This window comes from Capnocytophaga sp. G2 (genome assembly GCF_035282625.1).
Taxonomy (GTDB): domain Bacteria; phylum Bacteroidota; class Bacteroidia; order Flavobacteriales; family Flavobacteriaceae; genus Capnocytophaga.
On record NZ_JAYKBU010000005.1, the window covers coordinates 1 to 115,343 of the forward strand.

The 115,343-nt window shown below is 40.3% G+C and carries 110 protein-coding genes, 1 tRNA gene and 1 pseudogene (1 of these 112 running past the window's edge); 43 read left to right on the forward strand and 69 right to left on the reverse strand.

Going from position 1 to position 115,343, the window contains the following annotated elements; genetic code table 11:
• Positions 1 to 112: 112 nt before the first annotated feature.
• The 3 genes from VJJ03_RS03995 to VJJ03_RS04005 all read right to left on the reverse strand — a co-directional run bounded on the left by VJJ03_RS03995 (position 113) and on the right by VJJ03_RS04005 (position 3,344).
• The gene (locus tag VJJ03_RS03995) at positions 113 to 793 is read right to left on the reverse strand and encodes a hypothetical protein (protein WP_009744964.1); all 681 of its coding nucleotides are present in this window, start codon (positions 791 to 793) and stop codon (positions 113 to 115) included.
• Between the two features lie 143 nt (positions 794 to 936).
• Entirely contained in the window at positions 937 to 3,108 is a 2,172-nt protein-coding gene (gene feoB / locus VJJ03_RS04000; protein WP_009744965.1) for a ferrous iron transport protein B, read from the reverse strand.
• Positions 3,105 to 3,344, reverse strand: coding sequence for a FeoA family protein (locus VJJ03_RS04005; protein WP_009642050.1), 240 nt, complete (start codon positions 3,342 to 3,344; stop codon positions 3,105 to 3,107). Before VJJ03_RS04005 ends, feoB begins: the two co-directional genes overlap by 4 nt.
• 336 nt (positions 3,345 to 3,680) lie before the next feature.
• Between VJJ03_RS04005 and argS the strand changes: the two genes are divergently transcribed.
• The gene (argS, locus tag VJJ03_RS04010) at positions 3,681 to 5,450 is read left to right on the forward strand and encodes an arginine--tRNA ligase (protein WP_323973984.1); all 1,770 of its coding nucleotides are present in this window, start codon (positions 3,681 to 3,683) and stop codon (positions 5,448 to 5,450) included.
• 308 nt (positions 5,451 to 5,758) lie between these two features.
• Here the strand turns inward: argS and VJJ03_RS04015 are convergent, their stop codons facing one another.
• Genes VJJ03_RS04015 through VJJ03_RS04025 form a run of 3 tightly spaced genes read right to left on the reverse strand, consistent with a single transcriptional unit; the run spans position 5,759 to position 9,223 of the window.
• Positions 5,759 to 6,511, reverse strand: coding sequence for a succinate dehydrogenase/fumarate reductase iron-sulfur subunit (locus VJJ03_RS04015; protein ID WP_009744968.1), 753 nt, complete (start codon positions 6,509 to 6,511; stop codon positions 5,759 to 5,761).
• Positions 6,512 to 6,517: 6 nt separating this feature from the next.
• The gene (locus tag VJJ03_RS04020) at positions 6,518 to 8,548 is read right to left on the reverse strand and encodes a fumarate reductase/succinate dehydrogenase flavoprotein subunit (RefSeq protein WP_009744969.1); all 2,031 of its coding nucleotides are present in this window, start codon (positions 8,546 to 8,548) and stop codon (positions 6,518 to 6,520) included.
• A gap of 6 nt (positions 8,549 to 8,554) precedes the next feature.
• Positions 8,555 to 9,223 (reverse strand): succinate dehydrogenase cytochrome b subunit, encoded by a 669-nt coding sequence (locus VJJ03_RS04025; RefSeq protein WP_009744970.1) that lies wholly within the window; start codon positions 9,221 to 9,223, stop codon positions 8,555 to 8,557.
• Positions 9,224 to 9,494: 271 nt separating this feature from the next.
• Between VJJ03_RS04025 and VJJ03_RS04030 the strand changes: the two genes are divergently transcribed.
• The 4 genes from VJJ03_RS04030 to VJJ03_RS04045 all read left to right on the forward strand — a co-directional run bounded on the left by VJJ03_RS04030 (position 9,495) and on the right by VJJ03_RS04045 (position 14,623).
• Positions 9,495 to 9,668: a hypothetical protein gene (locus tag VJJ03_RS04030; protein WP_323973986.1), complete on the forward strand. Its 174-nt coding sequence runs from the start codon at positions 9,495 to 9,497 to the stop codon at positions 9,666 to 9,668.
• A 158-nt stretch (positions 9,669 to 9,826) separates the two neighbouring features.
• Positions 9,827 to 13,153, forward strand: coding sequence for a transcription-repair coupling factor (gene mfd, locus VJJ03_RS04035; RefSeq protein ID WP_323973988.1), 3,327 nt, complete (start codon positions 9,827 to 9,829; stop codon positions 13,151 to 13,153).
• Positions 13,154 to 13,212: 59 nt separating this feature from the next.
• On the forward strand, positions 13,213 to 13,719 hold the full coding sequence (locus tag VJJ03_RS04040) for a mechanosensitive ion channel family protein (RefSeq protein WP_323973990.1): 507 nt from the start codon (positions 13,213 to 13,215) through the stop codon (positions 13,717 to 13,719).
• 16 nt (positions 13,720 to 13,735) lie between these two features.
• Positions 13,736 to 14,623, forward strand: coding sequence for a NifU family protein (locus tag VJJ03_RS04045; protein WP_323973992.1), 888 nt, complete (start codon positions 13,736 to 13,738; stop codon positions 14,621 to 14,623).
• A gap of 70 nt (positions 14,624 to 14,693) precedes the next feature.
• On the opposite strand, the gene VJJ03_RS04050 is transcribed toward VJJ03_RS04045, so the two are convergent.
• From VJJ03_RS04050 to VJJ03_RS04080, 7 genes are all read right to left on the reverse strand, one after another.
• Positions 14,694 to 15,209, reverse strand: a complete 516-nt coding sequence (locus VJJ03_RS04050) for a DUF3575 domain-containing protein (protein ID WP_009744975.1) — start codon at positions 15,207 to 15,209, stop codon at positions 14,694 to 14,696.
• Between the two features lie 113 nt (positions 15,210 to 15,322).
• A complete protein-coding gene (locus VJJ03_RS04055) occupies positions 15,323 to 15,844 on the reverse strand; it encodes a methyltransferase (protein ID WP_323974117.1) in 522 nt (173 codons plus the stop codon).
• 11 nt (positions 15,845 to 15,855) lie between these two features.
• A complete protein-coding gene (locus VJJ03_RS04060) occupies positions 15,856 to 16,992 on the reverse strand; it encodes a beta-ketoacyl-ACP synthase III (protein ID WP_323973994.1) in 1,137 nt (378 codons plus the stop codon).
• A 63-nt stretch (positions 16,993 to 17,055) separates the two neighbouring features.
• Entirely contained in the window at positions 17,056 to 17,823 is a 768-nt protein-coding gene (locus VJJ03_RS04065; RefSeq protein WP_009744978.1) for a patatin-like phospholipase family protein, read from the reverse strand.
• A 2-nt stretch (positions 17,824 to 17,825) separates the two neighbouring features.
• On the reverse strand, positions 17,826 to 18,512 hold the full coding sequence (locus VJJ03_RS04070; protein ID WP_040358194.1) for a 5'-methylthioadenosine/adenosylhomocysteine nucleosidase: 687 nt from the start codon (positions 18,510 to 18,512) through the stop codon (positions 17,826 to 17,828).
• Between the two features lie 20 nt (positions 18,513 to 18,532).
• Complete coding sequence (locus tag VJJ03_RS04075; RefSeq protein ID WP_009744980.1) at positions 18,533 to 19,114, reverse strand: DUF502 domain-containing protein; 582 nt, start codon at positions 19,112 to 19,114, stop codon at positions 18,533 to 18,535.
• Complete coding sequence (locus tag VJJ03_RS04080; RefSeq protein ID WP_323974119.1) at positions 19,111 to 21,498, reverse strand: efflux RND transporter permease subunit; 2,388 nt, start codon at positions 21,496 to 21,498, stop codon at positions 19,111 to 19,113. Before VJJ03_RS04080 ends, VJJ03_RS04075 begins: the two co-directional genes overlap by 4 nt.
• A 193-nt stretch (positions 21,499 to 21,691) precedes the next feature.
• Here VJJ03_RS04080 and glmS point away from each other — a divergent pair, with 193 nt between their 5' ends.
• From glmS to murG, 4 genes are all read left to right on the forward strand, one after another.
• Positions 21,692 to 23,542 carry a glutamine--fructose-6-phosphate transaminase (isomerizing) gene (gene glmS, locus VJJ03_RS04085; RefSeq protein ID WP_323973996.1) on the forward strand — a complete coding sequence of 617 codons (1,851 nt, stop codon included), beginning with the start codon at positions 21,692 to 21,694 and terminating at the stop codon, positions 23,540 to 23,542.
• 137 nt (positions 23,543 to 23,679) lie between these two features.
• Positions 23,680 to 23,752 (forward strand) — tRNA-Met (locus VJJ03_RS04090).
• Between the two features lie 256 nt (positions 23,753 to 24,008).
• On the forward strand, positions 24,009 to 24,944 hold the full coding sequence (locus VJJ03_RS04095) for a membrane protein (RefSeq protein ID WP_009744983.1): 936 nt from the start codon (positions 24,009 to 24,011) through the stop codon (positions 24,942 to 24,944).
• A 51-nt stretch (positions 24,945 to 24,995) separates the two neighbouring features.
• Positions 24,996 to 26,084, forward strand: coding sequence for an undecaprenyldiphospho-muramoylpentapeptide beta-N-acetylglucosaminyltransferase (gene murG / locus VJJ03_RS04100; RefSeq protein ID WP_323973998.1), 1,089 nt, complete (start codon positions 24,996 to 24,998; stop codon positions 26,082 to 26,084).
• Positions 26,085 to 26,093: 9 nt separating this feature from the next.
• Here the strand turns inward: murG and VJJ03_RS04105 are convergent, their stop codons facing one another.
• The 11 genes from VJJ03_RS04105 to VJJ03_RS04155 all read right to left on the reverse strand — a co-directional run bounded on the left by VJJ03_RS04105 (position 26,094) and on the right by VJJ03_RS04155 (position 34,483).
• A complete protein-coding gene (locus VJJ03_RS04105; protein WP_009744985.1) occupies positions 26,094 to 26,957 on the reverse strand; it encodes a sugar phosphate nucleotidyltransferase in 864 nt (287 codons plus the stop codon).
• Between the two features lie 21 nt (positions 26,958 to 26,978).
• On the reverse strand, positions 26,979 to 27,401 hold the full coding sequence (gene aroQ, locus VJJ03_RS04110) for a type II 3-dehydroquinate dehydratase (RefSeq protein ID WP_009744986.1): 423 nt from the start codon (positions 27,399 to 27,401) through the stop codon (positions 26,979 to 26,981).
• Between the two features lie 5 nt (positions 27,402 to 27,406).
• A complete protein-coding gene (locus VJJ03_RS04115; protein ID WP_009744987.1) occupies positions 27,407 to 28,330 on the reverse strand; it encodes an LLM class oxidoreductase in 924 nt (307 codons plus the stop codon).
• A gap of 84 nt (positions 28,331 to 28,414) precedes the next feature.
• Positions 28,415 to 29,314, reverse strand: a complete 900-nt coding sequence (locus tag VJJ03_RS04120) for a histone deacetylase (protein ID WP_009744988.1) — start codon at positions 29,312 to 29,314, stop codon at positions 28,415 to 28,417.
• A gap of 76 nt (positions 29,315 to 29,390) precedes the next feature.
• Positions 29,391 to 29,759, reverse strand: coding sequence for a DUF805 domain-containing protein (locus VJJ03_RS04125; RefSeq protein ID WP_009744989.1), 369 nt, complete (start codon positions 29,757 to 29,759; stop codon positions 29,391 to 29,393).
• Between the two features lie 108 nt (positions 29,760 to 29,867).
• Complete coding sequence (locus VJJ03_RS04130; RefSeq protein ID WP_040358196.1) at positions 29,868 to 30,236, reverse strand: DUF805 domain-containing protein; 369 nt, start codon at positions 30,234 to 30,236, stop codon at positions 29,868 to 29,870.
• Between the two features lie 222 nt (positions 30,237 to 30,458).
• Complete coding sequence (locus VJJ03_RS04135) at positions 30,459 to 31,448, reverse strand: MoxR family ATPase (protein WP_323974002.1); 990 nt, start codon at positions 31,446 to 31,448, stop codon at positions 30,459 to 30,461.
• Between the two features lie 118 nt (positions 31,449 to 31,566).
• Positions 31,567 to 32,484: a DUF6263 family protein gene (locus VJJ03_RS04140; protein ID WP_323974004.1), complete on the reverse strand. Its 918-nt coding sequence runs from the start codon at positions 32,482 to 32,484 to the stop codon at positions 31,567 to 31,569.
• Positions 32,485 to 32,520: 36 nt separating this feature from the next.
• Positions 32,521 to 33,333, reverse strand: a complete 813-nt coding sequence (locus VJJ03_RS04145; RefSeq protein ID WP_009744994.1) for an undecaprenyl-diphosphate phosphatase — start codon at positions 33,331 to 33,333, stop codon at positions 32,521 to 32,523.
• Positions 33,333 to 33,554 (reverse strand): DUF3098 domain-containing protein, encoded by a 222-nt coding sequence (locus VJJ03_RS04150; RefSeq protein ID WP_040357935.1) that lies wholly within the window; start codon positions 33,552 to 33,554, stop codon positions 33,333 to 33,335. The genes VJJ03_RS04145 and VJJ03_RS04150 overlap by 1 nt, the downstream gene beginning before the upstream one ends.
• 50 nt (positions 33,555 to 33,604) lie before the next feature.
• Positions 33,605 to 34,483: a cell division protein FtsX gene (locus VJJ03_RS04155; RefSeq protein ID WP_009744996.1), complete on the reverse strand. Its 879-nt coding sequence runs from the start codon at positions 34,481 to 34,483 to the stop codon at positions 33,605 to 33,607.
• Positions 34,484 to 34,712: 229 nt separating this feature from the next.
• On the opposite strand from VJJ03_RS04155, the gene VJJ03_RS04160 reads away from it, so the two are divergent.
• Positions 34,713 to 35,576 (forward strand): geranylgeranylglycerol-phosphate geranylgeranyltransferase, encoded by an 864-nt coding sequence (locus tag VJJ03_RS04160; protein ID WP_009744997.1) that lies wholly within the window; start codon positions 34,713 to 34,715, stop codon positions 35,574 to 35,576.
• Here VJJ03_RS04160 and VJJ03_RS04165 read toward each other — a convergent pair whose 3' ends face one another.
• Genes VJJ03_RS04165 through VJJ03_RS04175 form a run of 3 tightly spaced genes read right to left on the reverse strand, consistent with a single transcriptional unit; the run spans position 35,577 to position 37,156 of the window.
• Positions 35,577 to 36,269 (reverse strand): hypothetical protein, encoded by a 693-nt coding sequence (locus VJJ03_RS04165; protein WP_323974007.1) that lies wholly within the window; start codon positions 36,267 to 36,269, stop codon positions 35,577 to 35,579.
• A gap of 11 nt (positions 36,270 to 36,280) precedes the next feature.
• Complete coding sequence (locus VJJ03_RS04170; protein ID WP_009744999.1) at positions 36,281 to 36,769, reverse strand: phosphoribosyltransferase family protein; 489 nt, start codon at positions 36,767 to 36,769, stop codon at positions 36,281 to 36,283.
• A gap of 18 nt (positions 36,770 to 36,787) precedes the next feature.
• On the reverse strand, positions 36,788 to 37,156 hold the full coding sequence (locus VJJ03_RS04175) for an RNA-binding S4 domain-containing protein (RefSeq protein WP_009745000.1): 369 nt from the start codon (positions 37,154 to 37,156) through the stop codon (positions 36,788 to 36,790).
• A 341-nt stretch (positions 37,157 to 37,497) separates the two neighbouring features.
• Between VJJ03_RS04175 and VJJ03_RS04180 the strand changes: the two genes are divergently transcribed.
• From VJJ03_RS04180 to VJJ03_RS04195, 4 genes are read left to right on the forward strand one after another with little or no spacing between them, the layout of a single operon-like run.
• Positions 37,498 to 38,310 (forward strand): FKBP-type peptidyl-prolyl cis-trans isomerase, encoded by an 813-nt coding sequence (locus VJJ03_RS04180; protein WP_009745001.1) that lies wholly within the window; start codon positions 37,498 to 37,500, stop codon positions 38,308 to 38,310.
• A gap of 3 nt (positions 38,311 to 38,313) precedes the next feature.
• Positions 38,314 to 38,661, forward strand: a complete 348-nt coding sequence (locus tag VJJ03_RS04185) for a DCC1-like thiol-disulfide oxidoreductase family protein (protein ID WP_323974009.1) — start codon at positions 38,314 to 38,316, stop codon at positions 38,659 to 38,661.
• A 23-nt stretch (positions 38,662 to 38,684) separates the two neighbouring features.
• The gene (locus VJJ03_RS04190) at positions 38,685 to 39,389 is read left to right on the forward strand and encodes a CDP-alcohol phosphatidyltransferase family protein (protein WP_323974011.1); all 705 of its coding nucleotides are present in this window, start codon (positions 38,685 to 38,687) and stop codon (positions 39,387 to 39,389) included.
• Positions 39,386 to 40,222 carry a DUF4476 domain-containing protein gene (locus VJJ03_RS04195; protein ID WP_009745004.1) on the forward strand — a complete coding sequence of 279 codons (837 nt, stop codon included), beginning with the start codon at positions 39,386 to 39,388 and terminating at the stop codon, positions 40,220 to 40,222. The genes VJJ03_RS04190 and VJJ03_RS04195 overlap by 4 nt, the downstream gene beginning before the upstream one ends.
• A gap of 156 nt (positions 40,223 to 40,378) precedes the next feature.
• On the opposite strand, the gene VJJ03_RS04200 is transcribed toward VJJ03_RS04195, so the two are convergent.
• The 15 genes from VJJ03_RS04200 to VJJ03_RS04270 form a co-directional block, all read right to left on the reverse strand.
• Complete coding sequence (locus VJJ03_RS04200; protein WP_323974014.1) at positions 40,379 to 40,924, reverse strand: hypothetical protein; 546 nt, start codon at positions 40,922 to 40,924, stop codon at positions 40,379 to 40,381.
• A gap of 11 nt (positions 40,925 to 40,935) precedes the next feature.
• A complete protein-coding gene (locus tag VJJ03_RS04205; RefSeq protein ID WP_323974016.1) occupies positions 40,936 to 42,405 on the reverse strand; it encodes a C10 family peptidase in 1,470 nt (489 codons plus the stop codon).
• Between the two features lie 185 nt (positions 42,406 to 42,590).
• Positions 42,591 to 44,639: a M13 family metallopeptidase gene (locus VJJ03_RS04210; protein WP_323974018.1), complete on the reverse strand. Its 2,049-nt coding sequence runs from the start codon at positions 44,637 to 44,639 to the stop codon at positions 42,591 to 42,593.
• 198 nt (positions 44,640 to 44,837) lie between these two features.
• Complete coding sequence (locus VJJ03_RS04215; RefSeq protein WP_323974020.1) at positions 44,838 to 45,353, reverse strand: hypothetical protein; 516 nt, start codon at positions 45,351 to 45,353, stop codon at positions 44,838 to 44,840.
• A 528-nt stretch (positions 45,354 to 45,881) separates the two neighbouring features.
• A complete protein-coding gene (locus VJJ03_RS04220; protein WP_323974022.1) occupies positions 45,882 to 47,927 on the reverse strand; it encodes a M13 family metallopeptidase in 2,046 nt (681 codons plus the stop codon).
• A 68-nt stretch (positions 47,928 to 47,995) separates the two neighbouring features.
• A complete protein-coding gene (locus tag VJJ03_RS04225; protein WP_009745013.1) occupies positions 47,996 to 48,415 on the reverse strand; it encodes an HXXEE domain-containing protein in 420 nt (139 codons plus the stop codon).
• Complete coding sequence (locus VJJ03_RS04230) at positions 48,402 to 48,815, reverse strand: hypothetical protein (RefSeq protein ID WP_323974024.1); 414 nt, start codon at positions 48,813 to 48,815, stop codon at positions 48,402 to 48,404. Before VJJ03_RS04230 ends, VJJ03_RS04225 begins: the two co-directional genes overlap by 14 nt.
• A gap of 139 nt (positions 48,816 to 48,954) precedes the next feature.
• Positions 48,955 to 50,991, reverse strand: a complete 2,037-nt coding sequence (locus VJJ03_RS04235) for a M13 family metallopeptidase (RefSeq protein ID WP_323974026.1) — start codon at positions 50,989 to 50,991, stop codon at positions 48,955 to 48,957.
• A 36-nt stretch (positions 50,992 to 51,027) separates the two neighbouring features.
• Positions 51,028 to 51,342 carry a type II toxin-antitoxin system YafQ family toxin gene (locus VJJ03_RS04240; protein WP_009745017.1) on the reverse strand — a complete coding sequence of 105 codons (315 nt, stop codon included), beginning with the start codon at positions 51,340 to 51,342 and terminating at the stop codon, positions 51,028 to 51,030.
• Complete coding sequence (locus tag VJJ03_RS04245; protein WP_009745018.1) at positions 51,335 to 51,595, reverse strand: hypothetical protein; 261 nt, start codon at positions 51,593 to 51,595, stop codon at positions 51,335 to 51,337. The genes VJJ03_RS04240 and VJJ03_RS04245 overlap by 8 nt, the downstream gene beginning before the upstream one ends.
• Before the next feature lie 99 nt (positions 51,596 to 51,694).
• The gene (locus tag VJJ03_RS04250) at positions 51,695 to 52,801 is read right to left on the reverse strand and encodes a hypothetical protein (protein WP_040358204.1); all 1,107 of its coding nucleotides are present in this window, start codon (positions 52,799 to 52,801) and stop codon (positions 51,695 to 51,697) included.
• Positions 52,802 to 52,937: 136 nt separating this feature from the next.
• Positions 52,938 to 53,477, reverse strand: a complete 540-nt coding sequence (gene fic / locus VJJ03_RS04255; protein WP_009745020.1) for a protein adenylyltransferase Fic — start codon at positions 53,475 to 53,477, stop codon at positions 52,938 to 52,940.
• Positions 53,478 to 53,480: 3 nt separating this feature from the next.
• Positions 53,481 to 54,491, reverse strand: a complete 1,011-nt coding sequence (locus VJJ03_RS04260) for a virulence RhuM family protein (protein WP_009745021.1) — start codon at positions 54,489 to 54,491, stop codon at positions 53,481 to 53,483.
• Positions 54,491 to 56,965, reverse strand: a complete 2,475-nt coding sequence (locus VJJ03_RS04265) for a M1 family aminopeptidase (RefSeq protein WP_323974029.1) — start codon at positions 56,963 to 56,965, stop codon at positions 54,491 to 54,493. The genes VJJ03_RS04260 and VJJ03_RS04265 overlap by 1 nt, the downstream gene beginning before the upstream one ends.
• 166 nt (positions 56,966 to 57,131) lie before the next feature.
• Complete coding sequence (locus VJJ03_RS04270; protein ID WP_323974031.1) at positions 57,132 to 59,165, reverse strand: M13 family metallopeptidase; 2,034 nt, start codon at positions 59,163 to 59,165, stop codon at positions 57,132 to 57,134.
• A gap of 394 nt (positions 59,166 to 59,559) precedes the next feature.
• Here VJJ03_RS04270 and VJJ03_RS04275 point away from each other — a divergent pair, with 394 nt between their 5' ends.
• On the forward strand, positions 59,560 to 60,480 hold the full coding sequence (locus VJJ03_RS04275) for a hypothetical protein (RefSeq protein ID WP_323974033.1): 921 nt from the start codon (positions 59,560 to 59,562) through the stop codon (positions 60,478 to 60,480).
• A 92-nt stretch (positions 60,481 to 60,572) separates the two neighbouring features.
• Here VJJ03_RS04275 and VJJ03_RS04280 read toward each other — a convergent pair whose 3' ends face one another.
• The 4 genes from VJJ03_RS04280 to VJJ03_RS04295 all read right to left on the reverse strand — a co-directional run bounded on the left by VJJ03_RS04280 (position 60,573) and on the right by VJJ03_RS04295 (position 63,062).
• Positions 60,573 to 61,163 carry a TatD family hydrolase gene (locus tag VJJ03_RS04280; protein ID WP_323974035.1) on the reverse strand — a complete coding sequence of 197 codons (591 nt, stop codon included), beginning with the start codon at positions 61,161 to 61,163 and terminating at the stop codon, positions 60,573 to 60,575.
• A complete protein-coding gene (locus VJJ03_RS04285; RefSeq protein ID WP_040358205.1) occupies positions 61,153 to 61,635 on the reverse strand; it encodes a regulatory protein RecX in 483 nt (160 codons plus the stop codon). Before VJJ03_RS04285 ends, VJJ03_RS04280 begins: the two co-directional genes overlap by 11 nt.
• Positions 61,636 to 61,637: 2 nt before the next feature.
• Positions 61,638 to 62,081 carry a hypothetical protein gene (locus VJJ03_RS04290; RefSeq protein WP_009745028.1) on the reverse strand — a complete coding sequence of 148 codons (444 nt, stop codon included), beginning with the start codon at positions 62,079 to 62,081 and terminating at the stop codon, positions 61,638 to 61,640.
• 72 nt (positions 62,082 to 62,153) lie between these two features.
• Positions 62,154 to 63,062: a ribonuclease Z gene (locus VJJ03_RS04295; protein WP_323974038.1), complete on the reverse strand. Its 909-nt coding sequence runs from the start codon at positions 63,060 to 63,062 to the stop codon at positions 62,154 to 62,156.
• Positions 63,063 to 63,395: 333 nt separating this feature from the next.
• Between VJJ03_RS04295 and bioB the strand changes: the two genes are divergently transcribed.
• Both bioB and VJJ03_RS04305 read left to right on the forward strand, forming a co-directional pair.
• On the forward strand, positions 63,396 to 64,463 hold the full coding sequence (gene bioB / locus VJJ03_RS04300; RefSeq protein ID WP_009745030.1) for a biotin synthase BioB: 1,068 nt from the start codon (positions 63,396 to 63,398) through the stop codon (positions 64,461 to 64,463).
• Between the two features lie 93 nt (positions 64,464 to 64,556).
• Positions 64,557 to 65,048, forward strand: coding sequence for a CAP domain-containing protein (locus VJJ03_RS04305; RefSeq protein WP_323974039.1), 492 nt, complete (start codon positions 64,557 to 64,559; stop codon positions 65,046 to 65,048).
• Between the two features lie 192 nt (positions 65,049 to 65,240).
• Here VJJ03_RS04305 and VJJ03_RS11490 read toward each other — a convergent pair whose 3' ends face one another.
• The 6 genes from VJJ03_RS11490 to VJJ03_RS04330 all read right to left on the reverse strand — a co-directional run bounded on the left by VJJ03_RS11490 (position 65,241) and on the right by VJJ03_RS04330 (position 69,275).
• Entirely contained in the window at positions 65,241 to 65,405 is a 165-nt protein-coding gene (locus tag VJJ03_RS11490) for a DUF5053 domain-containing protein (RefSeq protein ID WP_416377843.1), read from the reverse strand.
• Between the two features lie 97 nt (positions 65,406 to 65,502).
• On the reverse strand, positions 65,503 to 66,075 hold the full coding sequence (locus VJJ03_RS04310; protein ID WP_323974040.1) for a hypothetical protein: 573 nt from the start codon (positions 66,073 to 66,075) through the stop codon (positions 65,503 to 65,505).
• A 201-nt stretch (positions 66,076 to 66,276) separates the two neighbouring features.
• Positions 66,277 to 66,789 (reverse strand): hypothetical protein, encoded by a 513-nt coding sequence (locus tag VJJ03_RS04315; RefSeq protein WP_009745034.1) that lies wholly within the window; start codon positions 66,787 to 66,789, stop codon positions 66,277 to 66,279.
• 227 nt (positions 66,790 to 67,016) lie between these two features.
• Positions 67,017 to 67,895 carry a GTPase Era gene (gene era / locus VJJ03_RS04320; protein WP_323974043.1) on the reverse strand — a complete coding sequence of 293 codons (879 nt, stop codon included), beginning with the start codon at positions 67,893 to 67,895 and terminating at the stop codon, positions 67,017 to 67,019.
• A 30-nt stretch (positions 67,896 to 67,925) separates the two neighbouring features.
• Entirely contained in the window at positions 67,926 to 68,684 is a 759-nt protein-coding gene (yaaA, locus tag VJJ03_RS04325; protein ID WP_323974045.1) for a peroxide stress protein YaaA, read from the reverse strand.
• 6 nt (positions 68,685 to 68,690) lie between these two features.
• Positions 68,691 to 69,275, reverse strand: a complete 585-nt coding sequence (locus tag VJJ03_RS04330; RefSeq protein WP_323974047.1) for a thioredoxin family protein — start codon at positions 69,273 to 69,275, stop codon at positions 68,691 to 68,693.
• 329 nt (positions 69,276 to 69,604) lie between these two features.
• Between VJJ03_RS04330 and VJJ03_RS04335 the strand changes: the two genes are divergently transcribed.
• The 14 genes and pseudogenes from VJJ03_RS04335 (at position 69,605) to VJJ03_RS04400 (ending at position 85,492) form a co-directional block, all read left to right on the forward strand.
• Positions 69,605 to 70,933 (forward strand): c-type cytochrome, encoded by a 1,329-nt coding sequence (locus VJJ03_RS04335; protein WP_009745038.1) that lies wholly within the window; start codon positions 69,605 to 69,607, stop codon positions 70,931 to 70,933.
• An 88-nt stretch (positions 70,934 to 71,021) separates the two neighbouring features.
• A complete protein-coding gene (locus VJJ03_RS04340; protein WP_323974050.1) occupies positions 71,022 to 74,117 on the forward strand; it encodes a TAT-variant-translocated molybdopterin oxidoreductase in 3,096 nt (1,031 codons plus the stop codon).
• A gap of 61 nt (positions 74,118 to 74,178) precedes the next feature.
• Positions 74,179 to 75,579 carry an NrfD/PsrC family molybdoenzyme membrane anchor subunit gene (nrfD, locus tag VJJ03_RS04345; protein ID WP_009745040.1) on the forward strand — a complete coding sequence of 467 codons (1,401 nt, stop codon included), beginning with the start codon at positions 74,179 to 74,181 and terminating at the stop codon, positions 75,577 to 75,579.
• A gap of 2 nt (positions 75,580 to 75,581) precedes the next feature.
• Positions 75,582 to 76,118, forward strand: coding sequence for a DUF3341 domain-containing protein (locus VJJ03_RS04350; RefSeq protein WP_009745041.1), 537 nt, complete (start codon positions 75,582 to 75,584; stop codon positions 76,116 to 76,118).
• Entirely contained in the window at positions 76,115 to 76,696 is a 582-nt protein-coding gene (locus VJJ03_RS04355) for a c-type cytochrome (RefSeq protein WP_009745042.1), read from the forward strand. The genes VJJ03_RS04350 and VJJ03_RS04355 overlap by 4 nt, the downstream gene beginning before the upstream one ends.
• Positions 76,697 to 76,719: 23 nt before the next feature.
• A complete protein-coding gene (locus VJJ03_RS04360; RefSeq protein ID WP_323974052.1) occupies positions 76,720 to 77,958 on the forward strand; it encodes a quinol:cytochrome C oxidoreductase in 1,239 nt (412 codons plus the stop codon).
• Positions 77,959 to 78,176: 218 nt separating this feature from the next.
• Positions 78,177 to 79,097 carry a hypothetical protein gene (locus VJJ03_RS04365; RefSeq protein ID WP_009745044.1) on the forward strand — a complete coding sequence of 307 codons (921 nt, stop codon included), beginning with the start codon at positions 78,177 to 78,179 and terminating at the stop codon, positions 79,095 to 79,097.
• Positions 79,098 to 79,340: 243 nt separating this feature from the next.
• Positions 79,341 to 80,405 carry a diphosphomevalonate decarboxylase gene (locus VJJ03_RS04370; RefSeq protein ID WP_323974054.1) on the forward strand — a complete coding sequence of 355 codons (1,065 nt, stop codon included), beginning with the start codon at positions 79,341 to 79,343 and terminating at the stop codon, positions 80,403 to 80,405.
• Positions 80,406 to 80,500: 95 nt separating this feature from the next.
• Complete coding sequence (locus VJJ03_RS04375) at positions 80,501 to 80,884, forward strand: hypothetical protein (protein ID WP_323974056.1); 384 nt, start codon at positions 80,501 to 80,503, stop codon at positions 80,882 to 80,884.
• Between the two features lie 84 nt (positions 80,885 to 80,968).
• Complete coding sequence (locus VJJ03_RS04380; RefSeq protein WP_009745047.1) at positions 80,969 to 82,345, forward strand: SLC13 family permease; 1,377 nt, start codon at positions 80,969 to 80,971, stop codon at positions 82,343 to 82,345.
• Positions 82,346 to 82,459: 114 nt separating this feature from the next.
• Complete coding sequence (gene atpG, locus VJJ03_RS04385; RefSeq protein ID WP_009745048.1) at positions 82,460 to 83,308, forward strand: ATP synthase F1 subunit gamma; 849 nt, start codon at positions 82,460 to 82,462, stop codon at positions 83,306 to 83,308.
• Between the two features lie 83 nt (positions 83,309 to 83,391).
• Positions 83,392 to 83,555: pseudogene (locus VJJ03_RS04390) on the forward strand (virulence protein); the annotation flags it as partial.
• A gap of 12 nt (positions 83,556 to 83,567) precedes the next feature.
• Positions 83,568 to 84,095 (forward strand): hypothetical protein, encoded by a 528-nt coding sequence (locus VJJ03_RS04395; RefSeq protein WP_040357940.1) that lies wholly within the window; start codon positions 83,568 to 83,570, stop codon positions 84,093 to 84,095.
• 179 nt (positions 84,096 to 84,274) lie between these two features.
• On the forward strand, positions 84,275 to 85,492 hold the full coding sequence (locus tag VJJ03_RS04400; RefSeq protein ID WP_323974058.1) for an RsmB/NOP family class I SAM-dependent RNA methyltransferase: 1,218 nt from the start codon (positions 84,275 to 84,277) through the stop codon (positions 85,490 to 85,492).
• Between the two features lie 11 nt (positions 85,493 to 85,503).
• Here the strand turns inward: VJJ03_RS04400 and VJJ03_RS04405 are convergent, their stop codons facing one another.
• From VJJ03_RS04405 to VJJ03_RS04420, 4 genes are all read right to left on the reverse strand, one after another.
• Positions 85,504 to 86,010, reverse strand: a complete 507-nt coding sequence (locus tag VJJ03_RS04405; RefSeq protein WP_323974060.1) for a hypothetical protein — start codon at positions 86,008 to 86,010, stop codon at positions 85,504 to 85,506.
• 159 nt (positions 86,011 to 86,169) lie between these two features.
• Positions 86,170 to 86,976, reverse strand: a complete 807-nt coding sequence (locus VJJ03_RS04410; protein WP_323974062.1) for a hypothetical protein — start codon at positions 86,974 to 86,976, stop codon at positions 86,170 to 86,172.
• Positions 86,960 to 88,570 carry a hypothetical protein gene (locus VJJ03_RS04415; protein ID WP_323974064.1) on the reverse strand — a complete coding sequence of 537 codons (1,611 nt, stop codon included), beginning with the start codon at positions 88,568 to 88,570 and terminating at the stop codon, positions 86,960 to 86,962. Before VJJ03_RS04415 ends, VJJ03_RS04410 begins: the two co-directional genes overlap by 17 nt.
• A 97-nt stretch (positions 88,571 to 88,667) precedes the next feature.
• Entirely contained in the window at positions 88,668 to 89,156 is a 489-nt protein-coding gene (locus tag VJJ03_RS04420) for a glycoside hydrolase family 73 protein (protein WP_323974066.1), read from the reverse strand.
• A 229-nt stretch (positions 89,157 to 89,385) separates the two neighbouring features.
• Here VJJ03_RS04420 and VJJ03_RS04425 point away from each other — a divergent pair, with 229 nt between their 5' ends.
• Positions 89,386 to 89,757: a hypothetical protein gene (locus VJJ03_RS04425; protein ID WP_009745055.1), complete on the forward strand. Its 372-nt coding sequence runs from the start codon at positions 89,386 to 89,388 to the stop codon at positions 89,755 to 89,757.
• A 31-nt stretch (positions 89,758 to 89,788) separates the two neighbouring features.
• Here VJJ03_RS04425 and VJJ03_RS04430 read toward each other — a convergent pair whose 3' ends face one another.
• The 11 genes from VJJ03_RS04430 to VJJ03_RS04480 form a co-directional block, all read right to left on the reverse strand.
• A complete protein-coding gene (locus VJJ03_RS04430) occupies positions 89,789 to 90,238 on the reverse strand; it encodes a hypothetical protein (RefSeq protein WP_009745056.1) in 450 nt (149 codons plus the stop codon).
• Positions 90,239 to 90,376: 138 nt separating this feature from the next.
• Positions 90,377 to 90,730: a hypothetical protein gene (locus VJJ03_RS04435; protein ID WP_009745057.1), complete on the reverse strand. Its 354-nt coding sequence runs from the start codon at positions 90,728 to 90,730 to the stop codon at positions 90,377 to 90,379.
• Positions 90,731 to 90,844: 114 nt separating this feature from the next.
• A complete protein-coding gene (locus VJJ03_RS04440) occupies positions 90,845 to 91,165 on the reverse strand; it encodes a DUF6706 family protein (RefSeq protein WP_009745058.1) in 321 nt (106 codons plus the stop codon).
• A gap of 128 nt (positions 91,166 to 91,293) precedes the next feature.
• Positions 91,294 to 92,394, reverse strand: coding sequence for a major capsid protein (locus VJJ03_RS04445; RefSeq protein ID WP_040357946.1), 1,101 nt, complete (start codon positions 92,392 to 92,394; stop codon positions 91,294 to 91,296).
• A 107-nt stretch (positions 92,395 to 92,501) separates the two neighbouring features.
• Positions 92,502 to 93,065 (reverse strand): hypothetical protein, encoded by a 564-nt coding sequence (locus tag VJJ03_RS04450; RefSeq protein WP_009745060.1) that lies wholly within the window; start codon positions 93,063 to 93,065, stop codon positions 92,502 to 92,504.
• Positions 93,066 to 93,125: 60 nt separating this feature from the next.
• A complete protein-coding gene (locus tag VJJ03_RS04455) occupies positions 93,126 to 93,791 on the reverse strand; it encodes a hypothetical protein (RefSeq protein WP_323974069.1) in 666 nt (221 codons plus the stop codon).
• A gap of 220 nt (positions 93,792 to 94,011) precedes the next feature.
• Positions 94,012 to 94,743: a response regulator gene (locus VJJ03_RS04460; RefSeq protein ID WP_009745062.1), complete on the reverse strand. Its 732-nt coding sequence runs from the start codon at positions 94,741 to 94,743 to the stop codon at positions 94,012 to 94,014.
• The gene (locus VJJ03_RS04465; RefSeq protein ID WP_323974071.1) at positions 94,724 to 97,768 is read right to left on the reverse strand and encodes a histidine kinase; all 3,045 of its coding nucleotides are present in this window, start codon (positions 97,766 to 97,768) and stop codon (positions 94,724 to 94,726) included. The genes VJJ03_RS04460 and VJJ03_RS04465 overlap by 20 nt, the downstream gene beginning before the upstream one ends.
• Before the next feature lie 160 nt (positions 97,769 to 97,928).
• Positions 97,929 to 98,204: a helix-turn-helix domain-containing protein gene (locus tag VJJ03_RS04470; protein ID WP_323974073.1), complete on the reverse strand. Its 276-nt coding sequence runs from the start codon at positions 98,202 to 98,204 to the stop codon at positions 97,929 to 97,931.
• A gap of 133 nt (positions 98,205 to 98,337) precedes the next feature.
• Positions 98,338 to 99,165 (reverse strand): hypothetical protein, encoded by an 828-nt coding sequence (locus tag VJJ03_RS04475; protein WP_323974075.1) that lies wholly within the window; start codon positions 99,163 to 99,165, stop codon positions 98,338 to 98,340.
• Positions 99,053 to 100,102, reverse strand: coding sequence for a DUF6291 domain-containing protein (locus tag VJJ03_RS04480; RefSeq protein ID WP_323974077.1), 1,050 nt, complete (start codon positions 100,100 to 100,102; stop codon positions 99,053 to 99,055). The genes VJJ03_RS04475 and VJJ03_RS04480 overlap by 113 nt, the downstream gene beginning before the upstream one ends.
• Positions 100,103 to 100,751: 649 nt before the next feature.
• Here VJJ03_RS04480 and VJJ03_RS04485 point away from each other — a divergent pair.
• The 10 genes from VJJ03_RS04485 to VJJ03_RS04530 all read left to right on the forward strand — a co-directional run bounded on the left by VJJ03_RS04485 (position 100,752) and on the right by VJJ03_RS04530 (position 112,641).
• Positions 100,752 to 102,035, forward strand: a complete 1,284-nt coding sequence (locus tag VJJ03_RS04485; RefSeq protein ID WP_323974079.1) for a leucine-rich repeat protein — start codon at positions 100,752 to 100,754, stop codon at positions 102,033 to 102,035.
• A 26-nt stretch (positions 102,036 to 102,061) separates the two neighbouring features.
• Complete coding sequence (locus VJJ03_RS04490) at positions 102,062 to 103,165, forward strand: OmpA family protein (RefSeq protein WP_323974081.1); 1,104 nt, start codon at positions 102,062 to 102,064, stop codon at positions 103,163 to 103,165.
• Between the two features lie 431 nt (positions 103,166 to 103,596).
• Positions 103,597 to 104,031 carry a hypothetical protein gene (locus VJJ03_RS04495; protein WP_009745069.1) on the forward strand — a complete coding sequence of 145 codons (435 nt, stop codon included), beginning with the start codon at positions 103,597 to 103,599 and terminating at the stop codon, positions 104,029 to 104,031.
• A gap of 165 nt (positions 104,032 to 104,196) precedes the next feature.
• Positions 104,197 to 105,216, forward strand: a complete 1,020-nt coding sequence (locus VJJ03_RS04500) for a TlpA disulfide reductase family protein (protein WP_323974083.1) — start codon at positions 104,197 to 104,199, stop codon at positions 105,214 to 105,216.
• Between the two features lie 192 nt (positions 105,217 to 105,408).
• The gene (locus VJJ03_RS04505; protein ID WP_009745071.1) at positions 105,409 to 106,038 is read left to right on the forward strand and encodes a porin family protein; all 630 of its coding nucleotides are present in this window, start codon (positions 105,409 to 105,411) and stop codon (positions 106,036 to 106,038) included.
• A 496-nt stretch (positions 106,039 to 106,534) separates the two neighbouring features.
• Positions 106,535 to 107,959 (forward strand): lipopolysaccharide biosynthesis protein, encoded by a 1,425-nt coding sequence (locus VJJ03_RS04510; protein ID WP_009745072.1) that lies wholly within the window; start codon positions 106,535 to 106,537, stop codon positions 107,957 to 107,959.
• Between the two features lie 206 nt (positions 107,960 to 108,165).
• Positions 108,166 to 108,597 (forward strand): dUTP diphosphatase, encoded by a 432-nt coding sequence (gene dut / locus VJJ03_RS04515; RefSeq protein WP_040357953.1) that lies wholly within the window; start codon positions 108,166 to 108,168, stop codon positions 108,595 to 108,597.
• 40 nt (positions 108,598 to 108,637) lie between these two features.
• The gene (locus tag VJJ03_RS04520; protein ID WP_323974085.1) at positions 108,638 to 109,582 is read left to right on the forward strand and encodes a phospholipase A; all 945 of its coding nucleotides are present in this window, start codon (positions 108,638 to 108,640) and stop codon (positions 109,580 to 109,582) included.
• A gap of 1,037 nt (positions 109,583 to 110,619) precedes the next feature.
• Positions 110,620 to 111,231 (forward strand): TetR/AcrR family transcriptional regulator, encoded by a 612-nt coding sequence (locus tag VJJ03_RS04525; protein ID WP_009745075.1) that lies wholly within the window; start codon positions 110,620 to 110,622, stop codon positions 111,229 to 111,231.
• A 57-nt stretch (positions 111,232 to 111,288) separates the two neighbouring features.
• Positions 111,289 to 112,641: a TolC family protein gene (locus tag VJJ03_RS04530; RefSeq protein WP_009745076.1), complete on the forward strand. Its 1,353-nt coding sequence runs from the start codon at positions 111,289 to 111,291 to the stop codon at positions 112,639 to 112,641.
• Between the two features lie 16 nt (positions 112,642 to 112,657).
• On the opposite strand, the gene VJJ03_RS04535 is transcribed toward VJJ03_RS04530, so the two are convergent.
• Complete coding sequence (locus VJJ03_RS04535; protein ID WP_009745077.1) at positions 112,658 to 113,650, reverse strand: NAD(P)H-dependent glycerol-3-phosphate dehydrogenase; 993 nt, start codon at positions 113,648 to 113,650, stop codon at positions 112,658 to 112,660.
• Positions 113,651 to 113,666: 16 nt separating this feature from the next.
• The gene (locus VJJ03_RS04540; RefSeq protein ID WP_323974087.1) at positions 113,667 to 114,212 is read right to left on the reverse strand and encodes a CopD family protein; all 546 of its coding nucleotides are present in this window, start codon (positions 114,210 to 114,212) and stop codon (positions 113,667 to 113,669) included.
• Positions 114,213 to 114,583: 371 nt separating this feature from the next.
• On the opposite strand from VJJ03_RS04540, the gene VJJ03_RS04545 reads away from it, so the two are divergent.
• Positions 114,584 to 115,343, forward strand: the 5' portion of a protein-coding gene (locus tag VJJ03_RS04545; protein WP_323974089.1) for a S9 family peptidase. Its footprint extends 1,388 nt past the window's final position; 760 of the gene's 2,148 nt are visible here — the first part of the coding sequence; it begins with the start codon at positions 114,584 to 114,586; the stop codon falls past the right edge of the window.

Consider the following 115,343-nt stretch of genomic DNA (forward strand, 5'->3'; position numbering starts at 1 on the left):
CAAATGGTTGGCTTGACGGATATAAAGGTTTGATAATGAGATATGAGTATCTTGATGTAACTTGGATTGGAATGCTCCTATTAGGGTTTATCTCCAAGTTCCTCAAAAAAGTTTAAACACGTTTATTGTATTGATGAGCATTATCAAAATCTATTTCATTTCTTTCTGCATAGAAATCTTCAGGAAGTGTGGGTTGCTTACCTAAGAAATAGTCATAAGAATCAGGATATTCTGTCAATGCTCCTATATATTTATACTTAATCCATTTTTGTTGGTTTTTTACGAAATCTTCCTCTAATCCATAGCCTTTTAGCTTTGTTTCAAGTTCACTGAAGAGAGATTTAAGGCTTTGCTTAAAGACTTGTGGTTCCTGCTTGAAAAGTGCCCCATCGGATCTAAATATTTTATTATTGACAAAGAGTTCTCTCTCTATTAGGTATTGTGTTTGCTTTGCTTGCGTACCGGATAAGGTTACTTTGGAGAGATCTTGATTAAGAGAGAGTTCTATATTAGTCTCATTATCTAAATAAAGAGGAACTAATAGAGTAGGATTCTCAAAGAGATAGTAAGAATGATTCTCTGTTATAGGACGTATGGTATCTCGGAAAGAGCCATCGGTGCCGACAGGAATCTCCTTAAGAACTTCGTTGTTAAGAATGAGCTGTATTTTCTGGTTTTCAGGAATGGATACCTTTCCTGAGATCACTGCATAATCCGCCTTTTCTTGTGTTGGTTTTTCACCACATGCGGTGAGCAAACTCATGATAGCTACACTTGTAATGATTTTTCTCATGGTTACATTTTAATATGTTATAGTTTTGTATTTTGATTCAAGTCTCTTAAACTTTGTAAAATTCTGTCTTATTAAAAAATAGTATATTATTAATGAGAGCACTAAAAACATCCACTTTTTTACCCAAAAAAGAAAACGAGTTCTTAAAAGGCTATTTTCCACACTCTGCTTAGTAAAAAACACACCAATACCCCATATAGTACAGGTAAAAAGGTAGCAATGAGCGTCCATTTTTTACTATTAGTCTCCTTATAAATCGTATAGATAGTAGTACTACAAGGGTTGTGTAATAAGCTGAATAGCATCAGATTAATAGCAGTTAATAGGCTCCAGCCCCCCGCATGTAGTAAGGTGTCTATTTCGGAGGTACTAGCCTCCACCAGTACACCTGCTTCGCCTGCGGTAGCTTGACCTAATAACATTGTGGTAAGCATTAGTATAGTGGGGATAACGATCTCATTGGCAGGAATGGCTACTATGTATGCCAAGAGAATCACTCCGTTAAGTCCTATGAATATACCTATAGGATCTAAGCCATGTATAAGCCATAAGGCTATGGGTTGACTGCCTATTTGTATATTACAAATGAGCCATATTATGGCTCCTGCAGGAGCTGCAAATACGATAGCACGCCACAGTACAATGAGGGTACGGTCAATAAGAGAGGTATAAAGAGTTTGAAAGAAACGTGGAGGACGATAAGGAGGGAGTTCTAATACAAAGAAAGAGGACTCTCCTTTGAGCAAAGTTCTGCTCAGTAACCACGATGTGAAAAATGAAAAGATAATTCCTAATATTGCAATTCCTATTACAGCGAGCATGGATACAGTACCAGACCATTGTTTGGGTACCAATGCTCCAATGAATAGGGTAGCAATGAGTATTTGGGTAGGCCATCTGCCATTACAGAGAGAAAAGTTATTAGTAATAATAGCAATAAGTTTCTCTCGTGGACTATTAATAATACGTGTTGCCACGACTCCTGCAGCATTACAGCCAAATCCCATACTCATCGTAAGGGCTTGCTTGCCATGTGCTCCTGCCCGGCGAAAGAGCTTATCTAAGTTGAAAGCTACACGTGGTAGGTAGCCAAAATCCTCCAAAAGGGTAAATAAAGGGAAGAAAATAGCCATAGGAGGTAACATCACTGAAATAACCCAAGTAGTAGCCAGATAGATGCCATCAATAAGGAAACCGCTAAGCCACCATGGAAAATGCAAAGTCTCAGCGCCACTCTTCAGCAGAGGATATAACCAACCTACAAAAAAATCGGAAAGTAGTTCTGATGGGTAGTTAGCACCTGTAATAGTAATCCATAATACTATAGCCAATAGAAGGAACATAATAGGAAATCCCCAAAACTTATGAGTTACTATCCTATCAATGGCACGATCTATGCGGAAAGAGCGAGCAGAGAGGTCTGTACTCACTGAAGCATTTGTCAGGGCAGAGGCTTGTGCATAAATAGCTTCTACTAAATCATTACGGTAGTTGTCGCCTAATAGTTGATGGTACTTCTGAGCGATGTGTAGTAGATGCTTTTGTTCTTCAGGATTGTTTTTTTCCGAAAAAGAACCTTCGGCTATTCCTTTTTTTATACTTTGGTCACCTTCAATAAGGCGCATAGCTAGCCAATGTGTATTAGGGAGTGTAGGGTTCAGTTTGTTAAGTATTTGCTCTAATTGTGCAATAGCTTCAATGTGCTGTTTAGGGAGTTCTATAAATGTTTTTTTCTTAGTTTGGAACTTACCACTTACTACCTCCTCAATGGCAAGAAGTAAATCATCAATACCTTCTCTGGTACGGGCGCTGGTAGCTACTACAGGAATACCCAGATCCCGTGAAAGAGTACGTGTATCTATGCTAATATGATGTCGGGAAGCCTCATCCATTAAGTTTAGGCAAAGCACTGCTTTATCTGTAATTTCTAATATTTGAAGGGTAAGACTTAGGTTTCGCTCTAAGCGACTTGCATCTACCACTATCACGGTTACATCAGGCTTACCAAAGAGAATAAAATCCCGTGCTACTTCCTCATCTTCAGAGGTAGAAAGTAGCGAATATGTGCCAGGGAGATCAATTATTTTGTAACGTAAGTCATGGAATAGAAAACTTCCCTCAGCACGGGTAACTGTTTTTCCAGGCCAATTGCCCGTGTGTTGGCGCAGACCGGTAAGAGCATTGAACACAGTACTCTTCCCAGTATTAGGATTACCAGCCAAAGCAATAGTATAATCAAAAGTCCCTGTCTCCTCTCCTAAGGGTTTTAGGGAAGTTGAAGGGTTTAGAGCACAAGTATCACAAGTATTTTTCATAGGGATAAGCTAATTAATATACAAAGGGCATCCTCTTTGCGGAGGGCAATTTGGGTATTATGAATATTATATGCTACAGGGTCAGCCAAAGGGCTTATATTCTCCACAAATATTTTGGAACCACGTACAAAGCCTAAGTCCAACAAGCGTTGTCGTACCTCTTGTCGACATTCAGGGGTAAATCCTTCAATAATAGCGACTTGTCCTGTTTTTAGAGAAGCTAAAGTAAGTAACATAAGTATATTATTTATATAATATAAAATATATTTTTAGACGAGCAAAATTACAATTTTATATTATAACAACAAAATAATTTACCAAAATCTAAAAAATGTAATAAGGTTGGGTTTTAATAGGATAAAAAGAATGATTATAATAGATAATTTGGTTTTAAGTAAGAAAGCCTTGATCATACGAATGCTTTGGTATTACTTTGCATATATTCACTTATAGCATTAAAGAGATAAAAGAACTCCATTTGTAAGGAGGTAGGAGGAAACTAAAAAAACGAAACTAAAAAAACGAAACTAAAAATTATTTTGTACCTTTGCCACTTAATAAATACATGAGAAATGTTACAGGATATTCTATTAGAAAACAGTAAAGAAGGAATAAAGCAACTTTATGGAGTGACTATAGATAATATAGAAATCCAGCAGACACGCAAGGAATTTGAAGGAGATTTTACCCTTGTTCTTTTTCCCTTACTTAAGTATATTAAAGCTAATCCTCAGGAAATAGGAGAGAAGTTAGGGGCTTATTTGAAAGAGAGGACTCCTATAGTTGGTTATAATGTAGTGAAGGGTTTTCTGAATCTTACTATCATGGATAGCTACTTTTTGAGCATTTTCAATAGTATATTATCCCAAAAGGACTATGGTAAGATCCCTGTAACAGCAGATGCTCCTGCAGTGATTGTGGAATATTCCTCTCCTAATACGAATAAACCTCTTCACTTAGGTCATATTCGTAATAACCTCTTAGGCTTCTCTATGGCAAAAATATTGGAAGCTACAGGGAAAAAAGTGTATAAAACTCAGATTATCAATGATCGAGGTATCCATATTTGTAAGTCCATGCTTGCTTGGCAACTCTTTGGTAATGGAGAGACACCACAAAGCACAGGCATCAAGGGAGATAAGTTCGTAGGAAAGTATTATGTACTCTTTGATAAAGCCTATAAGGAGCAAGTTGCAGAACTTGTTTCACAAGGGAAAAGTAAAGAGGAAGCAGAGAGACAAGCTCCTATATTTCAGCAAGCCCAACAGATGCTTCGCCGTTGGGAGAAGGGCGATGCTCAAATTCTTGCTCTTTGGAAGCAAATGAACCAATGGGTATATGATGGTTTTGAGGTTACTTATCATAATTTAGGAGTAAGTTTTGACCGAAATTACTACGAGAGCGAAACATATCTTTTAGGTAAAGATATTGTCCAGAAAGGTTTGGAATCAGGTGTATTTTATCGTAAAGAGGATGGTTCTGTATGGATAGACCTTACTGAGGAAGGGTTGGATGAGAAACTAGTACTCCGTTCCGATGGTACCTCTGTATACATCACCCAAGACCTTGGTACGGCTACTAAGCGCATAGAGGATGATTTTCCTAATATTACCGGGATGATTTACACGGTAGGAAACGAACAGGATTATCATTTTAAGGTACTCTTCCTTATTTTACAAAAGTTAGGTTATAGCTGGGCAAAGAACCTTTATCACTTGAGTTATGGCATGGTGGAACTCCCTAATGGGAAAATGAAAAGTCGTGAAGGAACGGTGGTAGATGCTGATGACCTTATGCAGGAAATGGTTTCTGTGGCTCAAGGGCTCTCTCAAGAGCTTGGCAAATTAGAGGGATACACCGAGCAGCAGAAACAAGAACTCTACCATATTATAGGCTTGGGAGCCTTAAAATATTATATCCTTAAAGTAGACCCTAAGAAGAAAATAGCTTTTAATCCGGAAGAGTCTATTGATTTTCAAGGGAACACAGGACCTTTTATCCAATATACATACGCTCGTATACGCTCTATTATGCGAAAAGGAATTTATGAGATATCACCAGTATATATCCCGCTACATTCTAAAGAGAAACAGTTGATTAAGTTACTTATGATTTTTCCAGAGGTAATACAGAATGCAGCGACCACCTATAACCCTGCTTTGATAGCTAACTATGTATATGATCTGGTTAAGGAGTTTAATTCTTTCTATCAGAATTTATCTATCCTTGGAGAAGAAGATTTCTTGAAACGAGCTTTAAGATACCATCTCTCCTCTAAGGTAGGAGAGGTAATAGCTACAGGGTTTGATCTATTAGGTATTCAAGTGCCTGAAAGAATGTAAAATAAGTAAGCATGAAAATTTTTCATTATTTCTCACTTTTGGTACTTACTCCTATAATATTGTTCCTTGCTTATACGAGGGCAGAACATCCAAGGGGAATAATAGAGTTTTTTTGATTATTTTATTACTTCCTCAATACTTCCTCAATGGCAGAATGATATTTCCAATAGCTATCATTCTTATCTGATATGCAAGGGAATCCCTTTTAAGAAGCATAAAAGGCTTAATGATAAATAATAAAAGAGGCTATCCAAAAATGGTAGCCTCTTTATTAGATTATAAATGAATCCCAAGGTTAGGATAGTGAACTATTTAATACTTGCTTTGAGGTATTCACGGTTCAATCTTGCGATATTCTCCAAGGAGATACCCTTAGGACACTCTACTTCACAAGCGCCAGTATTGGTACAGTTACCAAAACCTTCATGTTCCATTTGGTTAACCATGTTAAGTACACGTTCGGTAGCCTCTACCCGTCCTTGAGGGAGTAGGGCGAACTGAGATACTTTAGCAGCGACAAAGAGCATTGCTGAGGAATTCTTACAAGTGGCTACACAAGCTCCGCAACCTATACAAGCGGCTGCATCCATAGAGCGGTCAGCATCGCGCTTAGGAATAGGAATAGCATTAGCATCCTGTGTATTACCAGAGGTATTGACGGAGATGTACCCTCCAGCCTGTTGGATGCGTTCAAAAGCACTTCTATCCACCATAAGGTCTTTGATTACAGGGAAAGCTGTAGAACGCCATGGTTCAATAGTGATGGTATCACCATCCTTGAACATACGCATGTGTAGTTGGCAGGTAGTTATCCCTCGGTCAGGTCCGTGAGCTTCTCCATTGATAAAGAGAGAACACATACCACAGATACCTTCACGGCAGTCATGATCAAAAGCGATAGGTTCTTCTCCTTGCTCTATAAGTTGTTCATTCAGTATATCCAACATTTCCAAGAAAGACATGTGATCGGAAATGTTATTGACTTTATATTCTACCATGCGACCTTTCTCTTGAGAGTTTTTCTGTCGCCACACTTTGAGTGTTAGGTTCATTGTTGCCATATCTTCTTATTTATAACTACGTTGTTTGAGTTCTATATCTTTGAATACTAAAGGTTCTTTGTGTAATACCTCTTCGCTTGGGTTGTAGGTGTTAATTATCTCAGTAGGATCACCTGTGTATTGCCAAGCCGCTACGTATGCATAGTTTTTGTCATCACGGAGGGCTTCCCCTTCTGGAGTTTGATACTCTTCACGGAAGTGTCCACCACAAGATTCGTTGCGCTCTAAGGCATCTTTAGCAAAGAGTTCACCCAGTTCAAGGAAGTCGGCTACACGATTAGCTTTTTCCAGTTCTACATTCATACCAGTGAGTTCTCCAGGTACTTTTACATCGCGCCAGAACTCTTCACGAATTTCGCGTATTTCTTGGATGGCTTGTTTAAGACCTTCTGCATTACGAGCCATACCTACTTTGTCCCACATCACCTTACCGAGCTTCTTGTGGAAGTAATCTACGGAGTGGGTTCCTTTGTTATTGATAAAGTGAGCTAAGCGTTCTTTCACTACGCGTTCTGCTTCATCAAACTCAGGAGAGTTGGTAGGGATTTTTCCGGTACGGATATCCGCAGAAAGATAGTCACCTATGGTATAAGGTAATACGAAATAGCCATCTGCCAAGCCTTGCATTAAGGCAGAAGCGCCCAATCGGTTGGCACCATGGTCAGAGAAGTTAGCCTCTCCTATGGCATAAAGTCCAGGCACAGTGGTCATTAGGTTATAATCCACCCAGATACCTCCCATAGTGTAGTGAGTAGCTGGGTAAATCATCATAGGGGTTTTGTAAGGATTTTCCGCTACAATCTTTTCGTACATTTGGAAAAGATTACCATACTTAGCCTCAATGATTTTTTCTCCACGACTGGTAATTTCTTCTTTGCTAGGGTTTTCTATACCATGAATTTTACATTGTTCACGTCCGTAACGTTCGATAGCAGAGGAGAAGTCAAGGTATACAGCTTCCCCTGTTTCATTCACTCCATAACCAGCATCACAACGTTCTTTAGCGGCACGAGAAGCTACGTCACGAGGCACAAGGTTACCAAAAGCAGGATAGCGGCGTTCCAAGTAGTAATCACGGTCTTCTTCAGGTATTTCGGTAGGTTTTTTACGTTTTTCACGAATAGCAATGGCATCTTCCATTTTCTTAGGTACCCAAATACGTCCATCATTACGTAAGGATTCGGACATAAGGGTTAGCTTAGACTGATAGTCTCCTGAGCGTGGGATACAAGTAGGGTGAATTTGAGTAAAGCAAGGATTAGCGAAGAAAGCACCTTTCTTGTGTATTTTCCAAGCTGCTGTAGCATTACAACCCATAGCATTGGTGGAAAGAAAATATACGTTACCATACCCTCCAGTGGCGATTACCACAGCATGGGCGGAGTGACGTTCGATTTCTCCTGTTACGAGGTTACGAGCTATGATTCCACGAGCCTTACCATCTACAATTACCACGTCAAGCATTTCATGACGGTTATACATATCTATTTTACCACGAGCTATTTGTCGGTTCATAGCCGCATAACAACCTAAAAGCAGCTGTTGTCCTGTTTGTCCCTTAGCGTAGAAGGTACGAGAAACGAGTACCCCACCGAAAGATCGGTTGTCCAAGAGTCCACCATAATCACGTGCGAAAGGCACTCCTTGTGCCACGCATTGGTCAATAATATTCCCAGAGACTTCTGCTAAGCGGTATACATTGGCTTCACGGGCACGATAGTCACCTCCTTTTACAGTATCATAGAAAAGGCGGTAGGTAGAGTCACCATCTCCCATATAGTTTTTAGCAGCATTGATACCTCCCTGTGCAGCAATAGAGTGAGCACGACGGGGAGAGTCTTGGTAAGCAAAAGCTTTTACATTATAACCAAGTTCAGCCAAAGTAGCAGCAGCAGACCCTCCCGCAAGTCCTGTACCTACCACAATAATATCAATATTACGCTTGTTAGCAGGGTTTACAAGGTTGATATGATCTTTATATTTTGTCCATTTGTCCGCAAGAGGACCTTCTGGTATTTTAGAATCTAATGTACTCATAAGGTGTTATATTAAAGAGTTAATGTAATGGTAAAGGGCTACAAAAATAAAGCCTCCACAGATGATGTAGGAATACCAATTTCCTAAACAACTGATGAATTTTTTGCGTTTGTCATCCTTCCAACCCATGGATTGGAAAGCGGATTGGAATCCGTGAAGCAAGTGTAAGCAGAGGAAAACAAAAGCTAACACATAGAGGATAACACGCCAAAGAGAATGGAACTTTTCTACAAGCTCTCCATAGTAACGGGTTTCATCAGGAGCATATCCTTGAATGTACTTGTAGTTCATTTCGCCTACCCAAAAGTCATATAGGTGAAGGGCAAGGAAAAGAAGAATCATGATTCCTGTGATAATCATATTACGGGACATCCAAGAGGCATTGGCAGCTCCATTGTAACTGTAATAAGGATTATTACCACGTGCTTTTTTGTTCTGGAGTTCAAGGACAAACCCCATTACAAAGTGAAAAATCACCCCTAATAAAAGTACAGGCTGCAAAGCAAACTGGATAAGAGGATTGGTTCCCATAAAATGAGAAAGCATGTTGAAAGTATCTTCGCTCAACACTGACATGAAGTTCACTGCCAAGTGTATCACCAAGAAAAGAATAAGAAAAAATGCCGATAAAGCCATCGCCACTTTTCTTGCAACGGATGTTTTAAATATTCGCATATTCTTTAATATATAAGTTTCTAAAAATGAATGAATTAAATCATTTACGTAATAATGCCACAAAGGTACAATGTTTTATAATTCTTTACAACAAAAAATGGGAGAAACTACCTAATTTATAGTTGGTTTAAATTAGATAAAAAATGAGACTCTTCTTATTTAGTTTTTAATGGAATAGAAAGAGATTAAATATTTAATAAAAAATCACAAAAAGTTTATTTTTTTGTTTTAAAAAATGTATTTTTTCGATACCAAAGTAAATTAATATATCATGAAAAAAATAATATATTTATTAGTTGTGATCTTGTCTCTTGGGGCTTGTCACAAAGAAAACAAACAGAAAGATAGAGAAATACTGTGTTGTAATACACCTGAAACAGATGCTATTATTCTTATAGATAAAACTTTAGTACCAGAGGGTTCTTTGGAGAAATTCGTCTTATAGGAGGAAAATGAGGCTAAAAAAATAGTACCAAAGCAATTTATACGCTCTGGAGTTGAGAAAAATAAAATTTATTTCATTTTGCGAATTTTCTATTTCCATTTTTCGTTATTCATTGGAAAAGTTGTACTTTTGCCTTTTGGTCAGGAATACTTTATAAGATGAGTAAAGAACTACTTCTTACCTCCTTTTGGGAGGGAGAATCTTACAAGCTGTTGTCTCAACACATAAAAGGGAAAATACCCTGTTATATGGAGGGTATTGTAGGATCAGCTATCTCTTTTGTTCTTTCAGAGATTTTTAAACAAACAAAGCAAACTCTCTTTTTTGTAGGAGATGATAAGGAGCAAGCCGCTTACTTACTCAATGATTTGGAGCTACTTCTAGGGCAAGATCAGGTGCTTTTCTTTCCCAGTAGTTACCGTCGTCCTTATCAGACAGAGGAAACAGATAATGCTAATGTGCTTCTGCGCGCTGAGGTACTCTCTCATATACAAAAGGAAGCAAAGGTAGTAGTTTCCTACAGTGAAGCTCTTTTTGAGAAGGTGCTGACCCGGCAGCAATTGGAAAAGAATACCCTTACCCTTAAGGTGGGAGAGCAACTTTCATTGGATACTCTGAATGAAGTACTCTTTGAATATCAGTTCAACAGAGTAGATTTTGTAAGTGAACCTGGGGAATTCTCCGTACGAGGAGGGATTGTGGATGTCTTTTCCTTCTCCAATGATACTCCTTACCGCATTGAATTCTTTTCGGATGTAATAGAGAGCATCCGTAGCTTTGATGTGGAAACACAACTTTCCATTCAGCAGGTACCCTCTGTGGTGATTATTCCTAATATAGAAAACAAATTGGCAGGGGAGCAACGAACCTCTTTTCTGTCCCTTTTGTCTGAGAATACTCTGATTTTTACTCAAGATTTTGAACTTTTTGTTCCTAAGTGGGAAAAGATGTACCAGAAGGCACAGGAGACCTTTGCGACGCTTAATAATACCATTGCGCACTTGCCTCCTCAGGAACTCTTCTCTGAAGCAACGGAGTTGCTTAAGGAGTTTGAAAGGCGGTATGTCATTAAGATTAATCCTCATTTTCCCCAAGAGGAAAAGGGAGAGAAGGTTTTCTTTGCCATGCGCACACAACCCTCCTTTAATAAGCGCTTTGAACTGCTCATACAGCACTTTAAGGAAAAATATAATGAAGGATACAGCAACTATATTTGTTGTGTAAGTGTTCAACAGGCTCAGCGTTTTTTGGATATCTTTGAGGAACTACATGAACAGGTGCCCTGTGAACTTATTGAATTTCCTCTTGCTATGGGCTTTACGGATACATTAGATAAAATCAACTGTTATACTGACCACCAGATATTGGAACGTTATCATAAGTTCAATATCCGAAATGGCTATGCTAAGAAGCAAGCCATTACCCTTAAGGAACTCCATCAGCTGACTATAGGAGACTATGTAACACATATTGATCATGGGATAGGTAAGTTTGCTGGCTTGCAAAAAATAGAGGTGGATGGAAGGCAACAGGAAGCTATTAAGCTCATTTATGGGGATAGGGATGTCCTGTATGTGAGTATTCATTCCCTACACAAAATCAGTAAGTATAATGGTAAGGATGGAGCTCCTCCTAAGCTTTATAAGCTGGGTAGTTCTGCCTGGAAGACCCTTAAACAGAGGACTAAAGCACGGGTCAAGCAAATTGCCTTTAATCTTATTCAACTTTATGCTAAGCGTAAGGAATCCGTAGGATATGCTTTTGCTCCAGATTCTTTCCTACAGAAGGAACTGGAAGCCTCTTTTATCTATGAAGATACCCCTGATCAAAGTAAGGCAACCCTTGAAGTTAAGCAGGATATGGAGAGTGCCCGTCCTATGGATAGGTTAGTGTGTGGAGATGTTGGTTTTGGAAAAACGGAAGTAGCTATACGTGCTGCCTTCAAAGCTGTGGATAACAGTAAGCAAGTAGCCGTATTGGTACCTACTACCATCTTAGCGTTCCAGCATTACCAGACATTCTGCGACCGCCTTAAGGGGCTTCCTGTACGGGTGGAATATCTCAATCGTTTTCGTACTGCTAAGGAGAAGAACCAAGTATTAACTGATTTGGCTTTAGGAAAGATAGATATTCTTATAGGCACTCACCAAATTGTGAATGAGAAAGTGAAATATAAGGATTTAGGTTTGCTTATCATTGATGAAGAACAGAAATTTGGCGTAGCCGTCAAGGATAAGCTTAAAACCTTACGTGAGAATATAGATGTATTGACCCTTACAGCCACCCCTATCCCGCGTACCTTACAGTTCAGCCTGATGGCTGCTCGTGACCTCTCAGTAATTACCACTCCACCACCTAATCGCTACCCTATTGAAAGCCAAGTAATCACTTTCAGTGAGGAGGCAATCCGCGATGCTATTTCTTATGAATTGCAACGAGGGGGACAGGTATTCTTTATCCATAACCGAGTGGAGAATATTAAGGAGGTGGCAGGAATGATTCAGCGCCTTGTTCCTGATGCAAGGATAGGAATAGGACATGGACAAATGGAGGGAAAAGCCCTTGAGGAAGTCATGCTTGCTTTTATCAATGGAGATTATGATATTTTAGTAGCCACTACCATTATAGAAAGTGGTTTGGATGTTCCTAATGCTAATACTATATTTATTCATAATGCTCAGCATTTTGGACTCTCTGACCTTCACCAAATGCGAGGTAGAGTGGGGCGCAGTAACAAAAAGGCTTTTTGCTACTTTATCACCCCTAATCTTTCGGAATTACCGGAGGATTCCCGTAAGCGTATCCAAGCTATTGCTCAGTTCTCCGATTTAGGAAGTGGTATTCAGATTGCTATGAAGGATTTAGAGATACGAGGGGCAGGAGATCTGCTTGGTGGAGAACAGAGTGGCTTTATTAATGATATAGGTTTTGATGCTTACCAAAAAATCCTACAAGAAGCCGTAATGGAACTCAAGGAAAATGAATTTGCCTCCCTCTATACAGATACCTCTCAAACAGAAGTATTCCTTACCGATACTCAGTTGGATAGTGATTTTGAGTTACTTTATCCAGATAATTATATCAATAGTATTACCGAAAGGCTTAACTTGTATAATGAGTTAAGTAATCTCAAGAGTGAAGAGGAACTTACCAGATATGAGAACCGATTAATAGACCGTTTTGGTCCTTTGCCACAACAAGCAAAAGACCTACTTAATTCTGTTCGCATCAAGTGGGTAGCTACACGAATGGGCATAGAACGGCTTATAATGAAGCAAGGGAAAATGCTTGGCTACTTTATAGCAGACCAACAAAGCAAATTCTACCAGAGTGATATTTTTCAAAAAGTATTGAGTTTTGTACAGCTTAATTCAGATAAGTGCCACCTCAATGAAAAAGAAACACGTAACGGATTGCGCCTGATCATCACCTTTGATAAGATTACTTCCATAGATAAGGCTTTAAGAATTCTGAACAGCTTCTAGAGAAGGATATGAAAGTTGATACAATTAGTAAAAGTATTTACCCTTAATTTTTTCATATTATGATTTTTAATTTTGCTACAGAGAAGTATGGGCATATCATCGCTACGGTGATCACCTTGTTTATATTCTTTTTTCTCAAGCGTTTTACGGATTCCCTGGTGAAGCGTTTCGGGGTAAAGTCCGATTTCCCTAAAGCACGTATTCAATTGGTCAAGAAGTATATAGATTTTCTTTTATGGGGATTACTCTTTGTAGTGGTTGTTTCCATTTGGGGAGTAAAGCCTGACCAGATATTTCTCTTTATCTCTTCCATACTTACTGTAATTGGGGTAGCATTTTTTGCCCAATGGTCTATACTGAGTAATGTAACGGCAGGGATTATTGTATTTTTCTCCTTTCCTTTTAAGATAGGGGATAGGATCCGTATCATGGATAAAGATTTCCCTTTAGAAGCAGAGATAAAAGATATTAATTCTTTCTATACCTTGCTGAAAACCGCTACAGGGGAGAAAGTCTCCCTACCTAATAATTTGCTCCTACAGAAAGCAGTAGTTATTATAAAATAAATAACTTTAGATAATCATGAGATTGGACATACAAAGAACCACTAATCCGGCAATTATAAAGCTTGAGGCTCCTGTCATTCTTGTTAAAGGGAGTTACCAGTTTACCACAGAAGAACAAGCTGAGAATAGTCCATTAGCGAAGGAACTCTTAGCTATTCCTTTTATAAAGACAGTATTTATCTCGGCTAATTTTATTGCCTTAGAAGCCCTTCCTATTGTGGAATGGGATGATGTTGCCCAAGAGGTAGCACTTCAAGTAGAGGCTTATCTTAGAAGAGGAGCTCCTATACTCATAGATAATATACCTGAAGAGGCGGTTCCTCTGCGTAAAATCCCTGTTACTATCTATGTGGAGAGTACTCCTAATCCTATGGCAATGAAATTTGTAGCTAATAAGAAACTCGTTAGCCGTGTATATGAATACAAGTCTGCTCAAGAGGCTGCTGAATCTCCTTTGGCAGCAGCACTTTTTAAGTTTCCTTATGTGAAGGAAGTCTTTTTTGATAGTAATTATATCTCTGTTATTCGCCAACCCAAAATATTATGGGAAGAAGTGATGATGGAACTTAGAGAATTCATTCGCCAATACCTTATGGCAGGAAAACCTGTGGTGAGGGTGATAGTAGAAGAAGGGGACAGACCTAAGGGGTTACCTACTTTAAATGATATTTATTCCAGAAAGATTATTGCCATCTTAGATCAATATATAAAACCTGCAGTCTCCAGTGATGGAGGAAATATACAGTTTGTTAGTTATGATAAAGAATCTCAGGTAGTAAAAGTACTCATGCAAGGGGCTTGTAATGGTTGTCCTTCGTCCAAACTCACCTTAAAGCAGGGGATAGAGGCTATCCTAAGAGAAAAGATGAAGAATGAAAGAATTGTAGTAGAAGCCATAAATTAAGGTGAAGGATGAACAAGAGAGAGGCTACCCTTTTCGGACAGCCTCTCTGAGTATAAAACAAAGTTATAAATTAGAAACGGAATCCTAAGCGAACCCCAGCATTAGGCTCTACTGCCCAGAATTTTTCGTTGACAGGTCCGCTGAAGTTACGACCGATATTTGCATAAGGAGCTACCACAAACTTACTATTGAATACCCATGCATAACCAGCACCTACTCCAATGATAAAAGCACCCATTTTGGTTTCTACATCGTCCTTATCGGTATATTTTCCTACACGAACTTTTATAAAAGGATTTAGGTAAATACCTACTGCATCAGTGGAATCAAAGTAATAGTTATATCCTACTTTAAAACTGGTAGCATTGAACTTACCTCCATCTTTTGGAAAATAAGAAAAGCGGTCAATAAAAAAGATTTCTCCATCTACGGATTGGTTATCATCCAAGTAATATTCATAGCCAAGTTCTATAGAAGGAACTGCTATTACATTAAGAATGTTAAGCTTAGCTTCATTCTTATACGTTTGTGCAAAAGCACTTAAGGAAACAAGTGCCAGTGCCATACTAAAAAGTATTCTTTTCATATAAATTCACTTTTAAATTAGGGTGCAAAAGTACTATTTTTTTTTAAATAAACTATCTTTTACAAGTGGAAAATCTGATTTGTGAAGATTCCGAAAAAGAGTCTTTCTTAAAACTATATTTTCCTTTCGGCATATACAGCATAGTATCTTGGTACGAAGTATCTTAATAGGGGGCGGAACCCTAATTTTCCAGTAGGGTGTGTCCATTTTTCACGATACTTGATTTCCCAGCCTGTTTTCTCTAAGAGCGTATCCAGTTGCCAACTTTCAAATTCATGATAATGGCAATCACGAGGATCTTTGTCATTACGGTAAGCAGAGGCGAACCATAGTCGTAAGGGGACGGTTACCAAGAGTTTTTGGGCAGGGAGATGCTGTAACACTCCAAAGGGATTCACCAGATGCTCCAATATTTCCAGAGCAGTTACAAAATCACTTTTGTATTGTGTTAGTTTTTCAGGATAAAGATCCAAATCCTCACCAGAGGTATTGGTTACCGTATAACCTTCTCTTTCCATCACTTCAGAGAACGGATTACGCACTCCTAAGTCCAATATATGGGTATCCTTAGGGGCAAATTGCTTTAAGATAGTCAATGTTCTCCGATAGCGTTTTTCAGGATAAATCTGGTACATTTCATTCATGATTACATTACTCTTAAAAAGGCATAAGAATAGGAAAAGCGCCCACTTTCAGGAACAGAGAGCAGCAAAGTATCCCCTTGTTTGAGATTCCCTGAATTCATCAGTTCTTCAAGCATGAGGTAAGGGGAGGCACTTCCTACATTACCTACTTTTGTTAGGTTCATAAACCAGCGTTCTAAAGGAATATTGATTCCTACTTTTTTAAGTTGCTCATATAAACGTTCTCTAAAGTAGTTAGAAGAAATATGAGGGAGGAAATAAGTAACCTCATCGGCAGAGAGCGCATGTTTGCATAAGGCAGTGTGCATACTTTCTGCCCCTTTGAGTAAGATATTCTCATTGAGGAGCTTTACATCTTGCTTGATGGCAAAGATAGATTGTTCTAACCATTGTTCAGGGGTATAATCACTCCATGCTTTAAGGAAACCATCTGCCTGTTTTTCTCCTCCTGCATACATGCAGGCTTCTAACTGATGGGCATAGGAGAAAGCCTCCATCCATTCTATGCGGAGGGAAGTGCCTATAGGATGAGGTACATTTTCCAAAAGGAAAGCTCCTGCTCCATCGGAGAGCATGAAGCGTAAGAAGTCCTTCTGAAAAGCTATAATAGGATGTTCTTCCAAGAGAGTGAGAGATTGTATTTCTGTTTCATACTTATCCGAACGTAACCATGCAGAGACCCTTTCGGAACCTGTGCATACGGCATTTATACTATTGCCTGCTTTTACAGAAAGATAACCAAACTTCAAGGCATTCATACCTGAATTGCATACCCCAGCAGAAGAGTTTAATTCCACAGATTGTCCCTTTAACAGTCCATGCACCATAGCTGCATGTGAAGGCAGTAAACAGTCAGGGGTGGAGGTGCCACAGGAGAGCACTTCTATATTCTTAAGAGAAAAATGATTATCAAAGAGATTTTCTATGGCAAGGCAAGTAAGCGATGCATTGGTATGGGTAGGATTCCCCTGTGGGTCAAGGGCATAATAGCGAGTTTGTATACCATTGTTCCTCAGTACAATCCGCTTTGCTTTGGAGGTGGAGTCCTGGATCTTTCCTAAGAAAAGTTCCATTTGCTCATTGTTAACAGGAGCATTAGGCAAATACTTACTTGCTTTGGTGATATATACTTGATTCATTAAAATTCAATAGTTTATGGAAGTGTAATTTGTTTTGGACGTGCAAAGGTACAAATTTTTTAGCTATTCACTTATCAATCGTCTAAGGGTATCTATTTGCTTGAAGGCTTGTTGGTATCCATAATCAAAGGCATTATCAATGAGCTTAACATCCAACACTCCTATATTATTGAGCTGAAGGAGGAAGATATAATCACATTTTTTGAATTTTCGGCTGTAGGATCCATCTAAGGTAATGTTATAGATTCGTTGTAGGAATTTGATAGGGCTATTGAGTTCTTTTTCGCTGACTTGCCCCAGAGGATTAACAAAGCTTCCTATGAGGATTTCACATTTTCCTTTTAGAGGTTCAATAGGGAAATTATTAAGCAATCCTCCATCACAGTAGAGGTCTTTATCTATCTTTACAGGAGAGAAGTAAGGGGGTAATGCTGAAGAAGCAATAAGGGGTTCTATAAGCTTTCCCTGACTGAAATAGGTAGCCTTTCCACTAATGAGATTGGTTGCAGTGACGATAAGGGGGATGGAAAGTTCTTCAAAAGTTTGACAAGTGATAAACTTTTTGAAAAGGGCAGGGTACTTATCACTATCTACTAAGCCCATTTTTCCAAAGGAGAACATAGAGAATTTGAAAAGAGGAGTACTCTTAAAAAAGTCTTTCATTTCTTCAGGAGAAACTCCTGAAGCATACAATCCTCCTATAAGGGCACCTCCGCTAGTACCTGAAATAATAGAGGGTCTGAGCTCATGCTCTTCTAAAGCCTTGAGGATTCCTGCATGGGCTAAGGCACGAACCCCTCCTCCTGAGAGAACAAGTCCAAAGGTTTTCATATTTAAATTTGTTTTATAAAATCAGTATTCATTTTTGCCGATAGGGTAGCGGCTTGCTTGACGAAAGTATCGTATGAAATGGTATTCCCTTCCCCTGCATTGTCCGATACAGCACGTAGGATGAGAAAAGGAGTATTAAGCAAATAGCAAGTTTGGGCAATAGCCGCTGCCTCCATTTCCACTGCGAGAGCCTCAGGGAAGTGTGATTCTATCCATTGGCGTGTTTGAGGCTTACTTACAAAAGAGTCCCCACTAACAATAGGGGCACAGTGAAGCTGGGAGGAGTGTTTTTTAATCGTTTCTTGTGCTTTGGTGAACCATTCTTTAGCAGGGAGATACCCCTTAGGCATCTGTGCTTGCTGTCCTAAAGCATAGCCAAAGGCAGTTATATCTACATCATAATAGAGTACTTCAGTGGCAAGTACTATGTCAAATACCTTACTGTGCTGCAAGCCTCCGGCAGTACCTGTATTGATGATAAGGTCAGGAGAAAAATGGTCTATCAAAAGGGAGGTTCCTACCGCAGCACTTACCTTGCCAATACCGCAGAGGAGTACTACTATCTGATGAGCTCCTATAGTTCCTTCATAGAAGTTATACTGATGTAAGGTGGTAGGAGCAGGATTGCCTATTTGTGCTCTAAGGAGCTGAATTTCAATTTCCATTGCTCCAATAATTCCTATTCTCATGGCTTTTATTCTTTGTTTTTTTACTTTTCATTTTTCATTCCTACAGTTCCTCCACTGACAGCGAACTCCATAGCCTGTTTGGCAGAGAAACCCTCAGCAGGCTTTATATTTTCTTTCTGAATCACTATCACCCAGCCTGATATGGCATACGAATGAGGCAGATACACACTCACCATCTGAGAAAGTGAAGCAAAGGACATATCTTCCTGAGTGAGAAATCCTATGCGCCATATCTCTGGATTCTCCTGTACTCTCACCCATACAGGGGTGGAGAATTTTTGTTTGTCTCCTACAAAAGAACCTATTACCTCACGGATAGTTTTGTAGATGAATTTTACGCCAGGGGTGTGCTCCAGAATATAGTTCAGCCCCTCTACTAAGAGTTTCCCAGCAAGAAAACGACTCCCCAGATAGCCAATGATAGTAGTCCCTACTACGATAATAGCAAAGACCAGACCAGGGAAGCGCTCTGAAATATGAGGGATAAGATTATCCACACTATAAAAAATAGACCAGATAATCCAAATAGTTGTGCTAAGAGGACCTATGATAAGTACCCCCTGTAGGAAATATTTTAGAAAAGTACGTATATAAGGGTTCATATTCTCTTGTCTTTTTCCGTGTTAGTAGACTCCTCGTCCTCATCTTCTCCAAGGACATCTATATTAGGTTCTTTAAGTGTTTGTTTGTTGGCAATACTTTTTTCCAAAGCTATTAATAAGGAAGGGAGTAGGATAAGGTTACTTGCCATGGCAAAGAGTAAAGTAGTTGAGATGAGTCCACCCAGTGCCTTAGTGCCTCCAAAACTGGAGAGTGTGAAGATAGAAAAGCCAAAGAATAACACTATGGAAGTGTAGAACATACTAATCCCTGTTTCCTGTAAAGCAGCATATACTGAGCGTTTTACTTTCCAATTATGGTAAATCAGTTCTTGACGGTATTTGGCAAGGAAATGAATAGTATCATCAATAGAAATACCGAAGGCAATACCAAATACTAAAATAGTAGAAGGTTTCAGAGGAATCCCTGCATACCCCATGACTCCTGCCGTAATAAGTAGAGGTAATAAGTTAGGAATCAATGAGATAATTACCATTTTAAACGAACGAAACATATACCCCATCATTAAGGCAATAATCCCAATGGTAAGGAGTAAGGACTGGATAAGGTTCCCTACTAAGTAATCTGTTCCTTTGGTGAACATATAAGCCTTTCCTGTAAGGCGAATAGTGTATTGATCTTTAGGGAAGAGTTTGTCAGTTTGTTTAGCAATAGCTTCCTCTATATGATGCATTTTCTCGGTGCCAATATCCTTCATAAAAACAGTAATACGGGCTATCTGTCCTGTGCTATCTACAATACTATGAAGCATATCGGACTTGCCTCCTGAATTCTTAATATAGGAAAGTAAGAAAGTGCGCTCTTGAGCGGTAGGGAGATCAAAATACGAAGCCTTTCCATTATAAAAAGCTTGTCGAGCATATTTTACTAATCTGACTACCGAAATGGGTTGAGATATTTCAGGTATATCTTCTAAGAATTCTTCTAACTTAGCCATACTCTGTAGGGTATTAGGGCGCATAACACCATTTTTTCGTCCTGTATCTACCGTAATTTCCAGAGGCATGATCCCTCCGAACTGCTTTTCAAAGAAAAGAATATCGTCATAGAATGTTTCACTCTTGGGCATGTCCTCAATAATGCTTCCTGAGATATGTATACGATATATTCCAATAATACTTACTACAAGAAGAGCAACAGCTACGGAGAAAGTAGCAAAACGATGTTTCTTAACGATCTGCTCTATAGTTTGCAAGAGCCCTCCTATCCATTGTTTGGACAAATGTTTCAGGTGCCTCTCTTTTGGAATAGGCATAAAGCTATAGATGATAGGGATAAGGCATAATGAGATTACGTATAAGCACATAATACTGATGGAAGAGACAATACCAAATTCCTTAAGTATTTTACTTTCTGTAATGATAAAAGTAGCAAAGCCCGCCGCTGTAGTTAGGTTGGTTAGCAAGGTAACATTCCCTACTTTGGTAATTACTCGCTGAAGAGCCATTGCCTTATAGCCATGCTTTTGTATTTCTTGCTGGTAACGGTTAATAAGAAAAACACAATTTGGTACCCCAATAACTATGACCAGAGGAGGAATAACAGCAGTGAGTATGGTAATCTCATAATGGAAAAGTCCTAAAAAACCGAATGCCCACATTACCCCAACCAGTACACAGCAGAGGGAGATAAACATAGCACGAAAAGAACGAAAGAAGAAGAGTAGCACTAAACAGGTTGCCAGTAGGGCTCCTCCTATGAAAAGTCCTATCTCCCCTGTAATAACCTCAGTGCTTAGGGTACGTATATAGGGCATCCCTGAAACATACAAAGGAGTTTGTAGCTCAGTTTGATATTTTTCTATTAAGGGTCTGAGGTCTTTAAGAATAAAATCCTTACGAATAGCAGTATTAACAATATCCTTGCGTAAAGAGACCGCCATACGTAAGGTAGTTCTCTTTTGGTTAAATAGAAGTCCTTCATACACAGGGGTCTGTGTAAGGAGCTTGTGAGTGAGCGTATCTAATTCCTTTTGATTGTTTATCTGTTTAGGGAAGAAATCATGAGTTACAAAAGCCTCTTTCACAGTATCCTTGACCAACTCTTTAATAGTATTGAGGGAGAGTACACCTTCCACTTGAGGATATTTCTGTAAATCAGAGGCAAGGGCATTCCACTTATTGAACTTTTCAAGTGTTTCAATAGCCTTACTATCTACTCCAATAACCACTAAGTTTCCTTCTTCTCCAAAAATCTTTAGGAATTGTTCATATTCCTTACTAATAGGGTTGTCTTCGGGAAGCATGTTTGCTTCGGAATAGGTCATACGGATGTTCTTCCATTGTAATGCTAAAAAAATGGTAATTCCTGCAAAAAAAGCAAGAAATACATAGCGATTACGCAATACTAAGCGTGCTACGAACATCCAGAAATTATTTAGTACTTTCCTCACTTTCAGTTGTTTAATAAGATAATGGTAAAAAATAGAGTTTCATTCCTCACTTTTTGTCTTTCATTTAACATTGGTGCAAAGGTAAGCAAAATAGTAAGAACTTTGTAAATAAAAAAAAAATTGTAACTTTGCACTTAATTCAGGAATATTTAGAAATAATAAAAATATGTGTGGAATTGTAGGATATATAGGAAATAAGAATGCATATCCCATTATCATTAATGGTCTTAAGCGTTTAGAATATAGGGGGTATGATAGTGCTGGTTTTATTGTGAATGCGGGGAAGTTTGTCTGTACTAAAACCAAAGGAAAAGTTTCTGACTTGGAAGAAAAAGCCTCCAAAGAAGGAAGTGAGGCAACTCATACCTGTTACGGTATGGGACATACTCGTTGGGCAACTCATGGGGTACCTAGTAACGTTAACTCACACCCTCATCTGTCTAATTCTGGAAAATTAGCTATAGTACACAATGGTATCATTGAAAACTATCTAAGTATCAAGAAACGATTACAGAAGGAAGGATTCACATTCCATTCGGAAACTGATACAGAAGTATTGGTGAACTTTATAGAGTACCTTAAGAATAAGGAGCAGGTAGATCTTGAAACAGCGGTGCGCTATGCCCTTACTGAGGTAGTGGGAGCTTATGCCATTGCTGTAATGGAGGAGGATAATCCCACTAAGATGGTGGTAGCCCGCTTGGGTAGCCCGTTGGTGATAGGTATAGGAGAAAATGAGTTCTATATAGCCTCCGATGCTTCTCCTTTCATTGAATATACCAAGAATGCCTTATATCTGGAAGACGGAGAGATGGCTGTTATTGAACTTAATAAGGATATAGAGGTTCGTAAAATATTGGATAACAAGGAAGTAAATCCTTTTGTACAAGAACTTAAACTTAATTTGGATGCTATAGAGAAGGGTGGTTATGAGCATTTTATGCTTAAAGAGATTTTTGAGCAACCTCAATCCATTCATGATACTATGCGAGGTCGTCTACTAGAGGATGGTACTACTAAAATATCAGGTATTAATAATAATCTTAGACAATTTCTTAATGCAGATCGCATTATTATAGTAGCCTGTGGTACTTCTTGGAATGCAGGATTGATAGGAGAATACCTTTTTGAAGAACTAGCACGTATTCCTGTGGAGGTAGAATATGCCTCTGAGTTTCGCTACCGTAATCCTGTGATCAATCCTTCAGATATAGTGATTGCGATATCCCAATCAGGAGAGACGGCAGATACCTTAGCAGCACTGAAGTTAGCCAAAGAAAAAAGGGCTTTTATCTATGGAATTTGTAATGTAGTGGGTTCTTCCATCGTGCGCCTTACGGATTCAGGAACTTATACTCATGCGGGTCCTGAGATAGGTGTAGCCTCCACTAAGGCTTTCACTACACAGCTTACAGTGCTGACCCTCTTAGCATTGCATTTAGGACACAAAAAGGGAACTATAAATCCACATACCTATAAGAAACTCTGTATGCAACTCTCTCAGATCCCTGACCTGGTAGCACAAACTCTTGAAATGGTTAAGGAAAAGGTAATAGAAATTGCTAAGAAATATAAGGATGTCTCTAATTGCCTTTACTTAGGAAGAGGATTGAATTTTCCAGTGGCTTTGGAAGGAGCTCTAAAGCTTAAGGAAATTTCCTATATCCATGCAGAGGGCTATCCAGCTGCTGAAATGAAGCATGGACCTATTGCTCTGATAGATGAGAATATGCCCGTTATATTCTTAGCCCCTTCTAAGGGACATTATGAAAAGGTAGTTTCCAATGCACAAGAAATCAAGGCGCGTAAAGGAAAAATCATAGCGATAGTAACTCAAGGAGATACTCAAATGAGTCATATAGCTGACCATATCTTAGAGATTCCGGAAGTGGATGAATTATTCTCACCTATCCTTAGTGTTATTCCTTTGCAACTTCTCGCTTATCATATAGCTACTATGCGTGGTTGTAATGTAGATCAGCCTCGTAATTTAGCGAAATCTGTGACAGTAGAATAAGTGCTTTTTGGCAAAAGAAACTTTATTAGAAATTACTTTTTGATAAAGTCTTGTCTTCCAAAAGGTTATATAGAGAATAAAAAACATCAATTTATTTTGGTAATTAAAAAAAAGGTTGTACCTTTGCACCCATAAATCGCGGGATAGAGCAGTAGGTAGCTCGTCGGGCTCATAACCCGAAGGTCGTTGGTTCGAGTCCAACTCCCGCTACGAAATAACAATCCCAATAAAAATACGCCTTCAAGCGTATTTTTTTTATGCCCTATTCTTAAATCTGGTAATGTATTGGAGGATTGTCAATATTATGAGAATGTTGAATTTTAAAGGATTATTATATTTATATGATATTTTGAACAACCTTTTTAGGACGTGACCTTTTAAATTTGTAGTAGTTTGCAATAAAAATAGTACCTTTGTGCTTTCAAAATAGAATTATTAACAAATGAAAAGAATATTATACTTATGTATGGCAATCGCTTTTATAGCTTGCCATAAAAATAATGACGGAGTTTCTCAATCAGATCCTAATAAACCTATTCCTGATAAGCCAATTCCAGACAAACCTACCCCTGATAAGCCTACCAATGCCTATTTGTATGGTATTACTATAGATGATAGTTGGGAGGAATCGGGGGTTACTGTTCAGCAGATTGTAGAGGCTATCAAGGCAATGCCTGTGAAGCCTACGGTGCGCATTGTGATGTCTAAGGGTACCGCAATAGCAGATTATAAACCGCTTTTTTCAGCTATTCACCAAGTGGCTTATGTGATGGCAACTCCTGCCGATTCAGAAGATATGAAGGGATATACCAGTGTGAAGAGTTATCTGAAGAGGTTTCAGGATTCATATAAGGAACTCTCGACATATACCGATTTTTGGGAAGTGGGCAATGAAATTAACGGAGAAGGTTGGCTGGGGGACGACCCTCAGTTTGTTGCCGCTAAAGCCTATGCTGCTTATAAGTTTATTCGTAGTAAAAATGCAAAAACAGTGCTTGTGAGCTACTATTTTAAGCCAGGTGACCAAAAGGTAACGATGGAGGATTGGCTAAAAAGATATATTCCCGAAGATATGAAAAAACAGTTGGATTATGTACTGGTAAGCTATTACGAAGATGATAACGGCAATTACCAGCCTAATTGGCAAAAGGTATTTAATAATCTGGAAACTATCTTCCCGAATGTGAAATTAGGGATAGGGGAATGTGGCAATAATGATTATAAAAAATACCCTATACAGAGCAAAGTACAAAGAGCAAAGTACTATTATGCAATGCCCAAATATGTAAAGAACTACGTGGGTGGTTATTTTTGGTGGTATTGGGTACAGGACTGTGTACCTCATCAAGACAGTGAAGTTTTTAAGGCTATCAACAGCAGTATTAAGCAAACGCTTAAATAATATTGCTTTTTGTGAAGATTTGCGTACCTTTGCACCAAAATAGAATAAAAAATGAAAAAGTTTATCCTCTCAGGAGGAGGTACAGGAGGGCATATTTATCCTGCCATAGCTATTGCTAATGAACTTAAGAGGAGATATCCTAATGCAGAGTTTCTTTTTGTGGGAGCACAAGGAAAAATGGAGATGCAAAAGGTGCCTCAGGAAGGGTATCGCATAGTGGGACTCCCTATTCGGGGACTCCAGCGTAAGATAAGTCTGGATACCTTGTTCTTCCCTTTTAGGCTACTGTATAGTTTGTGGAAAGCCTGTAAGATCATTAAGGACTTCCAGCCCGATGTAGTCATAGGGACAGGAGGATATGCTTCAGCACCTACTCTTAAGGCGGCACAGTGGCTTGGAGTACCTTATTTTATTCAAGAACAGAATTCCTATGCCGGAATAACCAATAAGTGGGTTTACAAGGGAGCCAAGGGTATCTTTGTTGCTTATGAACAGATGGAGCGATTTTTTCCCCATACACCAATTTTCCTTACAGGGAACCCCATACGGGAGGACTTAATACAACTCAAGAATAAGGATACGGATGCATTTGCTCATTTTTCTCTTGATCCAACTGTCTTTACGCTTTTAGTCTTAGGAGGAAGCTTAGGAGCTCGAAAAATAAATGAATTAGTAGATACTTATCTGACGGATTTTAAAGAAAGAAAGATACAGGTGCTATGGCAGTGTGGAAAGCTCTACTATGAAGAATATAAGGGAAGGGAGTCTCAAGAGGTGCGTATTGTGCCTTTTATTGAAGATATGAAAGCTGCTTTTAGCATTGCTGATATTATTATTTCTCGTGCAGGGGCTAGTACTGTAAGTGAATTGGCGGTCGTAGGGAAACCTGTTATATTTATTCCTTCTCCTAATGTAGCTGAAGATCACCAGAGGAAAAATGCACAAGCTATAGTGGATAAGAATGCTGCACTCTTACTTAAAGAAACAGCTATACAAACACAATTTCTCTCTCTTCTTGATGAGTTACACCAGCATGCACAGAAAAGGGAAGAACTCTCTGAAAACTTCAAAAAACTTGCTCATCCGCAGGCTACTCAGGAAATCATTGATCAAATTATAAAGATAAAGGACAAGATATAGTATTTTAGCCTATACCTCATTAGGGTATATCCCTTTTTCAGTAAGCGTTTCTATTTCCTTTTTTACCAAAGGTAGGTCATCCCGATAAGTCATGCCAAACCAAACCTCATCGGTAGGGAGTATTCTTATCACATATCCTTGATGCTTAGCTTCACTTACTAAGGTAGGAATATAGAACTCTGCAGTAGGGTTTTCTTTGTTTTCCTTAATAAAGGTTTCAAAAAGAGGAATTCCTATCTGGAAGATATCTGGGGTAAATCCCCAGAAGTTCATAGAGACAAAAGTAGAGAGGGGAAATAGATTTCCCGTAGCCTCATCAATGGCTTCATGGGGGTTACTCTTGCGAAGTTTGGTATGCTCTTGTATTTCTATAAGGTTATTCTTATCATCTGTTGAGCAAATACCTCGTGAAACAGTTCCATTTTCACTCAAAGAATTCCCCAACTTATATCCAGCAGAGTAGAAGACACCTTCCTCTTTTTTACGCAAAGCCTCAGCCATCATGGAAAAGGCTCCTTTTCCATAAAAATCATCAGCATTGATAATAAGGAAAGGATTTTTCACACTATCCTTTAGGCACAAAAGAGCATGTCCTGTTCCCCAAGGCTTCTTACGCTCTAAGTATTTGGGAGTAAGCCTATCCTGAAATACAAAAGAGATTTTTGCTTTTGGGAATCTGTCCTTGAAATGCGCCCTCATCATCGCTTCTATCTCACTACGAATAATGAGAACAACTTCATCAAAGCCTGCTCTAAGAGCATCATAGATGGAGTAATCCAATAGAATGGCACGCTGGTGGATGGGTTCTATTTGCTTATCTGCCCCAAAGCGGGATCCAAGTCCAGCGGCAAGAATGGCTAAGGTTATCTTCATAGGTTATAAATATTCAATAATTTATTTCTTTTGTAAAAAACTTTCAACAGCAAGCCGATAGCCTTCTATTCCAAAACCTATAATAATACCTTTAGCTACAGGGGAGATAAAAGAATGATGCCGAAAAGTCTCTCGTGCAAAAGTATTGGAAATATGCACTTCTACCACAGGGGTCGTAATGCTACGGATAGCGTCCTGCAAAGCTACTGAGGTATGGGTATAGGCTCCTGCATTGAGAATAATTCCCTCATAGGAAAAACCTACTTGATGAAGCTTATCTATAAGGGCTCCCTCATGGTTGGACTGAAAGAAAGAGAATTCTACTTCAGGATAATCCTTGCATAACCCTTGATAAAAATACTCAAAGGTGCCTTCTCCATATACGGAAGGTTCTCTTTTCCCTAACAGGTTAAGGTTGGGTCCATGAATAATGATAAGTTTCATCCTTCTTAGTCTTCATTAATATAGGGAAGTACTTCTTTGCCAATTTCTTCTAATACCTCATTCATAGGTCTGGAGCAGAACTTAGGAATGAAAATAGCATGACTTACTCCCATGAATTGTAAAGTCTGTAGTAGGTCAAGGAGATAACTGCGACCTAAGCGGAAGCCGAGTTCTATATTGATAGGTTCAGCATCAGGATTCTCTACAAGGTCAATATACAGAGGCTGTATATAAGGCTTATTAGGCTGGTTATGCTTTTTGAGGGTTTCTTTCCAGTTCTGGATGATATTCTTGGTATAGGCGAACTCTCGAGGATAATATATCCAACCATCTCCATGCTGGGCTATCCAGTCTAGATTAATACCTCCTGCATGCCCAGTGATGTACATAGGGATATTTCTGTTCAGCGGTTTAGGAATTACATCGGCTTCTCCTTGCAATTTTCCAAAGGGAGTATCATATTTTGGGAAATCTTCTTTCCAGAAAGTACGGATGGTCTCCATTTGTCGCATAAAATCTATGCTGCGATTCTCATAAGGCTTATTGAAGGCAGGGTACTCTATAGCACGGTCTCCAGAGGCTATTCCTAAGTGCAATCGGTTAGGGAAGAGGCAATCCACACTAGCGGCTGCTTTGGCAAAGTGGATAGGATGTCGTAAGGGAAGTACCATACTGGCGGTACCTATCTTAATATTCTTAGTGAGGGTTGCTATATGGGATAAGTATACCCAGGGGTCATATATTTGCCCAACATCTCGGAAATTGGGATCGAAGAGAGGTACATCTCTTACCCAGAGTGTATCAAAACCCAATTCTTCTGCTTGTAGAGCAAGACTGATTTGTTCCTCTTTGTTCATGCGAGGGATAGGTCCTTCAAAGGCTTCTATAGGGAAAAGTATTCCAAGGGAAAGTTTGTCTGTTGCTATCATATAAGTTGTGAGTTTTTAATTCTGAGTTCTTTACTTTTCTCTTAATATTGGGCAAAGGTACAATTTTTTCTTTAAAAATTGAAATTAAATATCAAAAACACGTTTAGCTACTTTGAAAGTATTTGTATGTGCTGTAAGGATGATGGATAATCTTGGAGAATAGCCTCCTCCCATACTACATTGTATAGGGATTTGTCTTTTTTTACATTGCTCAAATACGAGCTTATCACGCTCAGCACATCCTTCTATACTGAGATTCAGCTTTCCTAATTTGTCACTCTCTAACACATCCACCCCCGATTGGTAAAAGACAAAATCAGGCTGATGCTTCTCAAAGAGCTTAGTAAGTGCCTCCTTCAAGAGGGAAAGATATACTGTGTCGGTGGTTTTATCTTCCAATTCAATATCCATATCGGATTGTTCCTTAACAAAGGGATAGTTACCTTTGGCATGCATGGAAAAAGTAAAAACCTCAGGAGTATGTGAGAATATTTCTGCGGTACCATTTCCCTGATGTACATCTAGATCAATGATAAGAATACGCTTTGCCTTCCTATATTGGAGCAGATAAGCCGCTGCTATAGCCTGGTCATTAAGCATACAGAAACCTTCGCCTCGGTTGGAATAAGCATGGTGAGTACCCCCTGCTATGTTGAAGGCAATTCCATCCTCCAATGCATACAAGGCACCATCAATGGTTCCCTGTACTAAGGTGAGTTCTCTATCCACAAGCTGCTGGCTCTGTATAAAACCTATGTGAATACGGGTACGCTCATCAAGGGTTAATCCTATAAAATCCTTTACATATTGTGGACTATGTACAAGGGTAGCACTAGCAAAAGATACTTTCTTAGGAGAGAAGAAGTCCTGCTTCTGTACCACTCCTTCCCAGAGGAGTTGTTCGTGTAAAAGGGCATATTTCTCCATTGGGAAACGATGATTTTCAGGCACAGGATATGTATAGATAGGGTCAAATGCGATCATTTGTATAAAAAACGATTCTTTTTAAAGATAAAAAAACCGTCCCTTATGAGACGGTTTGTACGGTTACTTTTGTAGCTTATTCTCCTGCCTTTGGATCAGGACCGTAAGCATTTTCTCCTTTATCACCTTCTGTAAACATTAGGATAAGATTATAGATAGGAATGAGGATATACCACCAATCTTTTCCACAATCTTGCACCCTACGTACAGAAATAGCAATATTAGGAACTAAGATAGCAAGATATGCTAGCCCCATGATTCCTGAAAATATGCTTCCTAATGTCTGGGAGATGGCACCTAACATTCCTGCTAAAAAGCCAAGGATAAAGAAAATAATAAAAGTAAATAGGAAAAACATCCAATACTCTTTTCTTCTCGCCCTTCCCTTAAAGTCAGCATACTTTTTTGTAAGAATTTCTACAAAATACTTGTTAAATTGCTCCATGTTGTGTACTTTTTTACACCTACTCTATTAGCTTTTCGGTTTCCGCTTTTTTGACAGGCAAATTTAAGATAAATAAATGAATTAAACAAATATTATTATAAAAATTTATCATTCACCTGCTTTAGGGTCAGCACCGTAAGCATTTTCTCCTTTGTTACCTTCTGTAAACATAAGAATAAGGTTATAAATAGGGATAAGGATATACCACCAATCCTTCCCACAATCATGTACTCGACGCACAGAGATAGCAATACTAGGTAGAATGACAATTAGTATACAGATGCCTACCAATACCATAAAAATATCCCCTAAAGAAGGAGAGAGTCCTGATAGAATAATACCTAAAACATCTATTCCCACAAGAAGAATGACTGTGCATAAGGTAAACATCCAATACTCTTTTCTTCTGGCACGTCCGCGAAAGTCCGCAAATTTCTTTAAGCAGATCTCTACAAAATATTTATTTAAAAACTCCATAACAAAATAATTTTCTTGTTCTTTGGAATTTAATGGCACTGCAAAATTAGTAAAAATAGATAAAACATCCAACAAATTTTTATATTTTCGTATACATTATAGTCACTTAAATATAGCTAATTTTAGATGTTTTTCCTTTGAAAGGATTAATCCAGTAACTTGTGAAGCAATCAGTACCTTTCTCTTTCCAGATGAAAGGGAGTCTTATTTAAGAAATTCTTTTTAAGGTACTTCTACTGTATTGATAATCTTATTGATGATTTCTACAGAATTAATATTCTCAGCTTCTGCCTCATAGGTGATGCCTATACGGTGGCGTAGTACATCAAAGATTACGGCTCTCACATCCTCTGGTACCACATAGCCACGGCGGCGAATGAAGGCATGGCATTTAGCTGCAATCGCTAAATTGATACTTCCACGAGGAGAAGCCCCAAACTGTATCAGTCCCTTAAGGTCAGGGAGATTATATTTCTCAGGATAACGGGTAGCGAAGACAATATCAAGGATATATTTTTCTATCTTTTCATCCATATAAACCTCTCTGGCAGCCTGTTGGGCATGCAATATTTCTTCTAGGCTTACTACCTGATTTACGGGTTTTTGTTCTCCAGAAAGGTTATTGCGCATGATAAACTGTTCCTCGTCCAATTTGGGATAGTCTATAACAGCCTTAAGCATAAAACGGTCTACTTGTGCTTCAGGAAGAGGATAAGTACCTTCCTGTTCTACGGGGTTTTGTGTAGCCATTACAAGGAAAGGTTTATCAAGGACAAAGGTGGTATCGCCTATGGTTACTTGCTTCTCCTGCATTGCTTCAAGGAGGGCTGATTGTACTTTAGCAGGGGCACGGTTGATTTCGTCAGCAAGTACGAAGTTTGCAAAAATAGGTCCTTTTTTTATGGAGAATTCATTTTGCTTTATGTTATAAGTCATAGTACCTATTACATCGGCAGGGAGTAGGTCAGGGGTGAACTGGATTCTACTGAAGGAGCCATGCACCGCTTTGGCAAGAGTATTGATAGAAAGGGTTTTCGCAAGACCTGGCACCCCTTCTAAAAGGATGTGTCCTTGACCTAAAAGCCCTATAAGCAAGGTGTCTATCATGTGTTTTTGTCCGACAATTACTTTGGACATCTCTGAGCTAAGTGCTTCTATGAATACGCTTTCTCGCTCTATTTTTTCATTAATATGACTAATGTCAACACTCATAATCTCAAAATATTTGTTTGTATTTAAATCAGGTTGCTAAATTATTGTTTTTTTTTCAATTTAACTGTTAGTAAAAAGTGAAAAGTGGGAAAAGAAAAGTTATTTTTTCATTTTTTTGTTATTGAATATTTACTTTGATAACCGATTTGCTCTCAAAAGGAATCACTTTTCCTTTCTGATGAGAGAGATCCCCTTCTACTTCTGTTTCTCCTTTGAGGGTTTGTTCTGCAGAGGCTTTCTGTATCCATCGGGAAGAAGGGTCAAGCCAAATGTGAATGATAATTTCTCCATTCATAGTGAAGAAGACATATTGTCCCTGTTGGAGGATTACTTTTTCTTTGTTGGTTGCTATTTTTGCCTTTCCTTGAATATAAAGGGATTGTTCTGTTGCCTCCATAAGAGTGTATTGAGTTTTTATATTTACATTCATCTCTTTGGAGAGGAAGGAGGATATCTCCCAGCTATCTCCTACATGAACTCTTTGACGAGGTAGGACAGAGAGTACATTGGAGAGATTGGACTGTAAAGTGGTCTCTGAGAAGGCAGCTTCCAACTGAGCTTGTACTTGTTGTTTTTCAAAAGAGGTTAAGGGGGCATCCTTAGGTTGTTTCTTTTCGAGGTGCTTCATAGCACGTTCTATAAGAGGTTTTGTTTCCGAGAGTTTTACTATTTTTCCTTTAGTACTAAGTTCTCCCTTAAGGGGTTGCTTGCAAAGTTCTTTGGCTGCTTGGTTGGTATAATCAGGAATCTTTCCCAGTGGCATTACCTGGCCATTCACTTTTGTCTCCATCTGTAGGGAGGCTTGTTCATAGCGAAGGCTCATAGGGTAGATCATCTTATCTTCCCTACCCACTGTATAGCGTATGCGTACCTCACTACGAGCTTTTGTTTCTACTTGAGCCCCCTCAATTTCTTGTTTTGATGAGACTTCTGAGAGGATATTTTGGTAATATTTCTCCCTAGGATTGAGCGATAAGCTTAGGTCTATTGCTTGAGCATATCCTAAAAAAGGAAGAAAGAATAATAGATACTTCATAATAAAAGGCTTAATGATGAATTCCCTTATGAGGATTTATTTATTCAACAGAAAAATGAGCAGAATCCCTCCTACTATAATGCGATAATATCCCCATAGTGAGAAGCCATACTTCTTGATTAGGTTCACAAATCCCTTGATAGCAAGGATTGCCACAATATAAGCCACAATGTTGCCAATGAGGAACATGGAAAGCTTATCGGAGTTATCTGCAAGGAGCTGGTATCCCTTTAGAGATTCTCCACTTCCCTGATAATGCTTTAAGAATAAGGAATATACCGTTACAGCGAGCATCGTAGGTACTGCAAGGAAAAAGGAAAATTCTGCGGCAAGTTCCCGAGAGAGTTTCTGTTGCATACCTCCAATGATGGAAGCGGCTGACCTACTTGTGCCAGGCATCATAGCCAAGCACTGCCACAGACCAATAATGACCGCTTTCTTAATAGAGATATCCTTCTCATGTAATATAGTTGGGTGCTGAAAGAAACGATCTATAAAAAGTAGGACAATCCCCCCTACGATAAGCATTATAGCAATATATACAGGGGCTCCCATGACAGAATCTATATAATCATCAAGGAGCTTACCCAGTATTAAGGCAGGTAGTACGGCACAGATTAATTTCAAATAGAACTGCCATTTACTAAAGTCCAGAAACTTACGCCAGTAGAGGGTTACTACTGCCAAAATAGCTCCAAACTGTATACATAAGGCAAATATCTTGAAGAAATCGTCTTCGGGTAAGCCCATTAGCTCACGGGTAAAGATCATGTGAGCTGTGGAGGAAATAGGAAGGTACTCGGTGAGTCCCTCCACAATGGCAATGATAATCGCTTGTAGTAAGTCCATTAGCTTTCTTTTTCTTTGTCCGTATACAAAATGGCAAATATTTCTACTCCAAAGCCTAAGAGAACTAAGGCAGGAGCAAGGCTGATACGTCTGAAGCTAAAAATAGCAGGATTAAAGACTTTTGGGTCATCACTACCTCCTCCACTCATAGTGAGGAAGCCCACAGCTATAAGCCCCAAACCAAGGAGCATTAACAAGTAGTTTTTCTTCTTAAAAATCACTTTTTTAGTTTTTAAATTTGAATTCTAATTTTTACTTCTTTACATTCTCATTAGTAATAGAGTTCGTCTGTATGTAGGTTCAAGAAGCGTTGTGCAGCAAAATAAGTGCTGATCCAGCTGATGAATATTCCTATAATGAACAGTCCTCCGAATACGAGAATAAAATCGTTCGTACGAGTGAAGATATCCAGCTCAGGCCATGATTGATTTAGATAGTACAAGCATATTGTAAGGGCTATACATGCGAGTATAGCACTTAAGAGTCCTAACCATATATTGGTAATCACAAAAGGGCGACGAATGAAAGCTTTAGTAGCCCCTACCAGTTGCATAGTCTTGATAATAAACCGTTTGGAATATACGGAAAGCCGTATGGAGGAATTGATAAGGAGCATTGCTACAAAGGTAAAGATAATAGAAATGCTCAGTATAATTAGGCTAACATTCTGGATATTACTGTGTATCTTCTTCACGGAAGCCTTATCATAGTATACTTCTTTCACAGAAGCATTCTGTAGGATATTTTCTTTAATCTCTTCCATCTTCAGAGGATTTACATAATCGGCTTTTAGGTTTAGGTCGAAGGAATTTTGCAAGGGGTTATCTCCTATAACACTAATAAAATCCTCTCCTAATTCTTCACTGAAGGATTGGGCTGCTTCTTCTTTGGAAATAAAGCTTATCTTCTTAGTATATTCAGCTACAGAGAGCTCTTTCTGTAGTTGTTGTATATCTGCTTCTTTGGCAGTATCCTTTAGGAAAATGGACATACTTAAGTTCTCCTTGTAGTTATCGGTAAAGTTCTTGGCATTAATCATTAGAAATCCCAAAATACCCAAGAGAAATAATACCAGAGTAATACTCAGAGTAACAGAAAAATAGGAAGAGATAAGTTTCCTGCGATTATAACGTTCAGTTCGGGTATGCACTTTTTATGTATGTTTTGAAAATGAGTGTAAAAGTAGTAATTTTTACTTAGCTGGTATATACTCTCTGAAAAATACACAAAACTTTAACTTTTGTTAATTTTTTTTAAGATGAAGAGTGAGTGGGTGCGGTGTGTATATTTGTTTTTAAAATTTGTTTTTCTAAAAAATCATTCTTACTTTTGCAAGCCAAAGGCTCATCATGAGATCATCAACAATTCATCAATAATTCATGTTTCCTTTTTCAAAGTTTTTAGGGCTTTTTTCTGTAGTTAGGGGATATAATATTCTCATGATATGTATTGCCCAATACCTGACGGCTATCTTTATCCTCTCCAAGCGTCCGATAAGGCAAGTACTCTTTGACAGGCATCTTTTTGTTATTGTGCTAGCAGGAGCCTTAGCTGTGGCAGGAGGATATATTATTAATGCCTTTTATGATAAAGAGAAGGACTTGATTAATGAACCTACACGCGCTATGATTCAGCGCTTAGTAGGGCAGAATACCCAACTGACCCTCTACTTTATCCTTAACTTCCTTTCGGTGATTGTGGCAAGTTATGTATCCTTCCGTGCAGTACTTTTTTTTTCTATTTATATCTTTATGATGTGGTTCTACTCCCACCGATTGAAGAAAATAGTTTTGGTAGGTAATATTGTATCAGGAATACTCTCTATTATACCTTTCTTTGCTATCTTTGTTTATTATCATAATTTTCAAAAGATTATATTTGTACATGCTGCCTTCTTGTACTATCTACTTTTGGCAAAGGACTTTGTAAAAGACCTCCAGAATATCAAGGGGGACTTTGCTTTAGGCTATCATACCATTGCTACGGACTATGGGGAGAAGAGTTCCAAGCAGCTTATTTCAGTTCTTATAGGGCTTACTCTCATTTGCATTTACTTTCTCACCGCTTTTCCCGATACAGGAGCTATGAAGTATTATTTTATACTTGCGGCTATCCTGCTTATTAGTGTTTTTATCCCTATTCTTTGGAAGAGTAGGACGGAGGTACATTATGCCTTCTTAAGAAACTTGCTTAAGATTATTATAGTGGTAGGTGTTTTCTGTATTGTTCTTATAAGAAGATAATTATTTTGAGGATTTGTTCCTTTTGCTTTTCCATATCCAATAGAACTTATTTAGGAAGAAGCCCAAAGAGAAAAGTGCTATAAAGAAAAGAAATATCTGACTGAGTAGAAGGATGTTTAAAGGTTCACTTTTAGGTACATAGATAATTTGCCCACTGGCAGTCAAAGCGAGACCTAAAAGGGTTACAAAAATACTCATCAAAAAATGTACTTCCAATCGCAAGTCCCTCTCTGGAAGCGCCCATGCGATAGCTTTAGCTCCTGCTATGATAAAGAATAGAGTCATCCCTATAATAATGAAGGTTATTGTCTGGAAATCCACTCCGGAGAAGTAGAAAAAAGCCTGTGCAAGCCCATAGAATAGACAAGGGAAGATGAGTACACCAGGGAACCACCTTAACACCCGTGTCCATCGGCTTTCTCTATTTTGATAGTAATCCCTTAGCGCGACAAAGCAGAAAAGAATTCCTATGGCTGACTCTATAGTAACCAAAACCGCCATATCACTGAGAATTTTGATATTGGAGAGCATTTGATCAAGAGTTACTTGGGATTGTTCTGAGGCAAAATCATATACCCGCCAGAGGAACCCTCCTACAATCAATCCGAATAAGGTAACCTGCCACAGTTTCCAAAAACTGAGTTTGATAATGGAATTCAGCAGGATAAAAATAAGGAGTAAACTCACTAACATAATCACTATTTTTATTGGAGATATGCCACAGGAGCACCTTCAAAACTTACTTCTATATGTTCTTGTAAGGAGGTGGAAAGGGAGATGCCCTTAAAGTCCGCCTTAATAGGGAATTTCTTATGGTTACGATTCACCAAGACCGCCGTTTTGAGCTGTTTTAAAGGCACTTCCAAGAAATGCTTTACCCCATAAATGAGGGTAGCTCCTGTACTTAATACATCGTCCACCAATACCACAGACTGATGGGTATAAGCCTCCACAGGTAGAGAGGTAGTAACAGGGGCGAGTACATTGGTTTTATTCACAATGACCTTACATAGTTCTATAGGAATAGGACAGAAACTTTTAAGTTCTTGATAGAGCTTTTCTGCCAATATATAGCCATTCTTTTCAATCCCAGCAAGGATAAAATGTTCCTCGTGGATATTTGCTTCATATATTTGGTAAGCGATTCTACGGATTTTGTGAGCTATCTGCTCTTGATTTAGTATAATAGTCATAGTAAAGGGTTTGAGTAATTATTCATTCTCTAAGAACTGTTCAAGTTCTCGGCGGTCTTTCTTTGTAGGGCGACCTTCTCCTTTCTTTCGGTAATATTCTTGAGCTTGTTGTTGAGCCTGTGCTTGTTCAAAAGCCTCAGGGGGGGTGTTATCCGTTCGGTATAGGTCTACAAGTTTTGCTCCTACGCGTGATTCTGGGAGGTCATTCACTACAATTTCATAGGTAATTTGATCCTTGCGTATTTGTATCTTATCCTGAGGGAATACCTCTTTGGAGGCTTTAGCAGCTTCTCCATTGATGCGGATATGTCCTTTCTTGCAGGCTTCTGTGGCTATATTGCGTGTTTTGTAATAACGTACACACCATAAGTATTTGTCTATTCTCATTAAGTGTTATTATTTTAAAGTTTTTCTCTTGGACAGATTAGGGCTGAGTCCCAAAAAATCACCTTAACTTCCGTATGGGGCAGGAATCCTTAGAGTTACATAGAATGGAAGGGTAATGGTATTCCCAATAATGCCAGCATTTCTCCAGGTCTGTCTCAAAGTTAAGAATGTAGCTTTTTGACATAGAGGGGAATGGAGTTCGGTAGTCATTATAAGACCGTGTTAAGTATTTGATAATTAGCACATTGTAAAAATAATATTCATTTGTTTGAAAAAGCCATGCAAAAATACAAGAATTTTTCGTAACTTGCACCCAAATTTAAGTATTTATTTTTCAAAAGATGATAAAGAAAGCTATGTTATTGCTTGCCCTTGCCATGGTAAGCCTATTTTCCTGTAAGAAAAGCGGGGATGATGGTAATAAGTTACGCGAGATGTCCGAGGTGATTCCTGAAAATGACCGAGATATCCAACGTTATCTCAAAACACATTTTTGTGAATTAGATAGCCAAAAGAATTTCGTATTGGATACTATCGCTAAGGCGAATGCAGGGAAAACTTCTCTTTGGAATAATCCCAACCTAAAGAAGAAGGTACTTAAAGTACCTGACCAGCATGGGAATTATATAGAGAATACTATGTACTATCTTATTCTTCAGGAAGGAGTAGGGGAACAGGCAACGATAGCAGACCATTCGTATGTGTTATATAATGGGCTTACTCTTAAGAATAAATCCTTTGATAATTCTATGCAGTTCTCTCAGAGGAATTGGATGGACTTATTAGGTACTCGTGCGAGTGCTTATGTAGGGGGAACCATCATAGGTTTTCGTGAAGCGGTGGCTACCCTCAAGGCTTCTTCCACAGGGAAAGCTATTCCACAGGGGGATGGTACTTTAGTGGCTCCCACCGATGGAGGGATGGGAATTTTCTTTATGCCTTCTGGAATAGGTTATTTCTCCGGTTCTTCGGGAGTTGCTGCCTATTCACCTTTAATTTTTGAGATAAAGCTCATCAAGACAGAAAGATATGATCATGATGGAGATGGTATCCCTTCCATTGATGAAATCCGACACCATGAGGACGGAACTATTACTTTCCCTGATTGTAATGGGAATGGTACGGCTGATTATCTGGATGACAACAAATGTTAGTATATGCTTGTCCTCTATGATAACTACTGCCCCAAATGTACTCGTTTTGCTTCGTGGATAAGGCGATGGGACTGGCTTAGATGGGTGGAACTAAAACCTCTTAGAGATACCTCTATTACAGACCCTTGTTTTGATCTCTCTTTAGCCCAGAAGCAATTGGCTTCCTTAGTTGGCAAATGGCGTTATGGTTATGATACCCTTTGTAGGATTGCCTTACGCTTACCGATTCTTTGGCTTTTCCTGCCCTTGTTCTTCTTAGGGAAGGTTACAGGAGTAGGGGACTATCTCTATAAGCAAATAGCTATAAGAAGGACTGTGCTGCATTGTGATGCGAGACATTGTAAAGTATAATTCCGATATAAAAAATTAGTATAATGAAGAAATTACTCCCTAATTTCATTACCCTTTTGAATCTTTTTTGTGGTATTATTGCCCTGCGTTATGCTATTTCCCAAGCCTTTGATTGGGCATTGTATTGGTTCTTCTTAGGGATTGTTTTTGACTTTTTTGACGGCTTTGTGGCACGTTGGCTTAGGGTTTCCTCTCCTTTAGGATTGCAACTGGATTCTCTTGCCGATTTGGTTACTTCAGGCTTGGTGCCTGGGCAGGTAATGTATTGGCTTATTAGCTATGATACAGCACCTTACGGAGATATAGTCCATTTTTACGTGCCTTTTGTAGGCTATCTGATAACGCTGGCTTCAGCGTATCGCTTGGCTCGGTTTAACTTGGATACTCGCCAGAGCGAATCTTTCATAGGCTTGCCAACTCCTGCTAATGCGCTCTTTATCATTTCTTTGGGATTTATTGTCAAAGAAGCTATTTATATAAAGGCACTTCCGCTTTGGGGGACGCTTCTAATAACAGTGTTAAGTTGCTATTTGCTCAATAGTAATCTTTCTCTCTTCTCTCTGAAATTCAAGGATTTTTCCTTAAGAAAGAATGCCCTTAAATATTTTTTCTTGCTCCTATCCTTGCTCCTATTGATTTGTTTGAGGGAAGCGGGTTTTGCACTTATCATTTTGGCATACATATTGCTTTCTCTTTTAAGTAATATTTTTAAAAGAAAAGAAAAATGAGAATAATAACCATAGTTTGCTTGCTTCTTACACAGGGGCTTTTTGCTCAAGAGGCAGGGAAAATAGGAAAGTTGCTTCGTAATGAAGCGAAAGCATCTGATATTAATTCGGTTCATATTCAGTTAGATATACAAGGAGGGGAGTATAAGCGCCCTAACTTACAACAGTATAGGACTTCCCCTGGACAATATCAATGGAATCCTGCTCCTTATGGCTATTCTGAAGTATTTTTGCGTATTCCTGATAATGGTTATTTCACAGTAACTTTAGCAGACCAGCAAATAAGTGGTTATACAGGGAAGTTTCGCTTCTTTGATGTGCGTTCAGGAGCGGTACCTCTTTCTATCTATCTAAATGGATTCTTAGTATACCAAACTACCCTAATGGCTCAGCAAAATAGCCGTACAGTATTGGATTATTTTGTACAGTATGGCTTGTATGAACTTGCCGTATACCCTATTGAAAAACAATGGTATGGAGGGGATTGGAATGATATTTGGAATAACCCTTATCAAGCAGGACATTCTATAGGAGGGAATCCTCACCTGCAGGTGATGCCCGATGATGTGTACGCTAATTTCTACAGAGCGCTTAGTAAGTTTCACTTTGATAGTGACCGAACTGCTTTCATTAATCAACAGCGCAATACTGCATATACCTGTGCTCAGATAAAACCTATTCTTGCCTTATATAGCTTTGATAAGCTACAAATGGCAAAACATCTTTACACACTTTGTGCGGATAAGGGCAATTTCTTTACTGTTTATGATGTTTTTAACTTTGATTCCGACCGTAATGCACTTATGGACTTTGTGGCTAAATATAGAGAGTAGTCGAATGGATTTAGAGGGTATAGAATTAGCAGGCTCTGGGTATTATACCCTATTATAGAAGAGAAATGAGTGCGTGAGAGGTGGGTAGTTTTGATTTTCCAAGATAAAGAGAGAGACTGTCCGAAAAGGACAGCCTCTTTGTAACTCAAGTAAATATTATTTTGCTTCTTCTTTTTCAAGCATTTTTTCAGGGAGGATATAATGATATTCATATGTAGCATTCATATACTCCTCTAAGGGTTTCCATTCCTTATCATTGAGGAAAGCCTGATTGATACTAGGTGCTGAACAACAGCCAGGGATAGAATAGTACTTTCCTTTAAAGGTAAGAGCAATAGGCTTATTATTTGGAATCTCTAAAGAGAATTTAATGATACGATCTCCAAAAGTTCTATCCATATCATGCAAAACATTAAAAGAGAAAATTACATACCCGTCCTTTTTAAAATATTTTATTTTATACTCCTTTCCGTCCTTTTTAAAGTTATAAACTATATTAGCTTTCACTTTCCCTTCAGAAGTTTCTTCATAAATGGCTACTTTTTCTAATAAATCCTCAGGAATTAAGTTCTCCTTTATTTGAAGTTTTACCAATAAATTAGGAGTATTACAGCAAAGGAGAAACTCTTCTTCTTTGTGATTATCCTTGCGACATGCAGAAAACATTAGCAAGGCAATGAGTAAATATACTATTTTTTTCATAATTCTATTTATTAATAAATGTTAGTTATAACTTTTATATCATAAGGAAACCTATCCATTTTAGGATAATTTCCAAAAGCTTTCTTTGAATTACTATGAGTAAGTTCAGGGCGATACCACAAATTGGAACCACTACCCCAGCCTAAATTATGATGTATTAAAGAAACATACACATAACTTTTGTATATTTTTTCCCTACACTCTACATAAATAACTTCTTTCCAGCTTGCTCTATATTTTTTATACCCATCAATAACCCAAGCGTGTCCCTCACGAGTTCTATCATATCTTGGTTTATCAACAGCGGATATATACACAGGTCTATTAGCCAAAAGGTTTTTTTCTATATCGTATTTATCAGAAAGTATAGCATTCGCATATCCTAATTTTTTAAAGGTACTCAATGCATTTTCATCTGAAGCTCCACTTCTATCACAAGTATAATTAATACTCAAAAACTCTTTATTTCCTAAATCGGCTAATAAATGTTGAATATCTTCTCTTCCTTGTAAGCTAACGAAGTTTATGGAAGGGCTTGCAGTCATTTCATCCCAGTGCATTAGTCTGCCATTGAAAACAGCTGGTTTTTTATGATAAGCCATAATTTGTCCTACGGCTACAGCCACACAACCTACGGGGGTTCTTCCCGAACTGCAATTATTATTTTTAACAATTGAGTTATAACCTCCTATTTGATCCCATTCAGTTTTAAGCAAAACATTTGTTTCATTAACAAGTTCCCAATCATCATAAAAAACCTCATAGTCAGTTCCTTGGATACAATCAGGATCATCAGGGTCAAAACTTACACTTCTTGCTATGTTTGACTTTAATTTTCCCTTTTCATCAAAGTATTTCTTAAAAAGCCTTTCTTTTTCCTGTTTGGGCAAATCTTTGGTAAAAGATTCCAAGGCTTCCTGTGCTAATTTATCTTTCCTTTCTTCAAAAAGAGAGCGATTGAGGTCTATATATTGCAAGAGTTGTTCGTAAAGAATCTTTTGTATAGGATTTGAAGTATTTTCCTCCCAGTGTCCTTTGTCGCTATAGGCAAATATTCCTGGTATGCGTTTATCAGCTGACGTAAGGACAAAACCCTTGCTATTTTTGAAGTTTACTATGTACAAATCGTTTTGTTCTGAGGTAACTGCTCTACAGAAAGTACTATAATTAGAAGTATTCTTTACCGTCATAATACTTTCAACCTCAAGGGCATCTTCCTTAGAAAACAGGCTAACACCCTGTTTTTTTTCTATGCTTTGTGTTTGCTGAGCAAATTTTAGAGCTAAGTCCTGGGCTTCTTTTTCAGAGATATAGTAGTTTTCAGTCAGTGCAACCCATTTAAGAGAGGGATCATCAGGGGCATTTATCAGCCCTACTTCCTCTTTAGGAGTAGGCTTAAGAGGGGGAGGTATTTCCTCGCTTTCTCGTTGGCAAGCAATTAAAGCCATTGCGGTTGCCCAAAATAAAATCATTTTTTTCATTTTATATTATTTTATTGGGTTGTTCAGTTACTGTTAGCAGTACTGCTAAAATACGTTTTTTAAATCATAAACAACTAATTTATAAAAATATTTTTTAAATTTTAAACCTTATTTTGCGATATAAGAAAGAGGCTACCCTTTTTGGGCAGCCTCTCTCTTATTTTAGAGTTGTTTAAAAGGTTCTGTTACCAGATTTTCACACGGTCTTGAGGATTTCGGTAAAGCTTATCTCCTTCTTTTACATTAAAGGTTTTGTACCAAGCATCTACATTGGTTAACGGAGCAAAGGCACGCAAATAATCAGGGGAGTGAGGGTCTGTTTTTATTTGATTGGTAAGGTTCTTGTCAGTGGTAAGGGAGCGCCATACGGTAGCCCAAGCAATAAAGAAACGTTCCTCTTGGGTTAACCCGCTAATTTTACCTATCTGTCCATGGTCTTTGAGGTACATTTGTAATGCATCGAAGGCGATGTTAGCACCCCCAAGGTCTGCTATATTTTCCCCATTGGTAAAAGTACCGTTTACAAAGATTCCTTTTACAGGTTCATATTGGTCATATTGTTTAGCGAGTGCTTCAGTTGCCTTTTCAAAGTTTTTCTTATCGGCAGGAGTCCACCAGTTCTGTAGGTTTCCATCGGCATCAAACTCAGCTCCACTATCATCAAAGCCATGGGTCATTTCATGACCGATAATTCCTCCAATAGCTCCGAAGTTTACGGCAGGGTCTGCATCAAAACTGAACATAGGAGCCTGTAGGATAGCAGCAGGGAATACAATTTCATTGTAAAGAGGGCTGTAGTAAGCATTCACTGTTTGAGGGGTCATTCCCCATTCCGTTTTATCTACCGGTTTACCTACTTCAGCTAAGTTCTTTTGATAGTACCATTGAGAGATATGTTGGAAGTTATCAAAAAGGGAAGCATTAGGATCAATAATCATCTTAGAATAGTCTCTCCATTTGTCAGGATATCCCACTTTTACATTGAGTTTTTCGAGCTTTACAAGGGCTTTTTCTTTAGTTTCCTCACTCATCCAAGATAGATTCTTGATATGTTGAGCGAAGCTCTTTCTAAGGTAACTAATAAGGGTGAGCATTTCTTCTTTTGCCTTAGCAGGGAAGTATTTTTCCACGTATAACTTTCCAAAGGCTTCTCCTAAGGTGTTATCAATCATTGCAAAGGCACGCTTATCCATGGAGCGTTGTTCTTGTTGTCCACGAAGGTATTTGTTATAGAATTCAAAAGAGAGGGTATCCAACTCTTGGTTTAAAGAAGAGAGATTACTAAGGGTCAACATGTACTTGAGATAGTCCTTAAGCAAGGGCAGGTTATTGGTGTTGATAAACTTATCATAATCCTTGTATAGGCGCATTTCTCCTATAATAACCTTATTCTCGTTCATCCCTACGTTCTTGAAGAATTCAGGGAGATTGATATTTTTTACCAGTTTGGATAGTTCCTCCATCGTTTGAGGGTTATAGCTAAGGTTAGGATCACGATTTTCCTCATTGGTAAGCATAAGTTTAGCAATACTCTTTTCAAAAGCTACCTGTTTTTGAGCTTTTTCTTGGGGATTTTTTTCCTTAATAGCCTTGAATACATTAGCTACAAATTCCTGATACTTAGCGAGCGCCTCACTGTTGCTGGGGCTTTCTTTTTGGTAATAATCAATCCCCATACCGAGGCTAAATTGTCCCAGATAAGCCACATTCATATTGGAGTCCTTCATATCGGCGTATGCATTCCAGTTGCAAATGGGATTATTTCCTATAAGGGTAGCTTCTTCTAAGTATTTCTGCAGGTCGGAGAGGGTTTTAATTGCCTCTATTTTAGAGAGTTGTCCTTCAATAGGTTTGATGCCCTGTGCGTTACGTGTGTCCCAGTCAATGTATTGTTTGTAAAGGGTTTGAATTTTTTGTCCTTCACTGCCATTGGGATATTCTTTTTTCAGGAGGTCTTGCAGGATGGAGAGGCACTGTTGTTCTGTTTGTTCATCAAGCATGTAGTAAGTGCCCCAAGAGGTTTTATCGGCAGGGATTTTAGCGGTTTTCATCCAACTACCGTTCACATAGTTGTAGAAATCATCTTGTGGGCGAACGGAAGTATCCATAGCCGTGATGTCAAGTCCTTTTTCGGGGAGTTCTTTAGCTTCTTCCTTTTTAGAGGAATTGCCACAGGCTACCATAAGGGAGAGAGAGGCAATACAAGCCATTTTTGTGTAGATATTTTTTTTCATAAAGAAAAGATTTGTATTCAATCAAATGAATAGGTGAAAAATTAGTACAAAATTACAAAGAAATTATGAATGAGCAATGAATAATAAGCAATTTTTTACAAAAAAAGGACACATGTTTTAAGGATGTGTCCTTTGATATTTCCTTCTTATGATCTATTTTGTTTTAGGAGATTCTTTAGCATTATAAGGAACGAGTAATTATTCTACTTTAGGGTTAGCAGGTGATTCGCTGAGCTGGTTTTCTTGTAAGGTATAAATATTATACCCATGTTTAGGGTCTTTCTCAGGAACCCATTCCTTGCCATTAAGGAGCACTTTATTAATTTGTGGAGTATTGCAACAGTTAGGTATGCTTTTGAATTGTCCTGTAATAGTAATTCTTGCCACTTTATGGTCAGTAATTTTAAGGTCATAGATTTCACTTCTTTCTATCAAAGACCTCTCAAGATCATAAATTGCAGCGAACTCGAAAATGACAGTGCTATCAAACCTCTTAAAGTCCCTAAGTTCTACTTTTTCATTTCCAACATTAGTTATTTTTGTGAGAGAGAACTTTGGTGTAAAATCCTTATTTACAAGGTTTTTATCTACTTTAAGATAGAAATATTTAAAGGGTGCACCACAACATGTAAAACTTCCTTTCTCCTTATTGTTATCCTTGTGACAACTTAAGAGAGTCGCTATAGCCAGTAGAAAGTATAAATATTTTTTCATGATCAAATAGAATTAATTAAACTCTCCTTCACGTTGGCAGGCAAGAAGCCCTAAAGCCAACACAAAGAGTAAAAATCGGGTCATAGTATAATGATTAGAAATTATCTTGGTTATTTTCTGCCCCAAAGTTATAATAAAAAAAGATAAAAAACAATATTTTAAGAAAATAACACAAAAGATCTGTATATAAAAATGTTTTTGGCAAAAAGAGCTTTTTGCAGTGTTTTTTATAGTATATAATGAAGATGGAAGGTTAAAAATAAGGTTGTATGAACTATCATAAAAACGAGCGATTTTCTTATATAAGATATATTCTTAATTATTTTTTTCCAAGAATTGATAAAATGATAAAAAATGAATGTATATAAACTCATATAAAGTCTTATGGTTTTCTAAAGTAGGTTTATCTGTGCTTCTTATCAGAATAATAGGGGAGGCAATCAAGGGAGATAAAAAAGAGGCTACCCTTTTCGGGCAGCCTCATAAATGGAAAAACAACACGCTTAGGTGATTTTCACTGAAAAAGAATTACCAGATTTTGATACGTTGTTCAGGTTTGCGATAGAGCTTATCGCCTTCTTTTATATCAAAGGCTTTGTACCAAGCATCTATGTTGGTTAGTGGAGCGAAGGCACGAAGGTAATCAGGGGAGTGAGGGTCTACCTTTACCTGGTTGGTCATATATTGGTCGGTAGAGAGGGTACGCCATACAGAAGCCCAAGCGAGGAAGAAGCGTTGCTCTTGGGTAAAGCCACTAATCTTTCCTACGGTTCCATGGTCTTTTAGATACATCTGAAGGGCATCAAAAGCGATATTCACTCCTCCGAGGTCAGCGATATTCTCTACATTGGTCATGGTACCATTGACGAAGATTCCCTTAACGGGTTCATATTGGTCATATTGTTTAGCGAGTGCTTCGGTTGCCTTTTGGAAGTTTTCCTTATCAGTGGGTGCCCACCAGTTCTGTAGATTGCCATCGGCGTCAAACTCAGCCCCACTAACATCAAATCCATGGGTCATTTCATGACCGATTACCCCACCAATTCCTCCGAAGTTCACGGCAGGATCTGCCTCAAAACTGAAGAAAGGAGGTTGAAGGATTCCTGCAGGGAAAACAATCTCATTGTTGGTAGGGTCATAATAAGCATTGACGGTTTGAGGAGGAAGCACCCACTTGGTTTTATCCACTTCTTTTCCTACTTTGTCCAAGGCTTTTTGAAAAGCCCACTGAGCTACCTGTGTGATATTCTCAAAGAGAGATACTTCAGGGTTCATAGTAAGTTTAGAATAATCCTCCCACTTATCAGGATAACCTACCTTTACAGAGAATTTGTGGAGCTTCTCCATCGCTTTTTCCTTAGTAGCATCACTCATCCAGGTTACATTCTTGATGTGCTGGGCAAAACTTTTCTTCAAATAATCTATCAGGGTAAGCATCTCCTCCTTAGCTTTTTCAGGGAAGTATTTTTCCACATAGAGCTTACCGAAAGCCTCTCCAAGAATTCCGTTGATTAGTTCCAGGGCGCGCTTGTCCATAGGACGTTGCTCCTGTTGTCCCATGAGGTATTTGTTATAGAAATTAAAAGTAAGGTCATTGAGCTCTTGGGTGAGGTAGTTACTGTTAAGAGTAACCAATTTGTACTTGAGATAGTCCTTAATCAGGGGTAGATTTTTCTCATTAATAAAAGTATCATAATGCTTATAGAGACCTATTTCAGTGAGGATAACCCTCTCGGTATGAACTCCCACTTTTTCAAGCAACTGAGGCAAGTTAAGGTTCCTTACTAAGGTACTTAATTCTCTTGTTGTCACAGGGTTATAGCTGAGATTTGGATTGTTCTCTTCTTCACTTGTAAGCATGTATTTGGCAATATTCTTTTCAAAGGCTACGATTTGCTTTGCTTTTTCCTGAGGAAGGGGATCCTTTAGGATTTTAAAAATATCCGTTACATAGTCTTGGTACTTAGCTAAGGCTTCGGTATTGCTAGGATTCTCCTTTTGATAGTAATCCTTACCCAACCCCAGAGCAAAATTCCCTAAATATACCGCATTCATTTTGGAGTTCTTCATATCGGTATATACGCCTACGGGACAGATATGATTTGCCCTTTTAGAGGTAGTCTCTTGCAAATAGTTTTGCAAATCATTTAAGGAGTGTATCGCATCAATCTTTTGAAAATACATCTCTAAAGGCTTAAGTCCGTCAGCATTACGCTTATCCCAAGAGATATATTCCTTATAGAGGATTTGTATTTTAGCTCCTTCACTTCCTTGAGGGTATTCCTTTTTAAGGAGGTCATCAAGGATAGAAAGGCATTGCTCATCGGTTTTCTCCATGAGCATATAGAAGGAACCCCAAGCAGGTTTGTCAGCAGGGATTTTAGCGGTTTTCATCCAGCTACCACTAACATAGTTATAGAAGTCATCTCCTGGGCGAAGGGAAGTATCCATAGCGGAGAGCTCAAGACCTTTTTCGGGGAATTCCTTAGCGTTCTCTTTTTTGTTGGAATTACCACAAGCCACCATTAAGGAAAGGCAAGCGAGCCAACCCATTTTGAAGTTTATTTTTTTCATGATAAAAGTGAATTGAATTACCCCGCAAAATTACGAATTAAAATAGTACTATGCAAGACAAAGTATTATTATTTTTTCATTACTTGATAACTCCATTTTGGGATGAGGTATACGCCTATGAGACAGGTTACCATTACAGGGGAATAAGAGTGGGTGAAATAGCTTACCAAAATATGCCATACCAGAAAGAAACTAAGTCCTATAAGGTATATCCCAAGAGCGATTCTCGTAGTTTTTTCGCTCTTGCGACACAAGAGGGCTACTAGCGCTACTAAAGCGAGTTGTCCTATAGAAACTCCTACAAAATATTCAGGATGGTCATTTGCTAAAAGTGCATTCTCAGAGACTCTTGGAAGCTGTAACCAAGTGGGTATTTTGTGAGAGAAATTAATATACCATTGCCAAAAAGAAATACTCTCTTCTACTTGGTGCAAGGCATGTAGTCCCATTATCGGGAGCCATAGCGATAAATACTTATTTGTTTGCATATATTTCCTGTTTTAGTGCAATAATGTAGTTTTGTTGTATGTGCTTCAAGTTCCAAAAAAGAGGAGCTATAAGCCTTAAAAAGAAATTTTTAATATAGATTTTCTCTTGGAAGTAAATTCTAGTACCTCCCTTAAAAGATTCGAACTTTCCTTCCCATTCTCCAATAAATAGTTTGTGCTGCATCGTAAAGGCATAATACTCGTTTTCTATCTTTTGAATATTACTGAAGAGCGTATGTCCTCCTGCTTTGTAATATTCAATAAAACTATCTTCCAATAGCTCAATATCCTTAACTTCCTTTCGCCATTGAAAATTACTATTATCTGTAACAAAGCTATATACCAATGCAATAGGTGCATCAATAAAGTCCGTTACTGTTGAGGTAAGATAGAATTTCATTTCCTTTTAATTATTTGAAAGGTATTATATTTTTCATTTATAAATGAAAAAGTAAAAGGTAAAACACTATTACCTTTTACTCATTCACATACCCAGCTGTGGGCACTTGCTGGCTATATTTTTTATTTTAAGAAGGGAATTACCATATTTTCACACGATCTTCAGGCTTACGGTAGAGCTTATCTCCTTCCTTTACATCAAAGGCTTTGTACCAAGCATCTACATTAGTTAGTGGAGCGAAGGCACGGAAGTAGCCTGGAGTATGAGGGTCTGTCTTGACCTGATTGGTCATATACTGATCGGTGGAGAGGGTACGCCATACGGTAGCCCAAGAGAGGAAGAAGCGTTGGTCTTGGTTGAATCCACTGATATCGGCAACTGCTCCATGGTCTTTGAGATACATTTGGAGCGCATCGAAGGCGATATTCACCCCACCAAGGTCAGCGATATTTTCTCCATTGGTAAAGGTACCATTCACGAAGATTCCTTTTACAGGTTCATATTTGTCAAACTGAGCTGCGAGAGCCTTGGTTACCTTCTCGAAGTTTTCCTTATCGGCAGGAGTCCACCAGTTCTGTAGGTTGCCATCGGCATCGAATTGGGCACCACTGTCATCAAATCCGTGAGTGATTTCATGACCAATTACCGCACCAATTCCTCCGAAGTTCACTGCAGGATCTGCTTCGAAGTTAAAGAAAGGAGGCTGAAGAATGCCTGCGGGGAATACGATTTCGTTATAGAGAGGGTTGTAATAAGCATTCACAGTCTGGGGAGTCATTTCCCACTTGGTTTTATCCACAGGTTTGCCTATTTTGTCCAATTCTTTTTGGTAGCTCCATTTGTTCACTTGTTGTAAGTTCTCAAAGAGAGAAGCGTCAGGGGAGAGAGAAAGTTTAGAATAATCCTCCCATTTATCAGGATAGCCGACTTTTACCTTAAAGGTACTGAGCTTATGGAGGGCTTTTTCCTTAGTCTCGTCACTCATCCAAGTAACGTTCTTGATATGCTCAGCGAAGCTTTTCTTAAGGTAATCTATAAGGGTTATCATTTCTTCTTTAGCCTTAGCAGGGAAATATTTCTCTACATAGAGTTTACCGAAGGCTTCTCCTACTACCCCATTGATAAGCGAAAGGGCACGCTTGTTCATAGGGCGTTGTTCTTGCTGTCCGCGGAGGTACTTACTATAGAAGTTAAAGGAAAGTTCGTCCAAAGCTCCATTTAGATTTCCTGCATTGCTCGCCACCAAGTTATAACGGAGATAATCCTTCAGTAGGGGCAAGTTCTTTTCGTTGACAAACTTGTCATATTCCTTGTACAAGCGTATTTCTCCTACGATCACCTTATCGGTATTGACTCCTACTTTTTTGAGTAAGGCAGGGATATTGAGGTTTTTCACGAGCTTGGAGAGTTCCGCCATGGTCTGAGGATTGTAGCTAAGGTTCGGGTCGCGGTCTTCCTCATTGGTAAGCATGAGTTTGGCAAGGTTTTTTTCGAAAGCCACTTGCTTCTGAGCCTTTTCATCGGCAGCAGGATCACCAAGGAGCTTGAAGATATCCGCTACGAAGGTCTGATATTTGTTAATGGCTTCCGTATTACTTTCATTTTCTTTTTGGTAGTAGTCTCGACCAAGACCTAAAGAGAAGTTACTTAGGTAGATAGCGTTTTGGTTAGAGTCCTTCATATCGGCATAGACTCCCCATCCGCATACAGGATTTTCTCCCAGTGGAGTAGCCTCTTCGAGGTAAGCCTGCAAGTCAGCAAGGTTTTTGATTGCCTCTATTTTTTTAAGGATGGGTTCCAGAGGGGAGAGTCCAGCTTTGTTACGGGCGTCCATATCCATATACGTTTTGTAAATGGTTTGGATTTTTTGTCCTTCAGAGCCCGAAGGATAGGTCTCCTTGAGGAGGTTGTCCAGAATGGTAAGGCACTGCTGGTCGGTTTCTTCACGGAGCATGTTAAAGGTTCCCCAAGAAGGTTTGTCGGCAGGGATTTTAGCGGTTTTCATCCATCCCCCATTGACAAAGTTGTAGAAGTCATCTTGCGGGCGTACGGAGGTATCCATAGCCGTAAGGTCTAGACCCTTGTCGGTAGTTGTTTCTTTCATGTTGTCTTTTTTAGAAGGATTGCCACAAGCCACCAGAAGGGCGAGGCAAGAATAAAAACTGATTTTGTTCATATTTTTTGAGTTTTTAGTTGTTAGCTTTGAATTTTTCTATTTACTGAAAAGTTCCAAATGCGAGCCTAATCGTTCCAAAACAATTACCATTTCTTCATCATCTTGCTGCCATATAAGGAGTAAATCTCCTTCTATATGGCACTCTAAGCATCCCTGATATTGTCCTATCAACATATGAGGCTTCATCTTTTTAGGAATCTCAGAGACGCCTCCCTTTTCTAATAGTTTTACAACAGCTAATATCTTCTTAATCTTCTCAGCTTGTTTTTTAAACTTCTTAAGTTCTTTTTTGAATATTGTAGCGTAATATAATTCATACAAATGTTCCTCTTGTTCTTCTATGTCATTCATCTTCTGATAAGATTTCGTTGAACAATTCTTCAGCACTTTTATGTCCTTTAACAAGCCCTTTTTTATGTTTTTCAATCAATTGCCTTCCTTCCTCTATTGCTTCTATGGTCTCCTTGTTAGGAGTAGCCTTTTCTATGGGATATGTTTTTGAAGTCTCTATTATAGTCGTTTTGACTCTAAACTTCTCAAAAAGAGCTTGAAATAGTGGAATATCCACATTATTAATAGTTGCTTGTATTGTTGTTGTCGCCATAATTTCTTGTTTTAAAGAGCAAAGTTACAAAGAAAAAATTAAATAAAGAAATCAAAATATTATTATTTTTTCAATATTTCTATCCAATCGTTGAAATGTTTATTCTTCCTCTTCCTCCGAGAATTGGCTATCAATCATGTGATCAAATTCTTCTATATAAAAATCTTGAAAGAAAACCTCTCCAAAGTCCTTGGAGGTGAGCTGTACTTCCCTTTTGGGCTCTTCGTCCCCTCCGCTTAGGTCAATATATCCATAGCGATGGAGTAGGAAATTATTCGCATATTTGTTGTACTTGAAGGAAATATAAGCTTCTGCTACAAAATTGTCTCCCTTGAACTCCAAGGTAAAGTACGCTCCTTTGCAGACGATTCGGTGGAGAGGCCAGTCCTTATAACAGAAATTAGGGGCTATCAAGAGTCTATATTTGTGCATTTCCTCTCCACTGAGTAGGATTACCACTCTTCGGTGGGCTTCAGCGACTCCTTCCCGTTCGGCAAAGGAAAAGAGGTAATCTTCCTGTCCATCCTCATTAAGGTCGCAACTGTGGAGCTGCTCTAAGTCATATGCTCCCAAGCTAACGATTCTCTGAGATAAGTTATTGGGGTTCTCCACTTGACATACATCTTCATAAGGAGCGATGATTCCCTTCCAATAGCTTATTTGGTTATCCATAAGAGTGGCAGCTTCTTCTTTCGTAGAGGCGGAGAAAGAAGCGCCTTTGCTCCATACCCCGTCCTTGAGCAAATAGGTTACCTGCTTGAAAGGAACATAGACAGCCCCTTGCTCATCACTTGTCTTTTTTCCTTTTTCTCCTGTAAAGTATTGGTTGTCTATAGCCGAGATATACACATCAAAATAGCGAGCCAGTTCCTCTGGGGAGAGTTCGTGTATTGCTTGGGTAAGATGGTCACTCTCTATCAGATCATTGGAAAAATATTCCAAAATATAGGGATTGAACTCTGCTGTTTTTGGGAGTAGAGAAATATCCACCTTCCCAAAGACAGGATCTAAATGAGTGGGTATATCTGCTACATTACTATAGAAAAACTCTAATCCAGGATATTCATTGGAGGTATAGGGTACCCTCTTGAGGAGCTCATAGAGCTTTGCCTCTATCTCTGGGCTGATAGGTTGCTCGGTGATAGGGGATGTTTGCTTGCAGGCAAAAAGCCATAAGGCTAAGAGAATAAGGGATATTTTTTTCATAAGGGTCATTTTGGTTAATGGTCAGGATCTAGAGGTTTTTTACCTCACTTACATAATCTTACGCTACAACTCAACTACTGACAAGAATCTTGGTGGTACTTTATCGGTATGCCATACTCCATATCTCTCTTTATTGCTAACTCTCATAATAATAGGACTGTTCTATACCTTTGAAAATCACTTCTTGGTCATTTACTTTATCCGTAAGAACAGGTTGCAGCAGAAAGCGCAATTCCAAATCGTTGATAGGGCTACGCTCCATTGCTTGTAGATAGGCTTCTTTTGGTATCAATCGCCAATCCACCACCTTTGCTAAGTGCTTTTTCAGTATCATATCCAGCCAAATACGAGTAGAGCGCCCATTTCCTTCCATAAAAGGGTGGGCTATATTCATCTCCACATATTTAGCTATAATTTCCTCAAAAGTATTTTCAGGCATTTGGTCTATTACAGGCAGGATAGCATGTAGAAACATTGCATTGGCAAAGCGAAAACCGCCTTTGCTAATATTCAGGTGGCGTATCTTCCCTGCAAAATCATACAAACCCTCAAAAAGATAGTGATGTATCTGGCATAATCCTTTGGTAGTACCTACTTCTATCTGTTCAATAGCTCCACTCTCAAAAAGCTGATAGGCTTTTTGTAGGCTTTGAGCGTCGATTTCTTGAATATTCATTGGCTATTTTTTCCTTTTACTACTTGCTACTATATGCTTGATATCCTGATCCAATTGCTTAATGCTCTGAAAATGTTCTATCTCTCGTTGATGTTCCTTATAGCGCGTATATTCTTGAGTTGCTTTCTCTACGGCTAATTCGTGAGAGATAGTACCTGCATGTTCAAGAATATTCTTCTCATTCATAGTAAGTACTAAGCGGAGTTTCTGTATCCAGTCTCGCATATACATAGGCTTCTCGGCCAGTGCCTGTGCCTCTGCATAGGCAAGGAACTGTTCTACAATGAGTTTCAGCATAGTAATTTCCTCTTCATTTAAGTAGTTTTTTCCGATAAGAGCATCGGATTTGGTTACTTTTCCTTCTTTTTCTGTAGAGGTTAGTCCCATCATAGGAAGTTGCGCATTGGCACGATAGAAAAGCAATTCAGCAGCTGTCTTACCGCTTACCGCCCAAAGCAACTTGTTTTGTATCTCCTTATAAAATGCTATTGTCATTTTATCCGAAGGGTTATAGTCAATACTGGTAGCATAAATGTCCTTTATTTGTTGATAAAAGAGCTTTTCTGACAGACGTATTTCACGGATACGCCCTAAGAGTTCTTTAAAGTAGTTATAAGACGATCCTGTCTTAAACCGCTCATCATTTAGGACAAATCCCTTGATAATATATTCTTTCAGTCGCTGGGTTGCCCAAATACGGAACTGGGTACCTTGCTGAGATTTTACTCGATAACCTACAGAAATAATGACATCAAGATTATAATAATCTACTTGGTAAACTTTTCCATCGGTGGCAGTTGTTGCATATTCTGCAACAACTGATGAGATATCCAACTCTCCCTCTTCGAATACGTTCTTTATATGTCTGGAAATTGTGGACTTATCTCGTCCAAAGAGCATACACATCTGAGCTTGGGTTAGCCAGACAGTGTCTTGTTCAAAACGAACATCTATTTTGATACTCCCATCTTCAGATTGATAGATGAGCATTTGGTCATTATTGGCATTCTTCATTACTTTATCTTACTCTTTAGCTCCTCCAGCATTTGGATTTGCTCCTTTATAGCAGCAGTATCAGGGAGTTTTTTCTTTTGATCAATGCCCAAATCTATGACTTTCCAAAGAGCATGTTTTACTTTTTCGCCATTTTCTTCTTGGGTAAAGTCCTTGAGGGCTTTCTGCATAAGTTCCACCAGCGCCTTATTGTCCAAGCTCATCGCCCAAAGGTAGGCTTTCTTGAAATCAGTGGCTATTTCGGGATTGTCCTCTTCAAGGAATGGGTAATTAACCAAATAAGGCATCAGAGTAGGGAGATACTGCTGCATCTGGTTATCAGCAATTACTCCCGCTAGACTTGAAAGTTCATCAATATCCAAATCCTTAGGGTTTGCCTTTTCCAAGAAATTCTTAGCCTGCTTGGGGTTGGTACGGGCTATGGCATTCAGGGCTGCATTTTTTACCGCACCTGAGGGGATGTTCAGGGCTTTTTCATAGAGAGAGGCATAGTGTTTGTTCTCTTTGGAGCCTGCCAAAAGCCATATAGCTGCCGATTTGGTCAAGTTTTCAGGATCGGAAGTAGCGAGCTTCTTTACCTGAGCCAACTCTTTTCGGCTAAGCGGATAGTCAGAGAGGCGTTCCAGAGCCGCATTGCGTACCTTGAAATAGGGATCATGGAGGGCAGCCAAGAGGACTTCCTTCCCTTCTGACTCCCCAAGTGCTGTTATTGCCTGCATACGACTCTTTAGATCTGGGGCATGTTGCACTTGGTAGAGGTATTCTTTAACTGTTTTTGGGTCTTGTTCTTCCATAAGGATCACCCCTTCAGGGTTGATATTGACTAAATCAGGAGCCTTGCTTATGGGGAAATTAAAAGTATTCTCCCCTCTTGCCTTCACCCATACGGTATGGCGGGTAGCTTTATTCTCTTGGTAGATATCTATATCCAAAGGGAATTGGAAGTACAGCTTTTCATCCTGTGTTTGGAGAATCCTTACAGAGAGTTGCTTCTTGTAGGCATCATATTGTTTTTCTACTTTCACCGTAGGGTTTCCATGGGAGAAATACCATTGATTAAAAAACCAGCTTAGGTCTTTTCCGCTTATTTTCTCAAGAGACAAACGCAGTTGGTGTGCTTCTCCCGTTCCATATTCGTTTGTTTTCAGGTAGTCGGTAATTCCTTGAAAGAAAGCATCATCGCCGAGATAGCGGCGGAGCATGTGCAGGATGGCTCCTCCTTTGTTATAGGAGACAAGGTCAAACATATCATCACGTACCTCATAGCCGAAGCGTACTAAGTCCTTCACAAAGTCATCATCACGATGTTGATACTGAAGGGTATTGTTGCTCAGATGATAGTCAGCAGCGTCCTTGCCATATTTGTGAGCGATCCAGAGGTATTCGCTATAATTGGCAAAGGACTCATTCACGGTAAGGTTTGCCCAGCTTTCAGTAGTTACCAGATCGCCAAACCAGTGATGTGCCAGTTCATGGGCGATTATTGGCTCCCAATAGTTTTGGTCATTCAGTGCATCGGCACCTTGGTAAGCACTCTCGGCATGGCTTACTGCGGTGGTGTTCTCCATAGCACCACTGACAAAGTCACGCACGATGATCTGAGCATATTTCGCCCACGGATAGTCATAGCCAAATCGCTCAGAGAAGAAAGTGAGCATCTGGGAGGTATGACCAAAAATTCGCTTGGCAAGGGGTTCGTATTCTTTCTCCACATAGTATTCCACGGGTACTTTGCCGCGCCAAGGAGTATCCTTAACTATCGTAAACTCACCGGCTGCCATGAAGAAGAGATAAGGGGCATGGGGCTTGTCCATTACCCAATGGTCAGTGCGTAAGTTGCCTTTCTTCTGGGAGTTTTTCAGCAGTCCATTGGAGAGGGTTACGAAGCTATCGGGTACGGTCATTTCTATTTCTTGGGTGGTTTTCTGGTTAGGCTTGTCAATGGTGGGGAACCAGCAAGAGGAACTTTCGGACTCCCCTTGCGTCCATATCTGGCGCATTGGTCCTTCGGGATTGTTCTGAGGATTGATAAAGTAAAGCCCTTTGGTGTCGGTAATAGCAAGGTTTCCCTTTTCAGTTACTTTTTCGGGCTGAGCGGTATACTTTATATATACGGTATAAGTTTCCCCTTTTTGGTAGGTTTTTGGGAGCTTGATACGGAGTACATCGTTCTTATAGTGATAAGGGAGGGGTTGTTGCTTGCCCTGCTGATCGAGGGCTACCTTGTGAATAAGCATTGCCTTAGCATCTAGGATAAGGCTATCGGACGGATAGAAGAAGGGGGCTGCAGTGAGCCATTCTTCTCCGCTCATGGTTTGATTAGCAAAATTGAAATCTACCCTGAGTTTGGTGTGCTTTAGAGCGGTTTTCTTCTCAGGGGTAGCACGGTATAGGCTTCTGCCAGAAGTATCGGTTTGTGCAAAGAGATAGCCCGTAGTGAGTATACTCAGGACTAATAGGAGTATCTTCTTCATAAAAGAATATTAAACGCACAAAGATACGATTTTTTAATGATTAATGGTTAATGATTCATGATTAATTACTCAGTTGGTTGTAAAGTTGGAGGGTTAAGTAAGCTGGTGCGAACTGCAAGTTCGTGCCAGCTTAGGGGAAACTTTTTCACCTTTTATCTATTTTATCCTACCAAATTTTCACCCTTTCTGCTGGTTTTTTATAGAGGCGGTCGCCTTCTTTTACGTTGAAGGCATTGTACCATTCGTCAATATTCACCAGAGGGGCGTAGGCACGGATAGCCTGTGGGGTGTGAGGATCTGTTTTTACTTGATTAATAAGATATTTTTCCCTTGCCACAGCGCGCCATACAGTAGCCCAAGAGATAAAGAAGCGTTGTTCTTGGGTAAAGCCGCTTATTTTACCTACTTTCCCATGATCCTTGAGGTAGAGCTGGAGAGCATCGAAGGCGATGTTCACCCCACCAAGGTCGGCGATATTCTCTCCACTGGTGAAGGTGCCGTTCACAAAATGTCCTTTTACAGGTTCATATTTGTCAAACTGAGCAGCGAGGGCTTGGGTACCTTTTTTGAAATTAGCCTTATCCTCGGGGCTCCACCAGTTTTCGAGGTTTCCGTAGGCATCGAACTCAGCCCCACTATCATCAAAGCCATGAGTCATTTCATGACCGATAACGGCACCAATCCCTCCGAAGTTCACGGCGGGGTCTGCTTCAAAGCTAAAGAAAGGTTTCTGTAGAATCGCTGCTGGGAAAACAATTTCATTCCCTTGTGGGTTATAGTAGGCATTAACATTCTGTGGGTTCATTCTCCATCGGGATTTATCCACGGGTTTGCCTACATCGGCTAAGCTTTTTTGGTATTTCCAGGAGCGCATGTGAGCTATATTCTCAAAATAGGAGGCACGGGAGGCGGGTTCTATCACGAGCTTGGAGTAATCCGTCCAAGTATCGGGATAGCCTACTTTTACTCCCATTTTTTCCAATTTCACTAAGGCTTTATCCTTGGTCTGTTGTGACATCCAAGAGGTTTGTTTGATGTGTGTGGCAAAGCTTTTTTTAAGGTAACCGATAAGCAAAACCATTTCTTCCTTGGCTTTTGGAGGGAAATATTTCTCTACATACAGCTTACCGAAAGCCTCTCCTAATAACCCGTTGATAACTCCTAACGCACGTTTGTTCATGGGACGTTGTTCTTTGATTCCCTTAAGGGTGGTGCTATAGAAGCGGAAGGAGAGGTTATCCAACTCCTCATTAAGGGTATGGGTATTACTGGCAATGAGCTGTATTTTGAGGTAATCCTTAAGCAGCGGCAGATGAGCCATATTAACGAAATTGTCATATTCTTTGTAAAGGCGGATATCCCCTACAATCACTCTATCGGTGGAGACTCCCACGTTCCTTAGATAGAGGGGTAGGTTGAGGTTCTTCACCAGGGTAGAGAGTTCCTGTAAGGAAAGGGGATTATAGGTAATGTTGGGGTTTCTTCGCTCCTCATTGGTGAACATGAGCTGAGCGATACGGTTTTCAAAGTCAATGATTTGTTTTGCTTTTTCCTTGGGGTGTTCCTCCTTGATCAGTGAGAAGAGAGCGGTGAGGTACTCCTGATACTTAGATAGGGCTTTGGCATTGCTTTCGCTTTGTTTTTGGTAGTAATCGCGAGCCATTCCTAAGGAGAAGCCACCGAGGTAAATGGCATTCTGCTGGGAGTTTTTCTTATCGGCACCGACTCCCCAAGGGCAGATAGGGTTTCCTCCCCGCCAAGTATCCTCTTCAAGATATCGTTGTAGGTCAGCGAGTGATTGTATTTGGCTAATTTGGTCAAACTGCTTTTGCAATGGAGTGAGTCCGTCCGCATTACGGCGATTCCAGTCACGATAGGACTCATATAAGTCTTTAATCTTTTGTCCTTCAGAGCCTATAGGATAATTTTTCTTAAGGAGGTTTTCCAATAGGACAAGGCAGTTTTCATCTGTAATTTCACGGAGCATAGCGAAAGAGCCCCAGGAGGTTTTATCCGGAGGGATTTGAGCTGTTTTCATCCAAGAGCCATTGACAAAATTGTAAAAATCGTCCTGCGGGCGCACCGAGGTATCCATAGCGGAGAGATCAAGTCCGTGCTCTTGAGAGCTGTTTTTCTTTTGATTTTGAGAGCCACAAGATGCAAAGAGGGCTACAGAGGCAAGTAAAAAGAATTTTTTCATTAAAATATAATTAGTGCACAAAAATACGAATAATAAATGATTTATAGTGAATAATTATGGATTATTTTTTTTCTTTTTCTATGAATTTTAGATTTTTTTGTATCTTTAGAAAGTGTGCTTTTCTCACCGAGAAAGGATTGTTTTTCCTTGAGTGAAGGCAAAGGCTATCTATCCCTATAGGCGCCCACAATACCTATTTTTTATTCTTATAGAAAGTATAAGAAAACCAGAACAGAAATATAAAATGAACCTATAAAATTTCAAAACGACCAGAAAAATGAAGTTTCCTAATAATAACTTACTTAATCACTTACTTAAATAATTTAACTGTATATTAACTATAAGATCCTGAGAAAATTCTTAATTTTGCCTATTGAAACTTAAATTAAATTATATGAAAAAAGTAATTCTAAGCCTTATGGCAATTGCTGCTTTTGTAGGATGCAGCAAGAGTAATAATGATGAAGGTCCCACAATACCCGAGGGAACCTACCCTAAGGAAATCACTTATAAGGATGGGAAAGAGAAAAAACTTTCCAAAGAAACCTTTAATATTCAAGATGGAAAGATACTCTCTATAGTTAAAGAATTTTATGGAAGAGATGGGGAAACGGTTGAAAAGAAAACTGTAAAAACCTTCTCCTATAATGGAGACCTTCCTACAAAGAGTGTTTATGAAGGAGACGGACAAGCTTATACAGAGGAATACGAGTATGAAAGTGGTAAACTGACTAAAAAAACTGTAACTTATGCAGGAGGAGGCAAGCCTACAGTAACTACTTATTCCTATGAAGGAGACCGCCTTATCAGGGAGGTTTTAGCAACTCCTATGAAATACTCAAAGGAGGGTCGAGAAGAGGAAGTAACCCAATATAATGAAAAGGATTTTGTCCATAGTGGAGAACGTGTTACTGTTAATGAAAAGAACTATACTAAGTTCAAGGATGGTAAAGAAAAGTATGTAAATACATTAACGAGTGTATTTACTATCCAAGGAGGAAACCTTATGCATAGAAAAACAGAAAGTACTTCTCTTAAAGAAGAGGGAACATATACTTATGATGATAAGAAGAACCCTACCTTTTCAAATTTGAAAAAAATACTAACTCCCTCCTATTTTATGACTTCAGAAGGTTCTCGCAATAATATCCTTACAAAGGAGATTACTTCTAAAGCTGAGAATAAAGAGGAATCTAAGCAGAAGTATATTTATGAGTATACCTACAATGATAAGGGGTATCCTACAACCCGAAAGGAATACGAAGACAATGGAAGTTCAAAAGAACACATAATGACTGAAGAGTATACTTATTAAAAGAGATTGTACAATTAATAGTGAAGGGGTGCGAGATTCTTACAGAATCTCGCACTTTTGTTTTCTAAGGAATAGAGAGGCAATAGGTCAGATTAGGACTTGCTGTGGAGGAAGGTAAGAACCTCCTCAATGGGAGTGGGATCCTCATCTGTCTCAAGGAAATAATCTTCACGAGGGAGGATTTTTGCTAAGTGTTGTAGGCGAGTGTCATGGAGTAAGGCGGTACCAAAGGAAAGTTTAATTCCTATTCCTAAGAGCTGGTGTGCCAGAGCTTCGCTCTTACGGAAGCCATGGAGTATCCACAGTCCTGTAGCTCCTGTCTCTTTTCGTAGCCTAATAATCTCCCCGTAACTCCTTACACAATGAATAATAAGCGGCTTATGCAGCTGTTGGGCAAGGGAGATATGCCAGCGGAATACTTTCTCCTGCAGGGAGAGGGGAGCGGAAGCACGCTTATCCAAGCCACATTCGCCTATAGCAACACAAAGGGGATGTGTGGCATGCTCAAGTACTTTTTCCCACTGCTCGGTACCATCTCCCACTATATAACAAGGATGAATGCCCACTGAGAATACACCCTGTTGGGGCGGCGTATCCTCAGGGAAGAGGTTCTGTACTTGAAGACTATTACGAGCCTTGTGGGTGTGGATATTGGGATAGGGGAATAAGGGATTAACGTTCATAAGGGAAGAGCTCTACTGCCTTTTGGTATACCCATGAGGATTCCCATCCTTTGTAGAGGAGGTAATCGGCGAGCTTACGGCGGGCTTTTTGGATATTTTTCTCAGAGATTGTACGGGCTTTTTTCTCAGCTAAGGTATCGAAGGTTTCTTCGTACTCCTCCTCTATTTCCTCCATAGCACATTGGATATTATAATGGGAGATATCTCGTATTTTTAATTCGTGGGTAATGCGTACCCGTCCCCACTTTTTAAAGTGAAATTTGCCCCTTGCATAGCTTCGAGCGAAACGTTCTTCATTGAGGTAATTCTCCTTAATGAGGTAAGCCATAATAGTATCTATAGCCTGAGGAATCATACGCATTTGGCGGAGCTTAGCCAATACTTCTTTATGGCATCGTTCCTGATAAGCACAGAAGCGTTCCATACGGGCTTTAGCCTCCTTAACGGTGTAGGTTTTTACGGTTTCTTCCATCATTAAAATCCAGTTGTCCAAGTTTTCCAAGGAAGCACTCCCAAGATAAGGAGCCATCCTAATCCATAGAAGATAAAAATACGCTTGAAAGCGCCCACATTGGTCTTCTGCTTTTTGTGTAGTACCCAGCCTATGGTAACAAGGGTTACTGCTACTATACCGAAAGGATGCTCTACAAGCATCTTTCTCAGGTAAGCATCCTGCATCACTCCCGCTCCCATGCTACTCCAATTTTGAAAGAGCGGTGTTACAAAGTAAAGGATCATTCCTAAAGTAACTTGTATATGGGTGAAAATGAGTGCAAAGAGGTGTATGCGTAGGTCTGTTTTGTTATAAGAGCGTTTCTGTAGGAGCCCAAAAAGAGCATTGACTGTGGCAAATAGGAGCATCACCAGTACGATATAGGCGGTGAGGGAATGCGCTGTTTTTATTAGTTGATAGAACATTTTATTAAAGTGAAAAATGAAAAGTAAAGTCGCGTGAGCGAGTATATGAGTATAGTTAGTACATTTAATTTGCTATTCGAAATTGAATTCTTTTCCGTCCTCACTCAGGAGGGTATTGGTAAAGAGGGTTTTAGCTTCATCTTGGAAGCCCCTCTTGTCCTTATAGCGAGAGGAATAATGTCCCAGAATAAGGGTTTGTGCTTCTGCAGCTTTGGCTATTTGAGCGGCTTGTAGGGCAGTGGAATGCTTGGTGCGTTCTGCTAAGGTACGGTTGTCCTCAAGGAAAGTACTTTCATGGTAGAGTACTTGTACTCCTTTGATAATAGGCACTATTTCAGGGTGGTACAGGGTATCACTACAGAAGGCATAACTTTTCGGAGGAGCAGGAGGAAAGCTCAGCATCTCATTAGGAATACGCTCACCGGAATCCAAGATAACGTCCTTGCCATTTTTGATATTTTGGTAGTAACATACATCAATTCCGAGGGTTTGTACGGCATCTACATTTAGCTTGCGTTCTTTGTTTTTTTCCTTAAAGAAGAAGCCATTGGCATAGATACGGTGGTCAAGGGGGATGGTAGTTACCGAGAGCTTATCATCCTCAAAAATCACCTCACTTTCCTGGCTCTCTAACTCATGAAAGTGTAGGGGGAATACCATGTGAGCTCCACTGACCTTCAGCAGTAGGAGCATCGCTTCTTTAGCCCCTTTTGGCGCGTGGATATGCAATTCTGCTTCCCTACCCTGAAGCTGAAAGGTAGAGATGAGTCCAGCCAAACCATAGAAGTGGTCACCATGCAGGTGGGAGATGAAGATATGCTTAATGCGGGCAAACTTGGTGCTGGATTGTCTGAGTGCCATTTGAGTCCCCTCCCCACAATCAATAAGAAAGAGGTGCCCGCGCATCTCCAAGAGCTGAGCGGTAGTACGAGCCTTCTCCCGAGGGGAAGCACTATGGCAGCCTAAAGTAGTTAGTTTCATTTCTCTGAAAGAGATTATAAGCTTTAAGAATTTCCGGCAAAGATACAAATAATAATGAAAAACGAAAAACGAAAAGTGAAAAACATAGTTAAGTGAAAAGTGAAAAATGGTGGACGTGAGCTAAAGTTGCTGAATACCTGCAATAGAGGGAAAAACGAAAAGTGAACAATAGTCAAGAGTGAGTTGTAAGAGATGCTTTTTATGTAGGAAAGATAACCTACTAATCATCAAGGAAATAAAGATTAGCGATTAACAATTAACAATTAATCAGTACTCAATACTCATTAAATTTTGTACTTTTGCCCTTTGTAACATTTCAAAAGAGAAGAACAGATGAATGAAATACGACATAACTGGACTTCGGAGGAAATCATGGCTATTTATAACAAACCTCTGATGGATTTGCTTTATCAAGCGGCTACTGTTCACCGGCAGTACCATGACCCTAATTCGGTACAGGTTTCTACCTTGCTTTCGGTCAAGACAGGGGGGTGTTCGGAGGATTGCTGCTACTGCTCTCAGTCCTCCCGCTACCATACCGATGTGGAGATAGAGCCTATGATGAGTATTTCTCAAGTAAAGGCGCAAGCCTTACGAGCCAAAGCCTCTGGGAGTTCACGTGTATGTATGGGAGCTGCTTGGCGCAATGTAAAGGATGGACCTGAATTCGATCAAGTATTGGAGATGGTACGTACCATCAATAAGCTTGATATGGAGGTGTGCTGTACCTTAGGAATGCTTACTGAAAATCAAGCAAAGCGCCTTTCAGAAGCAGGGCTTTATGCCTATAATCATAACTTGGATACCTCTGAGGACTATTATAAGGAAATAGTAACCACACGTAGTTATGAAGATCGTCTTAAGACTATTGATAATGTGCGCAAGACCAATATTACGATCTGTAGCGGTGGCATCATAGGCATGGGCGAGAGTCTGGAAGATAGGGCAAAGATGCTCGTTACCCTTTCCAGCCTTGATCCCCAACCAGAATCAGTGCCTATCAATGCCTTAATTCCTATTGCGGGTACCCCCCTTGAGGAGCTGCCACCGGTGGATATATGGGAGATGGTACGTATGATAGCTACGGCACGTATCGTGATGCCTCACTCCCAAGTGCGTCTTTCGGCAGGGCGTACCCACATGAGCCGAGAAGGGCAAGCCTTATGCTTCTTTGCGGGTGCTAACTCTATTTTTGCTGGAGATAAACTTCTGACTACTCCCAATCCCGATATTAAGGAGGATATGCACATGCTCGAGGCACTGGGAATGCGTATGCAAAAACCTTTTGAGACACATCCGCAACCGGTAACGGTAGAGGCAGCGGATTCTCAAATTCCTGCTCTTGGGGAAAAACCAAAATGGTCAAGACCTAATAAAGGAAAAGTGAAAAGTGAAAAGTGAAAAGTGAAAAATGATGGGCACGAGCTAAAGTTGCTGAATACCTGCAAGAGAGGGAAAAATGAAAAACATAGTTAAAAGTGAAAAATGAAAAAAATGATTTTATTAATAAGTGCATTGTTTTTTATGCAATGTTCTAAATCGGGCACCCCTTCAAATGCTCAAGAACCTTCCACAGAGGCAAGCACTATTGTGCGCTTGGTGAACCAATATCGGAGTAAGGTATGTGATTGTGGAGCTACCCCCTTCAAAGCAGTTCCTCAAGTGAAGTGGAGTAAGCGAATCTCGGAGGTTGCCCAGGCTCATAGTGAGGATATGGCACGGCGAGGGAAGCTGGATCATTATAGTGCCAATGGCGATGGTCCAGGGGCACGCCTAAGAAAGGCAGGTTACCGATGGAGCTTCTATACAGAAAACGTAGCACAAGGTAACCTTACCCCACAACAGGTGATGGAACTATGGATGAAAAGCCCTGCCCATTGTGCTAATATTATGAATGATAGAGTAAATGAGGTGGGAATAGGACATAGTGGTACTTACTGGACACTACTTTTTGGAAGTGAAAAACGAAAAATGAAAAATGAGTAATGAAAGATTTTACTTTGTTCTAATGGTGGTGCAAGTGTACGAATGTTTTTGAATTATCAATAGTTAGCATAGTTAATTGTTTTAAGCCATTGGTTTGTAATGAAAAAGCCCTCTTGCGGAGGGCTTCAGGTGTTAAATAAAATTCAGTTCATGACTACTGAATACCGTTTGCTGCACGGCGGATGTGCTCAGCTATATCATATAAAGCAACTTGGAGTTGAATTTTTTTGGCTCTGTAAAGCCTCCTTCTCCTTCATTATCCTCTCTTCCCTGCAATTTGTTATATATCCATGAAGAGGATTTACTAAAATAATCTTGAGACAATTTTCCCCAAGATACCTCACATAACAATGTCATCTAATAGTTGTATCATTGTTCTTTTCTTTTTCTATGACTGTATCCATATATTTTTTAGGATACCGTCCGGAAACTTTTCGGATAGCATCCTACGGTGTTATTTTTTAGAATTTGCATTTTTCTTTAAGATATTATCCCCTTTGAGGATATAATATGTTCTTTTTATTGGATTTTTGTTTTCTACAAGATCTTCCCATTTGTCCAAAGAGGTATCATTTTTCTGTTCCCATTTTTTCCCATTGAGGAGTACTTCTTGAACCTCAGGGGCAGCACAACATCTTTTATTAGAGAGAAACTCTCCTTTGATGGTGATATTGATCACTTGGTCAGGAGTTTCTAACCGATATAATTCTTCTCGCTTACCCAGTTTTCTTTTTATGTCATTAATTACTGAGAAGGAATAACCTATATAATTGGTATTTCTAATAGGCTTATAAAAAGACTTTCCATATCCTTTGCCTATTTTAGTATCTAAAATCTCACCTGTTTTAGCAATTTTATGCAAGGTTGCATTTGCTAAAAAATCCTCATACTTTTTATCTGCATAAAAAGTAAAATCTTCAAAAGGCTCTCCACAGCATGGGGAAGTTTCGTCATTGTTATTTTTATTATCCTTATGACAGGCAACCAAGCTTACCATAACAAGGAATAGGTATATCAACTTTTTCATAATGAGCAAGATTAATGTATGTTAACAATCATTTTAATACTTCTTTCTTTAGTAGAGGTGTTTTCCTGCTACAAAATTATAATAAAAAAGTGTGAAAAGCAATGGGGATTTTAAAAAAAAGTATAAAATATTATAAATAAAAAAATACTCCCAAAATATATGCTTTTAGGAGTATGAATTTTAGTTTTTGAAAGTTTTAAATTAGCCGATAGTATTATTTACTTCATTGACTAAGTGAGAGATAGCATTATTGGAAGGAGTGGGTTTGTTCACGAATTCAGAGATAATGGCTTCTTGTAACTTAATAGCATCGGTAATGGCAGGGTCGGAAGCGATTTTGTGGATGATTTGTAAGGTAGCATTCTTACTAAGGAGGATGACATTCCACAGGTTCTCACTTACAAAAATCTGCTGGGTGATGTTATGTTCGTACTCTGCATTGATGTGTTCAATCAGGAGCAGTTCATAGGCTTGCTTATCAGAGGAGGCAGGAGCCACACGTAGGGCGAGCTTCTGAGGGCTTGTACGGTCAAGGAGTAATACTAAGCGTTCGTATGCCTGTAGTCGCAAGGGGAGTGCTTCCTTTTGAAGGTCTTTGATAAGGTGCCAACGGCGTTTTTTGTCTTCATTCTTGAAATATAATAGAAAGAAGAAGTAAGCCATCACAGCAACGATCACTGCAGGTAGGCAATAAGAGAGTATTTGTATAAACATAAGAATCAATAATTAAATTCAATAATGAGAGATAAACAGTGAAATTTTTTAGTTTTCAAGGGATATAAGCCCTATTCCCTTAAACATACGCTTATGTGTTAAGTTTAAGAGCTAAGACAGCACAAAAGTAGTAAAAATAATTGAATAACAAAGCAGTGCCTAAAAAGTATTTTAGGGATTCTATTTTTTAAAAAGGAGCCTTGTTCTTCTAGGAGCTATTTTTTGTTTTACTGTGTATATCCAAAGCGCTTAAGCTGTTTGAGGTCAGAGCGCCAATTCTTATTAACCTTCACGTAGAGTTCCAAGTGTATTTGCTTACCGAAGAATTTTTCCAGATCATATCGGGCTTGGATACCTACCTTTTTGAGAGCTTCTCCCTTGTGTCCGATGAGGATTCCCTTTTGGCTATCCCGCTCTACCATGATGATACTTCGGATACGGATGATATGTTCCGTTTCGGAGAAGGTTTGCGTTTCCACCTCTACTGAATAAGGGACTTCCTTCTTATAGTTGAGAAGGATTTTTTCACGGATGGTTTCATTGACAAAAAATCGTTCAGGCTTATCGGTAAGCTGGTCTTTAGGATAGAAAGCCGGGGAGGGTGGGAGTAGTTCCAGTAGGCGATGGAAGAGAGGTTCCACATTGAAGTTCTCCAAGGCAGAGATAGGATATACTTCCGCTTTTGGGACTTTTTTTTGCCAGTAGGAGAGGGCTTGCTTTACAGAAGGTTCATCAGAGCGGTCTATCTTGTTCACCAGTAGCAGGATAGGGACTTTAGCCTCATTTATTTTCTTGAAGAATTCCTCATCCTTGAGGTCTTTTTCGCCTATTTCCACCATATAGATAAGGATATCTGCATCCTCGAAGGCATCCCTTACAAAATCCATCATGGAGGACTGCAGTTGATAAGCTGGCTTGATGATGCCAGGAGTATCGGAGAAAATCATTTGGAAATCCTCTCCGCTGACAATTCCAAAGATACGATGGCGGGTGGTTTGTGCCTTAGCGGTAATAATAGAGAGCCTTTCCCCTACAAGGGCATTTAGGAGGGTGGATTTCCCTACATTAGGGTTTCCAATGATATTAATAAATCCAGCTTTGTGCATAACTTAAAAAGCAAAGGTTAATGATTTATTTCATTTGATGAAGACCAGTTCGTTATCCTTAGAGTATTTTGGGTCAAAGCAATACCCATCAGTATGGAATCCTTTGAGTTCCTCTACAGAGGTAATCTTATTCTGGGCAATGTAGCGTACCATTTGTCCGCGTGCTTTTTTGGAATAGGAAACAATGGTTTTGAGCGTACCATCCTTCCAGTTCTTAAAGACAGGGGTTATGATGGTTGCTTTGAGCTTTTGGGTGTCAATAGCTCTGAAATACTCTGTGCTGGCAAGGTTTACAAAGAGTTCTCCCTCATGGAGTTCCTCCTTGAGGGCGAGGGTAATCTTCTTTTTCCAGAAATCATATAAGTTACGTGATTTTCCAACGAGGAGTTTTACATTCATTTCCAAGCGATAAGGAGCAATGAGGTCTAAGGGCTTGAGCAGTCCGTAGAGCCCAGAGAGAATTCGTAGGGAGGACTGTAGCTGTTCGATCTCTTCTTTTTTAAGGCTGTAGGCGTCAAGATTTTCATATACGGTACCTGCATAAGCGAAGATTGCCTGACGGGCATTTTCTGCCGTGTGAGGGAGAGAGAAATCCTCATTGCGTTCCCAGTTGAGCTGTGCCAGGCTCATGGAGATATTCATTTTCTCGGATAGTTCCTTAGGGGAGAGCTCTTTTAAAACCTTGTGTATCTGAGCAACCTCCTTTTGGAAGATGGGTTGAGAGTTTTCTTTTACAGGAAGAGAAGAAATGAAGTTCAAAGTTTTTGCAGGAGAAATGATCATCTTCATAAGCGTTTATTTAAGGAGTTCTATAAGGTCACTGATGATGCTTTGTCCTTTATCCTGGTTGTACCATTTTTGGAGGTTTTCCTTGAATTCAGGAGAGAGCTTTCCATGTTCTTTTTTGTAGGTTTCCACCATTTGAGTAGCCACTTTTGGGCGAGGTCCCCACACATGGAGTACCTCAAGGGTATTGCTGTCCAAGATGATAAGGATAGGAATCGCCATGGCTCCATTGGTAAGGAATTGGTTCATAAGGTCATGGTTATCATCACGGAGGACAATTCTTAAGTGGATAAGAGGGTTGCTTTGTGCGATTTTAGCCAGTACAGGGAGAATCTGAGCGGCATCGGCACACCAGCATTCGGAGATGACCAGCCATGTTTGTTCCTTTGTGATATGGGCAAAGAAAGCCTGTTGTTCTTCGGTGAGTTCTAAGGTGTTATCTATACGTTTGATGCGTTGGCGATTGAGCTTGGTGAGAGAGACCATGAACTCGGATTGGTCGGTTCCGGTGGTTTTTCCTTGTAAAAGGAGGCTATCCATAAGGTTTTTGTAAGCCTCGTAAGAAAAGGCATTGTTAAGACTTTCTTTTATCATAAGAATGAATCATTAATTATACAGGGACAAAGGTACGAATTTTTAGTGAAAAGTGAAAAGTGGAAAGTGAAAAATGGAGTCGCATGAGCGAGTATGTGAGTGAAGAGTGAAAGATAATATATAGCCAGCGAATGTCATTTATTATTAAAAAAAGACCTTCTTCTCTATTATTATTTAGACTTTTTACAAATTAAGTCTAATAAATAAAATTTTTTTTTAATTTCATTAAGATGTTATATTTTTGCACCGTGATAACATACCTAAAAGTATTTTATTAGGGATGCACTATAGAAGGAAGATAATTTTTCATTTTTAAATAGCTTTTTTATATGAAAAAGAGTAAGAACCATAAGGGGAATGCACTGCGGGCGATATGGCTTTTGGCAGTGTTTTTTCCTATATACTTATTTGGACAAGAGGCTTCAGGCGACCCGGTGAAAGGGAAGGACTTGTTCAAAGCCAACTGCGCCGCTTGCCATAAGTTAGAAGGGAAACTGGTGGGACCTCCTCTTGGGGGGATCACTGAAAAGAGGTCTGCTGAATGGTTGCACAAATGGATTAAGAATAGTAAAACCTTAATTGATGCAGGTGATAAGGACGCTGTAGCCGTTTTTGAGGAATATAATAAGGTACCTATGCTCGCTTATGAGACGATCCTTTCCGATCAAGATATAGACAATGTACTTGCTTATGTAACAGACCCCAGCAAGGCAGAGGCTGCAGCTACTCCAGCGGCTCCAGCTACAGACCAAGCTACCGCAGGCACGGCTACTTCCGGTGGTGATACGCCGGCTCCTGTTGCTAAGGAAAAAGGTAAAGGCTCCCTTATGTTGGTACTGCTTCTTGGCTGTGTGGTATTGCTCTTGGTATTCGTGTTTGTGATTATAAAGTCCAACCGAGAAATTCGTAAATTAGCTAAGGAGAATAACAGTGAAGCGTATCTCAAGCAGAGTAAGTACTATCCTTTGTGGAATATATTTGTCAAGAACAAAATTATAGTAGGGACGCTTATTGTTGTGCTTTTCTTCTCCTCTACCTATTTTGCTTTTGGCTACCTCATGCAAGTGGGGATAGACCAAGGATACCAGCCTATTCAAGAGATTCATTACTCCCACAAAATCCATGCGGGAGATAACCAGATAGATTGTAAGTTCTGTCACTCAGCAGCACGTACTTCCAAGACTGCAGGGATTCCTTCGCTTAACGTGTGTATGAACTGCCATAAAACGATTGATGAATATACCGGACCTGTAACGGCTGAATATACTAAAGAGTTCTATGATGGGGAAATTAAAAAGCTATATGATGCTGTAGGCTGGGATGCTGAAAATGCTCGCTATACAGGGGTACAGAAGCCTGTGAAATGGACACGTATTCATAACCTTCCTGACCATGTGTACTTTAATCACTCTCAACATGTTACCGCAGCTAATATTGCTTGCCAACAGTGTCATGGAGATGTACAAACGATGGAAGTGGTTGAGCAACATGCTCCCCTTACTATGGGCTGGTGTATTAACTGTCACCGTACTACCAATGTAGATGATGCCAATCCTTATTATGAAAAGATACATGAGCAATTGGCTAAGAAATATGGTAAAGAAAAACTCACCATCGCTGAACTCGGTGGTTTAGAATGTGGTAAGTGCCACTACTAATAATGTTTAATGATTAACGCCGATAATAATTAATTATGGGATCATTAATCATTAATCATTGATCATTAACCATTAATCATTGAAATTTATGTCATCAGAAAAAAAATATTGGAGAAGTGTAGAGGAATTGGATACAGAGAATCCTGTGATAGAGCAAATTCATCAGAATGAGTTTGTGGATAAGCTCCCTACGCTCTATTCAGGCGAGCACGAATTTTTATCCAACAAGGAGGTGATGGAGGATTCCTCCACCACGCGTAGGGACTTTCTCAAGTATGTAGGATTCACCACAGCAGCAGCAGCATTGGCTGCCTGTGAAGGACCTGTACATAAGGCAATTCCTTATGTGGTAATGCCCGAGGAGATACGTCCAGGAATTCCAGACTACTATGCTACTACTATGGCGGATGGGTTTGACTTTGCTTCTGTACTGGTGAAGACCCGTGAGGGGCGCCCTATCCGAGTGGAGAATAACCGAGAAGCAACCTATCGTGGTTGTGGGAATGCGCGTGTACAGGCTTCCGTACTTTCCTTGTATGATAGTCTGCGAGCCAGAAACCCACAGCGAGGATCAGAGAATATCACTTGGGATACCCTTGATAGTGCTGTGATGAAAGCCCTAAATGAGGCACAAGCACAGGGAAAGCAAATCGTCCTTTTAACCGGTACTCTTGCTAGTCCCTCTACAGAAGGGATCATTAAAGAATTTACTGAAAAATATCCCAATACCAAGCACGTACAATATGATGCTGTTTCAGAGGAAGCAGCGGTACTTGCTTTTGAAAAGAAATATAGCGTTCGTGCCTTAGCGGACTATGATTTTTCCAAGGCGGAAGTGATTATTTCCTTTGGAGCAGATTTCATTGCCGATTGGCAAGGAGGGTATGAAGAGGATTATGCTAAGGGACGTATTCCTACTAAGGAAGGCAAGATGTCCAAACATTACCAGTTTGAGAGTAATATGTCGCTCTCTGGTGCTAATGCGGATGTACGTATAGCCCTAAAGCCTTCTGAGCTAAAGATCGCTTTAGCTAAGTTCTATGGGTATCTTACAGGGAAGACGGTAGGGGGGAACTTACCTGAACGTGCTGATGCAGCCGTGAAAAAAGCTGCTGAGCAAGCCCAAAAAGCCGCTGGTAAGGCGGTCGTGGTAACTGGAATTCAGGACGTGAATGCGCAAAGCCTCGTGCTTGAAATCAACGAGGAGGTACTCCATAGTGTTGCTTTGTGTTATGAAACTCCTGTGTATATCCGTCAAGGAAATGCTGCTGATCTCAAGCAGCTCCTAACCGATATGAATGCGGGCAAAGTAGGGGTGCTTATTACTGCTAATGTGAATCCGCTATATACCCTATCCGCATCTGATGCAAAGGCTTTTGAAACCGGTCTTAGCAAAGTGGCAACTTCAGTCGCTTTTTCACTTCGTGGAGATGAGACTGCCTTAAAGACCACTTACCTTGCTGCAGCGCCTCATTACTTGGAATCTTGGGGAGATATCTGCATGAAGGAGGGGTATTATTCCCTTATGCAACCCACTATTCGTCCACTCTTTGACACTCGTCAATTACAAGAGGCTTTGCTTAAATGGAGTGGTAAGGATGCTAATTATTATGAATACTTAAAGAATTACTGGAAGACAAACCTACTTAAGGATGGTTATGCTTGGGAGAAAGCCCAACATGATGGTTTTTATTCTTATGAGGAAGTGAAGAGGTCAGAGAAATCACTTATTTTGGATACAGCGCCTATGCTGGCAGCCCTTACCGCAGCTTCTCAAGAAGGATTTGAACTCACGCTATATACCAATACGGGGCTTGGTGATGGACAACAAGCTAATAATCCTTGGTTGCAGGAATTGCCAGACCCTATTACCCGTGTAACCTGGGATAACTACCTTACCATGTCCGCCAGTGATGCTAAAGAACTTGGCATCAAGAATTGGCATGTAGCTAATGGTGCTTTGGATGGAGACTATGCTGAGATTCAAGTAGGAGAGGTAAGGCTTAAGGTACCTGTTCTGATCCAACCAGGACAGGCAAAAGGTTCTGTAGGGCTTGCCTTTGGTTACGGAAGAAAGGCAGGCATGAAGAAAGAGATGCAAATAGGAGTGAATGCTTACACCCTTTACAACAACTACAACAACGTACAGCCCGTTACTTCTATTAAGAAAGCAGAAGGCACTCATGAATATGCTTGCGTACAGCTTCACAATACCCTTATGGGTCGTGGTGACATCATTAAGGAGGCAACCTTAGAGGAATTTATCACGAAGGATGCTAAAGAATGGAACAAGAAACCAGAAGTCTCCTTAGATCATAAGGAAGTGAAAGCTACCTCAGTAACTTTGTGGAAAGAATATGACCACAGTACGGGGCATTTCTTTAACTTGGCGATAGACCTGAATGCATGTACAGGGTGTGGTGCTTGTGTAATAGCCTGTCATGCTGAGAATAATGTGCCTGTAGTAGGGAAGAGTGAGGTAAGGCGTTCCCGAGATATGCATTGGTTACGTATTGACCGTTATTATTCTTCAGAAGAGACCTTCGATGGAGACCTTCAGAAGGTAGAAGGGATAAAAGGATTAGGCGCTGCTCTTACCACTTTTTCAGAGATGGAGACCCCTTCGGACAATCCGCAAGTGGTGTTCCAGCCTGTGATGTGCCAGCAGTGTAATAATGCTCCTTGTGAGACCGTATGTCCTGTAGGGGCAACCTCTCATGGGGTACAGGGACAGAATCACATGGCTTACAACCGTTGTGTAGGTACACGCTACTGTGCGAACAACTGTCCTTATAAGGTACGTAGGTTCAATTGGTTCCTATATAGTAATAATAATGAATTTGATTATTACATGAATGACGACTATGGTAAGATGGTACTCAACCCTGATGTAGTGGTACGTTCTCGTGGTGTCATGGAGAAATGTTCTTTCTGTATTCAGGAGACTCAAGCGGTTATTCTTCGTGCTAAGCGTGAGAATCGTGAGGTAAAAGTAGGTGAGTTCAATGATGCTTGTGCTTGTTCCTCCGCCTGTGGTACAGGAGCGATGACTTTTGGAGATATGAACAATCCAGAAGATCCTATTGTAGCCTTAAGTGAGGATAAGCGTATGTACCACCTATTAGAGCACATAGGTACCCATCCTAATGTATTCTATCAAGTAAAAGTAAGAAACAGCGATTAATGATTAATTTATAACGATTAATGATTAATAATTAATAATTAACAATTGATAATTAAAAAATATGGCATCGCATTACGAAGCACCTATACGAAATCCGCTAATAGTAGGAGATAAGACCTACCATGATGTTACTGTGGATGTTGCGCGCCCTGTGGAGGGGAAAGCCAATCGTCTGTGGTGGATAGTATTCTCTGTAGCCTTAAGTGCCTTTTTGTGGGGTTTGGGCTGTATTGTCTATACGGTATCCACTGGGATAGGCGTTTGGGGACTTAATAAGACCGTAGGTTGGGCATGGGATATCACCAACTTTGTATGGTGGGTAGGGATCGGTCACGCCGGTACACTTATTTCCGCCGTATTGTTACTTTTCCGTCAGAAATGGAGGATGGCTATTAACCGTTCAGCGGAGGCGATGACGATCTTCTCAGTAGTTCAGGCGGGTATTTTTCCGATTATCCACATGGGTCGTCCGTGGCTTGCCTACTGGACAATGCCCATCCCGAATCAGTTTGGTTCCTTGTGGGTAAACTTTAATTCGCCTTTGTTATGGGACGTATTTGCTATTTCCACTTATCTTTCTGTATCCTTGGTATTCTGGTGGACAGGTTTGCTTCCTGATTTTGCTATGTTGCGAGATAGGGCGGTGAAACCTTTTCAGAAGAAGATATATAGCTTGGTGAGTTTTGGTTGGAGTGGAAGGGCGAAGGACTGGCAGCGTTTTGAGGAAGTTTCCTTAGTATTAGCTGGCTTGGCAACCCCCTTGGTGCTTTCAGTGCACACCATTGTATCCTTTGACTTTGCCACCTCAGTAATTCCAGGTTGGCATACCACGATCTTTCCGCCATACTTTGTCGCAGGGGCGATATTCTCAGGGTTCTCTATGGTGAATACATTGCTTATTATCATGCGTAAGGTAAGCCATTTGGAGGATTATATCACCCTTCAGCACATTGAACTGATGAACTTGGTGGTAATGATTACCGGTTCTATTGTAGGATGTGCTTATATTACAGAGCTTTTTGTATCTTGGTATTCTGGGGTAGAATATGAGCAATATACATTCCTTAACCGAGCTACAGGTCCTTACTGGTGGGCATATTGGATGATGATGTCCTGCAATGTGTTCTCACCACAGTTCATGTGGATAAAGAAGTTACGTCGTAGTATTCTTTTCTCCTTCTGTATATCCATCGTAGTGAATATAGGGATGTGGTTTGAGCGTTTTGTGATTATAGTAACCTCTGTGCATAGGGATTACCTACCTTCCTCATGGACAATGTTTTCTCCTACCTTTGTTGATATAGGGGTGTATGCAGGTACCATAGGTTTCTTCTTTGTGCTTTTCCTTTTGTATGCGCGTACTTTCCCAGTGATAGCGCAAGCCGAAGTAAAATCCATCCTGAAATCCTCTGGAGAGAAGTATAAAAAATTAAGAGAAGCAAACCCAAATAATTCCCATTAGTTATGAATAAGAAAGTAGTACAAGCAATCTATAATGACGATGACGTTCTTTTGGACGCTGTAAAGAAAGTACGAGGAGTGAACCTCAAGATAGAGGAGGTATATACACCGTTTCCGGTACATGGATTGGACGAAGCGATGGGACTTAAGCATACTCGCCTTGCTATAGCCTCCTTCATATATGGCTGTATAGGGCTTGTAGTGGCTGTATTGATGATGAAATACATCATGATAGATGACTGGCCACGTAATATAGGAGGAAAGCCTAATTTCACCTATATAGATAACCTGCCTGCCTTTATTCCTGTAATGTTTGAGATGACCATTTTCTTTGCAGCGCACCTTATGGTTATCAGCTTTTATATGCGCAGTAAGTTATACCCTTATAAGAAGGCAGAGAATCCTGACCCACGTACTACCGACGACCATTTTCTAATGGAAGTGGAGAGTACAGGCAACGAGCAAGAGCTTGTAAAGTTCTTGGAAGAGACAGGTGCCATAGAGGTAAAAATAGCAGACAAAAAAGCCATTGAGATATGAAAAAGATATATATACTTGCCCTATTGGTAGGGGGTCTTTCGCTTACTTCTTGTTTTCACAAGGATAAGCCGAACTACCAATATATGGCAGATACCGATATGTACTTTCCTGTGGGTTATGAGACCTATCAGGAGATTCCCCAGGGCAATACAGCCTTCAAGGGGAATATGGAGGCACAGCTCCCTCCAGAGAATACCATCAAGCGAGGGTGGATGCCCTTTGCATACCCTAATACCAATGAAGGCTATGAGGATGCTAAGGCAAACCTAAAGAATCCGCTCCTTGCCGATAGTTTAGCGATAAAGGATCACCTTAAGGAAGGGGCTGCCCTATATAACATCTATTGCATGGTATGTCATGGCTCAGAAGGAGATGGACAAGGAATCTTAGTGAAACGTGAAAAATACTTAGGAGTTCCTAACTATAAGGATAGAGAAATCACACAGGGGAGTATCTACTATGTGATTTATCACGGGCGTAATGCTATGGGGTCTTATGCCTCTCAGATTACTGAGAAGGAGCGTTGGCAAGTAGCCTTATATGTAGAAGAACTTCGTAATAAACTCTTAAATAAATAACCCACTTAATAGAAGAAGAAATTATGTATTCGTTTTCAGGAAAAATCAAATTAGTAGCCATCCTCAGTATGGTAGTGGGGCTTTTAGGTATTGGCTATAGCTTTATAGCTGTGCCGAGCACAGTGGAGGCATTGGGAGTACCAGCAGGAGGAGATGCTGCCCACGCTGAACATGTATTACAACTATTGAAGAATAAGCCATGGGCGGCGCTTTATGTAGCAGCCTTATTCTTTATGCTTATAAGCTTAGGGGTGTTGGCTTTCTATGCCATTAACCGAGCTGCACAGGCGGGATGGGCACCCATCCTCTTTAGGGTGATGGAAGGAATCACAGGCTATTTGCCTGTGGGGGCACTTATTTTCTTTGTTCTATTGGTGCTTTCAGGGCTTCATTTGAATCATCTTTTTATCTGGATGGATCCGCAAGTGGTAGCGCATGATACGGTGATACAGGGCAAAACAGCTTATCTGAATGTACCCTTTTTTCTTATAAGAACTGCCATATATCTACTAGGATGGATAGGCTACCGACAAATTACTCGTAGGCTTTCTAAAGCACAAGACCAGGCAAGCGATAATCGTCCTTTTGTGAAGGCATTTAAGTGGTCAGCAGGTTTCTTGGTGTTCTTCTTAGTTACTGAATCCATGATGTCATGGGACTGGATTATGGGGTTAGACCCTCATTGGTTCAGTACCTTATTTGGGTGGTATGTGTTCAGTAGCTTTATCACCGCTTCTATAGCAGCGCTTATCTTGGTTACGATCACCCTTAAAGGACAAGGTTACTTAGAACATGTGAATGATAGTCACTTACATGATTTAGCTAAGTATCTTTTTGGGTTCTCTATCTTCTGGGCATATCTTTGGTTCTCCCAGTATATGTTGTATTGGTATTCCAATATTCCTGAGGAGGTTACCTATTTCATCACACGGTTGAATGATTTTGAGCCCGTGGTATTGGGTATGCTTGCTATTAACTTTCTTTTGCCATTGCTTATTTTGGTAGATTCAGATATCAAGCGCAAGCCATGGGTGATAGGTATTATGTCGGTGGTAATCCTTGCCGGACATTATTTGGATTTCTATAATATGATTATGCCTGCTACTGTGGGCGACCAATGGAGTATAGGCATAGGAGAGATAGGGAGCGTAGTGTTCTTCTTTGGACTGTTCACTTATGTTACCTTCCTTACCCTCACCAAGGTGCCATTGATAGAGAAAAGACACCCACTGATGGGCGAAAGCGAACATTTTCATTATTAATAAATATTTTCTAAGAATAAGGAATGAAAAATAGATTATTTTTCACTTCTTTTTTATTTTAACATTTCTTCTGTTTGTGCATAAAAACATACATTTCATGTCCTGAGAAGGATATTTTTATGGTAGGGAAGAATAAAAAGCATATCTTTGCATCGTGAAAGAGAATAATCTTGCAATAAGCAATAAATACTGTAATCTTATAACTTAATAATCATATTATGAAGAAATTTTTTCTATGTGCAAGTATAGCTCTTATAGGAGTGGCTTGCAGCAAAAGCAATGATGATGATCCTCAAAGTTCTGTGGTAACTCCTAAAGAAAAAACCACAGGTCAGGACAGGTTCAACCAAGTGAAGACACTTTATACCACCAATGACAAAGGACTTGTTACTAAAGTAGAGAAAAAGACCATTCGCGCAGGTCAAGAGGTGCCTTCAGAGAAAATTACTCAGGAGATTTCCTATTCAGAGGGTGAGACACGCCCTAACAAGATTGTTTACCAAGATAGTCGTGGAAAGGCTACTATGGAGTATTCCTATAATGGAGAAGGACAGATTACTCACATGAAGAAAACGGTTGAGATTGTCAATGGGAGCACCACTACCAAGACGGTAGATTTTGAATATAAGAAAGGCAGACTCTCCGCAGAGGTTTATAAGGAGGATTTGCGTGAGGTAAAATATACCTACCCTGATGCCAATACCGTAGTGGCTACCGAAGGAAATCCCGATGATACGAGTGTTAATACTCTTTTCACACGTACTACTTATACCCTTAAAGGAGGTATAGTAGAGAAAACTTTAGAGGAAAAAGGAAACGGGGGGAAGGTAAATCACAGTGTAGAGAGAACCTATGAGTATGACCCTGCAGTGAAAGAACCTGAGCGCAGTACGGTGTTCGACTATTTGAATAATACGCTTGATCCAAATATAGGGGTTCCCACAAGGGTAGGTGCCAAATCCCAACAAGCTCTTAAGAGCGTAACTAATCAGATGAAAGATATGACTCATGTCATAGCACCTAGTAAAACAACCTATGAATATGAAGTGGATGACAAAGGGTATCCTACCAAAGTAACCGAGACTACAACACAGGATGGAAGAGAAATCTCAAAATCCACTTACAATTATAGTTATTAAGAGTTAGCCGTTGAAGGCTAAAGGGTGATAAAAGAATTTTAGTGATCCAAAGGGCGAGCAATGAATTTTTCATTGCTCGCTTTTTCTTTTCTTATAATTGAAAAATAATTTATATCTTTGCAAAGGAAAAACAGCAATAGGTAGTCTGTTAGAGAATTTGATTAGGAGGGCGACCTGTTTTTCCTGAAATTTTACGTATATTTGAAAGAATAAAGAGATATTTTCCAATAAAAATAAATAACCTTGTTAGTAGACCGATTTATACCTAAGCCTTATACCCAAAAGGTAGATGTTGCCCAAGTGCGACATAGGGCACCGAGTAATATAGCCTTAGTTAAGTACTGGGGCAAGAAGGAGGGGCAGCTCCCTATGAATCCTTCTATTAGTTTTACCTTGACCCATTCCTATACGGAGACCGTTATAGAGATAGCACCGCGAACGGACTTTACTACGAGTTTTCAGATAGACTTTTATTTTGATGAGACGCCTAAGGATAATTTTCTACCTAAGATAGAGACTTTCTTTACGCGTATTCGCAACTACTTGCCTTTTCTTCGGGATTATTACTTTATCGTACGCACTCACAATTCCTTTCCTCATAGTAGTGGTATTGCTTCTTCTGCGAGTGGGATGGCAGCCTTAGCAATGTGTTTGATGAAGATAGAGCGCTTATTTGTTCCTGAGATGAGTGAGTTATATTTCTATGAAAAGGCGTCCTTTCTGGCGCGGTTAGGTTCAGGGAGTGCTTGCAGGAGTATTACCGGAAGCGTGGTAATCTGGGGAGAACATCCTGCGGTTGCCGATAGCTCCGATTTCTACGGAGTGCCTATAGGAGATGTACATGAGGTATTTGATACCTATCAGGATGCTATTTTGCTTATTGACAAGGGACAAAAGCCAGTGAGCAGTTCTATGGGGCACAGGCTTATGCAAGGGCATCCTTATGCAGAGGCTCGTTTTGTGCAGGCAAGGCAACATATAGCGCAACTTAAGGATATCCTACGTGAGGGAGACCTTCTTGCCTTTACCTCTTTAGTAGAGAGTGAGGCACTCTCCCTACATGCTATGATGATGACCTCCGACCCCTATTACTTGCTTATGCGTCCTAATACCTTAGCTGCTATAGAGCAGATATGGTACTACCGCATGAGCACCCAAGTGCCTGTATGCTTTACTTTGGATGCAGGAGCGAACATACACTTGCTTTATCCACATAGTTATCATAAAGAAGTAGAGAACTTTATTGAACAGACTCTTAGAAAATACTGCCAAGATGGAGAGGTGATCCATGACCAAGTGGGAAGTTAAGGTTTACGGTTAAGATAGAATTTGGATTGTGTGATAAAGGAACACAAAACCCTTCCTACCTTGATGAGGAAAATAAAAATAATTGGATTGCTATTGTGGAAAATAAGGGGCAAAAAAGAATTAATTTTATAGCGATTGATAATTGTATTGAAATCCTACGGGAAAAGGGTACAAAGGATAATAGTTGTGATGGAATGCTTTGCTATGAAACAAATGTTATTTTTGTAGAACTGAAAGATAGCAAGTTAAGAAATGCGAGTGATTTTATAAAAAAGGCGGCATTACAACTTAGAACTACCATAGAATATTTTAGAGAGAATTATAATTCAGCTAACTACAATATAAAATCAGCTTATATAGCCAATAAGAAAACAATACATCGGAACTATATTGAAAGAATGGAGCGTTTTGAAACAGAAACGGGGTGTATTTTGAGAATAGAGAACAGAATAAGAATACCCTCTTCTCCAAAATTTTAATAAATAATTTTTTGGTTTTTCAAGAAAAAGATGTAATTTTGTCGGACATAAAGATCTTAATTAATACAATAAACATTCATCCTTATGAAAAACCATTTGTTTATAGCAAGAAGAGCAGGGATTCTTCTTTTTTCAGTATTGGTGGCTCTTGGGCTTATGCTATGGCTTCCGTATGAGCCACAGACTAATAAGGGAATCGCCTTATTGGCATTGGTAGCCATTCTATGGCTTACCGAAGCGATACACATCACCATCACCGCTCTGATGGTGCCTATTCTGGCAATTGTATTGGGTTTGGTGGAGACCAAGCCAGCACTACAACACTTTGCCAATCCTACCATTTTTTTATTCTTTGGAGGCTTTGCCTTAGCCACAGCACTCAGTGTGCAGGGGTTGGATAAGTATATTGCCCACAAAGTACTTTCCCTGGCGGGAGGGAAGTTTTGGGTAGCCCTATTACTTTTGTTCTTGGTAACGGCGGGGCTTTCCATGGGGATCAGCAATACTGCAACGGCAGCTATGATGATTCCCTTGGGGATAGGCTTGCTTAAGAGCTTACCCTATCAAGAGAATAAACGCACCTATTGGTTTGTTATATTGGGGATTACGTATTCTTCCAGCATAGGAGGAATAGGTACCTTGGTAGGGAGTCCGCCTAATGCGATTGTCTCATCCAACTTAGGCATTACCTTCCAGCAATGGCTATGGTATGGAATGCCTGTGGTAGCGGGCTTGCTCCCTTTAGTGATTCTTGTATTGTACATCATCTTTCGTCCTAAGCTTTCGATTAAGATAGAGAAAACTGCTGAGGAACAACAACCCTTAACGGCAAAGCAATGGGGAGCCATTATTATCTTCGTTCTTACCGCACTCTGTTGGATTTTCTCTACACAACTGAATCCTCTGATAGCCTCTATCTTTGGCATTGGTAAGATGGGGGATTTTGATAGTATCATTGCCTTGGTAGCTGCCGCTTTGGTATGTACCTTTGATGTAGTGAAGTGGAGACAGGTACAAGAGCATACGGATTGGGGAGTGCTCTTGCTTTTCGGAGGAGGGCTTACCCTTAGCGCTGTGCTGACCTCCTCAGGCGCAAGTAAGGCGATGGTGGATGCTATTGTGTTCTTGATAGAAGGACAACATTACTTCCTTATAGGCTTGTTGGTGGCAACATTTATCGTCTTTCTTACCGAATTCACTTCCAATACGGCGAGTGCGGCGCTGCTTGTCCCTATCTTTATTTCCATAGCAGAGGAGTTACAGATGAATCCTATAGGGCTGGCTATGATTATTGGGATAGGAGCCTCCTGTGCCTTTATGCTTCCTGTGGCTACCCCTCCTAATGCAATAGCCTTTGGTACAGGAAAGCTTCCGCAGCAGGTGATGCTCAAGGCAGGTTTTTGGCTCAATGTCATTAGTATACTCTTTATCTCCATCATAGGGTACTACTTTTGGCTTTGATGTGCTGGGGAGACTAAAAAAATATAAGGCTTATAAAACTTTTTACCTTTTACCTTTTACCTTTTATTTTATTTTTGTATTTTTGTGCGCACAAAAATTTAGGTAAGAAAAGCTATGGCGAACCTTAAAGAAATCCGTAACCGAATTAACTCCATTAACTCCACTATGCAGATAACCAGTGCTATGAAGATGGTCTCTGCAGCTAAGAGCAAGAAAGCACAGGAGGTAATTGCAGCGATGAAACCTTATGCTCAAACCTTGGAGGAGCTCTTAGTGTCCCTCAAGGATGCCGTAGGTACCCTCTCTGTATATCTGCCTCATGAAGAAGAGAAGAAGATACTCCTTGTGGCTATCACCTCCGATAGGGGCTTATGTGGAGCATTCAATTCGGTAGTTATCAAGCATACACTTTCTCTTTTGGAAGAGAACAAGGACAAAGAAGTTTCGCTAATAACCATAGGAAAGAAAGGAAATGATCTTCTTAAGAAAACGGATAAGGTGGTGCGTTTCTGTGAGGGTTTCTATGACCAATTAGATTTTCAGAAGGTAGCAACCCTTGCCAGTGAGCTTATACAAGCCTATATGAGTGGAGCGTATGACCGTATTGTCTTGGTGTATAATAGTTTTAAGAATGTAGCTACCCAGATACTTACTCAGGAAGTGCTTTTACCTTTGTCCCTTAAGGAGGAAGAGACAGCTTCCCCTACGAACTTTATCTATGAGCCTTCTGTCTCTCAGATTGTAGAGGAGCTTGTCCCTAAGAGTCTTAAGTTGCAGTTATACAAGGCAATTCGTGACTCCATTGCTGCTGAGCACGGGGCACGTATGACCGCTATGCACAAGGCGACTGATAATGCCAGCACTCTGCGAGATGAACTTACTCTTACTTATAATAAAGCCCGACAAACTGCTATTACCAATGAAATCCTTGAAATTGTCTCTGGAGCAGATGCTTTAGGGTAAAAGAAAAGTAAAAAACTATGAAAAGTAGGTTTAAGATAGGAGAACGAGTATGGATATCTCCTCAATTAAGAGGGAAAGATAAGTGGATACAGGGAAGTATTATGCTACAGAAGGAGATTTAAGAGTGCTTTTTAGGGCAATAGAAGCGCTTAAGAGGGTAACATAGTTTTGCTTATCTGTTAGAGATATCGGAGCTTTTAAGATAGAAGATTATTCTGATTTTACGCAGGAATTTCAAACCGTTTAAATAGTTAATCATTTGGAATGTAAGATATATAAAGGAACCATTATCGTGAATGGTTCTTTTGTTTTTCAGAGATTAGGAACTGATTTTGCCACTTTTGCCAAAGGGGCTTATAAGCATCTGGAACTGGACTATCCTAAGTTTTTTAAGATGGACAACCTCAGTAAGCTGGCATTCTTGGGGGTAGAATGCCTTTTAGGAGGACTTTCTCCTGAGCAGAAATCGGCAACTGCCTTGCTCTTTGCTAATCGTTCTGCGAGTTTGGATACTGACCTTAGGCACCAAGCCTCTATAGAGAATCCTAAGGAGTATTACCCCTCTCCGGCGGTGTTTGTCTATACCCTGCCTAATATCTGTCTGGGAGAAATAGCTATCCGTCACGGACTTAGGACGGAGAGCACCTTCTTTGTTTTTGATAGTTACCCCAAGGAATTCTTCAAAAGCTATAGTGAGTACCTACGTTCTAAGGGACTTGCCCAGAGGGTACTCTGTGCTTGGGTGGAGCTCTTGGGAGAAGAATATAACCTAATGATTAATGATTAATTTTTAATGATTAATGACTTTTTTCACCCACATACCCAGCTGTGAGCACTCGCTGGCTATATTTTTCGTTTTTCACTTCCCTGCTCGCACCAGCGAAGAGAACAATAACTAATGATTAATTTTTAATGATTAATGATTATTAGCAATTTTTCATTTTTCATTTTTCACTTTTCACTTAAATGAGATTACACCGAAACTTAGTGGATGCCGTAGTGGACGGCTTCATGCAGATAAATAACGAAGGGCTTTATGCCGATAAGGTGATTGAGCGGCTCCTCAAGCGGGATAAGCGTTGGGGAAGTAAGGATAGGGCTTTCATTGCTGAAACGCTCTATGAACTGGTACGATACTTACGACTCTATAGTGAGATAGCCACAGAGAAAGTTCCTTATACGGTGCAGAGTTCAAGGCGTGTTTTCGCCGTATGGGCAGTATTGCGAGGTATTTCTCTGCCAGAATGGTACTTTGAGGGGACTCCTGAGCGGCGCATTAAGGGACGTTTTGATGAACTTTCCCATGAGCGTAAGTATCGGGAGTCAGTTCCGGATTGGTTAGATACTTTAGGAGTAAGTGAACTTGGCGAGGAAGCCTGGAGTGCTGAACTTCATGCACTGAACCAGATAGCTCCTGTCGTACTGCGTGCCAATGCCTTAAAGACTACCCCTGAAGAACTCCAGAAGATTCTTTTAGCACAGGGATATGAGACAGAGCGCTTAAGAGGAATTCCCGATGCTTTGGTTCTTGCCAAGCGTGCGAATCTGTTCCTTACAGATGCTTTCAAACAGGGACTTTTTGAGCTACAGGACGCTTCTTCTCAACGTGTGGCACCCTTGCTTTTACAGGACTTGGATAAGGGAAAATCCCTGAAAATAGCCGACTGTTGTGCGGGAGCAGGAGGGAAGACCCTCCATTTGGCTGCTCTTATGCAAGGTAAAGGTAGGCTTGTGGCGATGGACCTCTACCCACAGAAGCTCCAAGAACTCTCACGCAGAGCTAAGCGCAATGGGGCTTTCAATATAGAGACCCGCCTTATTGAGCCTAAGTACCTTAAGCGTCATCGTGGCGCCTTTGATGCCGTACTTATTGATGCTCCTTGTTCAGGCTTGGGAGTGTTACGCCGTAACCCTGATGCCAAGTGGAAGCTCACCCCTGAATTCCTTGACCAGATACGCACTACCCAAAGGGAAATCCTCCAGCAGTACAGCTCCCTTGTAGGGGAAGGAGGTACCTTAGTCTATGCCACCTGCTCAGTGCTACCCAGCGAAAATCACTTACAGGTACAAGCCTTTTTGCAAAGTAGCAAAGGAAGTGATTTTTCTTTAGTAGAAGAGAGGATAATTTCCGCTACTGAAGGCTTTGACGGGTTCTATATAGCAAAAATGAAATTAAAAAAATAACGGTTTCTTCTTTAATAGAAACGCCTTCTAAGGGCAAACCAACTGCCTGCTCCGATGCATAACAGAAGAAGCCATAACCAGGCGAAGGGGAATGTTCGCCTTTGGATTATTTCCTTTGATTGACGATACTGCTGGGTGAGATGGTTATGATGGCGAACAAGGTTATTATGAAAGAGGTGCTCTCTCTTGCTTACCTGCCCAAGAGAGGCTTTCAGGTGGAGACTCCCCCCTTGTACAACAAGGGTAGTACCATTGTCCTGATGTAAGGTAGTTAGAAACAATGGCTTACTTTGTCCGGTACTATCTGTTTGGCTTTGTAATTCTAGATCAAGATGCTCCCATAAAAAGGAGAAGAAAGAGGTATCCCTCTTGAGGGTAATAAGTTCAGAGAGGCTATCCTTTTCGCTGCGCTTTACCTCTTGCAAATGTTTTCTATGCAAGGCTCTACAAGAGGTAAGGAACAAAAAGACTAAGATAAGTCCTATAAGGATATACCCCATACGATGGAAAAAAATCATGGGAAAGGAATTAGAGGAAGTGAAAAGTGAAAAATGAAAAGTGAAAAATTGCTAATAATCATTAATCATTAATCATTAAAAATTAGTTATTTTTCTTTATAGAAGGAATTGATACTGGTATACTTTGGGTTCTATCGCTTGGGCGAGGCGAGCAAGAGCTTAGCGTAGGGTAACGATGAGGCGATTATAGGTTTCGTCCTCGCTTTTGTTGTTCATTTTGCCTTTGTCATTACGTCCTTGAAAGTGTTCTCGGATGTCGTAGAGGGAGGCGTTGGCATTGGCGTTGGGCTGGGTGAAGTAGTATTGCCAGAGGGCTTTTCCTGCTTCAAACACTGCTTGTGCTTCGGGGGTGAATTGGAGAGGCTCTATAGGTACAAGAGCTGTATTTTGGTGTGGGTTTTCTTCACCTGCGAGGGTGAAGAGGTTGTGCTCTTCAGAGGCTTGCCCACCGAGCTTTCCTGCAATGAAATCGGTCATAAAGTGGGAGGTGAAGCGTGCAGGGGCATTGACTTCTTGCTCGGTAAAGGGTATCCAACAGTTAGTGCCTTCGGTACTACTGATGCGGTTTTGCCCGTGAAAGAGGGTGTAGGTAAGGCAGTTGGTTTGAAAGTCTTTATCTTCTTGCCAGCCGTCTTTTGGGTATAGGAATTGATCACGGTCGTTAAGCCACGTGGCGGGGATACAATGGCGAACGGCAAGGTATATACACGAAGGAATAAGGTTTTTAGGATTGATAAAAGTCCATCTATTAGGATGGTTTTTTATATCAGTAATTCGTATAAAGTTACTGTGCTGAAAATCACTTCCATATAGTCCTATAGATCCTATAATAGTTTTGTCTTTAAAATCCCTTGTATGGTATTTTTTGTACCAATCTGTAATAAAACTGTTTTCGGGATAAACATAAAATTCCTTAATATCTATTTTTTGTGCATCTGAGTTATAAATATCAAGATATTTTTTCAATGCTTTTTATACTGTTTAAATCCCATATCATAAATCCAATGGGAAATTGTCCTTTTACATTATCAAAAGTATCGGCAGGGCAAGCAAATCCTTTTTTAAAATCAACTAAGAAATGAGCTCTAAATTTGTAAAAATTAGGTCCTTGGACAATTTTCAAAGTTGAAAATTGTCCAATTTTACAATTAGGAATTTCTTTCTTTATTCGTATTAAGAATTGAGCAAAAAGTTCTTTGGTAGCAATACCTATATCTTCACCATATTCTTCTTGAATTTTAGTGAAAGATACTCCTCTTTTATTGATTCTTCCTTCTTCACTTGTTTTGTTTATAGCGACTTCAGCATAAGGTGGATTGATATAGATAATAAGTTTTTTGCGTTCTTGTTCATCGTTAAGAACTTCAAGGAGGTCGGCGGGGAGTTTTTCGCTGTTGAACTCGTCGTTTAGAAAGTCAAATTGGAAGATGTGGTTATCCAAAAGGGGGAGTGTGTTTGACAGGGCAAAGTCTTTCATTACTCTTACATCGGCATCATCAAGGGTGCTTGCCCAGATGTTGTGTTTATAAGAGAGCCCTGCCAATAGATTACCAGTGCCAGCGGCACAATCCCAGATATAATAATTTTCTTGCCAATCGTCTCCAAAGACTTCGGCTAAGTATTGCTGAGAGAGTTCTACCCACTGTGGAGGGGTGAAATAGGCGCCTTGTCGTTCGCGCATATCTTGTGAAACGAGCAGGTCGCGACGGTTGAGGATGTACTCCCAGTATTCTTCGCGTGGGGGGCGTTGGTAGTGATTCCAGAATTGGTGATATGCTTTTTGGTTATCAGAAAACCCGAGGGTTTTGAATACATCATCATCGTATTTATCTTTGAAGACTACCATACGATATTTGTTGTTTTCGAGCACTACTTTCAGATTTTCTTTTAGAGAATGGTTTTCTGAAGAGAGTAGGTCGGCAAGGTAGAAATCGGCATCTAAAATTTGGTCTTTTTTAGCTTCTTCCCAACGTGTAAATTGAATGGTTGGTTTGACTATTTGTAGCCATTTATTATAAATGGTGATGAAATTGTTTTTGGTGATTTGTATTTTGTTGGTACTTGTTTTCCCTATAACAAAATTTTCTTTGATGAAGGTGTGTAGTTCTTTGTCGTCGGTGCCGAATCGGAAGTGGTAAGCGTTGCGCTCAAGGATGTTTTTGACGCGATTGTACACTTGCTCGAACTCGGCGGTGTTGTGGTCGGAGGGGGTAACACTCCAATTGAAATCGTTTTGAGTGAATATATCTTGTACTTCCCAATAGGGGATAAAGGCGATGAGCTGGCTGTTGAATACGCCGAGGTAATTGGGAGGCAATAATCGCTCGAAGGTGCGTGCTTTGCCGATGGTAAGGACAAGCTGAGCGAGGGCTTTGTAGATATCAAAGTTAGCACGTTTGGCTTCTGCCCATAGGAAATAGTGTTTTTGCCCGAAGAAGGTTTCGGGGTGAGCGACGGCAAAATCAATGCGCTCGATGATGTCGGTATGGTTATAGGCGGCAAAATAGTCGTGTCCTACTTTATTTTTGAGTTCTTCTTCGAGGATGTTTTGATATTTCATTAGGATTGGGATGCTAATTCTCTTGTGCTTTTAACGAAAAGCACTTTTATTTTTTTCTCAAAGGGCAATTTAGGGAGCAAAGATACGAATTTAATGATTAATGACTCATGAAAGTCTTAAGGATTTTGATCAGTTTTTGGGCATAATTGGGGTCGGTGGCATAGCCAGCACGAGCGATTTCTTGCGCTAAGCGGAAGGGGTCGCTTTTGTATTTCATTGCTTGGCGATAGCGGGGATTTTTCATCAATAACTGGGCATGGGCAGTGAAAGAAGCCTCTGGAGTAGGGTACTTTACGAACCAATCGCGCACTACATAGCGATAAGTGCCATTGGGTAAGGCAGTAATGGAGAGCACCTGAGGGAAGGTAGCCTTACGGGTAGGGAGTATCTCTACGGTCTTTAATAACTGACGTGCATCGGCAGGGGTTGTGGCAGTGGCTTTGATGCCAAAGAACATATTGCCCGGAGCATGTGCCCCCCAGCCTGTTTCTAAGGCAGCTTGTGCTAAGATAAACAAATGGGATATGCCTGTTTTGCGTTCTGTGACAAGGGCAAAAGGACGGTATTTTTCTAAAAAAGAGAGCATTGGGAAAGGGAAAAGTGAATAGTGAAAAGTATAGTCAGCGAATAGTTAAAAGTAAACAGAGAAAAGTGAAAAATGAAGACGCGTGAGCGAGTATGTGGAGTGGTGAAAATCTTAGAAAATTATTTTTTAAGTATAATTTAGGCTTGTCTAAAATAAATTTATTGGTTAGTCTAAAAATATTTTATATATTTGCACTCATAAACGGATAACTTCTTAAAACTAGAAAATAATGAGTGATTATTGTATGTGCCACCTCCAGAGGTACTGGGAGGAGCTTACCTCTCTTTCTCAAGAGAGTTTTGAAAGGCAGGATTATGCCAATGCACTTGCTTATAGCAAGGAAGCACTATACAGGGCAGAGGTGCTTACCAGCCATTTAGAAGGTTGTTTGAGATTGCATATTCCTTTTGTGAGGATTTACACGGAGTCATGCTGTAATTTAGCCCTGCTATACAAGCAATTTGGAGAAACAAATCAAGCAAGAGCGCTACTAAGGCAAGCTATTACACATCTTATACAGCTAAGCCAACAAAGATCTCTTCCCAATGAGGTGCTGGAGACACAATTGCAGAGGCTTTGCCATGTTTTGAGTGAAAAATGAAAAATAGTTATTAATCATTAATCATTAAAAATTATTCTTTTCCTTGAGTTAAAAAGTTCAGGTAAAGAGTAGCGGCGTGTTGTCTTATCTGAGGGAGAGGGGTAAGGGTTTGCCTTGAGAGGGTAAAGGTAACCCCTTCCAAGTGGGAGGAGCGCAGGATGACCGCAATGGCTTCACAAAGGTTCCGCAGGCGAAGGCGTGGGGAGATGTATTGCTCTCCAAGTCTTCCCATTCGCACGCGCTTATCAGGCACATAGATGATAATCTGTGCCTCTCCTGTAAAGAAAGGCTGGGCAGGAGCGGGTGGAGTGGCTTTCTTTTGCTTATACAGGCATTGGGGGCACTGTAGGATGATATCCTCCAAAGAGGAGTCATCAGGACGGTCATTTCCCAGATAAATGCCTCCAGAGAGGTGTGTGCGCTCCTTCAGATGTGCTTGTGTAAGAAGCTGGTAGAGATGGGTTTCTATATTAAAAGTCATAATAAACGAAAAACAAATTAAGTGAAAAACGAAAAACGAAAAGTGAAAAATTTTTTATCCACATACCCAGCTGTGAGCACTCGCTGGCTATACTTTTAACTGTTCACTATTCACTGTTCACTGTTCACTGTTCACTGACTACGTCCACAGGCGGCAATGAAGCTGACCTTGGTCGTATTTTTGGACATTGGCTTGCAGACGAACCTCTGTTCCTTGAGCATCATTACAAACCATAATAGTGGTTCCTATAGGGATTTTAGGTGTTCCTTTTGGGAGATATACCACTGAGGCAAAGCGCCGAAAAGAGGCATTGGCACTTTGCACATGGTGATATAGGGTATTGGCAATGGGTACTTCCTGTCCCTTGCTATTAGCCTCCTCACGGCAGCGACACACGAAGGAAAGCGAAGGGGTGCTCTCGCTCCAAGTGCCGTCAGCCTGTTGTGAAGAAAAAGAGGAGGTACAGAGAAAAAGATAATGAGGGAAAAGCATAGTTAAGTTAAAAATGAAAAACGAAAAATGAAAAATTTTTCACCCACATACCCAGCTGTGAGCACTCGCTGGCTATACTTTTAACTGTTCACTATTCACTATTCACTTTATTTTCTACCACAGGTAGGATTTATTTCTCAGAGTGGGGGCATGGGAAGGAAATAGGACATTTTTCTCACCCAATTCATGGCAGAGAGCAGTGTAAAAGGCTTTAATCGCTTCCATATTCCATGACTGAGAATAACTTCCCTCGCTGACCTTCTGGGAGGCAGGAGCAAGCAATAGCGAAAAATGCTCATACATGGCACGATCACAGCGGTCTATTTCAATGGAGGTGTGAGGGGCAAGATGTGCCTTAAGCAAGACGAGCTCTACTTGCTCTGGGCTAAGCCCTAAGGGAGCTAAACAACGAGATAGATATTCTAAATTGGACATAACAAATTAAATGAAAAACGTAGTTAAGTGAAAAATGAAAAGTGAAAAACGAAAATTTTTTCACTATTCACCCACATACTCGCTCCCGCGACTTTACTATTCACTATTCACTATTCACTGTTCACTATTTAGTTGATTCTCCAAGAGGTGTTATCCACTTGCATAAGAGTAGAACGAGAGGCGAGATTCCAAGCGGGGAAGAGGTTAGCCACCGCTTCGGTTACCTCACGCACAGGGGATTCCTCAGAATATTTCTTGATAAGGGTGTGTCCGTGGAGTACCTTCAGGGCATTGGAGCCTTGCATTTTCAGGTCAATAGGGGCTTTCCAATAGGTGGCTCCCAGTACCTTGCTTTCGCTGAAGAGAATCACATTATCCGCAAAGGGATTGGACGTTTTAGCATTACCATTGGCTTGTTCAAGGGTAATTTCTTGATCAATGACGATAATCTGGAGTCCGCGATAGGTCTCGGTATGCTTGGCTAAATAAGCATTAACAGAGAGTAGGTCAGGAGTATCGGAAAGTCCTGTAAGGGAAAGGGAGTAGGAGGCACACTTCTTGATGACTTCCTCTTGGGAGGAGAACTTAAGGAAGGTATCAGCATTCATGAAGGCATACTTGTAGGTAACCCCATGTTTTTCCTTGCCAATCCTCAAGGCGCGAGGGATGTCCTTACTCAGAGGTTTCCCATTGGTGCCATTGTAAGGAGCTTCTACCCCAATTTTCTGTTCACTGGGAATTTGGTAATCCACATTATATTGGGAGACAACGGAAAAGTTGTTTTCAGGGGAGAGTACCACCTTTCCTAAGGAGATTTGTTGTAAGGCAATCCATTCGGCACGGGAAGCGATTCCTTGCCAGCAATACTGAGTATCATCTGCCCAGAACTCCACAAGGGTAGTAAGGTCTGCATTCTGAGCCGCCGCCGCAACCATAAGGTCGTATTCGGTGAGATCATCTTCATTTTTCTCCCGAGCAATGGAAATTTTAGGAATATCGCCCCCGATACGGGCTATCGCCTTGCGTACCTTCTTAGGAATAGAGGCACCGCGGGCAATGAGGTCTCCGGCAATTTTTAGTCCTGCTTGTGCTTGTAGCATACGCCAAGAAAGCAGAGAGGTTTCCCGCAAAGGGAATAAAGTAGGGTAGTAGTAATTCTCCAAACTATAAGAGCGTACTACCGCTTGTAAGTCGGTCTGGTTCAGACCAATCATAAGAGAAGTATTCATAATTAATGAAAAATGAAAAGTGAAAAGTGAAAAATGTAGCCAAGCCAATACTTAGAACTTGGAAAGTTGTGTGAGCGAACAGGAAAGTGAAAAATCTTACTCTTTACTTAAATAAAGAAGATTCCTCTGAGGTGTTCTTTGAAGGACTCAGGGATGGGAGGGATAAGCTCCTCACGGACAACACCGATGAGCGTTGCGGCACAGAAGAGATTACTCCTCTGAGGGACGATGAGCGTGGCAGAAACTAACGCACTGGGGGTTACCTTAGGAATCTTATCTTCTCCTTTGGAGGCAAATAGTGGGGTGTTCTTGCTCAGTTCTACAGAGATAGCTTCCTGAAGTACAAGCAGGTCATAAGCAGGATTGCTCTTATCTATGGACTTGATTTTCTTTCCGTTGGAGCTATCGGAAGCAATATAATCGCCAGGGAGGAAATGATGTCCTTTCCTTACCTGTAAGGAGGTCGCCGCTGAGGTTGCTTGTGCTGATAATTGGGCAGTTTTGCATACCGCATAGCGCCCTGCAGTGTCTTTACCAATAGGAGTCCCAGCCTTAAGATAGGCGCCACCTAAAACCTCTGAAGAGAGTGTTACGCCTCCGGGAATATCCGCAAGCAGATGAGAGAATGCACCTGTGATTGGCGCATCAGAAGAAAATGAAATGGAAAACATAATTAGTGAAAAATGAAAAATGAAAAGTGAAAAATGAAAAATAATAAATCTTTTGCTAGATTAAAGTTTTTTACCTCTTAGAGGAGGGTTTTCAGCTTGTTGTTGCTCAATGAAGAGGGTAACCGAAGGAGAGACGCCACTCTTGGGCTCACGAGCAAAGAGAGGGGCATGGTTCTGGGCGAGAGAGCGGTTACTTAAGGCTTGATTAGCGGAGAGAACATCGGATTGCTTACCGGAGAGATACTGAGAAAAATCCTCAGGGGAGGCAAAGTGCATACGGGAGAAATCCTTAAGGCTCTGCTGGCGAAAGGTGTCGTCCTGACAGGAGGAAAGCACCTGTTGTAATTGTTGTAACCGTTGTTGTTCATTCTGTTGTCTCTCGAAGTGGCTCAGGCGCTGCTCGAAGGCAGTAATGGCTTTGAGAACGGACTGCTCCACAAGTCGGGTAAGAGAGGCTGTGTTCTGTGAAGATACAGGAAAGGGAGCCACGGTAGGTACCTCGGAATTTTCCGTAAGGGAAGGCTGCTCCTTGGAGGGAATCTCAGTAGCTACTGGGGTAGGGGTGAGAAAGCTGCTAAGCTGTTCTAAGGTGAGCTTGCTTACTAAGGCTTGCACCTGATGCATATCTGGATGCTGGTCAGAGAGGCTTTGGGCAACTCCTTCCAATCGCTCAGGAGCTATAGAAGGAAATTTCTCACTCAAAAGGGTAAGGATGGTATCTTTCATGATAATGATTTGTTTAAAAAGAAGGAATTAATACAACACTAATGATTTTATTGACGCTGCAAAGGTACAACATTTTTGTAGCTATGTCAAGAAAAAAAGGATTGAGAAGTGTCCACCCCCCCTTAATAAGGGAAAAACGAAAAATGAAAAACGAAGTCACATGAGCGAGTATGTGGGTGAAAAATGAAAAATTCTTCACTATTCACTGTTCACTATTCATTTATAAGAGTTGCCATTGTTCTCGGGAGACCTGTATCTTCAGTCCTCCTTCGAGCCAAATAAAAGGTTTATTTATGCGAATGATGTAAGCACGATTGACGACTGTTTTTCGTGTATGAGCCACGAAGGTGGAGAGATGGTGTTCACTACAGAAGTGATGTATCTCCTCCCAAGTCTGTTTTAGGTGTATTTGTCCGCCGGATAAAGTATGGAGCACTTTCAGGCGAGGATTCTCCTCATCCTGCAGAAAACAGAGGATTTCATGAGGGAGAATACGTACTTGTTGTTTGAGGTAGTTTTCAATAAACACAGGGGCTTCCTGTTGTCCATCGGCGAGAGCTTCTGCCTCAAGGACATACTGCTGAAGGTGTTCGGTGAGGTTCTGGAAGATGGGCTTGACTAAGTACTTCTTTACCAAAGGAAATTCATTGAAAACCACTTGAGGAATCTCAGGATTTTCTCCTTGGTATCCGGTAAAGAAAATGATGTAAGGCGTGTAGTAAGTCTTCTTATGGATATGGCTAAGGATAGGATAGGCATTGCCTCCGCGTATACTCCAATCAGAGAAGATGAGGTCGGGCTTTTGTGCATCTATTAGGGCGATTGCCTCAGGCAGACTATCGGTAAAGGGAATCGGTTGCCATTGCAAGTAGCGTTGCATGCGAGCGGTGATATTCTTCCAGATGTTTCTATCGTCCTCTATGACAAGGTATTTATAAGTTGATTTTTTCATAATCAATGCCTTTTTTCAGTTGTATAATGGTGATGGTGCCTGGATATTGTTCATCGTTAGGATTCTTGTCCTCCATGGTAATGGTAATGGCATGGTCAAAGTGCTTATTAAGGATATTTAGAATGCGCTGCAGGGTCTTCAGTCCGGTACCATGTCGCTGCAAACCTGCATATTCCTTAGAGCGAGTTACTCCTACGCCGTTATCGCTGATGCTGATCCCGTAGGCAACAGGACGTTCCCAGAAAGCAATACGCAGAATCTGAGGAGGAGTGGAACGGTGCCGCAAGCCATGTAGAAGGGAGTTCTCCACAATCACCTGAAGCAAGCCCATAGGCAGCAGGAAATCATCAGGAATAGCCCCTGCATTTTCCACCTGTACCTGTAGGTTCGGCAGGAATATCTCCCGCTGAATGGCAATGGTGTTCTCCGTGAGCTTCCACTCTTGGGAGAAAGGAATGAAGGTGGTTTGTCCCTGTGAAAAATGATGTATAATGGAAATATTCTCCCCTATATAGGAGAGGATACGCTCGGCATGAGGCTTGTCATAGAGCTCTGCCCCTAAGCTATTGAGTGCATTGAGCATAAAATGGGGTCGGAATTGCTTGTTGAGGCTATTGAGTTTCAGGAGCATAATCTCCTTATCTTGCCTATCTATCTTGCGCATATTCCATATCATGTATAGCCCTGTAGCGGCAGGGATAAGCACAACTACCAACCAGAAGTAGGTATCCTGCCAGAAGTATTTCTTGATGTTCAGTGGGAACTCATAGCGGGTATAGGAGCCGTCGGCTTGGCACATCACCACCGAAAAGGTGTAGTTGCCAGGGGAAAGGTTCTGAAAGCGATATTCAGTATCCGAGAGGAGAACTCCTTGCTCTATAGGAGCTTTCTCGTTTTTGTCCTTAAGGGTCGCTACCAGAAAGCGGGGAAGGTTATCCTTGCTCTGATAGTGCAGGTGGATATCAAAGGAATTCTGGTTGGCTTCCAGCACAATGGGATCATCGGCACGACCCTTTACTTCGGCTTTGCCCGTACTGATGGAGATAGAGGGTTCCACTGGAAAGGAGGGTAGGGTAAGCCACTTGGCGATATCCCACTGGAAAAGCATATTGGAGGAGGCAAACCAAAGGCTGTTATCCCGCTCATCGGTCAGTACACAAGCACGCTCCAGAGGAGTCTCCAAGCCCATGACAAGGGGAGGTAAGTACTTGACCTTAGCCGGTTGTCCTTGGTGGAAACTCTTAAGGTCTACTAAGAAAATTTTGTTAGTAACCCCTACCACTAAGTAATCCTGCCATTGGTGCAAAAAGATGATAGGGCGATTGTTACCCAAGAGCAAGGGATGGCGTAGCAAGGCAAAATCACCCGCGGTTGCCTCCAGCGGATTGCCCTTTCCCTTCCAGAAGTAGAGCTGTCCCTTTTCACTGCCGAACCAGAGGGTTTTCTCCTTATCCATGAATAAGCAAGCCCCCCTAATGGGAAAATTATCCTTGTCGTAGTGGAGTGTATGGGCTTTGTCCTGCTCAGGAGCATAAATGCCCACCCCTTGCATGGATATCGTCCAGAGGTTTCCAAAGGGATCCTCGCAGATACTCTGGCATTGGGTTAAGGTCAAGCCTTGCCGATGGTCAATGAGCTTCCAGGGAATTCGTCTGTCCTGAAGGTCTTGCACCGCCTTGTAAGCGATGCCATATCCTTGAGCACAACTGTAGAGAATGTCCTTTTGGCTTACATAGTTATGGAGGGAGAGTAGGGTATCATTGACCCTTACAAACTTATGTTCATTTTCAAAGAGGTATAACCCCTTATGATAAGTGTTGAGCAGCACCTTTTTGCCTATGACGGTTCCCCCATAGTTTATCTGTAGGCTTCTAAGAGAACTCTCATGGGTACCTTTGTCATCTACAGTGGAGAAGCCACCATTAGCGGAACCTACCCATATTTTCCCCTCTGGGGTCTGGACAATGGTGCGCAGCCCATCGCTATTGGTACCATTGTATAGGCGGGGATAGCAGCGCAAAAAGGTAAAAAGCCTTGAGAGCTGACCGTTGCCTGCTAAGTATAGGCTCTGGGATTCTGCTGAAAAAGCCTTATAGTAAGCTGATTTCAGTTCAGAAGTCCGTCCTATAGGTTTCCCCTCCTGAGCCAAATCATATACAGTAAGCCCATTACCATCCGTGTAGAGGTAGTAACGTCCCGGATTCCTAACCTCGGTTTTGCTTGGTGGAAGCAGGCGGGTGGTCTTCCCATAGCTGTAATGAAAAAGCCCCTCATGTTCCTCATCGGTGAAGTAGAAATCATCTAAGGAGTTGAAATATTGGGCAGTGAAAAAGAAAGGATAATCCCTCTGAGGTGCCTTATCCTCCAAAGGCTTCAGAGAGGTGCCCGTACTGTGATAGGAGAGCAGATATGCCTTGCCCTTCACCTCCACCGTGTACAGGGGGGTACTGCTCTTGAGCTCCTCATGAAAGTGGTGACCATCCCAGCGGATGAGCTTATACTGCTGCCCAGAAGGAGAAATGGCAGTGAAGTAAACCTTCTTATTGATAAGGAAAAACTGCGTATAGTGTGCCCCTGTAAAGCCCACTTGCGTGGATTGTAAGGATTGCCGATCACCTCCCGTGTATAGGCTTCGGTCAAAACCATAGAACAACTGCCCTCCCACTGAGTATTTTCTCTGGAAAGTACCCACATTCTCCCCTTTGAAAAGCTCTTCTACCTCAAGGTTATGCAGAGCACAGAGCTGGTCTTTCTCGGCAGAGAAGAGCACAGCACCATCGGTGTCCACCTCTATAGGAGCATTCATCTCATAGAAGTCCTGACCTATGGTATAGCGGTTGTAAGGCAATACCCGATGTTCCCAAATGGGTAAAGACTGTGAAAAAGACAGGTGAAAAGAAAAAAGTAGAACCCCGTAAGGAAAAAGCCTACTAAAACAGTACAGCAAAGGCACCTTAAGCCTGCCCGCATTGTCCTTCCAATACAGACCTCTATCCATGAAAGACTTAAAACGCCGTGTACTCATAACTGCTTCTTACTTTGGGGCAAAATTAAGAAAAAAAAGTAAAAAGATAAAAAATAACTAATGATTAATTTTTAATGATGAATGATGAATAACTATTTTTCGTTTTTTGTTTTCCGTTTTTCGCTATTCATTTTCCTGCTCGCTCATGCGACTTTATTTTTCACTTTTCGTTTTTTACTTTTGACAGTAATTTACGGAAAGGGGCATTGTATTTGATTTCACTCCGACAGGTAGCAATCAGGCGAGTGATGCTTCTTGGGGAACGATGTAGCAGCAAGGCTATCTCCTTACGAGTAAGCCCTTTCTCTTTGCATAAGTATACAAAGAGCAATCGCGCATGAACATGCTTAAGTGAGCGCTTATCAGGCAGATAAGCCTCAAAAGATAGACCGGTGGCTTGTGCTACCACAGCAGCGATCTCAGTAGTTACAAACATAGTTAATGATTAATTTTTAAAGATGAATGATGAATAACTCTATTTTTCGTTTTTCATTTTTCACTATTCATTTTTCACCCACATACTCAGCTGTGAGCACTCGCTGGCTATACTTTTCATTTTTCACTATTCACTATTCACTTTTCACTTTTTCCCCTTCATTGTTTAAGAAAGTTTTTTTCTCAAAGAGATATTTTAGAGCGACTTCTTGCTTAAGGGAGAGCTCTTGGGTCTGTGGGGTGGAGAAGGCAAAGCGGTACTTGTAGGCATGTTGCCGGAGGCGCTCCTCACAAAAGCGCTTTTTAAGGAGTGCTTTCTCCTCAGGGGAGAACTCCTCTACATAGCCTCTTTTTTGCAAACCTTCAAAAAGCCATGCGGAAAAGAAGGGGAGCGTACCTTCCTTTAAGTACTGCTCCCGTGCCTCTTTAACACAGTTTAGGAAATGTTCATCACTCAAGGGCGCTTTCTCTTCTGTAGGCTTCTCTTTGTGAATAGGTAGTTGGTGAGTCATACGTGTCTGTTGTAACCATTGGCAATATTTCTGTAGTACCTGACTAATGTAAGGGGCATTGATCAGGTTGTAATGAGGGGTAGGCACCCCCAGAGCACTGTAACGCTCCAGCTGAAAAGCCTTATAGAGCTCCTCAAGGGAGAGAAAAGAAAAGCGTGTGAGTACTAAGGTAATGATGTCCTCCTTGTTAAGGGTATCTATATTCCCCTTGATCCCCAGAAGGGTAGTATGTTGTACGATAATCATACCAATACCTGCACGGGCGGTTACTTCCGCTATCTGGCGGATGGGGGTGAAGTCCACCACCTTTCGGGCAAAGCCCACCTCTGAGGTCTCCTTACCAACCTTGGAGATTTGCTCTAAGAGTCTCTGCGGTTTGTCGTCCTGCAACGTAAGGACTTGTGTTGGTGCTGGTTGTGTTGAAGTAGGTAGGGTTGAGTATGTTTCCATTTTGGTCAATTGTAATAGGTTCTTTTCTATTTAGTGAAGGGTGGCTTAGGGTCTCTAACCAACTTGCCTCAAAGCCTTTCCATTGTTTTTGGACGATGAGCTTGAGGATGGTGTTTTTCTCCTGTTGGGTGAGCTGTACCTGCTCAAGGAAGAGCTCAAAGGCATGCTCACTGTTAATGGCTTTCTTTGCTTTGCGTATCTTGAGCCATTCGTCAACAAGGTCGGGGGCGAATCCCTCTGCAAGCATAGCCGCCCTGAAATCAAAGGACGTCTCCTTCTTTTGAGCTTCTTTTTCTTTTTGGGCGGAAATTTTTTCTTTTTCTTTTTTTTCCTCTTCCGAAGAGTCATTTAAGGGAGCTTCTAAAAAAGAATTTTCTTTTTGAAAAAAATTTTCTGGAGAAACACACTCTTTTTTTTGTTTCTTTTTTTCTAAAAAAGAAAGAGAATCATTGATATTGTCATTTATATTTATATTGACATAATCATTGATATTGTCATTATTATTTTCATTTACGTTATCATTATTATTCTCATTTACATCATCATTGGCATTTACATTAAGCGAGGAATTTTTAGCAGAGCGATTTGTTTCATCGCTGGGCGATTTTTTTTGTTCTTGAGCGATATTTTCCGCTTCTTCTAAGGAGAGCTTTCCTGAGAGTACCTCTTGGTAGAGTTCTTTATGCCATCTCTTTAGGTTGCCCATACGACCTTTTTCTTGGTTGGTTATTTTTGCCTGCTGGTATTTTTTCATATCTCTATCCAGTGCCTGCCTGATGAATCCGAAAGCAATGTTAGCCATGGGAGAGAGCGAATGTACCTCGCCCTTAATGGCGTATCGGGTGATGGCTTGGTAGATTTCCAATTGGATTTCCTGAGGGAGCTCATCAATGACATTGAGCCAGTCCACATAAAAAATGAAAGAATCTCTTTTCATCTGCATACGATTTAATTATCAATAAGAAACATTTTACAATATATTTGTATTATTTGACTACAAAAATACATCTTTTTTGCAGTAATGTCAAGTCTAATTACTACTAAATTATTGTTAAAAATAAAAGGTAAAAAACGAATTAAGTGAAAAACGAAAAGTGAAAAACGAAAAATGAAAAACGAAAAATGAAAAATTCTTCACTATTCACTTTTCACCCACATACTCGCTCCCGCGACTTTACTATTCACTATTCACTGTTCACTATTCACTGTTCACTGTTCACTATTCACTATTCACTGTTCACTATTCACTATTCACTGTTCACTATTCACTATTCACTATTCACTGTTCACTATTCACTATTCACTGTTCACTATTCACTATTCACTATTCACTATTCACTATTCACTATTCACTATTCACTGTTCACTTTTCATAACTGCTTGGTATTTTGTGTTTAACAAATAAGGAGTCTTAAGTCAGAATATATTTTTGTGGAACAACTAATTTCTTGAAAAGAATTTATATAAAAGTAATGATTAAGCTAAAAAAATATTTTTTTGATACTAAAAATATTAAATATTTATTAAAGTACTGCGAATTATTAAAAATAAGTTGTTATTTTGCACTCGGAACAAATTAAATAAATATGAGAAAAAGAACGATCACTTTTGTAGCTTTCACAATAATTACTTCTCTGGTAGGATGTAATACTCAAAGCGATGATGGTGTGGGTGAAAAACCAAGACCCAGCACTGAGAGTAGTATCTATTTTCGTGAAGGTGCTGCACATACTATACACATGGTAGAGAAAGAAGAACGTACCGTCCTTATTGATGGTGCTACAGATGCTTTTACTTTTACCGAAACTTCAGGAGAAGGAATCACTGTGAGTAAGCTCACCGCCCCTGCACGCTTGAAAATAAAGGCTAAATCTGTTGGAACATATCCGATACTTCTTGCCGAAGGATCTAAAAAAGCTACTCTAAATGTAGTGGTAAACGAGCGTGATACAGGTTGGAAAAACGGAATCTTCACAATAGAAGATATTGATGGAGATAAAACCGAAGAGAAATCCACAGGATATGTGGAAATTGAACTTCCTGCAGGTACTTACACTTATGATAGTAACTCTCTATTGCCAGAGAATGCACATGACCGCGTACAAGTACAAGTAATAGGAGAGAAAATAAGAGTAACGGCACTGAATCATTATGATGAAAATACGCCCATTACTTTTAAGGTTAAGAACCAAAAAAATCAGGAACGCACGGTAGTGATTAAAAGAGTTACTAAATTCTGGAGAACGGAAAGTAACGGCTATTTTCTTGTAGCCCTCTCCAATCCTATTTATGTAACTAAGCGTAGCTTTGATGAACGTAGGACTCCTCCTAAAGTGCCTTATACAGTCAAGAGTGTTTATAATGGTGAAGGTAGTAGTTCTGTACAACAAGAGCTTTTGTGGAATAATCCTAAAATTACGAAGATAGACTTGAATAACATGGAAACAATCCAAACTTCATCTTTCATGAATTCTTCTAACCTGGAAACAATCATAGCGGGTAAGGTAACTACAATAGAACGTGATGCTCTTAAAGGAACAAAAATAAAAAAACTTGTTCTTCCTGAAATAACAAAAATATATGGAGGAATTCCCTCTACACTACAATATCTTACTTTAGGTAAAAAATTTACCTATATGTATGACAACTCTCTTAGTGGTACAGAGAATTCACTAATGGAACTTCGTATTGAGGTAACTACACCGGGACAAATAACATATTTTCCTCCCTATGAAGATCCTAACTATAAAATTATAGGAGAAAATAATACAGCAAAATTGCTGGTGCCCAAGCAAGCCCTTGAGGATTATAAAATACGTTTCCCTTGGATTACAACCCTTTTCAAAGGAGGTGTGGAGGGCTATGAATAATGTTGTTTAATAATAAAAAGACTGAAATGTACAAGATAAAATATATCCTTATTGCCCTTGTGGTGATATTTAGTAGCAGAATATTATCTGCACAAGATAATTATCGTCCTTGGCTTATTGGCGCAGGTGTCAGTACGGTTGATATGCGTGTACCTACCGATTTCACAGGTATGGTAAAGGATTGGTTTGGTTACCCAGATATGAATGTAGGCTTCCGTTTGGCAGCATCCCGATACCTAAGAAAAGGGATTACTACAGAGGTAGGATTTGCTTATGCCTCTATTACTCGCGATGAAAATTACTTTCGTGGAGAGGCAAGTACTAAAGTGACTGGAAAATCATTTTTTGGAGCGGATGTGCGTGCTCGCTATCATCTGAATCGCCTCTGGGAAGGACTCCCTTGGCTTGATCCTTATCCACAATTGGGACTGGGCATCTCCTCTATAGAAGGTAAAACCAAAGTAAACTTTATTGCAGGAGTGGGAGCGAATTTCTGGTTCACGGATGTGATAGGAGCAAATGTACAAACCAGCTATCATCCTTCTCTCAAAGGTGGAATAGGAAGTGATTATTTTCAGTTGGGAGTAGGTGTGGTAGTTAAATTCCCTTTCAAAGCCCTTGAAGAACCCATTGTAGACCATGTAGAGCGTGAGAGATTGCCCAAAATAAAGAAAGAACGAAAGCGTATTACAAAGGCACGTCCGATTACCCGTGTGGAAACTCCCGAAGAACGTGAGGCTCGTACCATACGTGTAACTAAGGAAATTAATCTCTATGCGAAAACTATTCTTTTTGACCTTGATAAGGCTATTGTGAAAACCCAAGCAGAATTTATTCTGGATAATATTGCCAAAATTATGCAAGAGAATGAGGATTTTAATTTCGTCATAGAAGGACATACGGATAATACAGGAACACCAGAGCATAACTTGCAACTCTCTCAAGAACGTGCCGATGCCATTAGAGCCTATCTTGTTAATAAAGGAATCAATAAGAAACGCTTGGAAGCGAAAGGCTACGGACTCTCTCGCCCATTGGAAAGTAACGATACCGAACGCGGACGTGAAATAAATCGCCGTGTGGAAATAAATGTTATTCCTGATGAGCAACACGTAGAAAAAACATTATAAGATAAAATCTTTTCATAACATTATTGATTTTTTTGTTTAATGTGTTTGATTTCTGAAGCCCTTGGGGGATACTTCGGGGGCTTTTTTATAAAAATACAAGAGATCAACTTACAGAATCTCGCTTAATAAAAAAATGTTTTTTCGTAGAAAATAGAGTTTTTTTCATAATATTTTTTTTAATTGCTTTTTAATTGAGGAGTTTCAATTAAGTTAATTGTTAAACAAACAACTCCCAAAAACTCTTGGGAGTTGTTTTATTAAGATGAAAAGAAAGTGAATATTTTGATATAATTAAGTGTTTTTTCATAAATAAAGTGTTTTTATTGTTTTATTGTTTTATTGTAAGAGGCTCCTTTGAATAGGAGTCTTTTACTATCTAATCATTGGAAAAAAACAAATCATTAATATATAATAACTTAAAAAGAAAAAAAATGAAACATTATTTTATTTTAGTGCTAGTTGTATTAGCGGGAATTTTCACAGGTTGTTCTAAAAGCGACAGTGATAGTTCAAAAGGAGGGGTACTTACACCAGGTACGTATACCATAAAGGCAGTTATTACAGGAGGAGGTGTACTAAAGGATGGTAAAATGACCATTGATGTTGAATTAGGAAAAAAAGTAAGGGATTTGGATATTACTAATGATCCTGCACTGGCAAAAATGAATGGAAAAACAGAGTGGGAAGGAGATTATAAGATTGAAAGCTCTGTCCAAGTAACCATTCGTGCCATAAAACCTACGGAGAACTCTGTATTAACCCTTTATATTCTTAAAGGGAAAGATGTGGTCAGAAAGGATGAGTACAAAGGTAAAGGTAATCATGATGGACTGATAGGGCATATCAGTATCAGATTACAAAATTAAAAAGTAAAAAACGTAGTTAAGTGAAAAACGAAAAATGAAAAATTCTTAACTTTTAACTATTCACTTTTTTGGTATGATTTTTGTGATTTGTATAGTGAATTAATAAATCAATTAAGAATAATGAGTTATTAATCATTAATCATTAATTATTAATTATTGATCACTATGAATAGATTTTTTATAATAGGGTGGGGACTTCTTTTAGGAGCCTGCCAGCAGGCTCCTAAAGAGAAAGTTGCTTCGCTCCCTGAAGGAGAACAAGTCTCCTTGAGCGACCATTATGTCATTGAAGGAAAAGCACCCGTAAGGGAAGGAGCGAGGGTTTTCCTATATGAATATAAGAACAGAGCTTATCTGCCGGTGGACTCCACGGCACTTGATGAGCAAGGATACTTCCGCTTTGAAGGTAAGGCAGAAACGCCCTATATCTATGCCCTACGTCTCAATGGTACCGGAGGGCGGGCACATCTCTACTTAGAGAATACTCATATCTCCTTAGAACTCAATCCAGATTGGAACTTTAACTATCTCCATGCCAGCGAACAAGGACAGCTCTTTGAACGCTATAACCGTATGGCAGCTCACGATATGCTGGACTTACCTAAGGAAATTAAGGAGGCACCTGACTCTCCTGCACTGGCTTATTTCCTTGCCCGACGTGCTTCCCTTTATGAATATCCTGAACTTTTGCAGATGCGAAAAGCTCTTGACCCCTCTTTAAACACGAATCCCTATATACAGGAACTCGATGCCTTCATTGACCACCTGAGCAAGATACAACCGGGTATGGAGGCGCCTCAGGTAGACCTTCAGGATGCACAAGGCAGAAAGATTTCCCTGAGAGACTTCCGAGGAAAGAAGCTTCTGATTGACTTTTGGGCATCATGGTGCCCTGACTGCCGACAGGCAAGCCCTAAACTTGTACAACTCTACAAAACCTATAAAAACAAAGGAGTGGAATTCCTTAGTATCTCCTTAGATGACAACCTTGACCAGTGGCAAAAAGCTATCAAAAAAGATCAGCTGACTTGGTCTCAGGCATTAGCCAAAGGTGCTTGGAAGTCCGATGCTGCCACTACTTATGCCCTTCGTTGGATTCCTACCTCCTTCCTCTTGGATGAGAGAGGGTTCATTATAGCACGCTCCATACACGTGGAAGATTTGGAAAAAGAAATGAAAAAATAATGATTAATGGTTAGTGATTAATGATTATTTTTCACCCACATACTCGCTTATGCGACTTTACTGTTCACTTTTCATTTTTCATTGTTCACTTTTTTGGCACGGTTTTTGTACTTTACATAGTGAATTAACAAATCAATTGAGAATAATTAATTATTGGTTATTAATTATTGTTGATTACTAAAACGCAAAAAGATGAAAAAATTCGCATTAATGATAGTGGTTGCTATCGCAGGAATCACCCAAGGAGTCGCACAGAGTTTAGGGGCAAAGGCTGGGTATAATTATGCTTCCTTGAGTGGAAAAACTGTACAGGAATCGGATGTAAAAGCACTTAGTGGTTTCTATGGAGGACTCTTTCTAACCCTACCCTTAGGGGATGTACTCTCTATTCAGCCGGAACTGCTCTATTCACGTGAAGGAGCCAAATGGAAATATACCGCTGCAGGAGTAAGCTCCGAAAAACAGTTTAAGTTTGACTACCTTAATGTCCCTGTCATGGCACAGGTGAATCTCGGTCGCTTGACTCTTGAGGCAGGTCCTCAGTTTGGATTCCTAGTGGGTAAGCCGGAAGTGTCCTATGTAATAGGAAACCAGACTAGCTCCACCAAGGTGGAAAAGGATGCTTATGCTTCCTTTGACTTTGCTGTAGGTGCAGGACTCGCCTTGCATCTGACGGATCATCTGTTCCTCAATGCACGTTACACCCATTCCCTTACCAACGCCTTTGATAAGAACAATACCTCTTTGAGAAATGCTAACATCAGTCGGGATAATGATTTTAAGAACAGTGTACTCTCCTTCGGATTGGGAGTTAAGTTCTAAGGAGCAATCATTTCTATTGTAATTCATAGTGTTTTAATATTTGAAAAAGAAGTTACCTTATGTTTAAGGTAGCTTCTTCATTTTTTTTGAATTGTTGATAACTTTTTATTTTTCCTCTCTTTATCTTTTTCTTATTTTTGTACCTTTGCCTACAGTTATTAAGGCACTGATGTGGAGGTACCTAAAGGAATAATTATTATATTTTATTGGATTTTTTTCTTTATTTTTTTAATTATAAATTAAAAGTAAGGCTGCCTAATCTCACGAGGGATTGGGCAATCCTTTTTTAAGTGAAAAACAAATTAAATGAAAAACGAAAAGTGAAAAATGAAAAATTTTTACCCACATACTCGCTCACGCGACTTTACTGTTCACTGTTCACCCACATACCCAGCTGTGGGCACTCGCTGGCTATACTTTTAACCATTCACCCACATACTCGCTCACGCGACTTTACTGTTCACTGTTCATTTTTCACTGTTTTTTCCTTGAATGGATGAATCGTCTTTTTAAGCATACTATCATATATGGCTTAGCCACGGTGATGCCGCGGGTGTTGAACTTGGTGTTAACTCCCCTGCATACCAGTGCCCGCACCCTTACTCAGGCACAGTATGGGGTGTATCAGGGGCTTTTTGCCTATATGATTCTGGGCAATGTGCTGCTTACCTATGGCATGGAAACGGCTTTCTTCCGCTTTATGCACACTAACCAAGCTCCTGCCCGTGTATCGGCTACCTGCCTTACTTCCCTTACCTTAACTTCGGTAACTTTTTTGGTGTTGGGACTCCTTATCTCACCCTCCCTTGCCATTTGGTTAGACTATCCTCCTGCTTATATTCGTTATGCCGTGTGGATCCTTGCCTTAGATGCCCTGGTGGCGATCCCCTTCGCTTGGTACCGTAATGAGGGTAAGTCCCTTCATTACTCCCTTATCAAGGTGGGCAATGTTACGATTAATCTGGGACTGAATCTTCTATTTCTCCTTTATTTTCCCTTCTTGGAGAGTAGAGGCTATAGGCTGCCTCAAGGAGCTTTTATTCAGGATAAAACACAATATATTTTTATAGCCAACCTTATTGCCAGTTTGCTTACCTTTCTCTATATGCTTCCTCTCTACCGGAAGATAGGTTTTCTCTGGGATGTGGGGCTGTGGAAGCGCCTGTTCCGTTATGCCTTTCCGGTACTGATAGCCGGGATAGCCTTCTCCATTAATGAGGCTTTTGACCGTATTTTTATCCGTATGCTATATCCAGAGAATGAGGCAGATAGTGTGGTAGGGCTCTATGCAGGTTGTTATAAAATGGGCGTATTCATGACCCTTTTCATCACGGCTTATAAGCTGGGGGTGGAGCCCTTTTTCTTCTCTAAAGCAGGGGATAAGAATGCACCTGCCACCTACGCTAAAATTACCGAATATTTTGCCCTCTTTGCCGGTGGTATTCTCCTGTTCGTTTGTGTATATATTGACCAACTCAAGTGGTTGCTGATTCCTAATCGTGCCTATTGGGAAGGGCTCAAGATAGTGCCTTTCGTGCTCTTGGCAAATCTCTGTTTGGGACTCTATCACAGCATTTCGGTATGGTATAAGGTTACCGACCGCACGGCATGGGGTGCTTTCATCTCAGTCCTTGGAGGAGGAATTACGGTGGTAGCCAATCTCACGCTGATTCCCTTGTGGGGCTATATGGGAGCTGCTGTGGCTACTTTCCTTGCTTACGGAGGTATGATGGTCATCTCTTGGAGGATAGGACAAAAAAAATACCCAGTACCCTATCGCCTTAAGCGTATTCTGGGATTCTTAGGCTTGGCTACCCTCCTCTCCTTACTTTACTTCTATGTCTTTGATAGAAATGTACTGCTGGGAACGACCTTCTTCTTTATCTATATCAGTCTGGCAGTAAGGAAAGTGAAAAATTAATCATTAAAAATTAATCATTCATCATTATTTTTGTATCTTTGCCAAAGTTTTTTAAAACGAAAAACGTAGTTAAGTGAAAAACGAAAAACGAAAAGTGAAAAATTCTTCACTTTTAACTGTTCATTATTCACTATTCATTATTCACTATTCATTATTCACTATTCACTATTCACTGTTCACTTTTAACTTTTAACTATTCATTATTTATGAACGTTTTTATCATCAATCGCTCTGGGCATCCACTGCCCGCTTACCAAACCCCTCAATCGGCAGGGATGGACTTATGTGCTTTTCTCTCTGAGCCTATTACCCTTCATCCTATGGAGCGTAAGCTAATTCCCACAGGGCTCTATATGGAGCTCCCTGCTGGCTATGAGGCGCAAGTACGCCCACGTAGTGGCTTGGCGCTTAAGTATGGCATTACGGTGCTCAATACCCCTGGTACCATTGATGCCGACTATCGTGGGGAGATTCGTGTATTACTTATTAACCTCTCCCAAGAGGACTTCGTTATTCACGATGGCGATCGTATTGCGCAAATGGTCATCGCCAGTCACCAAACGGTAACCTTCACCCTTACTGAAGAGCTTTCACAAACCCAACGCGGTACAGGAGGCTACGGAAGCACCGGAAAATAATGTTTAACCGTTTCCTCGTGCAAAGGAGGATTTTCATAACATGAAAGTATACTCTCTTATAACCTTTTTTTTGCTCTTTGGTATGGCTTTGGCACAGGAGGAAGTCATTAAGGATACCCTTACAGGAGTTCCCTTGGAGCGTATGAGTCCTACGGATTTCCATAGTCGTAATGCCGATGTGGAGCGGGCTTTGGCAAGAATGTGGGAACTGGAACCACAAGACCAGCGCGGTACCTTCCACTTTGTGGATTACCTGCCTATGTATGTGATGCCCTTTCGCTATAATACCCGTCCTATTGAACAACCCATCAGCCTGAACCCTGACCGCCCCATCCCAGAAAGCCGCAATTACCAAAATGTAGAAGCCAAGTTTCAGGTGAGTCTTAAGGCAAAAATCCTACAGGATGCTTTTGGAAAAGGCGATGTATGGGTCGCCTTCACCGAACAAGCTTATTGGCAGATGTACAATGGTAAGCTCTCTCGCCCCTTCCGCGAACTCAACTATGAGCCTGAGCTTATCTTCACCTACCCCATGAACCTCTCGGCAGGTAATTTTAAGGTCAAAATGGCAGGACTCTCCATCAATCATCAGTCTAATGGTAAGGAGGCTGCCCTCTCCCGTAGCTGGAACCGCTTTATCCTCATGGGAGTATTCCAGTGGAATAGCGCCCTGATGAATGTCCGCCTGTGGGAGCGCTTCACTGAAAGAGCTAAAGAAGATGATAACCCAGAGATAGAAAACTATATAGGACGTATGGAGCTAGGAATCATATACCCCTTCCGAAAAAATGTATTCTCTCTGCGACTACGTAATAACTTGAACTTCAAAAATAATCGTGGATATCTGGAACTCGGTTGGATATATCCGCTGAGTCATGACCTGCGCATTCTCTTGCAGGCATCCCATGGATATGGAGACTCCCTCATTGACTATAATTATAAGCAGACCCTATTCGGCATAGGCTTTACCTTCTTAAGCCTCTAAGAATAATGATTAATGATTAATAACTTTTTTCACTTTTCACCCACATACTCGCTCACGCGACTTTACTTTTCACTTAACTACGTTTTTCACTGTTAAAAACAATTCTATTCCTACCGTTCGTGTAAAAATAAACACACTTCATGCCTGAAAAGCCACAAAACCCTTGACAATAGCGAAAAAAGCTATATCTTTGCACCAGAAATGAAAGAGATACAAAAGTTTATGATTGATTGAAAAATCAAAAAAAGTATTAGTTCTTTTTCACTCTGATAGATTTTTAATATAAGTGTTTAGATTTTTTTGCGTTTTTTATTTTGAACAGTAGGGACTAAGCACTTTGTCCATAGAAAAGGTGCTTAGTGCTTACTTGAAAAAAATAAGCCTACTCAGGGAAGTTTATCGCACTTTTTGATGTTTGAGAGAAGTATTTTTCATCATCTCTTATATAGTAATTAGATTTTTTGTGTTTTTATTTTAGAGCTGAGGATCTAAGCCTTTAGGCTTAGGCTTCACTCTCTGAAACAACAGGCAATCCTTGATTTAACCAAAAACCAATAATACCGACAGGCAGTAGGCACTTATGCTGCCCCTTTATGTTCTTAAATTTTGTTCTTTTGTGTATTGTAATAACAGGTCTTTCGTGATTTGAGACAGAAAAAAACTAAACAGACAAATCAATTATACAGATTATTTATAAAAGACTATTATCCTTAGAACTAAACTACTATATCTTTCACAAAAGAGAATCTTTAATAACTATTAAGTGCATTTTTTCATCTAAAGGAGCTTTATAGCTCCTTTTTCTTTTTCCGAGCGGAACCCTCCCTAATTAAAAAATAAATAAAAAGTTGGAAACTTTTTTTGTTTATTAAGTTTTTTACCTTATCTTTGCACCCGCTAATAAGCGAAAAACAAATTAAGTGAAAAACGAAAAGTGAAAAACGAAAAGTGAAAAACGAAAAATTTTTAACTGTTCACCCACATACCCAGCTGTGGGCACTCGCTGGCTATACTATTCACTGTTCAATGGTTTTTATATGAAAGAAGAAATTATCCCTAGAGCCTTAAAGTATTTTACGCAATATGGCTTCAAAACCTTTACCATGGATGACCTCTCTCATAACTTGGGGATCTCCAAGAAAACCCTTTATGAGCATTTCTCCTCCAAAAATGAATTGGTAGAAGCTTGCTTGGACTATGTCATTGAGGGTCCTTTCCAAGGAGTAGAGTCCTTCGTAGAAGGGGAGGGGTCTGTTATTGAGAACGTATTTCATAACCAAAAGCAAGTACAGAACTTCTTTAATATCAACTCTGCACGACCTATCTGGGAACTACAGAGGTACTTCCCAAAAGCTTATGAACGACTCAATAGTGAATCCATTAAATGTGACGAGCGCTTCTTGGATTTACTCTTAAAAAAAGGTTGGCAGGAAGGACTCTTCAGAGAGGAGATTAATGTCCCCTTCTTTAAGACCTTTTACATCGGTGTTCAGCACTTACGAAACCTTCTGGATACTTTTCCTGAACGTGATTTTGCCTTCTGGGAGACGATCTATACCCTCCTGGAGTATTTCTTTAGAATTGTCGTTAACGAAAAAGGACTTAAGGAACTCGAAAGAGTTCTTCAGAAAATAAAAAATAACCAATGATGAAGGATTAATAAATAACCTTCATTACTCATGATAATATATTTAAATTAAAAACAAATGAATAGATTCTTTATTGTCATAGTAACCATTTTCACCTGTGTAGCTTCCCTCTGGGGTCAACAGAGGGAGCTTACCCTCTCTCAAGCTATACAGTATGCCTTGCAGCACAAAGCCGATGCTCAGAAAGCACGTCTTGAGATTAAGAAGAGTGAATACAAAATCCAAGAGGTACGTGCTCATGCACTGCCCAACCTCTCCGCTACGGGCTCCCTTACCTATAATCCTAAGTTGCAGGCTACCTATATAGATGCCTCCACCTTTGCGATCCCTGGTATGCCTCCTCGTGAAGGTGTCCTTAAAATGGAGTTGGGACAGAAATGGTCTTCCTCAGCCGAACTTAAGCTCACCCAAATGCTCTTTAACCAAAGTGTGTTCATGGGACTTAAGGCAGCTCGTACTACCCGTGAGTTCTATATCCTTAACGAACAACTTACGCAGAACGATGTTATTGAGAAGGTGGCACAAGCCTATTGGCAGGTGTATCAGGCTCGCCAAGTGCTGGAGAACGTGCAGAGTAACCTATCCCTTACCGAGCAAACTGCTGAGGTGGTTAGGGGCTCCTTTGAGGCAGGACTGGCAAGGAAGATTGACTTAGATCGTGTAACCGTTACCCTCAATAACCTTAAATCTGCCCAACAGCAAGCCCTTAGCGGGGTGCAGCTCTCCGAACATGCCCTTAAGTACATGATTGGGATGCCCATCACTGAGCCTATAAACCTTCCTAAGGATGCCTTCAAGGCAACCTACCAGCTCGCTTTTGAAAAAGGAGATGCCTCAAAGCGTATCGAACTTCAGGTACTTGAAAAGCAAAAAGAACTCTTATCCCTCAATACCCGAGCCGAACAAGCAGGACTCTTTCCTACCCTCGCCCTAATGGGATCCTATGGATATCTAGGAATGGGACCTAAAATGCCCCTAATCTATGGAGAAAAAAATAAGGTATATTGGGCGGATTATTCCGCAATCTCTTTGGGACTAAGTATCCCTATCTTCTCAGGATTCGGAACCAAAGCCAAGATACACCAGGCGCTAATAGAAGTGGATGCCCTTAATGAAACTCTTAAGGATACACGCTTGGCTATGGATTTAGCTTATGAGAACGCACAAACACAGCTTACCAATAACCTCTTGACCATTGATACCCAAAAGGAAAATGTTAAGCTCGCTCAAGAGGTACTTACCAATACCCAGAATAACTATCACCAAGGATTGGCTTCCCTTAATGACTTGCTCGAGTCCGAACGTGCCCTCTCCGATGCTAAGAATAGCTATACCAATGCATTGCTCTCCTTCAAACTCGCCGAGATAGAACTGCTTAAAGCCAAAGGAGAACTAAGCACCCTCAAATAGTCATTCATCATTAATATTAGTCTATCTTTTCCGTGAGGAGTCTGAAGGTTTCCCGTGTGTTCTTGTGCTGATAAAGCACCTGGTACACGGCATCAAGGATAGGGGTATAGGCGGGTAGGGCTTGGCGTTGGTTAATCTTATAAGCATTCTCTACCGCATAGTACCCCTCGGCAACCATACTCATCTCCATAAAAGCGCTCTTGACCGAATAGCCCTTACCTATCATGTTGCCGAACATACGGTTACGGCTGAATGCCGAGTAGCCTGTAACCAGTAAGTCGCCTAAGTAAGCCGATTGGTTCACATCACGGGTGATGGGGTGTATAGCATCCACATAACGCTCCATCTCCCGTATGGCGTTGCTCATCAGTACACTCTGGAAGTTATCCCCATAGCCAAGTCCATGAGCAATCCCTGCAGCGATCGCATAGATATTCTTGAGCATTGCCCCATATTCTACCCCAATGATGTCCTCGCTGATTTTGGTACGTATGAAGGAACATCGCAGGGCAGAAGCCATTTCCTCCGCTTTTGTAAGGTCTTCACAGGCAACGGTAAGGTAGGAAAGCCGTTCTAAGGCAACTTCTTCCGCGTGGCAAGGTCCGGTGATAACCCCAATGTTCATCGGGTTCAGTCCATATTTCTCAATCAGATGCTCTCCCACCACCAAGCCCGTTTGAGGAACGATCCCCTTGATCGCCGAGAAGATAACCTTGTCCTTGAGCGATACCTCAAGGGCTTCCAGCTCCCCTACCAAGAAGGCGGAGGGAATTACCAGAATCACATAGTCCGCCTCATCCACCGCTTCATTAATCTGGTGTGTTAAATGAAGCTTATCGGTATGGAGCTCCACTGAGGAAAGGTAGTTAGGATTGTGCTTATATTGCTTAATGTGCTCTATGGCACGCTCATTGCGCATGTACCAAGTAACCTGTGGTAGGCTCTCGGTGAGGATTTTTACGATAGCCGTCGCCCAACTACCTCCCCCTAATACTGCATATTTTTTCATAAGTAAATAGCAATCATTAATATTGTTTCTTATTTCTATTCACCACTTTTACCACCCCCATAATCAGCACTCCCATTGCCACAAAGCTCAAGAGGGTTGCCCACCAATATCTGAGGAAAAGATCCTTGAGCACCACCGCAAAGACAATGCCAAAGAGCAGCAGTGTAGCCACCTCATTTGCCATACGTAGGCTTACCGAACGGTAGCGAACCTCTCCTTGCTGTAACTCCTTGAGGGTGCGCCATGTCCAGTAATGATAGAGAAGGAGCACTCCTACACCAAAGAGCTTAATGTGCATCCAGCCTTGAAATAAAAACATCCATTGCATCTCCCATAACAGGTATATTCCTGTGATGATCACAATCACTAAGGCGGGTATCGTGATGATGTTCCATAGGCGCTCCTCCATAAAACAATATTGGCGATGCAGCACCGCTCGCTCTGTCCCCTCCTTGCCCTTTAAGGCTTCTGTGTGGTAGATGAGCAACCTCACTATGTAGAACAATCCCGCAAAATAACTCACCACAAAGATGATATGTAATGACTTGATAATAAAATACATCTCTCTAATAATTAACAAATTAGTTCTTCTCTTTCACCTTTCTTTATAAGGATAAAGGATACTTTAGCATCCCTCCCCTCTTGGAGAGAGAAGCAAAATGCAAATATACAAAATATTTCTCACTTTCTTGCTGTTTTGCCTACAGAACGAACCCCTGATAAAAATAGTGATTAAAAAGGATTTCTATTTGCAAAAAAAACGTATATTTGTACCTATAAATCGCTGAAATGTTGTTCTTTACATATACTTTCACAGAATAAGAATAGTGAAATTGCCTCTATAAGCGGAATGATATACTAATATTTTAAAATTCTGTAGCAGAGACGTCCATATTTCATACAAATCGGGCTTTAATTATTAATTATATATATATGAGAAGAATGAATATTGCATTGCCTTTGGTAGCTATAGCCATCGCAATCACTTCCTGTCACACTACGAAGGAGGAAAAAACAACCCCTTTCAATCAAGACCAATTCCCTCCTGCTCCCGTAGCTGAGCAAATCCCTGAAACCTTTGAGAATTTCGGGGAAAAGCGCACCGACCCTTATTACTGGCTTAAGGACAAAACCAATCCTAAAGTCATAGAATACCTTAAAGCAGAAAATGCTTATACTGATACAGTAATGGCTTCTACCAAAAAACTGCAAGAGACCATCTATAATGAGATTCTCGGACGCATTAAGGAAGATGACCAAACTTATCCTACCTTTGACAATGGTTACTACTACTACAACCGTAGCGAAAAAGGAAAACAGTATCTTACCTATTGTCGCCGAAAAGGTTCCATGGAAGCCCCTGAAGAAGTCTTCTTTGATGTGAACCAGATGGCTGAAGGAAAAAATGCCTTCATCTTTGAAGGGTATTTCATTAGTCCAGATAATCAAAAAGCCGCTTATCTGTATAATGAAACAGGCTCCTATGCGGAATATACCTTGAAAGTCAGAGACCTTTCCACCGGTAGCGATATCAACTTCCGTGTGGAGGGAGTTGCTTCTGTGGCTTGGGCAAATGATAGCAAGACCCTCTTCTATAGTACTATTGATAAGTCCTTACGCTCCCACCAGATTCATCGTCAAGCATTGGATGCCCCTAACTCCGTGCTTCTTTACCAAGAGGATGATGCTCGTT

Excerpts from the sequence above, each read along its gene's own strand:
- VJJ03_RS03995 (WP_009744964.1), bottom strand. The coding sequence starts at position 793 with ATGAGAAAAATCATTACAAGTGTAGCTATCATGAGTTTGCTCACCGCA.
- feoB (WP_009744965.1), bottom strand. The coding sequence starts at position 3,108 with ATGAAAAATACTTGTGATACTTGTGCTCTAAACCCTTCAACTTCCCTA.
- VJJ03_RS04005 (WP_009642050.1), bottom strand. The coding sequence starts at position 3,344 with ATGTTACTTACTTTAGCTTCTCTAAAAACAGGACAAGTCGCTATTATT.
- argS (WP_323973984.1), top strand. The coding sequence starts at position 3,681 with ATGTTACAGGATATTCTATTAGAAAACAGTAAAGAAGGAATAAAGCAA.
- VJJ03_RS04015 (WP_009744968.1), bottom strand. The coding sequence starts at position 6,511 with ATGGCAACAATGAACCTAACACTCAAAGTGTGGCGACAGAAAAACTCT.
- VJJ03_RS04020 (WP_009744969.1), bottom strand. The coding sequence starts at position 8,548 with ATGAGTACATTAGATTCTAAAATACCAGAAGGTCCTCTTGCGGACAAA.
- VJJ03_RS04025 (WP_009744970.1), bottom strand. The coding sequence starts at position 9,223 with ATGCGAATATTTAAAACATCCGTTGCAAGAAAAGTGGCGATGGCTTTA.
- VJJ03_RS04030 (WP_323973986.1), top strand. The coding sequence starts at position 9,495 with ATGAAAAAAATAATATATTTATTAGTTGTGATCTTGTCTCTTGGGGCT.
- mfd (WP_323973988.1), top strand. The coding sequence starts at position 9,827 with ATGAGTAAAGAACTACTTCTTACCTCCTTTTGGGAGGGAGAATCTTAC.
- VJJ03_RS04040 (WP_323973990.1), top strand. The coding sequence starts at position 13,213 with ATGATTTTTAATTTTGCTACAGAGAAGTATGGGCATATCATCGCTACG.
- VJJ03_RS04045 (WP_323973992.1), top strand. The coding sequence starts at position 13,736 with ATGAGATTGGACATACAAAGAACCACTAATCCGGCAATTATAAAGCTT.
- VJJ03_RS04050 (WP_009744975.1), bottom strand. The coding sequence starts at position 15,209 with ATGAAAAGAATACTTTTTAGTATGGCACTGGCACTTGTTTCCTTAAGT.
- VJJ03_RS04055 (WP_323974117.1), bottom strand. The coding sequence starts at position 15,844 with ATGTACCAGATTTATCCTGAAAAACGCTATCGGAGAACATTGACTATC.
- VJJ03_RS04060 (WP_323973994.1), bottom strand. The coding sequence starts at position 16,992 with ATGAATCAAGTATATATCACCAAAGCAAGTAAGTATTTGCCTAATGCT.
- VJJ03_RS04065 (WP_009744978.1), bottom strand. The coding sequence starts at position 17,823 with ATGAAAACCTTTGGACTTGTTCTCTCAGGAGGAGGGGTTCGTGCCTTA.
- VJJ03_RS04070 (WP_040358194.1), bottom strand. The coding sequence starts at position 18,512 with ATGAGAATAGGAATTATTGGAGCAATGGAAATTGAAATTCAGCTCCTT.
- VJJ03_RS04075 (WP_009744980.1), bottom strand. The coding sequence starts at position 19,114 with ATGAACCCTTATATACGTACTTTTCTAAAATATTTCCTACAGGGGGTA.
- VJJ03_RS04080 (WP_323974119.1), bottom strand. The coding sequence starts at position 21,498 with ATGTTCGTAGCACGCTTAGTATTGCGTAATCGCTATGTATTTCTTGCT.
- glmS (WP_323973996.1), top strand. The coding sequence starts at position 21,692 with ATGTGTGGAATTGTAGGATATATAGGAAATAAGAATGCATATCCCATT.
- VJJ03_RS04095 (WP_009744983.1), top strand. The coding sequence starts at position 24,009 with ATGGCAATCGCTTTTATAGCTTGCCATAAAAATAATGACGGAGTTTCT.
- murG (WP_323973998.1), top strand. The coding sequence starts at position 24,996 with ATGAAAAAGTTTATCCTCTCAGGAGGAGGTACAGGAGGGCATATTTAT.
- VJJ03_RS04105 (WP_009744985.1), bottom strand. The coding sequence starts at position 26,957 with ATGAAGATAACCTTAGCCATTCTTGCCGCTGGACTTGGATCCCGCTTT.
- aroQ (WP_009744986.1), bottom strand. The coding sequence starts at position 27,401 with ATGAAACTTATCATTATTCATGGACCCAACCTTAACCTGTTAGGGAAA.
- VJJ03_RS04115 (WP_009744987.1), bottom strand. The coding sequence starts at position 28,330 with ATGATAGCAACAGACAAACTTTCCCTTGGAATACTTTTCCCTATAGAA.
- VJJ03_RS04120 (WP_009744988.1), bottom strand. The coding sequence starts at position 29,314 with ATGATCGCATTTGACCCTATCTATACATATCCTGTGCCTGAAAATCAT.
- VJJ03_RS04125 (WP_009744989.1), bottom strand. The coding sequence starts at position 29,759 with ATGGAGCAATTTAACAAGTATTTTGTAGAAATTCTTACAAAAAAGTAT.
- VJJ03_RS04130 (WP_040358196.1), bottom strand. The coding sequence starts at position 30,236 with ATGGAGTTTTTAAATAAATATTTTGTAGAGATCTGCTTAAAGAAATTT.
- VJJ03_RS04135 (WP_323974002.1), bottom strand. The coding sequence starts at position 31,448 with ATGAGTGTTGACATTAGTCATATTAATGAAAAAATAGAGCGAGAAAGC.
- VJJ03_RS04140 (WP_323974004.1), bottom strand. The coding sequence starts at position 32,484 with ATGAAGTATCTATTATTCTTTCTTCCTTTTTTAGGATATGCTCAAGCA.
- VJJ03_RS04145 (WP_009744994.1), bottom strand. The coding sequence starts at position 33,333 with ATGGACTTACTACAAGCGATTATCATTGCCATTGTGGAGGGACTCACC.
- VJJ03_RS04160 (WP_009744997.1), top strand. The coding sequence starts at position 34,713 with ATGTTTCCTTTTTCAAAGTTTTTAGGGCTTTTTTCTGTAGTTAGGGGA.
- VJJ03_RS04165 (WP_323974007.1), bottom strand. The coding sequence starts at position 36,269 with ATGTTAGTGAGTTTACTCCTTATTTTTATCCTGCTGAATTCCATTATC.
- VJJ03_RS04170 (WP_009744999.1), bottom strand. The coding sequence starts at position 36,769 with ATGACTATTATACTAAATCAAGAGCAGATAGCTCACAAAATCCGTAGA.
- VJJ03_RS04175 (WP_009745000.1), bottom strand. The coding sequence starts at position 37,156 with ATGAGAATAGACAAATACTTATGGTGTGTACGTTATTACAAAACACGC.
- VJJ03_RS04180 (WP_009745001.1), top strand. The coding sequence starts at position 37,498 with ATGATAAAGAAAGCTATGTTATTGCTTGCCCTTGCCATGGTAAGCCTA.
- VJJ03_RS04185 (WP_323974009.1), top strand. The coding sequence starts at position 38,314 with ATGCTTGTCCTCTATGATAACTACTGCCCCAAATGTACTCGTTTTGCT.
- VJJ03_RS04190 (WP_323974011.1), top strand. The coding sequence starts at position 38,685 with ATGAAGAAATTACTCCCTAATTTCATTACCCTTTTGAATCTTTTTTGT.
- VJJ03_RS04195 (WP_009745004.1), top strand. The coding sequence starts at position 39,386 with ATGAGAATAATAACCATAGTTTGCTTGCTTCTTACACAGGGGCTTTTT.
- VJJ03_RS04200 (WP_323974014.1), bottom strand. The coding sequence starts at position 40,924 with ATGAAAAAAATAGTATATTTACTCATTGCCTTGCTAATGTTTTCTGCA.
- VJJ03_RS04205 (WP_323974016.1), bottom strand. The coding sequence starts at position 42,405 with ATGAAAAAAATGATTTTATTTTGGGCAACCGCAATGGCTTTAATTGCT.
- VJJ03_RS04210 (WP_323974018.1), bottom strand. The coding sequence starts at position 44,639 with ATGAAAAAAAATATCTACACAAAAATGGCTTGTATTGCCTCTCTCTCC.
- VJJ03_RS04215 (WP_323974020.1), bottom strand. The coding sequence starts at position 45,353 with ATGAAAAAATATTTATACTTTCTACTGGCTATAGCGACTCTCTTAAGT.
- VJJ03_RS04220 (WP_323974022.1), bottom strand. The coding sequence starts at position 47,927 with ATGAAAAAAATAAACTTCAAAATGGGTTGGCTCGCTTGCCTTTCCTTA.
- VJJ03_RS04225 (WP_009745013.1), bottom strand. The coding sequence starts at position 48,415 with ATGCAAACAAATAAGTATTTATCGCTATGGCTCCCGATAATGGGACTA.
- VJJ03_RS04230 (WP_323974024.1), bottom strand. The coding sequence starts at position 48,815 with ATGAAATTCTATCTTACCTCAACAGTAACGGACTTTATTGATGCACCT.
- VJJ03_RS04235 (WP_323974026.1), bottom strand. The coding sequence starts at position 50,991 with ATGAACAAAATCAGTTTTTATTCTTGCCTCGCCCTTCTGGTGGCTTGT.
- VJJ03_RS04240 (WP_009745017.1), bottom strand. The coding sequence starts at position 51,342 with ATGAATGACATAGAAGAACAAGAGGAACATTTGTATGAATTATATTAC.
- VJJ03_RS04245 (WP_009745018.1), bottom strand. The coding sequence starts at position 51,595 with ATGGCGACAACAACAATACAAGCAACTATTAATAATGTGGATATTCCA.
- VJJ03_RS04250 (WP_040358204.1), bottom strand. The coding sequence starts at position 52,801 with ATGAAAAAAATATCCCTTATTCTCTTAGCCTTATGGCTTTTTGCCTGC.
- fic (WP_009745020.1), bottom strand. The coding sequence starts at position 53,477 with ATGAATATTCAAGAAATCGACGCTCAAAGCCTACAAAAAGCCTATCAG.
- VJJ03_RS04260 (WP_009745021.1), bottom strand. The coding sequence starts at position 54,491 with ATGAAGAATGCCAATAATGACCAAATGCTCATCTATCAATCTGAAGAT.
- VJJ03_RS04265 (WP_323974029.1), bottom strand. The coding sequence starts at position 56,965 with ATGAAGAAGATACTCCTATTAGTCCTGAGTATACTCACTACGGGCTAT.
- VJJ03_RS04270 (WP_323974031.1), bottom strand. The coding sequence starts at position 59,165 with ATGAAAAAATTCTTTTTACTTGCCTCTGTAGCCCTCTTTGCATCTTGT.
- VJJ03_RS04275 (WP_323974033.1), top strand. The coding sequence starts at position 59,560 with ATGAAAAAAGTAATTCTAAGCCTTATGGCAATTGCTGCTTTTGTAGGA.
- VJJ03_RS04280 (WP_323974035.1), bottom strand. The coding sequence starts at position 61,163 with ATGAACGTTAATCCCTTATTCCCCTATCCCAATATCCACACCCACAAG.
- VJJ03_RS04285 (WP_040358205.1), bottom strand. The coding sequence starts at position 61,635 with ATGGAAGAAACCGTAAAAACCTACACCGTTAAGGAGGCTAAAGCCCGT.
- VJJ03_RS04290 (WP_009745028.1), bottom strand. The coding sequence starts at position 62,081 with ATGTTCTATCAACTAATAAAAACAGCGCATTCCCTCACCGCCTATATC.
- VJJ03_RS04295 (WP_323974038.1), bottom strand. The coding sequence starts at position 63,062 with ATGAAACTAACTACTTTAGGCTGCCATAGTGCTTCCCCTCGGGAGAAG.
- bioB (WP_009745030.1), top strand. The coding sequence starts at position 63,396 with ATGAATGAAATACGACATAACTGGACTTCGGAGGAAATCATGGCTATT.
- VJJ03_RS04305 (WP_323974039.1), top strand. The coding sequence starts at position 64,557 with ATGATTTTATTAATAAGTGCATTGTTTTTTATGCAATGTTCTAAATCG.
- VJJ03_RS11490 (WP_416377843.1), bottom strand. The coding sequence starts at position 65,405 with ATGACATTGTTATGTGAGGTATCTTGGGGAAAATTGTCTCAAGATTAT.
- VJJ03_RS04310 (WP_323974040.1), bottom strand. The coding sequence starts at position 66,075 with ATGAAAAAGTTGATATACCTATTCCTTGTTATGGTAAGCTTGGTTGCC.
- VJJ03_RS04315 (WP_009745034.1), bottom strand. The coding sequence starts at position 66,789 with ATGTTTATACAAATACTCTCTTATTGCCTACCTGCAGTGATCGTTGCT.
- era (WP_323974043.1), bottom strand. The coding sequence starts at position 67,895 with ATGCACAAAGCTGGATTTATTAATATCATTGGAAACCCTAATGTAGGG.
- yaaA (WP_323974045.1), bottom strand. The coding sequence starts at position 68,684 with ATGAAGATGATCATTTCTCCTGCAAAAACTTTGAACTTCATTTCTTCT.
- VJJ03_RS04330 (WP_323974047.1), bottom strand. The coding sequence starts at position 69,275 with ATGATAAAAGAAAGTCTTAACAATGCCTTTTCTTACGAGGCTTACAAA.
- VJJ03_RS04335 (WP_009745038.1), top strand. The coding sequence starts at position 69,605 with ATGAAAAAGAGTAAGAACCATAAGGGGAATGCACTGCGGGCGATATGG.
- VJJ03_RS04340 (WP_323974050.1), top strand. The coding sequence starts at position 71,022 with ATGTCATCAGAAAAAAAATATTGGAGAAGTGTAGAGGAATTGGATACA.
- nrfD (WP_009745040.1), top strand. The coding sequence starts at position 74,179 with ATGGCATCGCATTACGAAGCACCTATACGAAATCCGCTAATAGTAGGA.
- VJJ03_RS04350 (WP_009745041.1), top strand. The coding sequence starts at position 75,582 with ATGAATAAGAAAGTAGTACAAGCAATCTATAATGACGATGACGTTCTT.
- VJJ03_RS04355 (WP_009745042.1), top strand. The coding sequence starts at position 76,115 with ATGAAAAAGATATATATACTTGCCCTATTGGTAGGGGGTCTTTCGCTT.
- VJJ03_RS04360 (WP_323974052.1), top strand. The coding sequence starts at position 76,720 with ATGTATTCGTTTTCAGGAAAAATCAAATTAGTAGCCATCCTCAGTATG.
- VJJ03_RS04365 (WP_009745044.1), top strand. The coding sequence starts at position 78,177 with ATGAAGAAATTTTTTCTATGTGCAAGTATAGCTCTTATAGGAGTGGCT.
- VJJ03_RS04380 (WP_009745047.1), top strand. The coding sequence starts at position 80,969 with ATGAAAAACCATTTGTTTATAGCAAGAAGAGCAGGGATTCTTCTTTTT.
- atpG (WP_009745048.1), top strand. The coding sequence starts at position 82,460 with ATGGCGAACCTTAAAGAAATCCGTAACCGAATTAACTCCATTAACTCC.
- VJJ03_RS04400 (WP_323974058.1), top strand. The coding sequence starts at position 84,275 with ATGAGATTACACCGAAACTTAGTGGATGCCGTAGTGGACGGCTTCATG.
- VJJ03_RS04405 (WP_323974060.1), bottom strand. The coding sequence starts at position 86,010 with ATGATTTTTTTCCATCGTATGGGGTATATCCTTATAGGACTTATCTTA.
- VJJ03_RS04415 (WP_323974064.1), bottom strand. The coding sequence starts at position 88,570 with ATGAAATATCAAAACATCCTCGAAGAAGAACTCAAAAATAAAGTAGGA.
- VJJ03_RS04420 (WP_323974066.1), bottom strand. The coding sequence starts at position 89,156 with ATGCTCTCTTTTTTAGAAAAATACCGTCCTTTTGCCCTTGTCACAGAA.
- VJJ03_RS04425 (WP_009745055.1), top strand. The coding sequence starts at position 89,386 with ATGAGTGATTATTGTATGTGCCACCTCCAGAGGTACTGGGAGGAGCTT.
- VJJ03_RS04430 (WP_009745056.1), bottom strand. The coding sequence starts at position 90,238 with ATGACTTTTAATATAGAAACCCATCTCTACCAGCTTCTTACACAAGCA.
- VJJ03_RS04435 (WP_009745057.1), bottom strand. The coding sequence starts at position 90,730 with ATGCTTTTCCCTCATTATCTTTTTCTCTGTACCTCCTCTTTTTCTTCA.
- VJJ03_RS04440 (WP_009745058.1), bottom strand. The coding sequence starts at position 91,165 with ATGTCCAATTTAGAATATCTATCTCGTTGTTTAGCTCCCTTAGGGCTT.
- VJJ03_RS04445 (WP_040357946.1), bottom strand. The coding sequence starts at position 92,394 with ATGAATACTTCTCTTATGATTGGTCTGAACCAGACCGACTTACAAGCG.
- VJJ03_RS04450 (WP_009745060.1), bottom strand. The coding sequence starts at position 93,065 with ATGTTTTCCATTTCATTTTCTTCTGATGCGCCAATCACAGGTGCATTC.
- VJJ03_RS04455 (WP_323974069.1), bottom strand. The coding sequence starts at position 93,791 with ATGAAAGATACCATCCTTACCCTTTTGAGTGAGAAATTTCCTTCTATA.
- VJJ03_RS04460 (WP_009745062.1), bottom strand. The coding sequence starts at position 94,743 with ATGAAAAAATCAACTTATAAATACCTTGTCATAGAGGACGATAGAAAC.
- VJJ03_RS04465 (WP_323974071.1), bottom strand. The coding sequence starts at position 97,768 with ATGAGTACACGGCGTTTTAAGTCTTTCATGGATAGAGGTCTGTATTGG.
- VJJ03_RS04470 (WP_323974073.1), bottom strand. The coding sequence starts at position 98,204 with ATGTTTGTAACTACTGAGATCGCTGCTGTGGTAGCACAAGCCACCGGT.
- VJJ03_RS04475 (WP_323974075.1), bottom strand. The coding sequence starts at position 99,165 with ATGGAAACATACTCAACCCTACCTACTTCAACACAACCAGCACCAACA.
- VJJ03_RS04480 (WP_323974077.1), bottom strand. The coding sequence starts at position 100,102 with ATGAAAAGAGATTCTTTCATTTTTTATGTGGACTGGCTCAATGTCATT.
- VJJ03_RS04485 (WP_323974079.1), top strand. The coding sequence starts at position 100,752 with ATGAGAAAAAGAACGATCACTTTTGTAGCTTTCACAATAATTACTTCT.
- VJJ03_RS04490 (WP_323974081.1), top strand. The coding sequence starts at position 102,062 with ATGTACAAGATAAAATATATCCTTATTGCCCTTGTGGTGATATTTAGT.
- VJJ03_RS04495 (WP_009745069.1), top strand. The coding sequence starts at position 103,597 with ATGAAACATTATTTTATTTTAGTGCTAGTTGTATTAGCGGGAATTTTC.
- VJJ03_RS04500 (WP_323974083.1), top strand. The coding sequence starts at position 104,197 with ATGAATAGATTTTTTATAATAGGGTGGGGACTTCTTTTAGGAGCCTGC.
- VJJ03_RS04505 (WP_009745071.1), top strand. The coding sequence starts at position 105,409 with ATGAAAAAATTCGCATTAATGATAGTGGTTGCTATCGCAGGAATCACC.
- VJJ03_RS04510 (WP_009745072.1), top strand. The coding sequence starts at position 106,535 with ATGAATCGTCTTTTTAAGCATACTATCATATATGGCTTAGCCACGGTG.
- dut (WP_040357953.1), top strand. The coding sequence starts at position 108,166 with ATGAACGTTTTTATCATCAATCGCTCTGGGCATCCACTGCCCGCTTAC.
- VJJ03_RS04520 (WP_323974085.1), top strand. The coding sequence starts at position 108,638 with ATGAAAGTATACTCTCTTATAACCTTTTTTTTGCTCTTTGGTATGGCT.
- VJJ03_RS04525 (WP_009745075.1), top strand. The coding sequence starts at position 110,620 with ATGAAAGAAGAAATTATCCCTAGAGCCTTAAAGTATTTTACGCAATAT.
- VJJ03_RS04530 (WP_009745076.1), top strand. The coding sequence starts at position 111,289 with ATGAATAGATTCTTTATTGTCATAGTAACCATTTTCACCTGTGTAGCT.
- VJJ03_RS04535 (WP_009745077.1), bottom strand. The coding sequence starts at position 113,650 with ATGAAAAAATATGCAGTATTAGGGGGAGGTAGTTGGGCGACGGCTATC.
- VJJ03_RS04540 (WP_323974087.1), bottom strand. The coding sequence starts at position 114,212 with ATGTATTTTATTATCAAGTCATTACATATCATCTTTGTGGTGAGTTAT.